At 63.6% G+C, this 85,612-nt stretch carries 82 protein-coding genes and 1 pseudogene (1 of these 83 only partly in view); 40 read left to right on the forward strand and 43 right to left on the reverse strand.

Annotation, left to right across the window (positions count from 1 at the left end; genetic code table 11):
- On the reverse strand, positions 1 to 335 hold the 5' end (the start) of the coding sequence (locus tag NKI18_RS14140; protein WP_353019904.1) for an acyltransferase family protein. The gene continues 862 nt to the left of window position 1, outside the view; 335 of the gene's 1,197 nt are visible here — the first part of the coding sequence; it begins with the start codon at positions 333 to 335; the stop codon falls past the left edge of the window.
- Positions 336 to 769: 434 nt separating this feature from the next.
- Positions 770 to 2,176, reverse strand: coding sequence for a DHA2 family efflux MFS transporter permease subunit (locus NKI18_RS14145; RefSeq protein WP_352617223.1), 1,407 nt, complete (start codon positions 2,174 to 2,176; stop codon positions 770 to 772).
- A gap of 202 nt (positions 2,177 to 2,378) precedes the next feature.
- On the opposite strand from NKI18_RS14145, the gene NKI18_RS14150 reads away from it, so the two are divergent.
- Positions 2,379 to 3,281 carry a sigma-70 family RNA polymerase sigma factor gene (locus NKI18_RS14150; protein WP_352617226.1) on the forward strand — a complete coding sequence of 301 codons (903 nt, stop codon included), beginning with the start codon at positions 2,379 to 2,381 and terminating at the stop codon, positions 3,279 to 3,281.
- 97 nt (positions 3,282 to 3,378) lie between these two features.
- On the opposite strand, the gene NKI18_RS14155 is transcribed toward NKI18_RS14150, so the two are convergent.
- Positions 3,379 to 4,581 carry an MFS transporter gene (locus tag NKI18_RS14155; protein ID WP_352451471.1) on the reverse strand — a complete coding sequence of 401 codons (1,203 nt, stop codon included), beginning with the start codon at positions 4,579 to 4,581 and terminating at the stop codon, positions 3,379 to 3,381.
- A 215-nt stretch (positions 4,582 to 4,796) separates the two neighbouring features.
- On the opposite strand from NKI18_RS14155, the gene NKI18_RS14160 reads away from it, so the two are divergent.
- The gene (locus NKI18_RS14160) at positions 4,797 to 5,225 is read left to right on the forward strand and encodes a VOC family protein (protein ID WP_352501275.1); all 429 of its coding nucleotides are present in this window, start codon (positions 4,797 to 4,799) and stop codon (positions 5,223 to 5,225) included.
- Positions 5,226 to 5,317: 92 nt separating this feature from the next.
- Here NKI18_RS14160 and NKI18_RS14165 read toward each other — a convergent pair whose 3' ends face one another.
- Positions 5,318 to 6,211 carry a LysR family transcriptional regulator gene (locus NKI18_RS14165; protein ID WP_352617229.1) on the reverse strand — a complete coding sequence of 298 codons (894 nt, stop codon included), beginning with the start codon at positions 6,209 to 6,211 and terminating at the stop codon, positions 5,318 to 5,320.
- A 97-nt stretch (positions 6,212 to 6,308) separates the two neighbouring features.
- Here NKI18_RS14165 and NKI18_RS14170 point away from each other — a divergent pair, with 97 nt between their 5' ends.
- A complete protein-coding gene (locus NKI18_RS14170) occupies positions 6,309 to 7,058 on the forward strand; it encodes an SDR family NAD(P)-dependent oxidoreductase (protein WP_352617232.1) in 750 nt (249 codons plus the stop codon).
- Positions 7,059 to 7,210: 152 nt separating this feature from the next.
- A complete protein-coding gene (locus NKI18_RS14175) occupies positions 7,211 to 7,594 on the forward strand; it encodes a YybH family protein (protein WP_352455439.1) in 384 nt (127 codons plus the stop codon).
- A gap of 104 nt (positions 7,595 to 7,698) precedes the next feature.
- Here NKI18_RS14175 and NKI18_RS14180 read toward each other — a convergent pair whose 3' ends face one another.
- The gene (locus NKI18_RS14180; protein WP_352455438.1) at positions 7,699 to 8,160 is read right to left on the reverse strand and encodes an Lrp/AsnC family transcriptional regulator; all 462 of its coding nucleotides are present in this window, start codon (positions 8,158 to 8,160) and stop codon (positions 7,699 to 7,701) included.
- A gap of 158 nt (positions 8,161 to 8,318) precedes the next feature.
- Here NKI18_RS14180 and NKI18_RS14185 point away from each other — a divergent pair, with 158 nt between their 5' ends.
- A complete protein-coding gene (locus tag NKI18_RS14185) occupies positions 8,319 to 9,326 on the forward strand; it encodes an ornithine cyclodeaminase family protein (RefSeq protein WP_352617236.1) in 1,008 nt (335 codons plus the stop codon).
- An 80-nt stretch (positions 9,327 to 9,406) separates the two neighbouring features.
- On the opposite strand, the gene NKI18_RS14190 is transcribed toward NKI18_RS14185, so the two are convergent.
- Positions 9,407 to 10,339: a dimethylarginine dimethylaminohydrolase family protein gene (locus NKI18_RS14190; protein WP_352578476.1), complete on the reverse strand. Its 933-nt coding sequence runs from the start codon at positions 10,337 to 10,339 to the stop codon at positions 9,407 to 9,409.
- Positions 10,340 to 10,372: 33 nt separating this feature from the next.
- On the reverse strand, positions 10,373 to 11,962 hold the full coding sequence (locus NKI18_RS14195; RefSeq protein ID WP_352617242.1) for a zinc-binding metallopeptidase family protein: 1,590 nt from the start codon (positions 11,960 to 11,962) through the stop codon (positions 10,373 to 10,375).
- Between the two features lie 75 nt (positions 11,963 to 12,037).
- Between NKI18_RS14195 and NKI18_RS14200 the strand changes: the two genes are divergently transcribed.
- The 6 genes from NKI18_RS14200 to NKI18_RS14225 all read left to right on the forward strand — a co-directional run bounded on the left by NKI18_RS14200 (position 12,038) and on the right by NKI18_RS14225 (position 17,492).
- Positions 12,038 to 12,925 carry a LysR substrate-binding domain-containing protein gene (locus tag NKI18_RS14200; RefSeq protein ID WP_352617243.1) on the forward strand — a complete coding sequence of 296 codons (888 nt, stop codon included), beginning with the start codon at positions 12,038 to 12,040 and terminating at the stop codon, positions 12,923 to 12,925.
- Positions 12,926 to 13,175: 250 nt separating this feature from the next.
- Entirely contained in the window at positions 13,176 to 14,270 is a 1,095-nt protein-coding gene (locus tag NKI18_RS14205; RefSeq protein WP_352617246.1) for an ABC transporter ATP-binding protein, read from the forward strand.
- A gap of 67 nt (positions 14,271 to 14,337) precedes the next feature.
- Positions 14,338 to 15,453, forward strand: coding sequence for an ABC transporter substrate-binding protein (locus NKI18_RS14210; protein ID WP_352617248.1), 1,116 nt, complete (start codon positions 14,338 to 14,340; stop codon positions 15,451 to 15,453).
- 17 nt (positions 15,454 to 15,470) lie between these two features.
- Positions 15,471 to 16,304 (forward strand): ABC transporter permease, encoded by an 834-nt coding sequence (locus NKI18_RS14215; RefSeq protein ID WP_031194462.1) that lies wholly within the window; start codon positions 15,471 to 15,473, stop codon positions 16,302 to 16,304.
- Between the two features lie 4 nt (positions 16,305 to 16,308).
- The gene (locus NKI18_RS14220) at positions 16,309 to 17,115 is read left to right on the forward strand and encodes an ABC transporter permease (protein WP_352617250.1); all 807 of its coding nucleotides are present in this window, start codon (positions 16,309 to 16,311) and stop codon (positions 17,113 to 17,115) included.
- 89 nt (positions 17,116 to 17,204) lie between these two features.
- Positions 17,205 to 17,492, forward strand: a complete 288-nt coding sequence (locus NKI18_RS14225) for a DUF982 domain-containing protein (protein ID WP_352617252.1) — start codon at positions 17,205 to 17,207, stop codon at positions 17,490 to 17,492.
- A 6-nt stretch (positions 17,493 to 17,498) separates the two neighbouring features.
- On the opposite strand, the gene NKI18_RS14230 is transcribed toward NKI18_RS14225, so the two are convergent.
- Complete coding sequence (locus NKI18_RS14230; RefSeq protein WP_352455428.1) at positions 17,499 to 18,557, reverse strand: glycosyltransferase family 2 protein; 1,059 nt, start codon at positions 18,555 to 18,557, stop codon at positions 17,499 to 17,501.
- A gap of 471 nt (positions 18,558 to 19,028) precedes the next feature.
- Complete coding sequence (locus NKI18_RS14235) at positions 19,029 to 20,360, reverse strand: dicarboxylate/amino acid:cation symporter (RefSeq protein WP_352587190.1); 1,332 nt, start codon at positions 20,358 to 20,360, stop codon at positions 19,029 to 19,031.
- A 236-nt stretch (positions 20,361 to 20,596) separates the two neighbouring features.
- Here NKI18_RS14235 and NKI18_RS14240 point away from each other — a divergent pair, with 236 nt between their 5' ends.
- Together NKI18_RS14240 and NKI18_RS14245 are read left to right on the forward strand one after the other, a co-directional pair.
- Positions 20,597 to 22,456, forward strand: a complete 1,860-nt coding sequence (locus NKI18_RS14240) for a sensor histidine kinase (RefSeq protein WP_352617255.1) — start codon at positions 20,597 to 20,599, stop codon at positions 22,454 to 22,456.
- Between the two features lie 5 nt (positions 22,457 to 22,461).
- Positions 22,462 to 23,817: a sigma-54-dependent transcriptional regulator gene (locus tag NKI18_RS14245; protein WP_352617258.1), complete on the forward strand. Its 1,356-nt coding sequence runs from the start codon at positions 22,462 to 22,464 to the stop codon at positions 23,815 to 23,817.
- 30 nt (positions 23,818 to 23,847) lie between these two features.
- Here NKI18_RS14245 and NKI18_RS14250 read toward each other — a convergent pair whose 3' ends face one another.
- A complete protein-coding gene (locus NKI18_RS14250; RefSeq protein WP_352617261.1) occupies positions 23,848 to 24,591 on the reverse strand; it encodes a 2OG-Fe(II) oxygenase in 744 nt (247 codons plus the stop codon).
- Between the two features lie 162 nt (positions 24,592 to 24,753).
- Here NKI18_RS14250 and NKI18_RS14255 point away from each other — a divergent pair, with 162 nt between their 5' ends.
- From NKI18_RS14255 to NKI18_RS14290, 8 genes are all read left to right on the forward strand, one after another.
- Positions 24,754 to 25,479 (forward strand): 3-keto-5-aminohexanoate cleavage protein, encoded by a 726-nt coding sequence (locus NKI18_RS14255; protein ID WP_352617263.1) that lies wholly within the window; start codon positions 24,754 to 24,756, stop codon positions 25,477 to 25,479.
- 217 nt (positions 25,480 to 25,696) lie between these two features.
- Positions 25,697 to 26,743 carry an acyltransferase family protein gene (locus tag NKI18_RS14260; RefSeq protein WP_352617266.1) on the forward strand — a complete coding sequence of 349 codons (1,047 nt, stop codon included), beginning with the start codon at positions 25,697 to 25,699 and terminating at the stop codon, positions 26,741 to 26,743.
- Between the two features lie 318 nt (positions 26,744 to 27,061).
- Positions 27,062 to 27,565: an Lrp/AsnC family transcriptional regulator gene (locus tag NKI18_RS14265; RefSeq protein ID WP_352617268.1), complete on the forward strand. Its 504-nt coding sequence runs from the start codon at positions 27,062 to 27,064 to the stop codon at positions 27,563 to 27,565.
- A complete protein-coding gene (locus NKI18_RS14270; RefSeq protein ID WP_352617271.1) occupies positions 27,562 to 28,725 on the forward strand; it encodes a saccharopine dehydrogenase family protein in 1,164 nt (387 codons plus the stop codon). The genes NKI18_RS14265 and NKI18_RS14270 overlap by 4 nt, the downstream gene beginning before the upstream one ends.
- A 110-nt stretch (positions 28,726 to 28,835) precedes the next feature.
- Positions 28,836 to 29,624: an ABC transporter substrate-binding protein gene (locus NKI18_RS14275; protein ID WP_352587204.1), complete on the forward strand. Its 789-nt coding sequence runs from the start codon at positions 28,836 to 28,838 to the stop codon at positions 29,622 to 29,624.
- 149 nt (positions 29,625 to 29,773) lie between these two features.
- The gene (locus tag NKI18_RS14280) at positions 29,774 to 30,445 is read left to right on the forward strand and encodes an amino acid ABC transporter permease (protein ID WP_352617274.1); all 672 of its coding nucleotides are present in this window, start codon (positions 29,774 to 29,776) and stop codon (positions 30,443 to 30,445) included.
- Complete coding sequence (locus NKI18_RS14285; protein ID WP_352455417.1) at positions 30,442 to 31,116, forward strand: amino acid ABC transporter permease; 675 nt, start codon at positions 30,442 to 30,444, stop codon at positions 31,114 to 31,116. Before NKI18_RS14280 ends, NKI18_RS14285 begins: the two co-directional genes overlap by 4 nt.
- A 29-nt stretch (positions 31,117 to 31,145) precedes the next feature.
- Complete coding sequence (locus tag NKI18_RS14290; RefSeq protein ID WP_352617277.1) at positions 31,146 to 31,874, forward strand: amino acid ABC transporter ATP-binding protein; 729 nt, start codon at positions 31,146 to 31,148, stop codon at positions 31,872 to 31,874.
- 639 nt (positions 31,875 to 32,513) lie between these two features.
- Here the strand turns inward: NKI18_RS14290 and NKI18_RS14295 are convergent.
- The 3 genes from NKI18_RS14295 to NKI18_RS14305 form a co-directional block, all read right to left on the reverse strand.
- Entirely contained in the window at positions 32,514 to 32,966 is a 453-nt protein-coding gene (locus tag NKI18_RS14295) for a nuclear transport factor 2 family protein (RefSeq protein WP_352587213.1), read from the reverse strand.
- Positions 32,967 to 32,980: 14 nt separating this feature from the next.
- Entirely contained in the window at positions 32,981 to 33,667 is a 687-nt protein-coding gene (locus NKI18_RS14300; protein ID WP_352569100.1) for a hypothetical protein, read from the reverse strand.
- 109 nt (positions 33,668 to 33,776) lie between these two features.
- A complete protein-coding gene (locus tag NKI18_RS14305) occupies positions 33,777 to 34,964 on the reverse strand; it encodes a LuxR C-terminal-related transcriptional regulator (protein ID WP_352903231.1) in 1,188 nt (395 codons plus the stop codon).
- On the opposite strand from NKI18_RS14305, the gene NKI18_RS14310 reads away from it, so the two are divergent.
- Positions 34,947 to 35,354 carry a hypothetical protein gene (locus NKI18_RS14310; protein ID WP_353019910.1) on the forward strand — a complete coding sequence of 136 codons (408 nt, stop codon included), beginning with the start codon at positions 34,947 to 34,949 and terminating at the stop codon, positions 35,352 to 35,354. The genes NKI18_RS14305 and NKI18_RS14310 overlap by 18 nt on opposite strands.
- Before the next feature lie 435 nt (positions 35,355 to 35,789).
- On the opposite strand, the gene NKI18_RS14315 is transcribed toward NKI18_RS14310, so the two are convergent.
- The 6 genes and pseudogenes from NKI18_RS14315 to NKI18_RS14340 form a co-directional block, all read right to left on the reverse strand.
- Positions 35,790 to 36,317 carry a c-type cytochrome gene (locus tag NKI18_RS14315; RefSeq protein ID WP_502900698.1) on the reverse strand — a complete coding sequence of 176 codons (528 nt, stop codon included), beginning with the start codon at positions 36,315 to 36,317 and terminating at the stop codon, positions 35,790 to 35,792.
- A gap of 350 nt (positions 36,318 to 36,667) precedes the next feature.
- Positions 36,668 to 37,063: a GFA family protein gene (locus NKI18_RS14320; protein ID WP_352617291.1), complete on the reverse strand. Its 396-nt coding sequence runs from the start codon at positions 37,061 to 37,063 to the stop codon at positions 36,668 to 36,670.
- A 38-nt stretch (positions 37,064 to 37,101) separates the two neighbouring features.
- Complete coding sequence (locus NKI18_RS14325) at positions 37,102 to 38,154, reverse strand: Gfo/Idh/MocA family protein (protein ID WP_352617294.1); 1,053 nt, start codon at positions 38,152 to 38,154, stop codon at positions 37,102 to 37,104.
- A gap of 53 nt (positions 38,155 to 38,207) precedes the next feature.
- Positions 38,208 to 38,993, reverse strand: a complete 786-nt coding sequence (locus NKI18_RS14330; RefSeq protein ID WP_352617297.1) for a ThuA domain-containing protein — start codon at positions 38,991 to 38,993, stop codon at positions 38,208 to 38,210.
- A gap of 328 nt (positions 38,994 to 39,321) precedes the next feature.
- On the reverse strand, positions 39,322 to 40,851 hold the full coding sequence (locus NKI18_RS14335) for a tlde1 domain-containing protein (RefSeq protein ID WP_352617300.1): 1,530 nt from the start codon (positions 40,849 to 40,851) through the stop codon (positions 39,322 to 39,324).
- Between the two features lie 570 nt (positions 40,852 to 41,421).
- Positions 41,422 to 42,233: pseudogene (locus NKI18_RS14340) on the reverse strand (class I SAM-dependent methyltransferase).
- Between the two features lie 187 nt (positions 42,234 to 42,420).
- On the opposite strand from NKI18_RS14340, the gene NKI18_RS14345 reads away from it, so the two are divergent.
- Positions 42,421 to 42,843, forward strand: a complete 423-nt coding sequence (locus tag NKI18_RS14345) for a hypothetical protein (RefSeq protein WP_352617306.1) — start codon at positions 42,421 to 42,423, stop codon at positions 42,841 to 42,843.
- Positions 42,844 to 42,908: 65 nt separating this feature from the next.
- On the opposite strand, the gene NKI18_RS14350 is transcribed toward NKI18_RS14345, so the two are convergent.
- The 3 genes from NKI18_RS14350 to NKI18_RS14360 all read right to left on the reverse strand — a co-directional run bounded on the left by NKI18_RS14350 (position 42,909) and on the right by NKI18_RS14360 (position 47,303).
- Positions 42,909 to 44,348 (reverse strand): FAD-binding oxidoreductase, encoded by a 1,440-nt coding sequence (locus NKI18_RS14350; RefSeq protein ID WP_352617308.1) that lies wholly within the window; start codon positions 44,346 to 44,348, stop codon positions 42,909 to 42,911.
- A 125-nt stretch (positions 44,349 to 44,473) separates the two neighbouring features.
- A complete protein-coding gene (locus tag NKI18_RS14355) occupies positions 44,474 to 45,070 on the reverse strand; it encodes a cation efflux transmembrane domain-containing protein (protein WP_352617311.1) in 597 nt (198 codons plus the stop codon).
- Between the two features lie 31 nt (positions 45,071 to 45,101).
- On the reverse strand, positions 45,102 to 47,303 hold the full coding sequence (locus NKI18_RS14360; RefSeq protein ID WP_352617313.1) for a heavy metal translocating P-type ATPase: 2,202 nt from the start codon (positions 47,301 to 47,303) through the stop codon (positions 45,102 to 45,104).
- 63 nt (positions 47,304 to 47,366) lie between these two features.
- Here NKI18_RS14360 and NKI18_RS14365 point away from each other — a divergent pair, with 63 nt between their 5' ends.
- The 9 genes from NKI18_RS14365 (at position 47,367) to NKI18_RS14405 (ending at position 56,276) form a co-directional block, all read left to right on the forward strand.
- A complete protein-coding gene (locus NKI18_RS14365; RefSeq protein WP_352617316.1) occupies positions 47,367 to 47,792 on the forward strand; it encodes a MerR family transcriptional regulator in 426 nt (141 codons plus the stop codon).
- A 30-nt stretch (positions 47,793 to 47,822) separates the two neighbouring features.
- A complete protein-coding gene (locus NKI18_RS14370) occupies positions 47,823 to 48,287 on the forward strand; it encodes a hypothetical protein (RefSeq protein ID WP_352617319.1) in 465 nt (154 codons plus the stop codon).
- Positions 48,288 to 48,417: 130 nt separating this feature from the next.
- Complete coding sequence (locus NKI18_RS14375) at positions 48,418 to 49,854, forward strand: multicopper oxidase family protein (protein WP_352617322.1); 1,437 nt, start codon at positions 48,418 to 48,420, stop codon at positions 49,852 to 49,854.
- A gap of 28 nt (positions 49,855 to 49,882) precedes the next feature.
- Entirely contained in the window at positions 49,883 to 50,323 is a 441-nt protein-coding gene (locus tag NKI18_RS14380) for a DUF411 domain-containing protein (protein WP_352452325.1), read from the forward strand.
- 7 nt (positions 50,324 to 50,330) lie between these two features.
- Positions 50,331 to 50,858 carry a TlpA family protein disulfide reductase gene (locus NKI18_RS14385; RefSeq protein ID WP_352617325.1) on the forward strand — a complete coding sequence of 176 codons (528 nt, stop codon included), beginning with the start codon at positions 50,331 to 50,333 and terminating at the stop codon, positions 50,856 to 50,858.
- 67 nt (positions 50,859 to 50,925) lie between these two features.
- A complete protein-coding gene (locus NKI18_RS14390; protein ID WP_352617328.1) occupies positions 50,926 to 51,609 on the forward strand; it encodes an SCO family protein in 684 nt (227 codons plus the stop codon).
- A gap of 53 nt (positions 51,610 to 51,662) precedes the next feature.
- Positions 51,663 to 52,442: a DsbA family protein gene (locus NKI18_RS14395; protein ID WP_352617331.1), complete on the forward strand. Its 780-nt coding sequence runs from the start codon at positions 51,663 to 51,665 to the stop codon at positions 52,440 to 52,442.
- Positions 52,439 to 53,005, forward strand: coding sequence for a hypothetical protein (locus NKI18_RS14400; protein ID WP_352617334.1), 567 nt, complete (start codon positions 52,439 to 52,441; stop codon positions 53,003 to 53,005). Before NKI18_RS14395 ends, NKI18_RS14400 begins: the two co-directional genes overlap by 4 nt.
- A gap of 736 nt (positions 53,006 to 53,741) precedes the next feature.
- On the forward strand, positions 53,742 to 56,276 hold the full coding sequence (locus NKI18_RS14405; RefSeq protein ID WP_352617337.1) for an NAD-dependent epimerase/dehydratase family protein: 2,535 nt from the start codon (positions 53,742 to 53,744) through the stop codon (positions 56,274 to 56,276).
- Here the strand turns inward: NKI18_RS14405 and NKI18_RS14410 are convergent.
- Genes NKI18_RS14410 through NKI18_RS14420 form a run of 3 tightly spaced genes read right to left on the reverse strand, consistent with a single transcriptional unit; the run spans position 56,273 to position 59,471 of the window.
- Positions 56,273 to 57,493 (reverse strand): NAD(P)/FAD-dependent oxidoreductase, encoded by a 1,221-nt coding sequence (locus tag NKI18_RS14410; RefSeq protein ID WP_352617340.1) that lies wholly within the window; start codon positions 57,491 to 57,493, stop codon positions 56,273 to 56,275. The genes NKI18_RS14405 and NKI18_RS14410 overlap by 4 nt on opposite strands.
- Positions 57,490 to 58,203, reverse strand: coding sequence for a methyltransferase domain-containing protein (locus NKI18_RS14415; RefSeq protein ID WP_352617343.1), 714 nt, complete (start codon positions 58,201 to 58,203; stop codon positions 57,490 to 57,492). The genes NKI18_RS14410 and NKI18_RS14415 overlap by 4 nt, the downstream gene beginning before the upstream one ends.
- Complete coding sequence (locus NKI18_RS14420; RefSeq protein ID WP_352617345.1) at positions 58,200 to 59,471, reverse strand: type III polyketide synthase; 1,272 nt, start codon at positions 59,469 to 59,471, stop codon at positions 58,200 to 58,202. Before NKI18_RS14420 ends, NKI18_RS14415 begins: the two co-directional genes overlap by 4 nt.
- A gap of 61 nt (positions 59,472 to 59,532) precedes the next feature.
- Between NKI18_RS14420 and cueR the strand changes: the two genes are divergently transcribed.
- The gene (gene cueR / locus NKI18_RS14425) at positions 59,533 to 59,931 is read left to right on the forward strand and encodes a Cu(I)-responsive transcriptional regulator (RefSeq protein ID WP_352452335.1); all 399 of its coding nucleotides are present in this window, start codon (positions 59,533 to 59,535) and stop codon (positions 59,929 to 59,931) included.
- Positions 59,928 to 60,323, forward strand: coding sequence for a cytochrome c (locus NKI18_RS14430; protein WP_353019917.1), 396 nt, complete (start codon positions 59,928 to 59,930; stop codon positions 60,321 to 60,323). Before cueR ends, NKI18_RS14430 begins: the two co-directional genes overlap by 4 nt.
- A gap of 166 nt (positions 60,324 to 60,489) precedes the next feature.
- Here NKI18_RS14430 and atzF read toward each other — a convergent pair whose 3' ends face one another.
- From atzF to NKI18_RS14470, 8 genes are read right to left on the reverse strand one after another with little or no spacing between them, the layout of a single operon-like run.
- On the reverse strand, positions 60,490 to 62,298 hold the full coding sequence (gene atzF / locus NKI18_RS14435) for an allophanate hydrolase (protein WP_352617351.1): 1,809 nt from the start codon (positions 62,296 to 62,298) through the stop codon (positions 60,490 to 60,492).
- Entirely contained in the window at positions 62,295 to 62,645 is a 351-nt protein-coding gene (locus NKI18_RS14440; RefSeq protein ID WP_352617354.1) for a cupin domain-containing protein, read from the reverse strand. The genes atzF and NKI18_RS14440 overlap by 4 nt, the downstream gene beginning before the upstream one ends.
- Entirely contained in the window at positions 62,638 to 63,306 is a 669-nt protein-coding gene (locus NKI18_RS14445; protein WP_352617357.1) for a cysteine hydrolase family protein, read from the reverse strand. The genes NKI18_RS14440 and NKI18_RS14445 overlap by 8 nt, the downstream gene beginning before the upstream one ends.
- The gene (locus NKI18_RS14450) at positions 63,306 to 64,838 is read right to left on the reverse strand and encodes an ABC transporter ATP-binding protein (protein WP_352617359.1); all 1,533 of its coding nucleotides are present in this window, start codon (positions 64,836 to 64,838) and stop codon (positions 63,306 to 63,308) included. The genes NKI18_RS14445 and NKI18_RS14450 overlap by 1 nt, the downstream gene beginning before the upstream one ends.
- A 10-nt stretch (positions 64,839 to 64,848) precedes the next feature.
- Positions 64,849 to 65,550, reverse strand: coding sequence for a biuret amidohydrolase (gene biuH / locus NKI18_RS14455; protein WP_352617362.1), 702 nt, complete (start codon positions 65,548 to 65,550; stop codon positions 64,849 to 64,851).
- A 14-nt stretch (positions 65,551 to 65,564) separates the two neighbouring features.
- Positions 65,565 to 66,491 carry an ABC transporter permease gene (locus tag NKI18_RS14460; protein WP_352617364.1) on the reverse strand — a complete coding sequence of 309 codons (927 nt, stop codon included), beginning with the start codon at positions 66,489 to 66,491 and terminating at the stop codon, positions 65,565 to 65,567.
- The gene (locus NKI18_RS14465; protein ID WP_353019919.1) at positions 66,491 to 67,615 is read right to left on the reverse strand and encodes an ABC transporter permease; all 1,125 of its coding nucleotides are present in this window, start codon (positions 67,613 to 67,615) and stop codon (positions 66,491 to 66,493) included. The genes NKI18_RS14460 and NKI18_RS14465 overlap by 1 nt, the downstream gene beginning before the upstream one ends.
- 20 nt (positions 67,616 to 67,635) lie before the next feature.
- A complete protein-coding gene (locus tag NKI18_RS14470) occupies positions 67,636 to 68,763 on the reverse strand; it encodes a BMP family ABC transporter substrate-binding protein (protein ID WP_352617370.1) in 1,128 nt (375 codons plus the stop codon).
- A gap of 321 nt (positions 68,764 to 69,084) precedes the next feature.
- Between NKI18_RS14470 and NKI18_RS14475 the strand changes: the two genes are divergently transcribed.
- Positions 69,085 to 69,744 (forward strand): GntR family transcriptional regulator, encoded by a 660-nt coding sequence (locus NKI18_RS14475; protein WP_023677208.1) that lies wholly within the window; start codon positions 69,085 to 69,087, stop codon positions 69,742 to 69,744.
- Between the two features lie 3 nt (positions 69,745 to 69,747).
- On the opposite strand, the gene doeB is transcribed toward NKI18_RS14475, so the two are convergent.
- The 10 genes from doeB to ehuR all read right to left on the reverse strand — a co-directional run bounded on the left by doeB (position 69,748) and on the right by ehuR (position 79,467).
- Positions 69,748 to 70,749, reverse strand: a complete 1,002-nt coding sequence (gene doeB / locus NKI18_RS14480; RefSeq protein WP_352617373.1) for a N(2)-acetyl-L-2,4-diaminobutanoate deacetylase DoeB — start codon at positions 70,747 to 70,749, stop codon at positions 69,748 to 69,750.
- A 5-nt stretch (positions 70,750 to 70,754) separates the two neighbouring features.
- Complete coding sequence (gene doeA / locus NKI18_RS14485; RefSeq protein ID WP_352617376.1) at positions 70,755 to 71,933, reverse strand: ectoine hydrolase DoeA; 1,179 nt, start codon at positions 71,931 to 71,933, stop codon at positions 70,755 to 70,757.
- A 38-nt stretch (positions 71,934 to 71,971) separates the two neighbouring features.
- Positions 71,972 to 72,964 (reverse strand): cyclodeaminase, encoded by a 993-nt coding sequence (locus NKI18_RS14490; RefSeq protein ID WP_352617379.1) that lies wholly within the window; start codon positions 72,962 to 72,964, stop codon positions 71,972 to 71,974.
- Entirely contained in the window at positions 72,961 to 73,953 is a 993-nt protein-coding gene (gene eutB, locus NKI18_RS14495; protein WP_352617381.1) for a hydroxyectoine utilization dehydratase EutB, read from the reverse strand. The genes NKI18_RS14490 and eutB overlap by 4 nt, the downstream gene beginning before the upstream one ends.
- Before the next feature lie 10 nt (positions 73,954 to 73,963).
- The gene (eutA, locus tag NKI18_RS14500) at positions 73,964 to 74,737 is read right to left on the reverse strand and encodes an ectoine utilization protein EutA (RefSeq protein ID WP_352617384.1); all 774 of its coding nucleotides are present in this window, start codon (positions 74,735 to 74,737) and stop codon (positions 73,964 to 73,966) included.
- A complete protein-coding gene (gene ehuD, locus NKI18_RS14505) occupies positions 74,734 to 75,393 on the reverse strand; it encodes an ectoine/hydroxyectoine ABC transporter permease subunit EhuD (RefSeq protein WP_292659913.1) in 660 nt (219 codons plus the stop codon). The genes eutA and ehuD overlap by 4 nt, the downstream gene beginning before the upstream one ends.
- Before the next feature lie 16 nt (positions 75,394 to 75,409).
- The gene (ehuC, locus tag NKI18_RS14510) at positions 75,410 to 76,069 is read right to left on the reverse strand and encodes an ectoine/hydroxyectoine ABC transporter permease subunit EhuC (protein WP_023720654.1); all 660 of its coding nucleotides are present in this window, start codon (positions 76,067 to 76,069) and stop codon (positions 75,410 to 75,412) included.
- Positions 76,070 to 76,256: 187 nt separating this feature from the next.
- Positions 76,257 to 77,108 (reverse strand): ectoine/hydroxyectoine ABC transporter substrate-binding protein EhuB, encoded by an 852-nt coding sequence (gene ehuB / locus NKI18_RS14515; protein WP_023677200.1) that lies wholly within the window; start codon positions 77,106 to 77,108, stop codon positions 76,257 to 76,259.
- 65 nt (positions 77,109 to 77,173) lie between these two features.
- Entirely contained in the window at positions 77,174 to 77,959 is a 786-nt protein-coding gene (ehuA, locus tag NKI18_RS14520) for an ectoine/hydroxyectoine ABC transporter ATP-binding protein EhuA (RefSeq protein ID WP_352617387.1), read from the reverse strand.
- A gap of 122 nt (positions 77,960 to 78,081) precedes the next feature.
- On the reverse strand, positions 78,082 to 79,467 hold the full coding sequence (gene ehuR / locus NKI18_RS14525; protein WP_352617390.1) for a MocR-like ectoine utilization transcription factor EhuR: 1,386 nt from the start codon (positions 79,465 to 79,467) through the stop codon (positions 78,082 to 78,084).
- Between the two features lie 82 nt (positions 79,468 to 79,549).
- Here ehuR and NKI18_RS14530 point away from each other — a divergent pair, with 82 nt between their 5' ends.
- From NKI18_RS14530 to NKI18_RS14550, 5 genes are all read left to right on the forward strand, one after another.
- Entirely contained in the window at positions 79,550 to 80,041 is a 492-nt protein-coding gene (locus tag NKI18_RS14530) for an Lrp/AsnC family transcriptional regulator (RefSeq protein WP_031211913.1), read from the forward strand.
- A gap of 127 nt (positions 80,042 to 80,168) precedes the next feature.
- On the forward strand, positions 80,169 to 81,662 hold the full coding sequence (locus NKI18_RS14535) for an NAD-dependent succinate-semialdehyde dehydrogenase (RefSeq protein ID WP_352617392.1): 1,494 nt from the start codon (positions 80,169 to 80,171) through the stop codon (positions 81,660 to 81,662).
- A gap of 35 nt (positions 81,663 to 81,697) precedes the next feature.
- A complete protein-coding gene (locus NKI18_RS14540; protein ID WP_352617394.1) occupies positions 81,698 to 83,077 on the forward strand; it encodes an aspartate aminotransferase family protein in 1,380 nt (459 codons plus the stop codon).
- Positions 83,078 to 83,086: 9 nt separating this feature from the next.
- Positions 83,087 to 84,253 (forward strand): alcohol dehydrogenase family protein, encoded by a 1,167-nt coding sequence (locus NKI18_RS14545; protein WP_352617396.1) that lies wholly within the window; start codon positions 83,087 to 83,089, stop codon positions 84,251 to 84,253.
- A 147-nt stretch (positions 84,254 to 84,400) separates the two neighbouring features.
- A complete protein-coding gene (locus NKI18_RS14550; RefSeq protein WP_352617399.1) occupies positions 84,401 to 85,513 on the forward strand; it encodes a nucleotidyltransferase family protein in 1,113 nt (370 codons plus the stop codon).
- Positions 85,514 to 85,612 lie beyond the last annotated feature (99 nt).

Below are 85,612 nucleotides of genomic sequence, written 5' to 3' on the forward strand. Positions count from 1 at the left end.
TTCGACAGATAGAGGGCATGCCAGGCCAGCGATCCTCTGGACTGCTCCAGGTCCACCAGCCAGACGAAACCCAGCAAGGCGAAATAGGGCGGAAATATTCGCAGCGCCCGCCTGATATAGAAGGATCTCAGCGCCGGTCCGGTTTCGAATTCGGCAGCCGAGCGGGCTTCGAGCAGCAGGCGGGTGATCAGAAAGCCGCTCAGCACGAAGAACAGACGCACGCCGATATGGCCCCAGAACGAGGATCCTCCGGCCGCGAAGAAATGCGAGTACAGCACCATCGTCACGGCGATGGCTCTCAGCGCGTCCAATTGGGTGTCGCGCGCATTTCCCATTAGCGACGTGCGCCGGCGGGACGGCGAAACTGCCAATCGGTCAACATAGCGGCGTCGTTCACGGCGCATTTCCAATCGGAAGCGCCCCCCTTGCGCAGAATAGGGCCACCGTTGTGCAACGCAACACAAAAAGTTGACCCATTTGAAACAGGAACGTGAGGCGCGACTAATAAAAGCTAAAAAACAGCAGAAAGCAGCCTGCATTGTCCGTTTTTGACGATTTCCTCGCGCTGCCTTGGCCCGCCGATATCGGCGGGAGGTGCTGCGGTGCAGCATGTTTGCCGCCATCACGGGCGCGCAAGATCTGGGTCTGGACACAGATGCCCCCCACAGGACCGGCCGGCAACCGACGCTCGGCGACCTTTTTGCTGCGCTGGCGCGGCTGCTGTTAACGCGACAACAGTGGGAGCAAGCGCAAGCTTCGCGCCTCCGAGTTACGCCTCCTTGCTGGCATTCGCGAGCACCACTGCGCGACGCTCCGGGAGCCCCAATCCGACGAGCGCGCCGGCGAGCGAGAGCAGAGCGGAGACGTCGATTGCCGAGGTGAAGCCATCGCTGAACGCGTCGGTGGACGAGAAGCTTCCAGTGCCGGCGAACACCGCACCGGCGATCGCGATCCCGGATACGCCGCCGAGGAAGCGGAATGTGTTGAACGTGCCGGCAGCCTTGCCGACCTCCGGCCGCGCGACCGCATTGAGAACCGCGTTCTGCGCGGCAGGCATGGCCATCGACACGCCGGCACCGGTAATGATCAGCGGGGCGACTAGCTGGATATAGGGCAGATCAGGTGCTGCGATCTGCGCCAGCCAGGCCATTCCAGCCGCTTGCAGGATCAATCCGGCCACGACAAGCCAGCGCTCGCCGACGCGGTTGATCAGGCTGCCGGCGATCGGTGCGACCACGAAAAGCGTCGCGGTCCAAGGCAGCAATCCCATGCCGGCGCCGAGCGGCCCACGGCTCTGGGCAAACTGCAGAAACTGCGGCAACAGGAACACGAGCCCGTACATGGCGGCGCAGAGCAGGAAGTTCGCCCCTACGCCCGAGGAGAATGCGCGCGCCTGAAAGAACCGCAAAGGCAGCATGGGCTCACGGGTACGCAGCTGCCAAAGGACGAATGCGATGGCCAGAAGCAGCCCGGCCGTCAGCGCCGACAGCACTTCAGAGCTGCTCCAGCCCACAATGTTGCCGCGCATCAGACCCCAGACCACTCCAAATGCCGCCGCAATTACCAGGACGACGCCGAGGACATCGATTGCCGTGCCCGGCCCGTAACTCTCCGGAATCCGACGCATCACCAGCGGGATGAGAACGATGCCGACCGGAACATTGAGCCAGAATATCCAGTGCCAGGAGAGGCCTTCGGAGATCGCACCGCCCGCCATCGGGCCGATGATCAGGGCCAGTCCGGTGATGCTGCTGAAGATACCCAGCGCCTTGCCTCGCTCCTCCGGGGGAAAAGCGACGCTCAGCAGCGCCATGGCCAGCGGCATGACCATTGCGGCACCTGCGCCCTGGACCGCACGCGCCGCAATCAGCAATCCGGCATTGCCAGCGAGCGCGCAGGCAACCGACGCTGCGATGAACAACGCCAATCCGGCAACGAGCGTACGGCGGCGGCCGAACCGGTCACCGAGCGCAGCCCCGGTCATGAGCAGGACGGCAAAACTCAAATTGTAGGCGTTCATCGTCCATTGCAGCGTCTCCAGCGAGGCGTCGAGCTCGACCCGCATCGTGCTCAATGCAGTCGCCACGACCATCGCATCGAGAACGACCATCAAGGAGCCTATCGACGTGAGGGCGAGAACCCAGACCTTCGTTGATCCTGCACTTTGCTTGCTCATGACTATGGCGCCTCCGGCTTGAACAAAGGGCCCGCCAGGTTACGGGCCCGTGATCCAGAGACGCGTAGGAACCATCAAAGGATTCCAGCAAGAGAAAGTTTTTTCGACCGAATCCTTTTACCATCGTCGAGCGTCTATAAGACGCTGCGCCTGATGACGGGCGCCCTGCCTGGGAGATACGCATGAAATTGATCCTTGTGCGATGACCGGATCCGCAACCGGCACCCCAGAAGGACGGGAGCCATTTGACCGGCTGCTCGGCGAATTGCGGCCGAAACTGCACCGCTATTGTGCCCGCATGACCGGTTCGGTGATCGATGCCGAGGATGTCGTCCAGGAAGCTACGGTCAAGGCGCTCGAGGCGTTCCCCGGGACCGGGCCGATAGCCAATGTCGAGGGCTGGCTGTTTCGCATCGCGCACAATGCCGCGCTCGACCACCTGCGCCGTCGCGCCAGGGTGGATGCCGCGCATGCCGTCGAGGATATCGACACGATACCTGACCCCGGCATGTCGGCCGAGGGCCGGCACACTGCAGCCGCAAGCCTGCAGACCTTCATGCGCCTGCCCGCGGCGCAGCGTAGCAGCGTCATCCTCATGGATGTGCTCGGCTATACGATCGAAGAAATCGGCAATATTATCGACAGCAGCGTTCCGGCGGTGAAAGCCGCGCTGCATCGCGGCCGTCTGCGCCTGCGCGAGGTCGCCGGCGAGCCTGACGATGGACCAGTGCCATTGTTGGCCGAGCCCGAGCGGGCGCGCCTGGCAGCCTATGTAGAGCGGTTCAACGCCCGCGACTTCGATGCGATCCGCGACATGCTGGCCGAGGACGTGCGGCTTGACCTCGTCAACCGGCTCCGGGCGAGCGGCCGCACGAAAGTGGGCCGGTACTTCCACAATTACGCGGGTATCCACGATTGGCGGCTGCTTCCAGGCCTGGTGGATCGGCAGCCAGCCATTCTTGTGATCGATCCGGACGACTCGGCCGGAGGGCTAAAATACTTTATCCTGCTGGAATGGGCCGGCGACAGATTGGCGAGAATTCGCGATTTCCGCTATGCGCGCTACACGCTTGACGGCGCCGAGGTGGTGGCCCTGCGGGCATAGCAATTCGCGTTTCATAATGCCGAACAAACACTGCCAGCTATTTTTGGATCGCGGCCGCTTGCCATCCAAGCGGCCGCCCTTTTCCGCCGATCCTGCTTTAAGCCGGTTGCAACTCCCTGCGCGGCAGCGGCGGGAAGGCGATCGCAATCGCCATCGCGCCAAGCCCGACAAGAGCCGAGCCGATGAACAGCCAGGAATAGCTGGCATAGGCATCGAACACCATGCCGCCGGCGAGAGGGCCGAAAGCCATGCCGAGGCTGGACAGCATGGTTACTGCACCGAACACCGTACCGAGGATGCGCTGGCCGAAATATTCGCGCGCCAGCACCGCATAGAGCGGCATGACGCCGCCATAGGTGGCGCCGAAGATGACGGCGAGCGTGTAGAATTGACCAAGCTCGCTGACCGCAAGATAGGCGGCGATAACCACGGCCTGTATGGCCAACCCGGTGATCAGCACCGGCTTGACGCCCAGCCGATCGGCAAGCACGCCGTAAAGCAGCCGGCCACCCAGCCCTGCCAGGCCCTCGATGCTGTAGATGCTGACAGCCGCCATCGGCGCTATGCCGCACAGCATCGCATAGCTCACCATGTGGAAGATCGGCCCGGAATGCGCCGCGCAGCAGGCAAAGAAGGTCAGTCCCAACACGATGAATTGCGGCGAGCGCAGCGCCTGTGGGACCGTCATGCCGGCACCCTCCGCGGCAACGCTTGGGGCAGCGCCGTCGGCAGCGGGCTTGGGCGGCTGGCGCACCAGAAGCGCGGCCGGCAGTAGCAGCACCCACGCGGTTATGCCGATGTCGAACATTGCGGTGCGCCAGTCGTAGGCCGAAATCAGCCAGCGGGCGAAGGGCGAGATGGTCATTGGCGCCACGCCCATGCCGGCCGAGACCAGCGAGACGGCGAGGCTGCGGTTCGTGTCGAACCAGGCGGAGGTGAGCGCGATCATCGGCGCGAAGAAGGCGCTTGCCGCGAGGCCGACGAGCACGCCGTAGGCCAACTGGAAAACGAGCAGCGAACCGGTGCGGCTGGCCAGGACGAGCGCCAGGCCGAGCAGCACGGCGCCGGTCATGACGACGATGCGGGCGCCGAAGCGGTCGTAAATGGCGCCCCAGGCGAAGCCGCCGAGGCCCATCACCAGAAAGTTCAGCGTCATCGCGCTCGATATGCCGGCGCGCGACCATTGTGTGTCGAGCGCCATCGGTTCGAGGAAGATCGCCAGCGAGAACATCGCCCCGAGGGCGACACAGGTCATCAGTGCGCCAGCCGCGACGATAACCCAACGATAGGGAAGGCTCATTTCACTTTTCTCCCATGCCGGAAGCGTTGATACGGCACGACCTTTCGAGCTCCGCCGAGCCGCTTGCGTCCGAAGGACGTTGGACATGTCTTGAATCCGACAATCCGGTTGCATTTTTTATCCAGTCGGCGCGATGGCGCCATTCCACGGCTTTCTGGATTGACCGCGCACCATTCGAAGCTAGATTCCCAACCGGCGATCAGGAGCTGTCAAGCATGGCAAATCAGGAACTTCATCGCGGCCGTCTCATCGACCACCTCCAGTTGGTGGTCAGGGATCTCAAGGCCAGCCGTCGTTTCTACGAGGCGGTTCTCAACGTGCTCGGCATACCGATCGGTGGCGCCGGCAATGATTATTTCTGGGCCGACGAGCTGTTCATTTCCAGCCCCGACAGCCCGGCGGCCCTGGGAAAGCTGACCGGCCGCCACCACCTGGCCTTCCAGGCAAATGACCGCGCCATGGTCGACGCATTCTACAGGGCCGGCCTCGACGGCGGCGGCACCGACAATGGCGCGCCCGGCGAACGATCCTACCATCCCGGCTATTACGCCGCCTTCCTGCTCGACCCCGACGGCAACAACATCGAGGCCGTCCACCACGGCGCGGCCAACCGCAGCGCCGATTCAGTGAAGATCACGTTCTAGCTTCGGGTAAGGGTGGTTCGCTTGCGCAAGCGGCCGGCACGGTTGGTCTCTGCCAAAAGCTGGGTGTTAGCGTCATAGACCATGCGTCTGCCCTATCGCGTCAGCGCAGCCATTTGGCCTGCAAGGAAATCGACGAACAGCCGCGCCCGGACCGGCAGCTGTCGCCCGTACGCATGGACGATGTGCACCGGCATGGTCGGCATCGCTACCTCGGGCAGGATGCGGACCAGGCGACCCGTGTCGAGATCGTTCTGCACGGCAAACCGCATCAGATGCGCGATGCCGGCACCGGCAAGTGCTGCATTGCGGATGGCGCCGCCGTCGTCGGTGTCTAACCGGCCATCCGGCACGATCATCGTACCGTCGGCAAACGTGACCGGATAAGGCCGGCCGGCCATCTGGTGGCGGACGAAATCATGGTCCCGTAGGTCCTCGACCGATGCCGGGCGGCCGCGCCGCTCGACATAGGCCGGTGAGGCCACCAGCATGATCGGTAGATTGGCGATCTTGCGCGCGACGAGCCCGGTGTCTGAGAGCGGCCCCATGCGCACCGCAACGTCATAGCCTTCGCGGATCAGGTCGGTGTGGCGGTCGGTGACGCTGAGCTCCAGTTTGACTGCGCCGTGCTGCGCAAGGAACGCTTGCGCCCATGCCGCGATCAGGCCACGCCCAAGCTCGACCGGCGCTGTAACGCGCAGCAGGCCGCGCGCCGTATCGGCCAGCTGGACGATGTCTTCGGCATCGTCCAGCGCCCTGAGCAGCGGCGCCACGCGCTCGTAGTAGGCGAGGCCTTCGCTGGTCAGCCCGAGCCGACGCGTCGAGCGCTGGATCAGCCTGACGCCGAGCCGACGCTCGAGCCGCGCCACGCTTTTCGACACTGCCGACGGGCTGGAGCCGACCAGCCGGCTGGCGGCATGGAACGAGCCGGCATCGACCGTGCGGACGAAGGCGACGAGACCGGCGGTCTTTTCGAGGATGGTGGTCATTCCGGAATTCCAGGCACGAAAGAACGGATTGTGGGCACCATAATACGCGTTTCGATCATGATTAAATACCGCTCATCGTCAACAAAGGAGAGATTTGATGAGCAAGCTGAACGGCAAGGTCGCCATCGTCACCGGCGCCTCCAAGGGTATCGGCGCCGCCATCGCCAAGAGTCTTGCCACGGCCGGCGCCGCAGTGGTCGTCAACTACGCCTCGTCACGGGAAGGCGCCGACCGCGTCGTCGCCGAGATCGAGGACCGTGGCGGCCGCGCCGTCGCCGTCCAGGGCGACGTGTCGCAAGCGGCTGATGTGCGCCGCCTGTTCGAGGCGGCGAAATTGGAGTTTGGCGGGCTCGACATACTGGTCAACAATGCCGGAGTCTTCGCATTCGAGCCGCTGGAAGCGGTGACCGAGGCCGAGTTTCACCGCGAGTTCGACACCAATGTGTTGGGCATCATTCTGGCCACGCAAGCAGCAGTGAACCATTTTGGCGCGGGCGGCGGCAGCATCATCAACATAAGCTCGGTCGCCAGCCGCAATCCGCAGCCGAACTCGCTCGTCTACGCCGCGACCAAAGGTGCGGTGGACACGATCACGCTGTCGATGTCGCGGGAGCTCGGCGCACGCAACATCCGCGTCAACGCCATCGCGCCCGGCGGCATCGATACCGAGGGCCTCGCGCGCATCGGCATCATCGGCAGCGAATTCGAGAAGCAGATTATAGCCATGACGCCGCTCGGTCGCTTCGGCCTGCCCGACGACGTCGCCCGCGTCGCGGTGTTCCTCGCCTCCGACGAAGCGTCCTGGCTGACCGGCGAGCGCATCACCGCCTCCGGTGGCTGGCGATAGGCATGGAGGGCGCGAACCTGCCGGCTTGCGGACCGTGCTACCCGCGGCGCGACGCACTGCAATCGATGACGAGAGCGATCTAAGCCCTATGTAGCAGCGAGGGAGGAGCGCCGTGCGCCATCGATGACGGCGAGATGCCAGGGAGGTAACGGATGACGGGCGACGAAAGAGCAATCCGAAAGCTGGTCGAGACGTGGATGGATGCGAGCAAGCGTGGAGACATCGCTACCGTCCTCAGCTTGATGACGGACGACGCTATCTTCATGGTTCCCGGCCGGGATCCCTTCGACAAGGAGATCTTCGCGGCAGCCGCGCGGGAGACGGCCGGCGTTCATATCGACGGCACGAGCGATATCGTGGAACTACAGCTTCTCGGCAATTGGGCCTTCATCCGCAGCCGCATCGATATGACCGCGACCCCGCCGAATGGCGAGCCGGTCCATCGATCGGGATATGCGCTGACGCTCCTGCGCAAGGAGGCGGATGGTGAGTGGCGGCTCGCGCGCGACGCAAACCTGCTGACCCTGCAAGGCTAGAGCCGGTCTCCGGCATCTCTGCACCGGAAGGCACGCCAGGGGGAGCGATAAGATGGCGAAGATGCGATGCAAGTCGCCCTGAATAGCGTTCCCCCTCCACCTGATCACACCGGCAAGAGGGCGTTCGGCTTGACATCGGCGATGGAGGCGAAAGTGTGCGTTTCGCGCACGCCAGGCAGTGGCAGGATGACCCGCTGCAGGAAATCCTGGAACACCGCCATATCGGCGATCCGCGCCTTGACCAGATAATCGAAACCACCAACCACCATATGGCACTCCAGAACCTCCGGAGCTTTCGCCACGGCTTCGGCGAAGCGGTCAAAGACATGCGGCGCCGTGTGGTCAAGCCGGACCTCGATGAACACCAGCGTTCCCCGGCCGACCTTGCGCGGATCAAGCACGGCCCTGACCGCGGTGATGAACCCGTCGCGGAACAGGCGCTTCACCCGCTGGCTGGTTCCGGTCGGCGACAACCCGACGCGCCCGGCAAGATCAAGCGTCGTCCGACGGCCGTCTTCCTGGAGCAGCCTGAGCAGGCTGCGGTCTATCTGGTCGAGATCCTCCATTCCACAATCCACGCTATCTCAGAGATTTTTGTGCTTATTTCACGCAGAGATGCCAAAAACAACGTATTTCATCACATAAAACGTCGCAATAACCTGCGCTTCCCTCTCTCACCTAAGCAAACGCGGTGAGCCGATTTCGACGACCACAGGAGTGCAGGATGACCAAACAAGCGTTCAGCCCAGCCGGCAGGAGTGCGGCGGAAATCAGCAAGGGAGCGACCGAGATCCTGGTGCTGAGCGAAGCCGACGTGATGGCATGCATCGACCTCAGCCAGCTTCTCGATGTTCTGGAAGACGGCTTCAAGGTGCTGTCACAAGGCAAGGTCGTCAATCCACCCCGACCACAACTCGACATCCCCGGGGCCGGCTACAGCCTCGCCATGCCGGCCTGGATGGAGGGCATGAACCTGACCGTCAAGATCGTCAACGTCTTCGAAGGCAACCTGGCCAAGAACCTGCCCAGCCACCTTGCCACCATCAGCCTGTTCGATCCGCTGTCCGGCCTGCCGGTCTGCATCATGGACGGCACCTTCATAACCGCAGTGCGAACCTCCGGCTCCGCCGTGCTGTCGGTGCGCGCGCTTGCGCGCCGGGATGCCAGGATAGCGACCGTGGTGGGCGCCGGCGTGCAGGCCAACCAGCACCTGCATCTGTTGCCGCTGGTGCGCGACTTTGCCGAAATCCGTGTCGCTTCAAAGAGTTTCGACGATGCGGCAGCGCTTGCCCGGCTGCATCCGTCGGTGGTGGCGGTCGCCGACCTCGAGGCGGCAGTGCGCAGTTCCGACGTGGTGTGCCTGGCGACCCACTCCTACCAGCCGGTGATCGACGCAGGCTGGGTCCAGCCGGGCACGCATGTCTCGTCGGTCGGGGTGGCACCGCCCGGCGGTGAAATGCCGATCGAGCTCATCGGCAGATCCAGTCTTTTTGTCGAAACCAAGGATGCGTTCAAACCGACCCCGGTCGGCTCTTGCGAGCTTGCCGGCTTCGATCCGGCTTTCGGCACCGAGCTTGGCGCCATGCTGCTCGACCGCGCGCCGGGTCGCGTTTCGGATCAGCAGATCACCACCTACAAGGCGATGGGCATTGCCATGGAAGACATGGTCGCCGCCGACCTCGCCTATCGTTGCGCCCGGCGTCTGCGCAAGGGAAAGCTCATCGTGCTGTAGGCGCGCGCCGCGCGCCAGGCGGGATCGACGGTGCTGACAATGGCGCTTTCGCGCAAGCGGCCGGGCTAAAGGCCGGCCCCTCAGGCCGGCTCGCGCTTCAATGCCTGCGCCATGCAGTGAATGCCGCCGCCGGTCTTCGAGATCTCGCTCATGTCGATGGCCGCCACCTCGAAGCCGCGCGCCTTGAGCTGACCGATCAGCGTCTGGCTCGAGGTCGGCGCGATCACCCGGTCCTTGCCCAGCGACATGAAGTTGCAGCCGAGCGCCATCGTATCCTGGAACGGCACGTCGATGATTTCGTGGCCCTTGCCCTTCAGCCAGTCGACGATGCCCGGCTCCGTGCAGGCGAGGCAGACAGCGGTCAGTTTTTCAGCGATCGGCACCACCATCAGGTCGATATGGACATAATATTCGTCGATGAAGGCGATGCGGGTCTCCCAGCCCTCCTTGTCGAACCAGGCCTGCACCTGGCGCGCGCCCTCCTCCTGCGTGCGGGCGCCACCGCAGCCGATCAGCACGACGCCGTCCTCGATGACGTTGAAGTCGCCGCCCTCGAACGTGCCCGCGGTGACCATGTCGTAGATCGGGATGCCGAGCTTCTCATAGGTGCGGATCGCCGCGTAGTTCTCGCCGCGCCGCCACCACTGGGCCATGGCGGTGATGATGGCGCCATACGGCGTCATGACGCTGGAATCGCGCGAGTAGACCTGCATCGGCAGTTCCGGCGTCGGCTCGTGCCAGTGGATGTTGACACCGAAATGCTCATAGGCGGCGACCAGATCCTTGTGCTGCGCTTGCGCAATCTGGACGTTGCATGGCGCTTCGCGCAGATGCTTGCGCGACAGCGAGCTGGTCGAGAGATGGCGCAGGAAATTCGGCGAGCCGAGCAGCACGTCGGTCAGCACGTCGGTCTCGTTGGCGAAGCCCCAGGCGGTCAGCGGCTTGGTTCCGCCGGCCGGGTTGCGGCGCTGCAGCGAAAACGGCTCGGTGACGATGCGGTCATGGACGGTCATGGGGTTTCTCCTCGTGAAGGGCGGCTTGGTTGATCATGCGGCTTGGTTGCCTGGTATCCACCAATCCCGTCCGCGCGGGGTGGTGATGTATTCCGGCCAGCGAAATCCGATTGGCGGATCGTAGTCGCAGAGCGGCGCGATCCAGTTCGAGCCACCGATGCCGCCGCCGGTGCGGGTGACGAATTCATCCATCGCCGCGTCGCGCGCAGCCTCGTCTTCCAACAGGCGAAGTGCTGCCAGCGCGACCGTCTTTGCGGCGCAGATGACCATCGGGTCGATGGTGGCAGAAATGCCGCCCAGCGCATTCATCGCCCAGGACGGAAACGCGTGGCCGTTCTCGGATCGCAGCGCCGGCCGGGCGACGTAGAATCGTGCCGTCGGTGTATGCCACGACATGTCGGTGTAATCGTCGGAGGTGGAATTGAGCTGCGACGGCGGCAAATCGCGGCGCAGGATCGCTTCTGCATCCTGCGGCGTGATCAGCTGCTCCAACTCGGCGATGAACGGCTCGTCGGTCGCCGTGCCGCCGGCATTGACCTGGATTTCGCGGGCGATCGCCTTGGCCGTCTCGTCCCAGCACGGCGGCCCGACCGCCGCCAGCGCGTCGAAGGCAATGCCGGCCATGACGTGATTGGCCAGCCCCGGCCGCGACTTCGACACCCAGTGCCGCTCATGGCGGCAGCCGCTCATCCTGGCTGCGGCTTCCGCATTGCGGTCGAGCACGGCGGTGACCTGCTCGGCCATCGCCAGCGTCGGCACGCGGATCATGTACTGGATCTCGGCCAGCCCCGCCGGCAGATTGTCGGCGGTCGCCTGGCCCGCCGTCAGGATCGCCTCGCTGATCGACCAGCCGCCCTGGTGCGGCAGCATGGAATCGCGCAGCGCCTTGGACGCCATATACATCATCATGAGCGCGTCGTTGGCGCCGGGCGCCCTGACCGCCGAATGCGCCTGCGGGATGGGTGCTGCATCGCTTGCGCGAACCCAATGTTCCGGCTCGTCGCAGATGAAGCGGTAGATCATCGCATAGGCCGCACCGCAATGTGTGTCCCAGCGCGCCGTGTTGCACAGCGGCAGCATGTAAAAAGGATGGAAGGAGATCATGCCCGCCAGCCCATCGTAATAGCCCTTCGCGGCATGGATCGGCTTCGATCCCCTCACCTTCTCCGCCGGCTCGCCGGTGAAGCGCAGCGTGCCTGATACGCCGTGGCGCTGCATCGCCGCCTTGGTCGCCAGCAGCCCGCCGAGGCTGGCAATGCCGAGGCCGGAATGCGGATCGGTGTGGCCGCCGGCCTGTTCGCCGAGGCCAGGGCGCGGTCGCTTCACCGTCGCCGCATCCTGGCAATTGCCAGGCACCGCGTCGTACTCGGCATACATGCCGATGGTCGGGCCGGTCCCGTTGGTCCAGTGGGCGCAGAAGGCGGTCGGCATGCCGCCCGATCCTTCCTCGACCGAAAATCCTTCGTGTTTCAGATGCTCGACATACCAGGCGGCCGACTGGTATTCGCGCCAGGCGGTCTCGCCGAAATCGAAGATGGTCCGCGTCCACGCCGACAGCGACGGCTGGATTTCGTCCAGACAGGCAAGCGCGGTCGCTTGCGCCGAGGTCACCGGTATCTTCATCCTTCAAAGAAAGCAGTGAAGCGCCTCGCCAAAAAGTGATATGTTTTTCCGGCTCATGCAAATTCGGTTCACCTCTTGAGAATTCCCTCGACGCAGGCGCTGCGCGCCCTCGACAGTTTTGCCCGCCACGGCAGCGTCTGGCGCGCCGCTGACGAACTGCATCTGACCCGCAGTGCCGTCAGTCATCAGTTGCGCCTGCTCGAACGCGATCTCGGCTTCGATCTGCTCGAACGCATCGGCAAGGGCGTGGCGCTAACGCCACGCGGCCAACGCTATGCCAGCGACGTGCGCAAGGCGCTGACGGTGCTGGGCGACGCGGTGACACGCCATGCCGGCACCGGCATCGGCGGCTCATTCAGTGTCAGTTGTACGCCGGGTTTCGCCTCCCTGTTCCTGTGCACCCATATCGGCGAGTTCCGGCAGATGTACCCCGATGTCGCGCTGCGCATCCTGACGCCGCGGCGTCTCGATGATGTCAGCAACGCCGAGGCCGACGCCTTCATCGCCTTCGGCGTCGGCAATTGGCCGAACCGCGCGGTCGAGCTGCTGTGCGAAATCTCCTTCACGCCGCTGTGTAGCCCTACCCTGCTCAACAAGATCGGCGGCTTCTCCAAGCCGGCAGACGTGCTGCGCGCCAATCTCCTGCATCTCGGCGATACCGAGGACTGGGCGCGCTGGCTGGCCCTGTCCAAGGTCGAGAACCCCGACCCGGAAGGCGGCATCTTCTTTTCCGACATGAACCTGGTCTTTTCGGCGGCGATCGCCGGCCAGGGCATCGCCATGGGCGACGAGCTGACCAGCGGCCGGGCACTGAGCGAAGGCCGGCTGGTCCGCCCCTTCGACATAGCGATCAACTCCCCGCGCTCGTATTTTCTGGTTTCCGAGCACGCCAAGGCGGCGCATCCGGTGCTGGAGGCGTTTGGGCGGTGGCTGAGGTCGAAGCTGTCGGAGAACCAGCGTTAATCTCCCCCCTTGAGGGGGAGATGGCCGCGAAGCGGCCAGAGGGGGTCGGTCCAACTGGGCTCGGCCTGCTGCTGCAGAGGAGGTTGGCACTTCAAGCGAAGCGACCCCCTCTGTCGCCTTCGGCGACATCTCCCCCTCGAGGGGAGATTGGCGCATAGATGAATCAAATTTGCCGGTCAGGCGAAAACTATTCGGTTGCGGTGGGCCGCCGCCCTGCCTACGATTTCGGCTACGCTAAGGAAAGGGCAGGATGCAGCAACCCGGCCGGGCCGCAGAGATCAAGGCAATCGGGATCGGCAAGAGCTTCGGCTCGTTCCGTGCGCTGGACGATCTGACGCTCGATATCGGCCGTGGCGAGTTCCTTACCCTGCTCGGCCCCTCCGGTTCCGGCAAGACCACCTTCCTGATGATCCTTGCCGGCTTCATTCAGCCGACCGACGGTCGCCTTTACAGCGACGGCGTCGACATCACCGAGCGGCCGGCCGAGCAGCGCGCCGCCGGCATGGTGTTCCAGGGCTACGCGCTGTTCCCGCATATGAGCGTCGAGGCCAACATCGCCTTCCCACTCAAGGTGCGCAAGAAATCGGCGGCCGAGATCAAGCGCCGCGTCGGCGAAATGATCGAGCGCGTCGGGCTCAAGGGCCACGAGAAGAAACTGCCGTCGCAATTGTCCGGCGGCCAGCAGCAACGCGTGGCGCTGGCGCGGGCGCTGGTGTTCGAGCCGGGCGTACTTTTGCTCGACGAGCCGTTTTCGGCGCTCGACAAGGGCCTGCGCGGCCAGATGCAGGCCGAAATGAAGCGGCTGCACCAGGAGACCGGCACCACCTTCGTCTTCGTCACCCATGACCAGAGCGAGGCGCTGGCATTGTCGTCGCGCGTCGCCATCTTCAATCATGGAAAATTGCTGCAGGTCGGCGCGCCGGACGAGGTCTACGACCGGCCGGATAACCGCTTCGTCGCCGAGTTCCTGGGCGAGATCAACATGCTGCCGCTGAAGGGCGTGCGCCCGGCCGACAATGGCTCGACGGGCCTCTGCGAAGACCGCGCGATCAGCATGCGCTGCAGGGCCGAGAAGGTCCGTGGCGATGCCATCCTGGCGATCCGGCCGGAATACATGTCGATCGCCCGCGAAGCCGCGGCAGGCGAGAACGGCATTGCCGCGACTGCCGTCGCCTCGACCTATCTCGGCGCTGCAACGCGGCTCGATCTGACAACGCGCCAAGGCGCCAAGGTGACGGTCTCGGTGCCGAACGAGGTCGCCGCCTCTGCCCTCAGCAAGGGCAATTCCGTCTGGCTGACCTGGCCCGCGGAGAAAGGCTTCCTCCTTCCGGATGGAGAGCAATGACGATCGGCGTGGCGAATTCGCCAAGCTGACATTCAGGAAATACCAACGACAAAAAAGGGGAACTGACATGACAAACCAAACCAAGAAAAATTCCATCGAGGCGCTATCCGCCAGGGCAGTGCGCGGCGAGATCTCGCGCCGGCAGTTCACGCAGCTGGCCGCACTGGTGCTGGCCGGCACGCCGATGCTGCTGCGCTCGACCGGCGCCTTTGCCGCGGCGAAGGAACTGGTGCTGGTCAACTGGGGCGGCGACGCCATCACCGCCTACGATGCGGCTTACGGCCAGGCCTTCACCAAGGAGACCGGCATCACCGTCAAGATGGACGGCTCCGGCCCGACCGAAGGCGCGATCGCAGCGCAGTTCAAGAGCGGCGCGCCGACCTGGGACCTGGTCGACGTCGATCCGTTCTCGGCCATCACGCTCGGCGCCCAAGGCATGCTCGAGCCGATCGACTATGCGGTCGTCGACAAGAAGAAGATGCGGCCGGGCTTCGGCTGGGAATACGCCGCCTCGACCTATTTCTTCTCCTATGTCATCGCCTATGATGCCGAGAAATACGGCAGCCAGGCACCAACTGGCATGGCCGACTTCTTCGACGTGGCAAAATTCCCCGGCAAGCGCTCGCTCTACAAATGGGGCGTGTCGAGCTGGGAAGCGGCACTGCTCGCCGACGGCATCGCACCGGCATCGCTCTACCCGCTCGACCTCAAGCGCGCGCATGACAAGATCGCCGCCTTCAAGGAAAACGTCGTCGCCTATTGGGGCGGCGGCGCCGAAAGCCAGAGCGTGCTGCTCAATGGCGAGGCCTCGATGGCGATCGTCTGGTCGACGCGGGCTTCGCTCATCGAGCAGGATTCCGGCGGCAAGATCAAGTTCATCTGGGACCAGGGCCTGATCTCGCCCGGCGCGCTCGCCGTGCTCAAGGGCAATCCCGGCGGCAAGGACGCGGCGATGAAGTTCATCGCCACCACCCAGGACCCGGAGAAGGAACTCATCATGTTCGACAAGCTCGGCCAGGGTCCGGCCAATCCGGCCACCGATGCGCTGATCCCCGCCGACAAGAAGCGCATCAACCCGGTCGATCCCGAGAACATGAAGAAGCAGATTCCGCTCGACATGGATTGGTACGCCAAGAACTACGGGGCAGCACTCGACGAATACACGAAGATCATCTCCGCCTGACAAGCCGGGATAACCGGATGAGAGCATACCTCTCCGACAGGATGGGCGCGGCGCTGTTGATGGCGCCGCTGCTCCTCTTTCTTGTGCTGGCCTACGCCTGGCCATTCCTTGGCGTGGTTAAATGGAGCTTTACCCTGCCCACGCCGGGGCTGGGGCAGTACAATGCGCTGCTCACGGATCAGTTGGTGCAGTCGGTCTTCATCCGCACGCTGCGAATCGCCGCGATCGTGACGATCGTTTCGGTTGCCGCCGCCTACGCAATCACCGTTGTCTGGGTACGCGGCACGCCGGTGCAGCGCGTCGTGGCCGAGTTCTGCATCCTGGTGCCGTTCTGGATCTCGGTGCTGACGCGCGCCTTCGGCTGGGTGGCGCTTTTGTCCAATCGCGGCCTGATCAACACCTGGCTGCAGGCGGTCGGCTTCATCTCGGAGCCGCTGGCGCTGGTGCGCAACGAGTTCGGCGTTATCGTCGGCATGACGCATTTCCTCATTCCCTTCGCCGTGTTTCCGTTGGCCTCATCGATGCGCAGCCTCGACGATCGCGTGCTGCTGGCGGCGCGTGGCCTCGGTTCCAGCCGTATGCGCACCTTTTGGTCGGTATTCGTGCCGATGACCCGCTCCGGCATCATCGGCTCGGCGCTGATCGTCTTCGTCTTTTCGCTCGGCTTCTTCGTCACGCCGGCGATCCTCGGCGGCGGCCGCAGCGTGATGATCGCCGAGCTGATCTATCTCCGCATCTTCCAGAGCCCGGACTGGGGCCTGGGTGCGGCGATCAGCGTGGTGCTGGTGCTGTTCGTCGGCGCGCTGATGGCGCTGCTTTTCCGCTATATCAGACCAAAGCAATTGGTGTAGCGCGATGCCGACCTACCGCCCCGGTCCCGTCTCGCTGATCCTCGCCGCCCTGGTCGCGCTCTTCCTGCTGCTGCCGCTGCTCGCCGTCATTCCGGTGTCGCTGACGCCGAGCCGCATGCTGGCGATGCCGTCGGGCGAATTGTCGCTGCGCCATTACCGGGCGCTGATCGAGGATCCGCGCTGGATCAATTCGATCCTGCTCTCGATCAGGATCGGCATCGTCAGCAGCGCCTTTTCCACCGTGCTGGCGCTCTGCTTCAGCCTCGGCATCTGGATGTTCAAGCCGCGCTTCACGGCAGCATTGGTCGGTTTCGTGCTGCTGCCGATGGTGGTGCCGCCGGTGGTCTCGGCAATCACGCTCTACTTCCTGCTGACCTCGATCTCCGGCGTCAGCTCATTCTTCGGCTACGACACCTGGCTGGGTGTCGCCATGGCGCATGCGGTGATGACGGTGCCCTTCGCCACCGTGCTGATCCTGGTGTCGCTAAGCCAGCTCGACCGCCGCATCGACCTCGCCGCCCGCGGCCTCGGCGCCACCGTGTGGGAGCGCGCCACCCGCATCATCATGCCCAATATCAAGTTCGGCATCGTCACCGCGGCGTTGTTGTCCTTCGTGCTGTCCTGGGAAGAGATCGGCGTCACCCTGTTTATCACCTCGGTCAACGCCATCACGCTGCCGCGCTTGATGTGGATGGGCCTGCGCGACAACATCGACCCGGCGATCGCCGCACTCTCGGTGATCCTGATCGTCATCACCGTGCTGGTGCTTGTGGCGCGCAGCGTCGTGGTCAGGCTGCGCGAGGCGCAGTGAGGGCCGCCTCACGCCGTGGTGACTGGCGCGAATGAAACCTTGCGCTACGATTTTCGTTATAGATGGTTCAACACGTCGAGGGCTCTGCCATGAACCAGGGATGGTTTGCCAAGCCGGTTGCGGTTGCGGTCGGCATCGTGGGAGATATCCGCAACATTTCCAACGCACGGCAGGCTGTCGAGTTGCTGACAACCCACTGGCGTGACGCCGGCAGCGCCAAACACGGATTGGCACTGCGCACATGCCGCCGCGCCATGAGCGACGATCGCTGGACCGAAGCCGCCAGGGACGCGTTCATCGAGGCCGCGCGGGAAGCGCATGTCCTGGTCGAGCGCGCCGTCGAACCGGAGAACCGGTCCGGGCAGGCGGGACCGTGATCGCCGCTAACCCATCGCATGGCGGATTCTCTTGGACAGGCGGCTCAAAAATGCCGGCCTCGACGATGCGTCGAGCTTCCACGACAGCACCGCGGTCGCCATCTTCCGCGGCAACACCCCGACCGACAGGAACCAGGCGGCAAGGATTGCACGCCGCCGCAGGGATGCGGTCATTTCGAGGCTGGCGACGGCGCCGGCCGCCCCGAGCGCCAGCCGGGAATCGTCGGCCACGGGATGTCGGTCTCTGTCCGCGCAAAGCGACGCCAGCCGCTCTTCCAGGTGGACCGGATCGTGGCGGACAGCATCCGACGGCACGATGGTCAGGCCGATCCCGGAGGCCTGGTCAGACAGCGCCTGCATGCGGCGGAAATCGTGAGTTACCCGCCAGCGTGCCCGCTCGGCGAGCTTTTCACCGAAGACTGAATGGTTGGCGCCATGGATGCGGTAGGCGCCGAGGCATTCGTCGATCGATTGGACATGCCCGTACATCGGCGCCAACGTTGCCAGATAGCCGTCGGCGCCCTGGCGGAACTCCGGCTCCGGTATCGGCATGATCGATTCGAGCGTTGCGCGGTCAAAGGCCAGCCCGCTGGTCACTGTCGTCTGATAGCGGCCCTTGTGCAGGAGTTTCGGCATGACGTCGCCGCTGTCGAAAGGCAATTCGGGCGGCGGAAAGACATCCTTGATGCGTTGCCCCTCGTCGACGATATGCAGTCTGGACTGGACCTGAGCGGTCGCCTCGTCCCAGGTTTCGACAATGGTGGAGACGGCGGTTGGATAAAGATAGTCGTCGGCGTCGAGGAACAGGACGATCTTGCCCGAGCTCGCCGCAAAGCCGGTGTTGAACGCCGCCGCGTGTCCGCCATTTTGCGCCCGCGGGCATGCGAGTATCTCATCGCGATAGGATTCCATGATTGTCGTGGAATTGTCCTGCGATGCATCGTCGACGACGATGACTTCGACATCCGCGTAGTCCTGCTCGAGGGCGCTGTCGATGCTGCGTTTGAGGAACCGCGCATAGTTGTAGTTCGGGATGATGATGGATACCGGAATGACAGGCTGCATCGCGTTTGACCTCGCATCTTGCTTTGGTTCGGCAAAGGCCCGCTCATGGGCCGGCCCGCCTCTTCAAGCGCCCCTCTTGGCGCGCAACGAGTTCCCTGGGAGAAAGCCTGCGCTTCCCACGAGGAGACGGGTCACGTTTCGCGTTGCGACTTCGTACTGAGGCCGCCATTGCCTTCGAGGCTGCTGCCATGGTCAGGGTCGGCGGCAGCAAAAGCTCCGACGTTCGGCCAAGGTGATGTCGCAACCGAGCCCGACGGAAATGTCTCGCCTCGCAATCAGGTCGGGAGCGAAGCGGACGGGTGCCCTGAAGGCATGGCGGATACTGGCCTTCAAATGCGGCTGGAACAAGCCCCGCGTCGAAAATAGGGCCACTTCAGGTTGCGTTTCAGGCGGCATGCCGCCACCGCCGCCGCTTTTGCCCCGGAGCCGGCGAACCGCCTCCGGGGCCTTGTGGTCATGTGGCCTAGACGGTCAGGCGGCCTGCAAACCCGGCAGCGACAGGTCGACTTCCTCCGGCAAGTCGCCGGCCATGGCGGCGGCAAACTTCGTCTGGTCGAGTTCTCCCTCCCAGCGGGCCACCACCACTGTCGCCACCGCATTGCCGATGAAGTTGGTCAGCGCCCGGCATTCCGACATGAAGCGGTCGACGCCGAGGATCAGCGCCATGCCGGCGACCGGCACGGTGGGGACGACTGAAAGCGTTGCCGCCAGGGTGATGAAGCCGGCGCCGGTGATGCCGGCAGCCCCCTTGGAGCTCAGCATGGCGACGGCGAGCAGCAGGATCTGGTCGCCGTAGGTGAGCGGCGTGTCGGTCGCCTGCGCGATGAACAGCGCCGCCAGCGTCATATAGATGTTGGTGCCGTCCAGATTGAAGGAATAGCCGGTCGGGATGACCAGACCGACCACCGAGCGGTTGCAGCCAGCGCGCTCCATCTTGGCCATGAGGCCCGGCAATGCCGCTTCCGAGGACGAGGTGCCGAGCACCAGCAGCAGCTCTTCCTTGATGTAGCGGATCAGCGCCAGGATCGAGAAGCCGTTGTAGCGGGCAACCGCGCCGAGCACCACCAGCACGAACAGCAGCGCGGTAAGATAGAATGTGCCGATCAGCATGGCGAGATTGGCGATCGAGCCGATGCCGTATTTGCCGATCGTGAAGGCCATGGCGCCAAACGCACCGATCGGCGCGGCCTTCATCAGGATGGCGACGAGGCGGAAGATCGGCGTGGTCAGCGCCTGCAGAAAATCGACGACCGGACGGCCGCGATCGCCGACCAGCGCCAGGGCGACGCCGAACAGCACCGAAAAGAACAGCACCTGCAGGATGTCGCCCTGCGCGAAGGCGCCGGTGATGGTGTCGGGGATGATGTTCATCAGGAAGCCGACGATGGTTGTGTCGTGCGCCTTCTCGGCATAGGCCGCCACCTTGGTGGTATCGAGCGTTGCCGGATTGATGTGCATGCCGGCGCCGGGCTGGACGACATTGGAGACGACTAGGCCGACGACCAGCGCCAGCGTCGAGAACACCAGGAAATAGATCATCGCCTTGCCGGCGACGCGGCCGACCTTCTGCAGGTCGGAAACGCCGGCGATGCCGGTCGCCACGGTCAGGAAGATCACCGGCGCGATCACCATCTTCACCAGCTTGATGAAGGCGTCGCCGAACGGCTTCATCGCCTCGCCGGTTTCGGGATAGAAATGGCCGAGCAGCACGCCGGCGGCGATCGCCGCGAGCACCTGCACATAAAGATGCCGGTATAAGGGAAGTTTGCCGCGCGGCTCGGCGGCAGCGATTGCTGTCTGCATGACGTCCTCCATGGCGCCCCGATCGAAAGCTCGACTCCCCGGGGCAGTTGTTTTGACCAGCAGCCTCGCGACTGCTGAATTCGTGTTTGCAACACCCGTGCCAGATACGCAGAAGAGTTATTCATCATTGATTTTGTTGAGCATTCGACAACGTCCGCACTGCCGGACGCATGATCAAGTGCGACTCTCCGCATAGGTCGAATTGTGTTTTGTGCGAGTTCATGCACAAATGGGCGATGCTGCAACGCCCCGCCGGTGCCTTGTCTTCGACGCCCGAGCAACTCGCCAGGCGGGCGCGCCGAGCCTGGCTGCTGTTTGCGGCCATCGCGCTTTTGATCGTCACGGCAGCGCTCTACGGCGCCGGCCTCTATGGCCGCACCGCCGAGGTCGGGACCCTGGCGGCGCAGGGGCGTACCGACGCCAATCTGAAGGTCGCGCTGCTGCGCGCGGTGCTCGAAAGCCCGCGCGCCCTGCCGCTGCTTTTGTCCGCAGACCAGCAAGTGCGTGACGCGCTGTCGCAGAAAAATGCCGCGGCAATCGATGTGCTGAACCGCAAGCTCGAGGGGCTGGTCTCGGGCACCAAGGCGTCGGTACTCTATGTCATCGGCACCGATGGACTGGCGATCGCCTCCAGCAACTGGCGCGAGCCGATCAGCTTCGTCGGCAACGACTACCGTTTCCGCGATTATTTCTCCGGCGCGATGCAGGCCGGAACCGCCGAGTATTTTGCGCTCGGCAATGTCAGCAAGCGTCCCGGCCTCTACATTTCGCGCCGCGTCGGCGGTGCAGCCGCACCGCTCGGCGTCGTCGTCGTCAAGATGGAGTTCGACCAGCTCGAAGCCGACTGGCGCGAGGCGAACCGCCCGGCTTATGTCAGCGACGAGAATGGCGTCGTGCTGATCACCAGCGTGCCGTCCTGGCGCTTCATGACAACCGCACCGCTGGCCGCACCTAAGCAAGCCGCGATCCGCGACAGCCAACAGTTCGGCGACGCGCCGCTTGTGCCGTTGCCGATCAAGCACCCGCGGGCGCTCAGCCCGGATGTGTCGATCGTCCACGCGATGACGCCCGGCGGCAGCGACGCGGAGTATCTCAGCCTTTCCACGACGGTTCCTTCGACCCCCTGGCGGCTCGACTATCTTGTCCCGGTCGAAGCGCCGATCGCCGCCGCCGTCCGCGAAATGCGGCTTCTTGCGCTCGGCGTCGTCGTCCCGCTGCTCGGCCTTGCTGCGTATCTGTTGTGGCGCCGGCAGTCGGCGCAGATGCGGATTGCCGCCGAACAGGCGGCCCGCAGCGAACTCGAACGCCGCGTCGTCGAACGGACCGAGGATTTGAGCCGCGCCCGCGACCGGTTGCAGGCCGAGATAACAGGCCACCGCAACACGGAAGCCAAGCTCCAGATCGTGCAGCAGGATCTGGTCCAGGCCAACCGCCTCGCCATCCTCGGCCAGGTCGCTGCCGGCGTCGCCCATGAGATCAACCAGCCGGTCGCCACCATACGCGCCTATGCCGACAATGCTCGCACCTTCCTCGACCGCAAGCAGACCCGGCCGGCCGAGGAAAACCTCGGCGCTATCGCAGCCCTTACCGAACGCATCGGCTCAATCACCGAGGAGTTGAAGGCATTTGCCCGCAAGGGCCGCACCGCCGCCGAGCCTGTCGAATTACGTGGTGTTATCGAAGGCGCCGTCATGCTGTTGAGAAGCCGCTTTGCCGGCCGGCTCGACGCATTGGCCATCGACCTGCCGCCGCCGAGCCTCAAGGTCATGGGCAATCGGGTGCGGCTCGAACAGGTGCTGATCAACCTCTTCCAGAACGCGCTCGAAGCACTCGACGGCCGCGACGACGCTCATGTGCAGGTGTCGGTCGAGGAGACCGCGGACGGCGTGACGGTCGGCGTGTCCGATAACGGACCGGGCATTCCACCCGCGATCCTCAAATCACTGTTCACGCCGTTCAACACCTCCAAGGAAAAAGGCCTTGGCCTTGGCCTCGTCATCTCGAAGGACATCGTCGCCGATTATGGCGGCCGCATCGAGGTTTCGAGCGACGACAGCGGCACCCGCTTCACCATTCATCTCCAGACAGCAGCGTAACCATCATGACGAACGACAATGCCGCGCCGGTGATCCTGATCGACGACGACCGCGATCTCCTCGAGGCCACCGTGCAGACGCTGGAGCTTGCCGGCTTCTCGGTCTCCGCCTTTGCGGTGGCGGCTGAGGCGCTGGCCGGGCTCGACGCCGGTTTTACCGGCGTCGTGGTGTCGGATATCCGCATGCCTCAGATCGACGGCTTGCAGCTTTTCAATCGCATCCTGCGGCTGGATGCCGACATTCCCGTCATCCTCGTCACCGGCCACGGCGACATCGCCATGGCCGTCAAGGCGATCAAGGACGGCGCCTACGACTTCATCACAAAGCCCTTCGCCGCCGACCGGCTGGTACAGAGCGTGCGCCGCGCAGCGGAAAAGCGCCGCCTGGTCATGGAGAACCGCGCCTTGCGCGAGGCGGCCGGAGAGGCGCAGGACGGCCTGCCGCTGATCGGCCAGACGCCAGCGATGGACAGGCTGCGCCGCACACTACGCCAGATCGCCGACACCGATGTCGACGTGCTGGTGACCGGCGAGACCGGCTCCGGCAAGGAGGTGGTGGCCAGCCTCCTGCATCGCTGGAGCCGCCGCGCCAAGGGCAATTTCGTTGCGCTGAATTGCGGCACGCTGCCGGAGACGGTCATTGAGAGCGAGTTGTTCGGCCATGAGGCCGGCGCCTTCACCGGCGCGCAGAGGAAACGGATCGGCCGCATCGAGCATGCCAGCGGCGGCACGCTGTTCCTCGACGAGATCGAAAGCATGCCGGTCTCGACACAGGTACAGATGCTGCGCGTGCTGGAGATGCGCGAGGTCACCCCGCTCGGCACCAACGAGGTGCGGCCGGTGGATCTGCGCGTCGTCGCCGCCGCCAAGGTCGATCTCGGCGATCCGCGCCAGCGCGGCGCTTTCCGCGAGGATCTCTATTACCGGCTCAACGTGGTGACGATCTCGATCCCGCCGCTGCGCGAGCGCCGCGACGATGTCGCCCTGCTGTTCTTCTATTTCGCCGAGCGCGCCGCCGCCCGTTTCCACCGCCAGGTGCCGGCAGTGCCGGCTTCGGTGCATCGCCATCTGAGCGACCATGACTGGCCGGGCAATGTGCGCGAACTGGCGCATTTCGCCGAGCGGTTTGTGCTTGGATTGGAGGAAGGCGCCGAAGCACAACCCCCTGCCCCGACCGAATCGAACGCCGCCATGAAGCTGCCGGAGCGGCTGGAGCGCTACGAGGCCGACATCATCCGCGAAACGCTTGGCCGCAACGACGGCGACGTCAGGCGCACGATCGAAGCGTTGGGGATTCCGCGCAAGACCTTCTACGACAAGCTCCAGCGCCACGGCATCGTGCGCAGCGATTTTTCCAGGTAACCGCCGCCGGGCCTCGACCGGGCGGCTCGGTTACTTGGCGTCGTGGAAGATGATACCGACAGTGTGGCGCATGCCGGAGCGAAGCCGGCTGACGCCGTGCCTGAGATTGACCCGGTAATTACCTCGTGTGCCCTGGACCGGACGATTGTGGACCGCGAAGGCGACCGCATCGCCCTGGCGCAGCGGCACCACCTCGGCGCGGCTCTGCATGCGCGGACGCTGCTCGGTCAGCACGAACTCGCCGCCGGTGAAATCCTTGCCTGGTTCCGACAACAGGATCGTCACCTGCAGCGGGAAGGCAAGATCGCCGTAGAGATCCTGGTGCAGGCAGTTGAAGTCGCCCGGGACATATTGCAGCAGGAGCGGCGTCGGCCGCGTCTGGCCCTGCTCGTGGCATTGCTCGAGGAACGCGGCGTGTTCGTCGGGATAGCGCTGCGCGATACCCATGCGCTCGTTCCAGTCGTTGGCGACCGCGGCCAGGCGCGGATAGAGCGCGATGCGCAAGCCGCCGATCAAGTCGGGCAAGGGATAGCGGAAATAGCGGTACTCGCCCTTGCCGAAACCATGCCGCGCCATGTGCACATGGCTGCGGAAATGGCTCTCGTCCGGATAGAGCCCGGCGATATTCCGGCACTCCTGCGGCGTCAGCAGCTTTTCCATCACCGCGCAGCCATAGCCGCTCAGCTCATAGGCCAGCTTCCGCCAATCATATCCGGCAACGCGCAGCTCCGCCGATTTCACCGCCGCTTTCGCGCCTATCGAATGGATGGTCATGGCTTCGCCTCCTGTGGCTTCTGTGTCATTGAGATGGGTGAAACGGCGCGCGCGGACCACCCGTTTCTTGCCGGGTGAACTGCGCGGGACGGGACGTCATTCAATTTCCGATTTCGTGGTCATGCGCTAAACTCGTTCCACTTCAACCGGACTGCCCCTGGCATGATCGTCCAGACCTGCATCAATGGCGCGCGCAGCGCCGATTTCCACCCGCGACTGCCGCTTGATCCCGAAGCCATGGCGCGCGACGGCGCGGCCTGCGTCGCCGCCGGCGCCGCCGAACTGCATGTTCATGCCCGCGGGCTGGACGGTCGCGAAAGCCTGGCTCCGGCGGCGATGGACCGGACGGTGCTGGCGCTCCGCCGCGCCTGCCCGGGGACGCTGATTGGCGTGTCGACGGGTGCCTGGATCGAGGACGACGACCAACGGACGCTGGCCGTGATCGCCGCCTGGAGCGAGCTGCCCGACTATGCCTCGGTCAATCTCAGCGAGAATGCAGCACCGGCAGTCATAGACCGTCTGCGCCAGCGCGGCATTGGCATCGAGGCCGGGCTCGCCTCCGTTGCCGACGCCGAACGCCTGGTGAGCCTCGACCATGGCAACCGCGTGCTGCGCATCCTGATCGAAATCTCCGAGCAGGAGCCGGACGCTGCGCTTGAGATCAGCGACGATATCGCCGCCGTGCTCGACGGCGCCGGAATGCGCCGGGCAATCCTGCTGCACGGCGCCGACGCCACGGTCTGGCCTTTCGTGCACCGGGCGGCGGAACGCCGTTGGTCGACGCGCGTCGGACTGGAAGACGGCAAGGCGCTTCCTGATGGAACAGTAGCACCCGGTAGCGCTGCGCTGACAGCGGCAGCCGTCGCTATCTTCGAGACCAGTCGTTAGCGCGGGGAAAGCGTCGATGTCCGCCGATCTCCTCTTTACGGGGGAGATGCCAGGATTTGACAGGGAGGCAGGCCAAAGTCGGGCGGGTCTAAAGTATGGCCGCGAGCTAGCGTCAGTAAAATCTATCTAAAACTTTATATATTAATTAAACAGGCAATTAATCAGCACATCAACGACCCCGCATGTTAGTGCTCTCCTGCACCGGGGACCATTTTTTATGAACATCATTCCACAGAATGATCACGCCGCGCCGCGCCGGATTCAACAGTATACATCGGTACAGATCCTGCGGGGGCTAGCAGCCCTCATGGTTGTTATCTATCATCTTCCGGCCGCACTGGGCATGCTCGACCTGCGTATTCCCGTTCTGAACAGTGGCGTCGACTTGTTTTTCGTCATCAGTGGTTTTGTCATGGTTCTCTCGACGGAGAACAGACGCCCAGACCACCGTGCTTTTTTGATGCAGCGGTTCACGCGCGTCGTTCCGTTCTATTGGGTTATGATCTTCCTCATGGTCGCCGCACTTTGGTTGTTTGCCGGTCGTGCAGTGTCTCTTGAGCAGACCACTAATAGCCTGCTTTTCATACCCTATCTCGATACGGTCACAGGCTATGTCCAACCGGTGCTTGGCGTGGGTTGGACGCTCAATCTGGAAATCCTGTTTTACATTCTGTTCGCGGCGACTATGGGTTTTGGCAGGTTGACGCAAATGGCCGCGGTCGGCGTTGTCTTTGCATTCGCCGTTGCTGCACGCATCATCTTCAAACCCGCCGCCGACACTGTGCTGTTTTTCTACACCACGCCAATCCTGTTTGAGTTCCTTGCCGGCATGGCTCTCGGCCACCTGGTCCGCGGGCTGACGCGTTTGCCTGTTTTCCTGGGTGCCTCGGCAATCGTGTTCGCCATCATGTCCGTGCTGGTGATGGTACTTGGCTTCGACTTGCCGCGAACCCTTGCTCAGGGAATCCCGGCGTTGATCCTTGTCGCGGCTTGCATCAGCCTGGAAAGCTACTTCCGGCTTTTTGCTCCTCGCGTGCTGTCAAGATTGGGCGACGCTTCCTACTCTCTCTATCTGACCCATCCTATCGTGCTGCTTGCGATCGCTCCTGTCGTTGCAAGCGCCAATGTATCACCATGGATCGCAGGCATAGTCATTGTCACAGTCTGTATTGTCGTCTCCCTGGCCAGCTATAGCTTTATTGAAAAGCCGATTTTGGCCATATCGCGGATGAGCCTTTCCGCCTATCGGGTGAAGGTACAATGAGTTGCGGCTGCGCCCCGCGGAACCACGCTGTCCCGCCAATCTTAGACCGGCGGCGCTGAACCTTCGAAAGATCCGGAAACAAAAACCCGCCTCGGGAGGACGGGTCGTTGGAGCCAAATTGGCACCATATCCAAATTAATAGCATAGCTGCCGGCACAAAGCAAGAACAAAATGTGGCGCACTCGACGAAAATTGCCGACAGGAACGGAGCCATGGCGGATGACATGGCTCTTGCCGTTGTTAAAAATCTCTCATAAGGTATTTTCATATCTGAAAGAAAATCCAATCGTTTCTTTCCATTTGTGAAAGCCTTGGCATTTGCGGGAACATCTCGATCAGACCGACCGGCGAATGGTCAAGCTGCTGTCGCAAGATGCGCAGCTTGGCGTCAACCGCCTCGCCGAGAAGATGGCGATCTCGGTGCCGACGGTGCGCATGCGGCTGCGCAACCTGCTCGACCGGAACCTGCTCAAGATCGTCGGGCTGCTCAACCTGACCGAACGCCCCGAGCTGATCTCGGCCATCGTCGGCATCAACGCGCAAGGGCGCGGCCGGGCACGAGAACTGGCGCAGCGCATCTCCGAACTGCCTTTCGTGAATTCGGCCGCCGTCGTCACCGGGCGCTTCGACATCATCGTCGACGTAACCGTGGCCGGCGATGTCGCCGATCTCTACCGCGTCACCAGCGAGCTGATCCCCGGCGCCGGTGAGCCGGGCGAAGTCGTGCGCAGCGAGACCTTCGTCGTCATGGCGTCCTGCAACAAATGGGTCAGCCTGCCGGAAGGCTGCTGGTCGGACGAGACGCGGAAGGAAATGGCATGAAGATCGCGGTTCTCGGCGGCCTCGGCCTGCAAGGCCGGGCGGCGATCGCCGATCTCGTTGCCAGCGACGGCGTCGAGCAAGTGGTCTGCCTCGACACCGCAACCGACGGCGCTGCGCGGCTTGGCGGCCTGACCGACCTTGCCCGGGTGCGTTTCGTCGTGCCGGAGGGCGCGATCGGCCCAGCATTGGCCGATGTGATGAAGGACGTCGACGCGGTCATCGACCTGTTGCCGCAACCGCTGATGCGCGAGGCGGTGCAGGCGGCGATCGCGACGCGCACGCCGCTGGTCACCACCAATTACGGCAAGGCCATCGGCGACCTCGCGCCCGAGGCCGAAAAGGCCGGCGTTTCGATCGTGACCGAATGCGGGCTCGACCCCGGCATCGACCTTGTGCTCTACGCACGCGCCGCAGGCCAGTTCGACACCATCACCGCGATCGATTCCTATTGCGGCGGCATTCCCGAGCCTAACGCGGTGGTCGAGCCGCTGTGCTACAAGGTGAGCTGGAATTTCGACATGGTTCTGGCCAGCCAGAATCGCGACAGCGTGCTGGTCGAGGACGGCAAGCGGGTCGATGTGCCGGCCGCCCGCCAGCACGACAATCGTTTCATCCACGAGATCGAGGTGGCGGGGCTGGGCAGGCTGGAAGCCTTCCCCAATGGCGACGCGCCGCATTATGCCGGCATGCTCGCCGCCGCCAAGGGACTGCAGCGCTCCGGCCGCTATTCGCTGCGCTGGCCCGGCTGGTCGGCGTTCTGGGCGCCGCTGAAGCAGCTCGGCTTCCTGTCCGAGGACAAGGTGCCCGGCACCGGCGTTAGCCCACGCGAATTCCTCGGCCGGCTGCTTGGCCCGCAACTGCAATATGGCGCGGACGAAAAGGACCTTTGCGTCATGCGCAACGTCTTTGTCGGCAGCGAAGGCGGCCGCCGCAAGACGGTGACCTCAGAGCTGGTCATCGAGCGCGACCTCGCCTCCGGCCTGTTCGGCATGAGCCTCGGCGTCGGCTATCCCGCCAGCATCGTGGCGCAGATGCTGGCACGGCGCGAGATTGCCGCGCCCGGCCTGCTCAACCCGCTGCTGCATGTGCCGGATGGCCGCTTCCTCGATGAGCTGGCCAAGCGCGGCATCAATGTCGCCGAAACGGTGAGCTGGGATTGAAGATTTTCGAACGGTGGTTGCCGCCGGCAACGGCGCCGCCGCTCAAAAGGCACCCCAAGGGGGTGAAACGACAAGTGGAACAACAAACGACAACAAGGAGGAATGCCCAAATGAACATTGCCAAGCTTTTCATCGCCGGACTTGCGCTCGCCGGCCTTACCGCTGCCGCCAGTGCGGGAACGCTCGACGAGATTACCAAGCGCGGTGAGTTGCGTGTCGCCGTGCAGACGCAAGGACCGCCCTTCTCGCTGGTCGGCGCCGCAGGCGAACGCACCGGCAGTTCGGTCGAACTCGCCGAACTGATGGCCAAGGAGATGGGCGTCAAGATCACCTTCCTCGACTTCGACTGGGACGGCCTGATCCCGGCGCTGCTGTCGGGCAAGGCCGATCTTCTGGTCGCCGATATGACGCCGACACTGGCGCGTGGCATGAAGGTCGCCTTCACCAAGCCTTACATGTACACGGGCAGCACCGTCTTCACCAAGGCTGGTACCGCCTTCAAGTCCACCGAGGACTGCAAGGCCAAGGGCACCAAGATCGCGGTGCTGCTCGGCGCCACCGGCGAGAAGGAAGCCAAGGCCGCCTTCCCCGATGCCGACATCAAGAGCTACAAGGGCGGCGGCCCGCTGTTGCTCGACGCCGTCAACAACGGCCAGGCCGATTGCGGTGTCAACGACGTCTCGGCGGTCAAGGGCCAGTCGACCGCTTACCCGGCCGGCAGCTTCATCATCATGCCGGACATGCTGTCGAAGGAGCCGCTGGCCTTCGCCACACGCTATGACGAGCAGGACCTGCTGGTCTGGATGAACCTGTTCCTCGACCAGGTCAGCCTCGACGGCCGCCTGCAGAAGAACCTCGATTACTGGGTGAATTCCGACGCCTGGAAGAAGGATCACTGAGTAGAGTGAATGGTGAATGGTGAATAGTAAGTAGGGAGTAGAGAAGAGCTACTCGCTACTCGCTTACGCCCTACTAACTACTAACTGCTAACTACTCACTACTCACTATTCACCATTCACCATTCACTATTCACATTCACCGCCCCACCATGCTCGAAAACTTCAGCTTCCGCACCATCGTCGAATATCTGCCCCTGTTCGGGCAGGGCCTCGTCACGACCGTGTGGCTGTCTGTCCTCTCCTTTGCCGGCGCGCTCGCCGTCGGCATCGTGCTCGCCGCCATGAACCTGCAGCGCGGCCGGCTGTTCCGCGTCCCGGCCAAGGCCTATATCGACGCGGTGCGCGCCACGCCTTTGCTGGCGCAGCTTTATTTCCTCTATTTCGGCCTGCCGCGGCTCGGCTTCGTCCTGCCTGAGTTCGTCGTCGGCATCTTGGCTCTGTCGCTGAACAGCGGCGCCTATGTCGCCGAGATCATCCGCGCCGGCATCCTGTCGATCCCGCGCGGCCAAGTGGAGGCCGGCGTCGCTTCGGGCATGACCTATGTCCAGCGCATGCGCCTCGTCATCCTGCCGCAGGCGTTCAAGGTGACGATCCCGCCGCTACTCGGACAGGCGATCGTGCTGGTCAAGGATTCCGCGCTGTTGTCGCTGATCTCGGTCGCCGAACTGACGCGCGCCGGACAATTGCTCGCCTCCGACCGCTTCATGCCGGCGGAAGGTTTCATCACCATCGCCGCCTTCTACCTCCTGCTCTATTACGGGCTGAAGGGACTGGCGGCGCTCTCCGGGCGCTGGCTCGGCCTGGCGGGGACACGGACATGATCTGGCAGCAGCTGCAAAGCGTCGCCGGCAGCTATCCCCTGGCGCTGCGCGGCCTCGGCATGACCGTGGTGCTGTCGCTGATCAGCCTGGTGCTGGGCACGCTGCTCGGCTTCGGCCTCGGCATCCTGCGCACCGGCGGCAACCGGCTGATCAGCGGCGCGATCGGCGCCTGGGTCGACCTGATCCGCGGCACGCCATTCCTGGTGCAGATCTTCCTGATCTTCTTCATCCTGCCGGAACTCGGCATCGAGCTCGACGCCTTCACCGCTGGCATCATCGCGCTGACCAACCTGGCCGCCTGCTTCATCTGCGAGATCGTCGTCGCCGGCATCCGCTCGGTGCCGACCGGCCAGGTCGAGGCGGCGCTGGCGTCCGGCCTGTCGCGCTGGCAGCGCATGCGCCAGGTCGTGCTGCCGCAGGCGATGCGCATCGTGCTGCCGCCGCTGGTCGGGCAATATGTGCTGCTGATCAAGGATTCCTCGGTGGTCTCGGCCATCGGCCTGACCGATCTCACCCGCGTCGGCTGGTTGGTGGTGCAGCGTGTGCCGAACGGCCTGCTCGTCTTCTTTCTCGTCGGCCTCGGCTATTTCATCGTCTGCTACCCCCTGATCATGCTGGCCCGCCGGCTGGAGCAACGCATGGGCGCGGCGCATGGCGAGGTTCAATTGTGATGTCGAACCCTAGCAAAAATGACACCGGCATGATCGAGTTTCGCGGCGTCAACAAATGGTTCGGCCAGCTCAACGTGCTCAGGGATATCACGCTGAGCGTCGAGCCGCGCGAAGTGGTCGTCGTCTGCGGCCCGAGCGGCTCGGGCAAGAGCACCTTGATCCGCTGCATCAATGGGCTGGAGACGATCCGCGACGGCGGCCTGACGGTCGACGGCCAGCGCCTCGGCGACCCCGCCACCAACATGACGCGGCTGCGCACCGAGATCGGCTTCGTCTTCCAGTCGTTCAACCTCTATCCGCACAAGACGGCGCTCGAGAACGTCACCCTGGCGCCGATCCATGTCCGCAAGATCCCGCGCGCCGAGGCCGAGAAGGCCGGGCGCGAATTGCTCGCCAAGGTCGGCCTCGCCGACAAGGTGAACGCCTATCCGGCGCAGCTGTCTGGTGGCCAGCAGCAGCGCGTGGCGATCGCCCGCTGCCTCGGCATGCGCCCCAAGATCATGCTGTTCGACGAGCCGACCTCGGCGCTCGATCCCGAGATGATCTCGGAAGTGCTCGACGTCATGGTCGCGGTGGCCGAGGAAGGCATGACGATGATGGTGGTGACGCACGAGATGGGCTTTGCCCGCAAGGTCGCCCAGCGCGTCGTGTTCATGGACGCCGGCGCCATTGTCGAAAGCGGCACGCCGGACGAGTTCTTCTCGCACCCGAAGACCGACCGCAGCCGCGCTTTTCTCAGCAAGATCCTGCGGCATTAGGGCTAACAACTCAATTAGCTGACTGCCGGCTGCGACCGAGATGAGTGGAAATCGACCTTAGGACTCGCGCACCGTGACCTTGGTCACAGCTCTGTCGCCACGCTCAATCTTAATGCGCTTGTCACTCGGGATAGGCGGTGGAGCTACGTTAGCAATCTTTCCATCCTCTAACCGATCCGCAGTCAAAAGCTCTTCCCCTTTCGCCGTCTTTAGGCGCTCTAATTGATTGATATACAATCTTGACATGCCGGCCTCCCAAACGAAAAAGCCGGACAAGAATATTGTTAATAGCGAGCAAGCAGGCGGAAGAAGCAACTTGCGAATTAGAGAAAGCGCATCACGCTTTCAATATAGCGGCCGAGTCCCTGGCCCTCAATGTCAACTAACGGACGTGGTTTACACAGCATGCCGAGAGGTCTGCAGAAGGTTCAACTCGGTCGTTCAGAATGATTGGGTTTTGACCTAAAACGTCAGCCGGCCGTGGCCGGCGTCTTCAGCCAAACGTCGCCAGAGGGTCGGCGCTGATCTCGACCCAGCCGACGGGCTGAAAAGAAGCACAGTTCTGGCTCCATGACGCCGGCAGAGCCGATGGTCCCGCCAGCGCAATTCCTTTCTCTGCCCGTTTCGGACCGACGCTTCTCAGAACGCGAAATCCGCGGACTGAACGACATCGGCTGGGAGCCAGGTTTCATGAACTTGCAAGATCTCGGGCCCCCGGCTGTAGCCGCGATCGCGGACCACCATCGTCGTGACCCGGCCATTGTTCGGTTGATCGGAGTCCTTCGCGTCGCGTTGCCATTCGTGGTAGTTCACGACCGCCAGGTCGGCGCTTTGATGGCTGATCCGGATGTCGCGTATCTTGATACGGAAGGCCGGATTCGATCCGTAGATGCTCTTCATGTAACCTGCGAAGTCTTTTTTCCCGAACGCCCTGCCGCCTGGCATGATGGCGACCAGATCTTCGCTGATCCGGTCGAGCGCGTTCTTCTTGAACGTCGCATCGTCGCCACGGCATCGGCCCGTCACCCAGTCGGTGAAGAATTCGTGGACGTCGTGGATCGTCGCTTCGATTTCCTTCGTTTGAAGGGACATTTTTTCCTCCTGTTTTACGATGATGCTGGATCAGGCGCTTTGCGCTGTGGCTTGCCCGACCGGAGGCTCCTTGAGGACAGCCCGTACCACGCGAGCCACAGGCACATGAGAAGCGAGGAAATCAGCCAGATCGGACCTCCGATGCCGATCCCGAGCTGCTCACCGAGTGTCCACCCGGTTGCCGAAAGGATACCGAACGCCGAGCCGACGATCGCGGCCCATCGGGGCAGTATCCCGACGTCATCGCGGGCGTCGTGATACGCGACAAGCGCTGTCGCCAGGGCGAGCGCCCAGAATCCGTTACCCATGCCGCCGGAAAACGCCCACCAGGTCATGAAGGCGCTGGTGTCACCCCGGTCCGCCGCGACCGCGACCACCGATGCCTCGGCGACTGCGGTGGAGAACGTGGTCAGGGCGCCGAGAGCCATCACCATCCAGGCAGAACTCAGCATCGGCGAATGCCGGACCCGGGGGTTGAGCGCCAGGTTCAGGAACGAAGCGCCGGCGATCAGGAACAGCGCCGCTGCCGCCGTCCAATGGACCGTAGCCCATCGCCCATGGCCCTCGGCGATATTCTGCATCTGAACAGACAAATCCGCGTCCGGTGGCCCGTGAAAGACGAGCGCAGCCGCCAGCAGCAGCGTTCCGGTGGCGAGCCAGACACCGCCCGGCCCGCTCATGTTGTTATTATTCGTTTGCATCGGGAAAACCTCCTGTGGCCTTTACCACGCCATGAGGTTTAGACCCGCGCCACGGTTGCCCGCTTCGGCGTAAGTACCCACGCAACGAGAAATTTTGGCTTGGGTAGGATTACCCAGATACGACCATGCCGATCAGGCCGTGCTCGACCGCATAGGCCGTGGCTGCCGCGCGCGTGCGCACGTTCAGCCGCGTCAGGATATCGCTAACGTGATGGTCTACCGTCCGCTGGCTCAGACCGAGCTCGCCGGCAATTTCCGGGTTGGTCAGGCCTGACGCGATCAGGCGCAGAACCTGCGTCTGTCTGGGGGTGAGAACTTCGCCGCCTGTCGCCGTCATGGTGACCCGCAGCTTGCCGGCAACGGCTTCGTCGGGGCGCGCGCCGAGCTCGCGGAAAAGTCTTATCGCTTCGTCCAGTTCGGTCTGCGCCGCTTCAGTATCGCCGGTTGCGAGACAGGCCCGCGCTGTCAGCACCCGCATCCGGGCAAGATGATAGGGCGCCCGAAGGTCCCAGAGGATCGCTACCGCGCGCCGGATATGGGCCAATGCCTCCGCGGCTCGACCAGCATGGATCAGCACCCGCGCGGTAGCCTCGGCGGCTGCGGCGCGGACTGCATCCGCGGAATATTGGCGCGCGCAGTCGTGCAGTGTTTCGCACAGCTCCCAAGCGTCATCGGCCGAACCGACGGCGAGAGTGATTTCCACCGCAGCCGGCAAGAGGCGGAGTTTGCCCGGCAGGTCGTCGACGGACTGCAGTGCGCGGCGGATCGCCGAAAGGGCCGGCTGCTCGTGCCCCTGCTGCAATCGCATAAGCGCCAGCCCCGGCTGCGGATCGAACCCGAGCCTGCTCGCCGCGCGATAGGCGGCATCGGCCTCGTTCCATTGGCCGCGGAGTCGAAATACCTCGCCCTTCTGGTAGAATGCCGGACCGGCGTGGTGCTTCGAGGGCCCCTGCTGAAGGCGGATGCTGGCGACACCGGCCTCGCGGCCGGCCTCGTCCCAGTGGCCGTCGAGGATCAGAATTTCGGCCCGGTGGATCAGGCATCTGCCGGTGAAGGCAACGATGTCGGGCTGTCCGGCGCACCATCCGACCAGTGCCGAGGTCCATTCCCTCGCCCGGCCCGTGGCATGAAATTTCTGACAGATCTCGATCACGCTGCAGTAGACCAGCCCGGTAACGATCGGTGAGAGCCGGCCCGAGGTGACCGAAACCATCGCCTCGTCCAGCAGTTCGAAGCCGCGCACATAGTCGCCGCGCAGGATCAATATCCGGCCCTGAAGGTGGCGCGCGATAGCCAAGAGGTCCGGATCTTCGCAGCGCTGTCCGATCTCCGCGGCACGTGTTGCGTGCGCGAATGCTTCGTCCGGCCTGTCGGCGGCGAGACGTTGTTCGACCATTGGGAGCTGAAGGTAACCCTGTTCTGCACATTCCTGCGTATGGTCCTCGACCAGCCGGTTGGCGCGGGTCAGCCATCCGCCGCCTTGGGCGAATTCTCCGCGAAACATCAGGGTGAGCCCGATCCAGAAGCCGCAACGCGCTGCGGATCGTTCGCGTCCGTTCCGGAGATGCTCTTCGAAGGCCCTCTCGTAGTCCCGAACGAATTCCTCCTCGCGCCCAAGCATGTAGGCGGCTTCCCCGAGGCGCTGGAGCTCGGCGCCGCCAAGTTCACTGCAGCGGTCTCTGTCTGACAGTTCGCGGTGAAGCCTGGACCAATCGCCGCGATTGGCTAGCTCCGCATACGGATCCGATGCAACTGCACCGTCTTCCGGCGACTTGTCGCGTGATCGGTCGGAGGGCGCGGGCATAGCCTCAGAATAGCACATATCTTGCTGAGGAGGTGGCGGCAGGTTACCGATGTGACAGAAGTTCGTTTCGGGCTCAATCGAGCCGTTCATCGCGTCCGCCGCCGAGGACCGGGGAAGGGTGGATGCTGCCATTCGTCTCGTCGATGGGAACGAGTAGGTAGCGCCAATATCGCGACATTCATGGCGCTTCTCAAAAGCTGCCCTTCGCGCAACGGGTCGAATCGACCCATTTCTGCCGTTCGGATATCGGCATCACCATCTCCAAGGCGGACATTCACCCATTATTCGGCGAAAAATCTCATTGCGATCAAAGCCGCCCTACTTCGTTGCAGCGGCTGCGGCTTCCCCCGGCGGCATAATCCGCATCATGAAGGTCGACACCGCTTCCCCGGGTTTGAACGGGCCGGGAACCTGGTGGCTGACCGGCTTCACACTTTGGAGGAATGCCGCGATCGCCATGGCGTCATCCGCGGTGAGATGCGCAAAATCGCGCCAAGGCATGATCGGCGCCAGGATGCGGCCGTCCGGCCGTTCGCCGGTCTGGATCGCGGTGACGATCTGCTCCGGGGTCCAGCTTCCGATACCGGTCTCCTTGTCAGGCGTGATATTACGGCCGACAAAGACACCAAGGCCAGGAATCTCGAAGCCCACATCTGAACCGCCAAGGAAGAGCGACATGTCGGGCTTCCCGAAGAAGTAACCGGATGTGTGACAGTCGCTGCAGCCGGCAATCGTAACCAGATATTCGCCGCGCGCGATCTGTGTGTCATCGGCCATGGCCGCGTAAGATGGCAGGGCAACAATCGACGCTGTCAAGAATGCAAGATGAACTGGTGTCCGAAACATTGCTTCCTCCCTGTGGTCTGTTCGTGGTTTGTCCGTCGACCTCCCGCGCCGTCAACCGGTCGCAATTCCCCGATTTTAACCACGTCGAGGACGCTAAATTCTAGCATGGCCAGCACGTATTAACCATCAGCGATCAATTGGACCGTCGGCACTTGTCGTGCCCCGTTGAGCGCAACCGTTACGGAGCTTGCCCAGCCGACGCACAACGCCTTCTGGCGCGATCGAGCCACGCACGGTGATGGATCGACTTCGTCGCCTGAAATGCCTTGTAAGGTCGGACCGGGTCGAACTCGGTCGTTCAGAGTGATTGGGTTTGATCCTAAAACGTCAGCCGGAGGCGACCAGCGGCTTCAGCCGAACGTCGCCAAACGTTCGGTTCGGACCTCGACCCACTGGCAGCGCCGGCTCTCGTGGTAGAAGGACAGGAAGGGCGGCGGGAATGCAGGGTCCGCGAAAGCGCCCACCGGGATGGCGGTCAGACCGGGTTGAGCGTCGATCCGGTAATGGACGGTGGTGCCGCAATCCGGGCAGAAGCTGTAGATGACGCGGCCGCCCTCGTCGCCAATGCGCGTGAACTCCGCCGAGCGGCCCTGGACAGAAACGTCACCTTCCTCAAACCGCGCGTTGAAGCTGAACGCGCTGCCGGTGCGTCGCTTGCAGGCCAAGCAATGGCAAACCGAGACGCGTACCGGCTCGCCCGAGCAGGTGGCTGACAGCTGACCGCAGGAACATTCTGCGCGCCGCATGATCTTGGCTGGCTCCTCTCACGATTCCCTGAACGATATCACTGCGTATCGGTGCTCAATTCGGCCCGCTTCTCATCCGAGACGACGGCAAGATCCAGCACCTTCTGCAATTCGGCAGCATGGCGGAACGACGGTTCGGCCTGGACGCCGTTGCGCACCGCATCGACGAAGCGCTGGTAGTTGGTCTGCACCGTTCCGGCGTCCAGAACTTGCCATTTGGCGTTCTCGACATCCTCGCCGATGCAGGCTTTCAGCTCCGAGCCGGTCAGATTGTGCACGACTTCGATGCCGCCCTTGTCGCCGTAGATGCGCAGGCGGAGCTCGTTCAGATGGCCGGTTGCCCAGCGGCTGGCATGGACGACGCCGAAGGCGCCATTGCGGAAATCAAGCGCCATGGTGAAACTGTCATTGGCGTCGAGCTCGTATTCGCCGATGCGGTTTTCGGGCGCCTTGTCGAAGGATCTCAGGCGGCAGAACACATGGTCGATGTCGAGCGCCGCGCCATAGCTGGCGAAATCGAGGATGTGGATACCGACGTCGCCCAGCACGCCGTTGGAGCCATGGCCGCGCGACAGTCGCCACAGCCATTTCGAATCGGTGCGCCAGTCGCCCCAGAATTTGGACACCAGCCAGCTCTGCAGATAGGAGGCCTCGACATGCCTGACGGTGCCGATCTCGCCGGCCAGCACCATGGCGCGCGCCCTCTGCAGCGGCGCGACGTTGCGATAGGTCAGGTTGACCATGTTGATGATGCCGGCCCGCTCGGCCGCATCGGCCATCTCACTGGCTTTCTGGTAATTTTCGGCCAGCGGTTTCTCGCACAGCACCGGCTTGCCCGCCGCGATCAGCATCATGGTGGTCGGATGGTGGATGCGATCGGGCGTCACGTTCGCCACCGCGTCGAACTTGCCCCATGCCAGCGCCTCGTCCAGCGACGCGAACCGGTTGGGGATACCGTAGATGTCCGAAAACTTGTCGACACGCGTACGGTCGAGATCGACGGCGCCGATCAGTTCGACGCCCTCGATCTTGCCGAACTGCCTGGCGTGCTCCTCCGCCATCCAACCGGTGCCGAGTATCAAGAGGCGCATGATTCTTATCCTTAGGACAGGGCTTTATCTTCTTGTTCGATCATGGATTTGGTCTAGCGAAAGCCGGCTTCGCCCGCGGAATGAAGTTTTCCGCCGCGCTCGACGATCGGCTCGAGCGCCTTTTCCACCGGCACGTTCGGTGCATCGAGGATGGCTGGATTGGAGCCTTGCGGGTTGTGCGCCCATTTCACCGCATTGCGCAGCACCTTGTGGACGTTGGCGTCGTGATAGGTCGGATAGGTCTCGTGGCCGGGCCTGAAATAGAAGATGTTACCGGCGCCGCGGCGATAGGTCAGCCCCGACCGGAACACTTCGCCGCCCTGGAACCAGGAGATGAACACGGTCTCGAGCGGCTCCGGCACGGCGAACTGCTCGCCATACATCTCCTCGTTCTCGAGCTCGAAATACTCGCCGATCCCGGCAGCGATCGGGTGGTTGGGGCTGGTCACCCAGAGCCGTTCGCGCTCGCCCGCCTCGCGCCATTTCAGCGTGCAGGGCGTGCCCATCAGCTTCTTGAATACCTTCGAGAAATGGCCGGAATGGAGAACGATCAGCCCCATGCCTTCCCAGACGCGGCGCGCCACCCGCTCGACCACTTCGTCGGCGACGGCGCCATGGTCCTTGTGTCCCCACCACAGCAAGACGTCGGCCTCGGCCAGACGGTCGGCCGGCAGCCCATGCTCCGGCTGCTCCAGCGTTGCCCAGGACACTGATATCTCCGGGTCGAGCTTCAGTGCATTGGCGATCGTCGCATGCATGCCCTCGGGATAGATGCCCGCGACCACCTCATTGGTCCGCTCATGAATATTCTCGCCCCAGACGACAGCGCGTATTGTCATGATGTCCTCGTATTGGTTGCTGAAGCCGTCCCGGTCCGGGCAGTCATAATGTCCTTGGCCGAGAATGGAAACGATTTCTGTTGGAAATCCGGCGGGGAATGAAAGCTAGCGATGCTGGCGGGACAGCACCCCCCTCTGTCCTGCCGGACATCTCCCCCTCAAGGGGGGAGATCGGAGGCCACTTCGGCTTTCGCAAATCACCAACGCTGCAGGACGGCGGTAAGGGCAAAGCTGCCAATCTCCCCCCCTTGAGGGGGAGATGTCCGGCAGGACAGAGGGGGGTGCTGTCCCGCCAGCGTCTCAAATGTTCCGTGCCCCCGCGAGCGACCTAAGCCCCTCGCCCCTCTTGGGCGACGCGTGTCAGCGGCTTCGACAGGCGCGGCACCACGACGAGCCGCTTGATCTTGCCCTTCTTGTAGGCGGCGAGGAAGCGGGCATAGTCCTTGAAGACGACGCAGCCATTCGATTCGGCGCGCCCGCCGCGCAGCATGTAGGTGTGGGCGAGCAGGCCGTCGCGGCCATATTTGTTGCTGCCGCTGGCCGGCGTCAGACGGATCGCCTCGACACCGTGGAAGCGCGATTCGCGCATCGTCAGATTGTAGGTGTCCGGCGGCGTCGGGCCGACATTCTTCTTGTGGACGTAGCGTGGCTGGTCGACCATCGCGCCCAGTCCCGAATGTGCCTCCAGCCGCGAGCCGTCGGGCATGTAGACGGTCTTGGCCGAGATGTCGTAGACGGCGACGCCGGTACCCATGTTGGGCGTGGTGAACAGGTTCCTGAAGGCTCCGCCGAGTCCGCCGGAAGGCATGTCGGGCTTGGCATAGGCCAGCATGTCGCCGCCCTGCGTCTTCGACCGTTTGCCCGGCTTGCCCGATACGGCCGGCACTGCCGCTTGTGACGAATTGCGAGGCGACAGGCTGCCGGGTTGCGTCTCGACCGGCGGCGCTTCGGCCGTCTGCACCTTGCTCGCCTTGGCGGTCCTGGAGGCCTGCGCCTTGGGCGGCTCCGTTTTCGATGTCTGATCCTTTTGCGCCTGGGCCTTTGGCGCCTGGTCTTTTGGCGCCTGATCTCTTGACGCTTGAGCCCGCGGCGCCTCGGCCGGCTTATCGATGTCCGCCCGCGGACGCAGCGTCGGCAGCGGAATGCTGTCGGGCATGTCGTCTTGCGGCGGCAGCGAGGCTACCTCGACCTCAGGTTCTTGCGGCTCTCGTGAGGCTGCGGGCTCGCTTGCCGCGATGGCTGCCGGGAGCACGTCGATCATCTGCTCCGGCAATGTATTCGCCATCGCCAGCGCAAGGCGCGACGAGCGTTCGATCTCCGCCACCGCCGGCCCGAAGCGCACCGACGCCGGGCCGTTCGGGTCGGGTATGCGTACCGGCTCGGCGAACCGGGCGTCGGCCGGCAGGCTTGCGAGCATGACGGGTGAGCCGGCACGGGCAAAGGCGGCGGCAAGCTTTTGCGGCGACAGCCCTGCTTTGGCCACCACGTCGTCGAAGCTCGATTTCCGCGATGCATCGGCGACAAGCGGCACGGTATTGCGCTTGAGACGCGCCGATTTTCCCTGGTGAACGAAGTTCGACGCCGACCGCAGGCAGTTGGCATCGCACCCGTGCTGCAGCAGCTTGGCCGACAGCGCCGCGTTTGCTGCGGCCCACGTCGGGGCCTGCGCCTTTGCAAGGCTGCGGCGAGGATCGGCGAGCGCGATGGTGCGCGGCGCGAGCAGGCTTTGCGGGAGACCGTTGGAAGCGGCGGTGAGCGAGGTTCCCATCGAATAAAGACCGGCCAAGGTCGCCACCGACCATAAAGCAATGGCTGCGCCGACGGCCGGAACCGCGACCCAGCGCAGGCCGGGCCTCATCGAAGTCAATCCAGTTGCAGGACTGTCACCCCGGGTTTTCGCACTTACAAACGCCATTCAACCACTCTCAATCGGCCGATGCCGGCTAGCGGATTTCGCAGCCGTGACATTCACAGTTCGCCTGGTGCCCCCAGCACGCTTCGCGTCTGTTGCCGATTGATTCAAAAGATGGACAAAGTTGGTTAACCAATCCCTCTACCGACCGCCGATTGGGCGACGGTCACACCGAAAAACGCGCTCCAAAACCTGTATAGTTGGCAAAACTGGCCTCCAATGATGACTTTGCTGCCCGTTTTTGTCGGCTGAGTCAAGAAAGCGAAATGACTAGACCTTGCTGGGCGGAGTCGGCCGTGGCTGCGAAAGTGAAGCCGAGCCGACCAGAATCGCACGGGCGGCAGCCGCCGCCATCAAGCCCCGGCGATCGGTCAAAGCGGCAATTATCGACCTGGCACTTGTCGACCTGCCACTCGGGCGAATGAACGCTTAACGTCTGAGAATTCGGGACAGCGGCAAGGTGTTTGCCGCACAGCAGCTGAATGTCGCCAAGTGCCGGTGCGGGATATCCAGCACCTAGGCCACAGCCACCACTATGCGAGCCTGAATTTTGGCGGCAACCTCGCCACTGCCATGCCTGTCTGCAATTGCGGCTGCGGCGTAGTCGGTTGCAGCGTCCAGCTTTCCCGCCTCCCTGGCCTCGATTTCGTTGCAAAGGAGAGTGCCCTGGCAATAAGCAACGGCCGGAAAGCGCGGCGAGGAGGCACGGCTTTGTTCGGCCCTCGTCTCGATCACCACACCGGAAAAACCTGCCTCCTCCAATTCGCTACGGATCAGTGCCGTATCGTGGTAGCATGCGGCGTGCGTGCCAGAAAGCGCGGCGGATCGTTCGGAAAAATCCTCGCCAGAGCATTCGTCACATCGTCCGCAAATACATTCTCTTCGATGCGATCCCATACGCTGAATAGAAAATGTCCTCCGGGCTTCAGGACTCGCCGGGCTTCGCGGTAGGCAGATGAGCGGTTGGGAAAGAACATAGCACCGAACTGACAACAAACGAGATCGAAGGCCGCATTTTCAAACGGCAGCGCCAGAGCATCAGCCTGACGCCATTTGATGCGATCGTCGGGAGCTTGCCGCGAAGCGGCGTAGTCGAGCATCGGCTGGTTGAGGTCGGTTACGACATAGCTTGCATCGGCGGACAGTTTTGGCGCCAATGCGCGGGTGACAACCCCGGTGCCCGCGGCGGTTTCCAGAACGGCGCTTGGCGACAAGGACGCTGCCCGTCGTGCAAGATCTGCGGCGAACGGCTCGAAAATCAACGGCACCATATAGCGGTCGTAGTTTTCCGGAATTGAGCCAGCGAACACCTTGTCCGTTTCCAACATTGCTATCCCCCGTCGCCCGTTTGATGGCTCGCCAGCATAGCATGGAATTGTTTGATATTCGGTCGCATTCGACCGGGAGCGGTTCGCTCCCGGAAGCTCCGAAACGCTCTGCTGCAATTACCTGCATATGTGCTAATGTATTGCGGCCATGCGCATTGGTGCGTGGCCAATATAATGGGAGGATGCGATGAAAACCATAAATCGCAGGTCTGCAATTGCGCTCGGCGTGACGGCGGCCGCGGTAACGCCTTTGTTCACGCTGGCGGCAGCTGCAAAGGTGAAGAAATACGGCCCGAAGGAAGGCAAGGAAATAGCGCCCGGCGTCAGGGTGGTTGAGGTCGGCACCGGCAATTCCGATATCCCCGCCTACAAGAGCATCTCAATTGTCGATGTGGTCTTTCAGCCGGGAGCAGTTGCTCCTGCAACGGTAATGGACAACGACATGGTGTGCACCATTGCCGCCGGTGAATTCACGATCAAGAAAGCCGACAAGGAATTCAAGCTCAAGGAAGGTGACATGTATACCTGCTCGAAGGGCAAGACCGACGCGGCAGCCAATACCAGCAAGGTGGTCGGCATCCACCGTATCGCTGTCTTGATACCTGCCTAGCGCATGCCAACGAAATCGGCCCGCGTCCTCTTCGGAGACGCGGGCCTTTTCATGAGGTGCCTGGCCTAAGCGGCGCGCAAACCTTCCACGGGACGCAAATTCTGGTTCATGCGGAACAGGTTCAGCGGATCATAGCGCTGCTTGATCTCCAGAAGCCGCTGATGGTTGCCGCCATAGGCCGCTGCGACCCGGTCGACTTCGTCGTCCGGCATGAAGTTGACGTAAACCGTGCCAGCGGCGAAGGGCCTCGTGCCTTCATAGATGCCGCGCGCCCAGTCGATGCAGGCGCTGTCCATTCCCGGTTCGCGCCAGCGCGCGTGAACATTCATGACGTAGTGCGCGCTGCGTTGCGGAAACGCCGTTGCATCCGCCGCAACACGGCCCGCGACACCACCGACATGGCCGAAGAATACTTCGCATTCTGGGCCGGGAAGCCTAGAGATCGCTGATGTGACGACGCCGATCGCGCTGTCGGAAAGCTCGGTGAAGTCATGGCTCTTCCAGTAGTTGCGGGCGCCGGGCGTCAGCAGCGGATCAAATCCCTGCTGCCATCCGGTGAACGGGTTGATGCCGACGACATCGACGATCGGCGCGCCGATGGCGCGTAGCCTTTGCGTCGCCTTCTCGCCCTCCTCGAGGTCGCCGCAATAGCACATGGCCAGAACCAGCACCTCCTTGCCATGCCATTCAGCCGGCAGGAACGGCAGCGGCGGCGCCTGCCGCATGACCACCCAGCAGGTCAACTCATTGGGCGCCGTTTCAAGCGCCGCCCTGTACTCACGCAGCACGTTTTCGGCATCGGCAAAAGGATGAACGACAAGTCCCGACAGGACCTGCGGACCGACCTGGTGGAGCTTGAACTCAAAGGCCGTGACGACCCCGAAATTGCCGCCGCCACCGCGCAGCGCCCAGAACAGATCCGGATTTTCCGTCTGGCTGGCGCGCAAAAGCTTGCCGTCTGCGGTAACCACGTCGGCGGAGAGAAGGCTGTCTATGGTCAGGCCGAATTTCCGCGTGATCCAGCCGAAGCCGCCGCCCAGCGTCAGGCCTGAGATGCCGGTGGTCGAGTTGATCCCGGTCGGCACTGCCAGTTCGAAAGCCTGTGTTTCCCTGTCCACATCGGCGAGCGTCGCTCCAGGTTCCACCCATGCTCGCCGCGTCGCCGGATCGACCCGCACCGACTTCATTGCCGACAGATCGACCACCAGGCCGCCATCGCAGACGGCGTTGCCGGCAATGTTGTGGCCGCCGCCGCGAACCGCGAGCAGAAGCTTGTTTTCCCTGGCAAAATTCACGGCAGCGATAACGTCGGCGGCGCCGGCGCAGCGCACGATCAGCCCCGGCCGCCGATCGATCATGGCATTCCAGATCGTCCGTGCTTCGTCATAGGCGGCATCGCCTTCCCTGACTATGGTGCCACGCAATTGCACCGAAAGCGCCTCCAGGGCTGCGGCGTCGACGGTCGTCGTGCCGCGCTCAAGTGTGGTGAGGCTCATGCTGTCCATGGCTTTCCTCCCGATTTACTTATGAGCCGTTTCTCCCTCCGCCGCTTTGCAAGTGTGCGCTTATATTAGAAGTCGCGCAAGTTTATGGATGGCTCACGGCCGGTATGACGGCCTACATTGGCGCCCTACGAAACGGCTCGCTGCTCCTCCCGAGCTGCCTCCCAGACCTCGCGCGCCGCGTCTGCGTTCAGCGCTGCAATTCCCAGGCCGACGATCAGATCCGGCCATGCCGAGCGCCATAGGAAGGCCGTCACCAACCCGGTCAGTATGATCGCGATATTGGCGACGGCGTCGTTGCGGGCCGAGAGGAATGCCGCCCTGGTAAGACTGCCGCTGTGACGGCGGTAGCGCGCCAGCATGTAGGCGCATGACAGGTTGACCGCCAAGGCCCCCAATCCTGCCAGCGTCAGCGCTGCCGGTTGCGGCGGCACCGGCATGTTGAACTTTTCCCACGCGGTCCACAGCGTCGCCAAGCCGGGCACCAGCAGGATAAGCGCCAGCGCCATGCCGACCCGCGAGCGGGCACGCAGCGACCATCCCATGGCGAGCAGTATGAGGAGATTGACCGAGGCATCTTCCAGAAAATCGACGCTGTCGGCGAACAGCGACACGGAGCCGATCGCCAGCGCGACGGCGAATTCAATGCCGAAATAACCCAGATTCAGCAGTGCGACGACAAGCACCACCCGGCGAAGGCCGTCCGACGCAATGGCTTGCTGCATGGTCTGCCCTAACACGATGCCGTTGTCGCTCTTACCAGCTGCTCTTCCACCGCAACAGCCGCATGGCATTGGCCGTCACCAGCACCGTCGCCCCGGTGTCCGCGAGAATGGCGGGCCACAGGCCGGTGATGCCGGCGATCGTCGTCACCAGGAACACTGCCTTCAGGCCCAATGCAATGGTGACGTTCTGCTTGATGTTGGCCATGGTTGCTTGGGACAGCCTGATCATGGCCGCAACGTCGCCGACGCGTCCATGCAGCACCGCTGCGTCAGCCGTTTCAAGAGCCACATCGGTGCCGCCGCCCATGGCAATGCCGACATCGGCCGCGGCAAGTGCCGGCGCATCGTTGATGCCGTCGCCGACCTTGGCTACCCTAAGCCCCTGCCCCTTCAACTCGCCGAGGATGCGCTGCTTGTCCTCCGGGAGCAGTTCGGCGCGCACCTCGATGCCGAGCTGTTTGCCAATGGCAGCCGCCGTGCGCTTATTGTCGCCGGTTAGCATGACTGTCCTGATGCCTGCATTGGTCAGCGCCTTTAACCCGGCGAAAGCATCCGGCCGGGGTTCGTCGCGCATGGCAATGAAGCCGGCCAGCGCGTTGTCTACAAGCAGCACCGCCACTGACTTGCCTTCATCGTTCAATGCCACGATGCGTGCCGCCTGGTCTGCTGGCAGCAGGTTTATCTCGCCCGCCGCGACTGGCGATCCCAGAAACAGGTTCTTGCCGCCGACACGACCGATAACCCCTTTACCGCCGATCGCTTTGGCTTGGGCGGCAGGCGGCACGGGAATGTTGCCGGCTTTGGCCCTTTGGAGGATGGCCAAAGCGAAGGGATGGCTCGAGCCGATCTCAAGCGCTGCCGCCAGCGAAAGGATGTCGCGTTCACCGGCACCCACCGCAACGACATCGGTGACCTGTGGCTTGCCGAGCGTCAGCGTGCCGGTCTTGTCGAGCGCCACGGCGGTGATGGTCGCGAGCCCTTCCAGCACCGCCCCACCTTTCATCAGCAGGCCGCGCCGGGCTCCGGCCGAAAGCGACGCCGCGATCGCCGCCGGAACTGAAATGACCAGCGCGCACGGGCAGCCGATGAGCAGCAGCGCCAGCCCCTTGTATATCCATTCGTTCCAATCGCCGCCCAAGAGCAGCGGCGGTGTGGTGGCCACGAGCGCCGCGATGGCGACAACGCCGGGCATGTACCAGCGCGAAAAGCGATCGATGAAGCGCTCGGTCGGCGCCTTGTTTTCCTGCGCCTCCTCGACCAGCTTGATCACGCGTGCAATCGTGTTGTCTGCGGCGGTCGCCGTCACCTTGACGCGCAGCACGCCGTCGCCGTTGATAGTGCCGGCAAAGACCGTGTCGCCGACGTCCTTGCGCACCGGCACGCTTTCACCGGAGACGGGTGATTCATCGATGGCGCTCCCGCCTTCGGTGATCTCGCCGTCAGCCGGAATCCGGTCGCCCGGCCGCACGAGGATGATGGCGCCCACAGCCAGGCTTTCTGCCGGCACCTCGCGGGTCTGGCCGTCTTTCTCGACGAACGCGGTTTTGGGAACGAGGGCCGTGAGCGCTTGAATACTGGACCGTGCCTTGCCGGCCGCAACCGCTTCGAGCAACTCGCCGATCAGGAACAAGAAGACCACCGTCGCCGCTTCCTCGCCGGCACCTATGATGACGGCCCCGGCGGCCGCCACAGTCATCAGCATTTCGATTGTGAACGGAATGCCTGCCGCTGCGGCCATGGCCGCTCGGCGCGCGATCGGAGCCAGGCCGAGCAGCATTGCGGCGATGAAGGCCCACGGGCCGGTCGCGGGCCAGGCGTAATCAATCGCGAAAGCCACGGCCAAGGCGACCCCGCTGGCGATGGCCAGGCGGCCCTTGGCGCTGTCCCACCATAGCTCCGACGCCGGCGCATCATCGTTATCATGTAACCCCGCTACGTTCTCGTCGTGATTGCGCCTTCCGTCGGCATGGTTGTCGGCGGATTGATCGGACGCCGGCGTCCCAGACTTGGAGGTCAGCGGAGCGACGGCGTAGCCGAGGCCGGTGACCTTCCTCTCGATCGCGCCGAGATTGCTTTCGGGAGTATGAGTGACCGTCAGAGTGCCCGCCGAAACGGATACGTTGATGTCCTGAACACCAGGCATCCGCCGCACGGCCGTATCGATTTTGCTAGCGCAACCGGCGCAATCGATGCCTTCCACGCGGTAGCGGGTCTGTTGTTTGGTCGCAGCCATGGTGAACCTCTTGTATCTTCGACCGCGACGCTACATCCTCTAGCGACTAGAGGAGCAAGCGAAATGTCAACAGGTGTGACCATCGGTGAAGCGGCCCGACACAGCGGCGTGAAGGTTCCAACCATCCGCTACTATGAGCAGATAGAGTTGCTTCCTGCCGCTGCCCGCAGCGAAGCCAATCGCCGGCAGTATGAAGCGGCAGACTTGCGCCGGCTCGCCTTCATCAGGCACGCGCGCGAGTTGGGGTTCGGGATCGACGCCATCAGGGCGCTGCTGACGCTGCAGGATAATCCCAGCCAGCCTTGTGCGACCGCCGACGCCATTGCCCAGGCGCGTCTGTCCGACGTGGTTCAGCGGATACGCAGCCTTACAGCATTGAAAGCCGAGCTGGAGCATATGGTCGAAGGCTGCCGGCACGGAAAAGTCTGCGAATGCCGTGTCATCGAGGTGCTGGCGGATCACGATAAATGCGAGCATCCTCACCATTGATTTGCCAGAGCAGAGCTCGCGTCAGCCCCGATGTCGCGGCATCCGGAGCTTGCAAAAGCCGCACTTTACGGTCAACCTGAGCGGATGATGGCGCGCCTGTCACCAAAACACCTCCTGGTCATGCTTCTCGCGGTCGTCGTGACCGCCGGGTTCAGCCTGTCCGCCGCTCAGGCTGCCGTGATGTCGGCCGGGATGGCAGTCGACGGGCGCATGACCATGGCCGCAGATACCGGCACCACCGACGCCGACATGGCCAAGATGGCCGATGCCAGGGACGGTGACTGCAACGCTTGCCTCAAGGGCTCGGCCGGCAATGACAAACCGATGCAATGTGCGCCGACCTGTGTCGCACCGGTTCTGGCGGTGCTGCCGGAGGTCCTCCCCGTGACGGGACTGCCGCAGCCCGAGCTGCCGTCGGCGCTTCCCGCCCCGTTCCTGCACGGGCGAAGTCTGCTGCCCGAGCCATTCCCTCCAAGACCCAGCGCTCTCGTCTGACGCCGTTTCTGCCGTTCCACGGCTGATTACCGGCGTTTGATCGCCCGGTTGCGCGTACTGCGCAGCGGGCGCGGTAGCAATTCAATCGACGTCGCGACGTTCGCCGTCGATTACCGCAAGGGTCGCAAAAGTGAATTCCGTTTCAAATCCGTTCATAACGCGCCGCGAATTCCTGCTTGCGGCAGCGAGCATTGCCGCCGCAGTGCCGATCCGCCCTGCGCGGGCGATGGCCACCGGCGAATACCGGATCAGGGTGGCGCCGGGCCAGGCCCGGTTCGCCGGCCCTGATGGTCCGCGCACTCCGGTATGGGCCTATGATGGCACGGTCCCCGGCCCGACACTGCGCTTACGCCAGGGGCAGCCCGCTCGGATCATCGTCGAGAACGGACTGGACGAAGACACCACGGTTCACTGGCATGGCATCCGGCTGCCGAACGCCATGGATGGCGTGCCCGGCCTGACGCAGAAGCCGATCAGGCCAGGTGAAAATTTCATCTATGAATTCACCCCGCCCGATGCCGGCACCTTCTGGTATCACCCGCACGCCAACAGCCTGGTCCAGCTCGGTCGTGGCCTTGCCGGCGCACTGGTCGTCGAGGAGGTCGAGCCGGTCGCCGTCGACCGTGACATTCTGTGGCTGCTGCAGGACTGGCGGCTTGCGGCCGATGGGCAGATCGCCGGCGGCTTCGGCAGTGCCATGGATGCGTCGATGTCGGGCCGCGTCGGCAATGTCGTCACCGTCAACGGCACGGGGCCAGGCGATCGGAGCGTGAAGGCCGGCGAGCGCGTCAGGCTGCGGCTCGCCAATGCCTCGCTTGCCCGCATGATGGCGCTGCGCTTCGAAGGCCACCGTCCGGTTGTGGTCGCCATCGACGGACAGCCCTGCGATCCGCACGAACCGGAGGGCGGTCGCCTGGTGCTGGCGCCTGCCATGCGCGTCGATGTGATGCTCGACCTGCAGGGCGACCCCGGCAGCCGCCACGCGGTGATCGACGATTTCTACGACGGCCTCGCCTATACGCTGACCACGCTGGCCTATGACGCAGCGCCGCCGCTGAGAACCCATCCGCTCGACACGCCTGTCGGCCTGCCGCGCAACCCCTTGCCCCAGCCCGACCTCGCTGGCGCCGAGCGCCAGGAGATCGTCCTGCAGGGCGGCATGATGGGCGGAGGCAAGCTCGCCGGCGTCGGCGGCATGATGGGCATGGCGATGCCCGGCATGAACGGCGCCGCCGCCTGGGCAATCAACGGCATGTCGATGACCGGCGACGGCCACGCCGGTATGGCGCCTGAGTTCACGCTGTCACGCGGCGCCACCTGCCATCTCACCATGCGCAACGAAACCGCCTGGTGGCATCCCATGCACGTCCACGGCTTCAGCCTATCGGTGCTTTCGCGCAACGGCTTGCCGGTGCCGCACCGGCAATGGCAGGACACGGTGCTGCTCGCCCCCAAGGATACGATCGAATGCGCCTTCGTCGCCGACAATCCGGGCGACTGGATGCTGCACTGTCATGTCGCCGATCACCAGATGGCCGGCCTGATGACAGCGTTCCGCGTGACCTGAAACTTTTATCCAACCAAGGAGAACTGCAATGAAACTGACCTACCGCCTTGCCGCCCTGTCCCTGCTGATCGCAACGCCGCTGCCCGCCTTCGCCGCAACGATCAACGCCGTCATGTACAAGAACCCGCAATGCAGCTGCTGCGAGTCATACGCCAACTATCTCGAGCACAACGGCTTCAAGGTCGACATCAAGCCGGTCAACAATCTCTCCCAGATCAGCAGCGATGCCGGCGTGCCGGCCGACCTCGAAGGCTGCCACACGCTGATGGTCGACGGCTATATCGTCGATGGCCTGGTGCCGGTCGAGATCGTCAAGAAGCTTTTGACCGAGCGCCCTGCCATCACCGGCATAACGCTCGCCGGCATGCCGGCCGGCGCCCCAGGCATGGGTGGTGAGAAGCAAGGCCCCTTCGTCGTCTACGCCTTCACCAAGGACGGCAAGGCGCCCACCGTCTACGCGACCGAGTGAGGACATTGTGAGCAAACTGGCCATGGTCCTGGTTGGCATGCTGCTGGCGTTTTCGTGCCCGGTATCAGCCGCTGAGCCGCCGCAGAACTTTGCCGTTCACGAGGCGCCCGTCCCCGTGCCGGAAATCAGCTTCGAGGATGGCAATGGCAAGCCGAAAATGCTTGCGGATTTCCACGGCAAGGTCGTGCTGCTTAACGTCTGGGCGACATGGTGCGCGCCCTGCCGCAAGGAGATGCCGACGCTCGATCGCCTACAGGCCAAACTCGGCGGTCCGGATTTCGAGGTCGTCGCGCTGTCCATGGACCGCGCCGGTCCTGAGATTGTGAAGAAGTTCTTCGCCGACATCGGCATCAAGCACCTCGCCCTCAACATCGACGTCTCGGGCAGGGCCATGTTCGCCATCGGAACCGTCGGCCTTCCGGCAACCCTGCTGGTCGACCGCGACGGCAAGGAGATCGGCCGGCTGATTGGGCCGGCCGAATGGGACGCCCCCGACATGGTCGACTTCATCCGCAGCCGCATCACCGCCAAGTGAGAAAGGGACAGATATGTTCGGGCTAAAGGCTCGCTGCGTTGCATCGGCTTTGAACGAATGGAGGTGCTTGCTGCTAAGCGTAATTGCCATTGCGGCGCTGACCGCGGGCTTTTCGTGTCAGGCGCAAGCCCACTCGCTCGACGAAATCGACGCCACGCTTGAGGCCGACGAGAAATATTTCCAGCCGATCGACAAGCCGGCGCCTGATTTCACGCTGCGCACCGCCGACGGGCGTGTCGTGCGGACGGCCGATCTGCGCGGCAAGGTGGTCGTCCTCCACTTCATCTACACGTCATGCCCGGATGTGTGCCCCCTTCATGCCGAGAAGATCGCCGAAATCCAGAAAATGGTGAACGGCACGCCGATGAAGGACCGGGTCAGCTTTGTGACCATCACCACCGACCCGACCAGGGACACGCCGGACGTGCTCAGCAAATACGGGCCGGCGCACGGGCTCGATCCCGTCAATTGGCTGTTCCTGACCACGATGGAGGATCAGCCGGAGGATGCGACCCGCAGACTGGCGGAGGCCTTCGGCCACAAGTTCACGCTGACGGATGATGGTTATCAGATGCACGGCACCATCACCCATGTGATCGACAAGGAGGGCCGCTGGCGGGCGAATTTCCATGGCCTGGATTTCGCGTCGGTCAATCTCGTCACATTCGTCAATGCGCTCGCCAACAATGTCGAGCGCCCGCACCATGAGCAGGAAACGGGATGGTGGGCGAAAATCAAGGGCATGTTCTGAGGCATCATTTGCACGTGCCGGCGGTCCGGCGAAACAGAGGGAAGGAGAACCCTGTGACCCACAAGTCCAATCCATTGAGCGGAGCCGTCGGCAAAATGGCCCGTGCCGTCATGCTGGCCGGCGCGACGATCTGGCTCGCGCTCGGTCTCCACAATCAGGCGATCGCCGCGGGCGAGATGTCCCAGGACCAGTTCGACCAGCGCATTCACGACTACATTCTTGCGCATCCCGAGGTGCTCGTGCAGTCGCTGCAGAGCCTCGACGCCCGCCAGCGCGAGGCTGCCGCAAAAGAGGCGAAAGCCGCTTTGACGGACAAGGCGGACGAGATTTTCCGGGACCCGGCGAGCCCGGTCGGCGGCAACGCCGAAGGCGACGTCACCGTGGTCGAGTTCTTCGACTACAACTGCCCCTATTGCCGGCAGGTTGCGCCGATCATGGCGCAAGCAATGGCCGACGATCCGCAGCTCAAGATCGTCTACAAGGAATTCCCGATCCTCAGCACGGATTCCGTATTTGCTTCCAAGGCGGCTCTCGCCGCAGTGCGCCAGGGCAAATACATGGCATTCCACAAGGCCTTGTATGCGGTGAAGACGCGGGTGACCGAAGCGGTCGTGCTGAAGGTGGCTGCCGACGTCGGTCTCGATGTGGCTAAACTGAAGACCGACATGCAGCAGCCCGATATCCAGGCGTCGATCGACCGGAATACGCAACTGGCCCAGGCGCTGAAGATCAGCGGAACGCCAAGCTTCGTCGTTGGCGAGCAGATTTTCCCCGGCGCGACCGACCTCGCAACGATGAAGAAACTGATCGAGCAGGCGAGGACCAGCAAATGAGCCGAATATTTTGCCCAAACCGACGGACGGTTGTTCTGGGGAGCGCCTTTGGCGCCGCTGCGGTCGTGAGCCTGCTCAAGGGGCCGGATTTGGCGATCGCCGCTGAGGATCCCGATCTGGTACGCCGTTTCAGATATCTCAGCCAGAACGGCAACAGCACGTGTTCGACCAAGTTCACGGAATCGATCGCGACCATGCCGGCAACGTCGCGGATCACGGGCTCGTGCTGCAGCCCGATGGAGACGAAGCGCTATGCCGAGCAGGTGAGCGGCCTGGCCAGGTACCGCGAGATTGCGATGATCCCAAGCGATCCGTACGATATTCCGGCCGGCATCGCACAGAAGATGATGCCCTACTACGATGTGAAACTCTCCGGCGAAGAGCAGCAGGCCTACGACTATGCGATGGCCAATTCCAACGAGAAAGGTCCATGCTGCTGCCAATGCTGGCGCTGGAAAGTGTATGGCGGGCTGGCGAAGTTCCTGATCCGCGAGCACGGTTTCACCGGCAAGCAGGTCGTCGACGTCTGGGATCTCTCAGACGGCTGCGGCGGAGGAGAGTAGAGCCGGGCGACAACTCGGCTGCGGTTCAACAAGCGCTCTCAACCTGTTCTACCTTCTTGAAAGGAGCGCTTGACCTTCGGGTGGCTGGAACCGTTAGGCTTATTGCTAACTTCCGGAGGTCCTCCAATTGCGGACCGAACCATGAATGTCGAAAGGCAGCTACTAGCCCTGTCAGAGAGGCATATCGGCAAGGCAGATCAGATGTCGCGGAACACTTGCTGCGGGCGCTGGAGGCGCTGGATTAAAGCCCTGCCCTTTCGGAGTTACCGCGCGGCCAGCATGTTCTGGCAGAAGCCTATTATGAACTCGTTCGTCGATAGCATTGAACGTGCCTTGATTGACCGGCAAGCCACCGCCTTCGTGGGCTGATCGAGTTCGCCTTGACGGGCGTACATGGCGAACTAGTTCCCCTCGCAATCGCCGGTGGCAGCGGCGGCGGGAGGGATGATTGTGATGATGATGGACGGTTCAATGTGGATGATGGGCGGCATGGCGCTCATTTGGGTCCTGGTGCTTGTCACCCTCGTGCTCGCGATCGCAGCGCTGGTCAAATATTTGCGAACCTGACGGCATAGGCAGTCGGGGTCAAAAGAGCAAAAAGGGCGAAAAGTTGTAGTCGTCATCGGAAGCAGCAGCGTCATCGGGTCGGCGTCGGAACTGGTCCGGCCCCTCGGCTCTTAACGTCTGTCGCCTTCGGCCCTCTCAGGAGTGGCAAATCGCCGGCTATGAGGTCTGGATGGCGAAGCGCAAAGACACGGTTATTGTTACCGGCAGCACCGGCTTCATCGGCTCGGCTCTGGTCAACAGCTTCGCCGACCGGTTTGCTCTCGTCGGCCTCGACCGGGCGGCGACGCGTCAGCCGCCGCCGGCCGCGGAGTGCGTCTGCATCGACCTGACATCGGAGGACGCCGTGGCAGCCGGCTTGGCGCGCGTGCGGACGGCCTATGGCGCCCGCCTCGCCTCGGTGGTCCATCTTGCGGCCTATTTCGATCTCACAGGCGAACGGAACCCGCTCTACGAAAAGATTACGGTTGGCGGCACCGAGAAGCTCCTGCGCGCCCTGAAACAATTTGAGGTCGAGCAGTTTGTCTTCATGAGTTCGATGCTGGCGCACAAGGGTGGCCGACCAGGCGACATCATCGATGAGGATTGGCCGCTCGAATCGAACCTACCCTACCGCACCTCGAAGATCGAGACCGAGCGCCTGATCCATGAGCAGCACGGGGCGATCCCTGTCGTCTATGCCAGGCCGGCCGGCGTCTATGATGATCTCGGCCGTAACGCATTCCTCGCCAATCAGATTGCGCGTATCTACGAAGAGGATCCGACCGGGCATGTATATCCGGGTGACCTGCGCACCGGGCAGTCGTTCCTGCATCTGGAAGACCTCACCGATGCGGTGGCGCGCCTTATAGATCGGCGGAAGAAACTTCCCACGGAGCTGGCGCTGCTTCTCGGCGAGCCTGAGGTCATGGGCTACGGCGAACTTCAAGCCGAGATTGGTCGGTTGATCCGTGGCGAGAACTGGGAGACACGGGAGGTGCCGAAGGCGCTCGCCAAGGCGGGTGCCTGGGTCCAACAGGACGTGCTGGGCGAAGAATCATTCGTTCGTCCCTGGATGGTCGATATCGCCGACGACCACTACGCGATCGATATCAGCCGTGCCCGCAATGTCCTCGGCTGGCAGCCCCGGCATTCCCTGCGCGAGACGTTGCCGCGGATCGTCGACGCGCTCAAGGCAGATCCCGCCGGCTGGTATCGGGCCAACAAGCTCGACGCCGCCAAGGTGGCCGGCAGCGGAACAAAAGCGCGAGAGAAAGACAAGGCGTTCGAGGCCAAACACGACAAGATGAAACCCGGACACATGGCCGAGATGGCGGGGATGGGCAAGCAGTTGCTCTGGGCTCATTTCCTGGTCATCACGCTTGGCGTGTGGCTCCTCACCAGCCCGCTTCAGTTCGCGCTGTTCGATCCGGCGGCGGCCGGCACTGTGCGTGACGTCACGCAAGAGCGTGGACTGTGGGAACCGGTGCTGCGCAACGCGCTCACCGGCTGGAGCGACATTGTCTCGGGCTTGCTGCTGATGCTGTTTGGCGGGCTCGCACTGTCGCCGCGTTTTTCCTGGGCGCAATGGGGCACGACGATCGCCGGCCTGTGGCTGCTGTTCGCGCCGCTGTTCTTCTGGACGCCGAGCGCCGCCGCCACCATGAACGACACGATCGTCGGCGCGCTGGCCATCGCTTTCTCGGTGCTCGTCCCGATGATGCCGGGCATGAGCCACGAAGGGATGATGGACGAGAGCACCGTTCCGCCTGGCTGGACCTACTCGCCGTCATCCTGGCTGCAGCGCCTGCCGATCATCGCGCTCGGTTTCTTCGGTTTCCTCATCGCCCGCTATCTCACTGCCTACCAGCTCGGCCATGTGGGTGCTGTCTGGGAGCCGTTCTTCCCCGGCGGAGACGGCAGGAACGGCACGGAATTCATCATCACATCCGACGTTTCTCGAGCCTGGCCAGTCGCTGATGCCGGGCTTGGCGCCGTGGCCTATATGATCGAAACCCTGATGGGCGCGATGGGCACGGCGACCCGCTGGCGCACCATGCCCTGGATGGTGACCTTCTTCTTCATCCTGGTGGTGCCGCTCGGCGGCGTCTCGATCTTCTTCATCATCATCCAGCCGATCATGATCGGCACCTATTGCACACTGTGCCTCATTGCGGCGGCGGCCATGCTGGTCATGATCCCGCTGACGCTGGACGAGGTGGTCGCCATGGGCCAGTACATGCTGCGCAGCGTGCGGGCAGACCGTCCGTTCTGGCGCACCTTTTTCCAAGGCGGGCCGGAGCCGAACGGCGAGGCGGACAAGAACGATCCCGGCTTTTCCGCCGCGCTTGCCGCACAGTCCGCCGCAGCCATTCGCGGTGTCACGTTTCCATGGACGCTGGTCGCATGCTGTATCGTCGGCGGTTGGCTGATGATCTCGCGGCTGGTCTTCGGCACGGCCGGCGCCATTGCAAACAGCGATCACCTCTCGGGCGCCATGATCATCACGATCGCGGTCTGCGCCATGGCCGAGGTGGCACGGCCGTTGCGTTTCCTCAACCTGCCGTTCGGGTTATGGCTGATCGCAGCGCCCTGGCTGCTCGACGGCGCGACCAGAGGTTCGACATTGAACAATGCCGTTGCAGGGCTAGTTGTGATCGGCCTCAGCCTGCCTCGGGGGCGCCGAAGCAAGGAGCACTACGGCTCATGGGACCGCTATGTCGCCTAGACGAAGCCTGGAACCGGCTTGGTCTTGCCGCTCAGTTGCGCGCCCAGCGTCAGTGCCTGCGGGAAATTCTGGACGATCGCCGCCATCAAGGTGGCGCTGCCGGGGCGAAGGGCAATTCCGGCAACGGCCGCGGCGGCGTAGACCCGTGTCGAAAACAGTCTTTTCCAGGCCGCCTCGTAGCGTCTGGCGGCAGCCTCGCGCCCTGCTCGGCCACTTGGCGCGAATGCGAGTTCGCAAGCCAGCAGCCAGCCGGACTGAAGCGCCATCGAGATGCCCTCGGCGATGACAGGATGAGACTCTCCGGCTGCATTGCCGACGCGGAAGATGTCCCCTTCGTAGCACGAGCGAATTCCCGGCCGGATCGGACCTGCGGCAAGCCACGGACCGTCGAGGAGAGCCGGTTCCAGGGCGTCCCGCACGCCCCGGCATGAATTCAGGAGATGCCGGGAGACCGCATCGGCGGCCGACACGTGGCTCCGTTGTTTGGGGCCATATTGTTTACGCAGCCGTGCGAGCATATCGCGGCGAATGCAGCACGAGACCGACAACCGGCCATGATCCGCCGAAACCATGCCGCCATAGCCGCCGGGGAAGGCCAGCAGAGGCATCAAATCCGGCGCCAGGGACGACCCGGTGAAATGCGCCTTGAAGCCGAGCAGGTCCGACGGGCGATTGGCCTTTCCGAGCTGGCTGGGCAATGGTCCCGGTTCCCACGAGCCGTGTGCGGCGACAATCACCGGCGCTCGCAATATCGCCGCTTCATCCCCGGCCTGAATTCGCACCCTTTGCATCTCACCGTCCGGCTCGATGGCGACGGCGCGGCAGGGTTGAAAGATTTTGACACCCGCCGATCGCGCCGCTTGCAAAAGCAGAGAGTCGAGAATGTCCCGGCCGAGCGCCCGGCCGAAGCCATCTTTCGCACGAGGCCCAGCTCCTGCACGTGGCATTGCCGCCTCGACGCAGGTCTCGCCGGAAAACAGGCCGACGCGGCGGATTTCGGGGCCCGCATTGGTACGCCAGGCCTCGCCGATCTCGAGCCGGTCGAGAAGCGCAAGATTGCTTGCCGAGATGTATTCGCCGCAGACCTTGCGGCGTGGAAACGCACTCTTTTCCACAATTGCCACGACCCACCCGCGCCGGGCCAGCGTGAGCGCGACGGATGTGCCCGCCGGGCCGGCGCCTATGACGATCGCGTCATGGGTCGACAATCCCGTCATGGGTCGTTGCCGGCGCTGGCGCCGACGAAAATGTGGGAAAACAGGCCGGCGCGTCGTTCCTCGACCGGTTTGCCGTTCGCCGCAAGCCAGAGACGGGAAAGCTCGCTGCCGCGAAAGCCGGCACGCACGCTTTGCGCCGCATCGTTTCGTGTGACGTCGTTGGCGCCGATTGCCGGCAGAAGACGGGTCGCGGCCAGCGCCAATTTCGCCCGCAACGGCTCTGTCGCCAGCAGCAACGGGGCTTTAGGCCTGATCAGCGAAAACAGACGCACGAGCTGCGCATCATCGAGGTGATGCAGGAACAGATTGACGGTGACGGCGTCGAACGGCGCACCCTCGATCTTTCCTGCCCAGTCGAAGACATCGGCGGTGACGCCTTCGGCCTTCCATCCCAGCCTGTCAAAATCACCGCGCAATTGCGCGGTGACGAGGTCGACGCGGTCGAGCATCACCAGTTCGACCCCGGGCCAATGCCTGGCCATGCGCCGCGCCACCGCCAGCATGAAGGAGCCATCGCCGGCGCCGATCTCCAGGATGCGGCGTGGCGGCGTTGGCACGAACATCCTGAGCAACGACGTCATGATCGGCACCTGAAACATCAGCATATTGATGCGCCGAAGATCGCGGCGCGCGGTCAGCGCTCGCGGATCTTCGGCCGCAAGTCCGTCGAGGATTTCCGGCGCAAGCTGCCGGTGCTCCAGGCCGCTCATGACACCGTTCGAAAGAGCATGGTTTCGGCCGTCAGCCCGGGTCCGAACGACATGCCGCAACCGAGCAGGCCGGGTCGCGCCTTCAGCATCTCTTTCATCACGAACATGACCGTCGCGGACGACATGTTCCCATATTGGCGCAACACCTCGCGCGATGGTTCCAGCGCGGTGGGCTCCAGTTTCAAGGCCCTTTCGACGGCGTCGAGCACCGAACGTCCACCCGGGTGCACGGCCCAAAGGTCGATGTCTTTCGCCGATCGGCCTCCGAGGATGGCGGCCTGGCTGTTCCGCAACGCCTCATGAATCGCTGCCGGCACCTGGCCGGAAAGAACCATTTCGAAGCCGTGGTCGCGAATATTCCAGCGCATCAGATCCCGCCGCTCCCTCGCCACCAGACAGTGAAAGCTATCGAGCTCGATGCCGGCCGGCTCGGCGGTGACGAGCGTGGCCGCGCAGCCGTCGCCCCAGAGGCAGAACGACAGCAGTTTTTCCAGTTCGGTGGTTTCGCGCAGATGCATCGTGCAGAGCTCGATATTGACCAGCAGGACCTTGGCCTGCTGGTCGGAGCGGACGATGTGGCGGGCCAGCTTGAGCCCGTTGATCGCCGCGTAGCAACCCATGAAACCGATCATCGTGCGTTCGACACTATCGGGAAGCCCGCAACGCGCGATCAGCTCCAGATCGATGCCCGGCGCCGAAAAGCCAGTGCAGGTGGTGACGATAAGATGGGTGATGCGGGAAGCGTCGTCGCCAAGCTGCAATCCGTCGATGCCCTTTTGCGCCAGAACAGGTGCGGCATCGTCGAACATCGCCATTCTCATGGCCGTTCCGGGAAACGCGCCCCGGATGAAGGTCCCGGCCAGGTCGGCAGTTGGTCCTTCGGGGTCGGACGCCGGCGCAAAGCAGGAATAGCGGTGCTCGATGCCGGCAAGATCGGCCATGCGTTCGAAGATCCTCCGGCGATCGGCCGCGAGCATAGAGGCCGTGAAACGCAGGTAGAATTGATGAACCTCGTGCTCCGGCACCGCCGTCGCGATCCGGTTGATATAGGCGTTGACGGGCATATTCTGTCTCCTCGGCGTGTGCACGGTGTAACGTGCCGCCGGAGGGTCCTTGCTCATCGTTACCCGGTGTCGAACACCGGGTTTTGAGCGCTGTTCGATAAACGTTTCCGAAAACTGATTTCTTCCCGAAGGTTCAGTGTGCGCTGTAGGCAGGCAAACGGTTGGAGCGGGCGGGCGGTTGCGTCGGGCATCCAAAATCGCCACATCATGTTGACCTTCCATCTACTGGAAGGTCTATTTCCTCCGACAAAGGAGATTTTCCACCATGAACATCGGTATCGCATCCGAAAAATCCGGCCTGCCGTCCAAGACGATCCGTTATTACGAGGACATCGGGCTCTTGCATCCGGCTCGGACAGACAATGGCTATCGCGATTACTCGACGGCCGATATTCACCGGCTGCGCTTCCTGCAGCGCTCGCGAAGCCTGGGATTTTCGGTCGACGAATGCCGCCAGTTGCTCTCGCTGTATCAAGACAGGGAACGTGACAGCGCCGACGTGAAGGCGATCGCGAAAGCCAAGCTGGTGGAGATCGACAGGAAGATCGCCGAACTGGTCGGATTGCGCGGCTTGCTCCACCATCTCGTCAGTCACTGCCACGGCGACGAGCGGCCGGATTGCCCGATCATCGACGAGCTGGCAGGACAAGGCGTGGCCCAGTGAGGCTGGTGGCGCTGGTAACGGTGCTATCGCTTGGCTGCGCCTCTGTCGTGCTCGCTGCTGCCCATTCGAGCCGTGATGCGATCATCGAGGCTCGCCAGGCCTCGATGAAGGAAATGGCCGCGGCGGCAAAGGCGATCGCTGGGATGTTCGACGGCAAGCAGGCGTACGACGCCGCAGCCTTCAAGGCGGCGGCCGAGACAATCCGCGCCCGCACCGGCCCTGTCCTGATTGCCGAATTCCCCAGCGCGACATTGGGAGCGCCTTCAGGCGCCAGGCCGGATATCGACCCCGCCCGCGCGGAGTTCGAAGGGCTGGCACGCCACATCGGAACGCTGGCCAGCGCCCTGGCCTCCGACGCCGAGCGGGCACCACCGCATATCACGACGACATGAGAATGGGTTCCGGCCTGGCAATGGGCGGTGGCAGCCTGCTTGGCAAGCGACCATCACTCGCGGAAGCCGATCCCACTAAATTGCCGGCGGAGCACCTCCTGCATCTCATCTTGCAGGATTGCTCGAGCTGCCATTCGAAGTTCAGGCAAAAGGTCGAGTGATAGCGTCAGCTCCGCTGCAGCTGACCCGCCATGAAATTGCGCCAGCCGCCGAAATGCGAAATCTCCTTTGCATCGGTGAGGCCGGCACTTTCGACGAGGAAGCCTTTCGGCGAAGTTCCGTCATCGAGCAGAAGCGTGCCGATGCCGAGCGGCGGCGGGATCGCGGCGACAAAACGGCCGAAGGCTTGTGGCGAGAGCCGCCAGACTTCAACCTCGATCGCTGTCCCCTTGCCGTTGCAGATCCGTTCGAGCCCCGGTCGCGGCACCGACTGGCCGGCGAGCGCGTAAAGCCGATAGAGCGGTGCCGTTCTTGCAGCCCGGGCGAACATTGCGCCGAGCTGCTGCAGCTGGCCGTTCAGCGCCATCCCCGACAGATGCGCGCCGACCACCGCCAGCTCGATCGTGCCCTCGTCCACGCCCGCCTGAACATCGCCGCGCTGCGGCTGCGGCCAGCCGGTAGCACCAAGCGAAAGGCCGCTTGCCGCATGGATGTCGCGGGCAAGCGATGCCGTCAGGTGGTCCTTGCCAGCCGCGGCAAGCAAGGTGACGCTCATCGGCAAACCGTCGCTACGAGTTCCGCTCGGTACCGAAATGCCGCACATGTCGAGCAGATTGACGAAGTTGGTGTAGGTGCCGAGCCGGCTGTTGGTGATGATGGGGTCTGCCAATACCGCTTCAACCGTGTAATGCGTCGGCGCGGTCGGCACACAGAAAAGATCGACCGAGGCGATGACCGGCGCCAGCCTGGCCTTGTAGCCTTGCAAGGCATAGAGCCCGTTGAAGGCGTCCGCGGCTGAAAGTGTTCGCGCGCCGCCGATGATCTGCCGCGTCACCGGATGCATGGCGGCCTCTTTGGCTTCCATGAAGTCCCTGATCGCGGCATAACGCTCGGCCACCCAGGCGCCTTCGTAGAGCAGGTTGGCGGTGGCGTAGAAATCACCGAACGGGATTTCGACCAGCCGGCAGCCCAGCGTCTCCAGCGAGGCAAGAGCCGCCTCGAAACCCGCCTGCATCGCCTCGTCGCCGAAGAAGGTCCAGTCCGCCCTGACCGGCACGCCGACAGTCAGCACCGGCGGGCGCGCGGCAAGGCCCTGGACGCCGAGGTCACGCGAATAGGGGTCGGCGTCGTCCTTTGCCGCCGCCGCCTCGAACACGCGGTAGCCGTCATCGACGGTGAGCGCGAAGACCGAGATGCAGTCGAGCGTGCGGCAGGCCGGCACGACGCCGGCGGCCGACAGCGCGCCGACGCTCGGCTTCAGCCCGACGATGTTGTTGAGGCCGGCGGGAATGCGCCCCGAACCGGCGGTGTCGGTGCCGAGCGCGAAGGAGACGATGCCGCGCGCCGTCGCCACGGCCGAGCCGCACGAGGAACCGCCCGGCACCAGTTTCGGGTCGATCGCATTCCTCGGGATTGGATAGGGCGTGCGAACGCCGACCAGGCCGGTGGCGAACTGGTCGAGATTGGTCTTGCCGACAACCAGCGCGCCGGCGGCCTTGAGCCGCGCGACGACGGTGGCGTCTTTCGCCGGCAAGTAGGCATATTCCGCACAAGCCGCCGTGGTCGGCATGCCGGCGACGTCGATGTTGTCCTTGACCGCGAATGGCACGCCCCACAGCGGCTTTGCCGCGGGATCGAACGGGCCGAGCTTCTCTGCTTCGGCAAGCATCTCCGCCCTGCTCGCCAGATGGATGAAGATGCCGGGGTCATCGGCCGCCGCGAGCCGCGCATGCACCGTATCGACCATCTCGCCGATGCTGACGCCGGCCTGATAGGCGGCGTGCAAGTTGCCTATGTCGAAGCGGATGTCGTTCATTTGGCCTCGCCCAGAATGACTACCGGCACGTTCCACTGGATGAGCACCACGCAGCCATCCTTCGTCCACACCGAGTGTTCGGTTCCGACCGGGTTCAGAATCACGCTGCCCGCGGCATGATCGCCGTTCTCGTCGCTCTGCGTGCCTTCCAGCACGATGATCGTCTCCAGCCCGGCATGGCGATGACGCGGCACGCTGGCGCCAGCCCGGTAGTTCAGGATGGCAACCGACGGTTCCATCGGCCCACCCTTGAGCAGCCAATGCACTGTGATGCCTTCGCGAAAATGCTCGAATGGCAGATCACGCCAGCCCCCTTGGATGAGAGCCGCGTATGCGACGTTAGACATTGGAAAGTCCCTCGAGCACCTGGTCCGTCGTTGCCGTCCAGCCGACGATGGCGCCCTGTGCCCTGATCATCGCCAGGGCGGCCGCCTTGAACTCGGCAAAATAGCTCTCGGTAGCATCCTCGGCCAGCAGGCATTCATAGCCGCGGTCGTTGGCCTCGCGCATCGTCGTCTGCACGCAGACCTCCGTCGTCACTCCGGCAAAGACCAGTTGCTGTGCGCCGAGCCGCTTCAGGTCATCGCCGAAACTGGTGGCATAGAACGCGCCCTTGCCCGGCTTTTCGATGACGATCTCGCCAGGCAGTGGCGCAAGTTCATCGAGGATCGCCGTTCCCGGCTCGCCGACGATCAGCACACGACCCATCGGCCCGACATCGCCGATCCGGATCGATGGGTTGCCGCGGTTGCGCTTGGCCGGCGGCAGATCCGAAAGGTCTGCCTTGTGACACTCCATCGTGTGGATCACCGGCAGGCCAGCGGCGCGAAACCCCTCGATCAGCCTCTTCACCGTCGGCACGATCGCCGTGACCCGGCTGACGTCATTGCCGAGGCTGGCGCCGAAGCCGCCGGGTTCGGCAAAGTCGCGCTGCATGTCGATGACGACCAGCGCCATCGCCTCGGGCTTGAACACAAACGGAAACGGCAGCGCCTCGATCCCAGCCATCAGTGATGTCCCGCCATGTGCTCGCCGATCGTCTGCACGCTCGCCTGCGCGATCGGCGTCTCGTAGACCAGCGCGCCGTCCGACATGACGAAGATGCGGTCCGAGAGCTCGAGCAGCTCATCAAGGTCCTCCGACATAAGGAGCACCGCGGCGCCGGCATTGCGCGCCTTCATGATGCGGGCGCGTATTTCGGCGACGGCGGAGAAGTCGAGGCCGAAGCAGGGGTTCGACACGATGAGCAAATCGACCTCGCCGGTCAGTTCCCGCGCCAGCACCGCGCGCTGCACATTGCCGCCCGAGAGCGACGAAATCGGCGAAGCGAGCGAGGCCGTCTTGACCTTGAACTGTTCGACCAGACGGGCCGCGTAGTCCCTGATCGCACTCATCCTGATCCAGTTGACCGGCTTGCCGGCCTCGTTGAGGTCGAAGGTCCGGAAGGCCATGTTTTCCGCCACCGTCATCTTCGGTGCGCAGGCATTGCGCAAGGGCTCCTCCGGAATGAAGCGGACATTGAGCGTGCGCGCCTCGCTGCGGCTGGCGCCATAGGGCGAGCCTTTCACCAGAACGTCGCCGCCATTGCGCGCCCGCTGTCCGGCAAGGACTTCGAGAAACTCCTTCTGGCCGTTGCCGGAGATGCCGGCAATGCCGACGATCTCACCCGACTTCACATCGAGTTCGCCGATGTCGATGGTTTTCAAACCGGTGCGGTCGGGCGCCTTCAGCGACTTTACCGTCAGCACCTGTCTGGCGCCGGCCGGCACCGGGGCGCGGCTGTCGAGTGCGGCGATCGGTTGGTCGCCGATCATCATCGCCGCCATCTGCTTGTGGGAAAGTTCGGAGACCTTTCCGGTTCCGGTCAGCCTGCCCTTGCGCAGCACGGTGATATCGTCGGCAAAGGCCGTCACCTCGTGGAATTTATGCGAGATCATCAGCACGGTGAGGTCGCCGGTCCTGGTCATGTCGCGCACCAGGCCAAGCACTTCGTGTGCCTCGCCGGGAGTGAGCACCGAAGTCGGCTCGTCGAGCACCAGGAAACTGCGGCCGAGATAGAGCTGCTTGATGATTTCGAGCTTCTGCTTCTCGCCGGCCGCAAGTTCCGCCACCTTGACGTCGAGCGGCAGCTTGAACGGCATACGCTGCATGAATTGCGCAAGTGCGGCGCGCTCCTTGCGCCAGTCGATGACGCCGGGCACCTTCTCGCGCGAAATGACCAGGTTCTCCGCGCCGGTCAGCGACGGGACGAGCGTGAAATGCTGGTAGACCATGCCGAGCCCCAATGCCGAGGCATCCTTCGGACTGGCGATCGCGACCTCGCGGCCATCGACCAGCATGTCGCCGGCGGTCGGATGGTAAAAACCCATCATGCATTTGACCAGCGTCGACTTGCCGGCGCCGTTTTCGCCGAGCAGCGCATGGAACGATCCCGCCGGCACCTTGATCGAGACGTCGTCCAGCGCGGTGAAGGCGCCGAAGCGCATGGTCATGCCGATGGTCTCGACGCCGACGGCTTTCTTGCCGATGCTTCCGCTCAAGATCGTGTCCTCACGGCAGCTGCGCGACGAAGGAGGCCGAATTCGACACCGCGCCGAACACGCCGCCCTGCATTTTGATCATCTTGATCGCGGCGAGATGGTTGCCGTAATCGGTCGCGCCGCAGCAATCCTCCAGCATCACGCATTCAAAGCCGCGATCGTTGGCCTCGCGCATCGTCGTGTGGACGCAGACATCGGTGGTGATGCCGGTCAGCACGATGTTGTCGATGCCGCGCTGGCGCAGGATCAGCTCCAGGTCGGTGGCGCAGAACGAGCCCTTGCCCGGCTTGTCGATGATCGGTTCGCCCGCCGCCGGATAGAGGTCGGGGATGATGTCCCAGCCGGCTTCGCCGCGCACCAGGATGCGCCCGCAAGGTCCGGGGTCGCCGATGCCGGCATTGATGCGGCGCGAACGCCAGCGCTTGTTGGCCGGCAGGTCGGCGAGATCGGGCCGGTGGCCCTCGCGCGTGTGGATGATGGTGTAGCCCTTGGCCCGCATGGCTGCGAGCACCGACTTGATCGGCTCGATCGGCGCCCGCACCAGCGAAAGATCGTAGCCCATATGATCGACATAGCCGCCCGGCCCGCAGAAATCGGTCTGCATGTCGATGATGATCAATGCCGTATTGTCCGGCCGCAGCTCGCCATTATAGGGCCATGGATAGGGGTCGGCGTCGATGTAGCGCTGGGTGATCTCGGCTCTGGCGTTCATCGGAAAAACTCCAGTCATTTGGTGATCGACAACTCGCCCGGCGCGCCGGCAAGCGAGCGGCTCGGCGACGAGGTGGCGATCATGATGATGAGCGTGAGGATGTAAGGCGCGGCGTAGAAGAGATAGTAGCCCTGCGTCACCCCGACCGACTGCAACGCGGGGCCCAGCGCGCCCGCACCGCCGAACAACAGTGCCGCGGCAAAGCAGCCAAGCGGATTCCAGCGCGCGAAGATAACCAGCGCCACCGCCATCAGGCCCTGCCCCGACGAGATGCGTTCGGTCCAGCTGCCGGGGTAATAAAGCGACAGATAGGCGCCGCCGATGCCGGCGAGCGCACCGCCGACACCTGTCGCAAGCAGGCGCACGGTGTTGGGATTGAGGCCCATGGCGCGCGCCGCATCGGAGCTGTCGCCGACGACGCGCACGATCAGGCCGGCGCGGGTGTTGCGGAAGGCCCACCACAGGAACAGCGCAAGTGCGGCCCCGATCAGGAACAGCACGTTGACGTTGAGCGCCGCCTGCACCTGCGGGATATCCGACCAGCCACCGAAGGCGATGGCCGGCAGGTCTGGTGCCGAGGGCTGGATGAACGGCTTGCCGAAGAAGAAGGCGAGACCGGAGCCGAACAGCATCAGCGCGATGCCGATGGCGATGTCGTTAACCCCACGGAATTTGCAGATCCAGCCATGGAACAGGCCGAAGCAAAGACCGGCACCTGCGGCAGCCAGCAGGCCGAGCCATGGCGAGCCGGTCATCACTGCGACCGCATAGGCGGTCATTGCGCCGAAGACCAGCGTGCCTTCGAGGCCGAGATTGATGCGGCCTGAGCGCTCCGTAATGGCTTCGCCGAGCGAGACGAAGATGAACGGCGTCGAAACGCGGATGGCGCCGCCGAGGATGGCGAGCGGCACGCCCCACAGGCCGATCTCGGTCGCGTCCATCAGGAGCCCCTCTTCCACAGATCGGGATTGAAGACCTTGAAGCGGCCGTAAAAGGTTTCGCTGAACAGGATGACGACGAAGAGCATGCCTTGCAGCACCAGCACGGTGGCGTCGGGCAGGTCCATGCGGCGCTGGATCAGCCCGCCGGAAGCGCCAATACCGCCGAGCAGGAAAGCGACCGGGATGATGGCGAGCGGATTGTGGCGGGCGAGGAAGGCAACGAGGATGCCGGTATAGCCGTAGCCGGCGGCGAGCGAGGCGTTGGCGCTGCCTTGCACGGCGCCGACCTCCAGCATGCCGGCTAGCCCGGCAAAGCCGCCGGCGAGCCCGGTGAAGCCGACGATCAGCGGTCCGACGGCAAGTCCTTGTACCTGGGCTGCCCTGACATTGCCGCCGGCGATGCGAGCGGCAAACCCCCAGCGCGTCTTTTCGATCAGCAGCCAGGACAGGACGCAGGCGAGAATGCCGACGACCAGGCCCCAGTGCACGTCCATGCCTGGAATGTTGCCGATGCGGTAGGCATCCGCCAGCGGCTCGGTCGAGGGTTTGTTGAGCGAGGCCGGATCGCGCAGCGGCCCTTCGACCAGATGGTTCATCAGCGCGATGGCGATATAGGCCAACAGCAGGCTGGAGATGGTTTCGTTGACGGCGCGGTAGTGGCGGAGTGCGCCGACGGCACCTATCCAGGTGCCGCCGGCGACCGCGCCCGCCACTCCCATCAGCAGGATGACCACAAAAGACGGCGCGCCATTCGCCGCGACGCCGATGGCGGCGGCGGCGACGCCGCCCAGCACGATCGCGCCTTCGCCGCCGATGACGACAAGGCCGAGCCGGGCCGGCAGCGCCACGCAGAGCGCTGCCAATAAAAGCGGTGCTGCGCGCGACAGCGAGTTCTGGATCGAGAACCACGAACCGAAGCCGCCGCGCCACATCGTCTCGTAGAGTTGCACCGGCGATTTGCCGACCAGCGCGATGAACAGGCTGAACAGCGCCATGCCGACGATCAGCGCCGCGAGCGGTATGACGAAGGCTTCCGCCCGCCGCGCCGCCCATTCGAGCGCCGCCGGATAATTCCTGGCGCCAAACAGCGCCGGTGCGCCCGCAGTGCTGACCGTGTCTGCCATGGCCCCGTCTCCGATCCGGTTCAGGCGGTCGAACCGACGACGCCCTCGACCAGGTAGTCCATGCTTTCGAGTTCGAGCGCGGTCTCGGCGAAGGCTTGGCCTTCGGTCGCCACGACGACGCCCTTGTTGCTCTTCAGCGGACCCTTGATGACGGAAAAGCCGCCTTTCATCATTTCGGCCAGCGTGCCGTCGAACTGCTTGCGGGCGGCATTGCCGACGGCAGGGCCGAGCGGGCTCATCTTGACGAAGCCGTCGGCAAGGCCGCCGCGCGTGAAATTGGGCAGCGGCGTGCCCGCCACCAGATCGTCGACGAACATCTTGTAGACCTTGGCCCAGTTCCATTCCGCGCCGGTCAGGTATTTTTCCGGCGCCAGAGGGCTCTGGTTGGCATGATAGCCGCAGACGAAGGCGCCACGCCCGGCCGCCGTCTCGACCACCACCTTGGGGCTGTCGACATGGCAGGTGATGACGTCGGCACCCTGGTCGACCAGCGCATTGGTGGCCTCGGCCTCCTTGACCGCCAGCGACCACTCGCCGGTGAAGATCACCTGGCAGGTGATGGTCGGGTCGACCGAGCGCGCGCCGAGCAGGAAGGAATTGATGTTGAGCAACACCTGCGGGATCGGCTTTGCCGCGACGAAGCCGAGCTTCTTGGTTTTGCTGGTGTGACCGGCGACGATGCCGTTCAGATACTGGCCCATGCCGATATAGCCGAAATAGGAACCGGCATTCATCGGATGCTTGTCCTTGTTCCACATGCCACCGCAATGGCGGAACTGCACGTCGGGGAATTTCGCGCACATGGCGAGCATGTGCGGATCGAAATAGCCGAACGAGGTCGGGAAGATCAGCGACGCACCGTCGAGATTGATCATCGATTCCATCGTCTTCTGCACGTCGACCGTCTCCGGCACGTTCTCCTCCTCGACGACGGAAATTCCTTCGATCCCCTTCAGCGTGGCGGCGCCTTCGGCATGCGCCTGGTTGTAGCCGTAATCGTCCTTTGGCCCGACATAGATGAAGCCGACAGTGGCCGTCGCGGCGAAGGCCCTGCTGATCGGAAACGATGCGGACGCAAGGCCGAGTGCCGCTCCGGCGGCGGAGGTCTTGAGCAGGTCGCGGCGGCTAAGCATGAATCTCTCGGACATTGAATGCTCCCTCTATGGGGCCTTTGGGGCCGGTTAACACCTCAATGAGAGAAGTGTATGCAATCAGCGTGCCAGTTTCAGAAATAGGATTTATTCAGCAATATCAATGAGTGCGTCGATGTGGACTGCACAAAGCCGGAGCAATTGCATACACTTTTTGCCTCCAAAATCGTCAATTTGACATGAAGGCTAAAACATAGGCATACAGAGCTGCGGAGGAATCGAAGCCGGTGACTGGCTTGCGGCTGCGCGAAGAGACTGGACGGAGGAGACGTGTCGGGAAAGCGCAATTTGATCAGGTCGGGCACGACCGTCGATCAGATGGTGAGGGCGATCAGCGACCGGATCGTCACCGGTTTCCTGCGCCCGGGCGAAAAGCTCGACGAGGCCTCGCTCGCCGCCCGCTTCGACGTCTCCCGCACGCCGATCAGGGAAGCGCTCAGCCGGCTCAGCGCCATGGGGCTGGTCGAAAGGCGGCCGAACCGCGGCGCCACTGTCGCGGTGGTGACGCAGGAGCACCTCGCCTCGATGTTCGAAAGCATGGCCGAGCTTGAAGCGATCTGCGCGCGATTCTCGGCCGAGCGCATGACCGCTGGCGAGCGCCGCACGCTGGAGGCCGAGCATCAGGCGTCGGCGCGCTTCGTGCAGCTCGGTGCCGAAGAAGAGTATGAGCTTTTCAACACCGAATTCCACACCCGGCTCTATCGCGGCGCCCACAGCAAGCACATTTATGAACTGACCGTCATGACCCGTGGCCGGCTGGCGCCGTTCCGGCGCGCGCAATTCATGCTGCCCGGCCGGCTGGCCCAGTCATGGCAGGAGCATGACGCCATCGTGACAGCAATCATGCGCGGCGACAGTGCGGCGGCCGGAACAGCCGCCAAGGATCATGTCTCGATCGTCAGCGAGGCGAGCGCCGTCTTTGCCATCGGCGATCGCCCCAAAGGCAGGACCGAGCCGTTCCCGACATCGGCTTCCTAACCGTCAATCGACCAGCACAGCGACCACGGCAGCGCAGTCGCCGGCCTTGACCAGCCCCGGAAAATGCCGCCCCGCCAACAGACCGGACATTTTGGCCCGGATCTCCTGCGGAGCGCCGCCGGTGCGGCCTATGGAATGGATACGTGCCAGCACCTGGTTCTCTGCCACCGGCTCGCCGAGATCGATCATCGTTTCGATCATCCCGTCGTCCTCGGCGAACGAGAAGCAATCGCCGGACGGCATGTCGAGCCAGCGGGTTGGCTGCATCTCGACCGCGCCGGCGACGATGCCGGCATGGCGCAGCACATTGAGCACGCCGCGACGTGCGATCCGCACCGTTTCCGCGCGCGAAGTCCCGCCGCCGCCAAGCTCTGTGGTGATGAACAGCTTGCCCATCTCTTCGGCGGCAGTGTCGAACATGCCGACCGCGTCGATCTCTAGCATTTTCATCGACCATGGTGCGGAGAAGGCTTCAACCGCAGCGAAACCCTTTGCTTCCAGCACCTTGTCGGGCCGGATGTGGGCGGCGCAGAACGGCACGAAGTCGAGCGTCTTGCCGCCGGAGTGGAAGTCGAGCGCGATGTCTGTACGGGGCAGAAGCTCGCGCTGGAAGTAATCAGCGATCTTCTCGGTCACCGTGCCGTCGGGCCGGCCGGGAAAGCTGCGGTTGAGATTGCCCTTGTCGATCGGCGAGGTGCGCGTGCCGGCGCGGAACGCCGGATAGTTCATCGCCGGCACGATGATGATCGTGCCGCTGACTTGCTTCGGGTCGAGCGTACGGGCGAGGTCATAGAGCGCCAGCGGCCCCTCGTACTCGTCGCCATGATTGCCGCCGGTGAGCAATGCGCTCGGCCCCTTGCCGTTGCGGATGACGCAGATCGGGATCATCACCGATCCCCAGGCGGAATCGTCGCGGCTGTAAGGCAGGCGCAGGAAACCGTGCTGCACGCCGTCGCGCTCGAAATCGACGGTCGGCGTGATCGGTGACGGGCGAAGGCTGGACATCGGGCTCAATTCTTCACCACCAGTTTGCGCGGCACATTCGCCAGGCACTCGACGCCCGTCTCGGTGATCAGGATGGATTCGGTGATTTCCAGCCCCATCGTCTCAAGCCACAAGCCGGTCATGAAATGGAAGGTCATACCGGGCTTCAACTCGGTGCGGTCGCCTGGACGCAGGCTCATCGTGCGCTCGCCCCAGTCAGGCGGATAGGAAAGCCCGATCGGGTACCCGGTGCGATTGTCCTTGACGATGCCGTACCGCTTCAGCACCGCGAAGAAGGCGTTGGCGATGTCCTCGCATGTGTTGCCGGGCTTGGCGGCGGCAAGTCCCGCCTCCATGCCTTCCAGCGTCGCCTTTTCTGCATCGAGGAATTCCTGCGTCGGTTTACCAAGGAACACGGTCCGCGACAGCGGGCAGTGATAGCGGTTGTAGCAGCCGGCGATCTCGAAGAAGGTGCCCTCGCCCGATTTCATCGGCCGGTCGTCCCAGGTCAGATGCGGCGCCGATGCGTCGGCGCCCGACGGCAGCAGCGGCACGATCGCCGGATAGTCGCCGCCGATGCCGTCGACGCCGCGCGTGCCGGCATCGTAGATCTCGGCGACCAGGTCGCATTTGCGCATGCCGACCTCGATCTTGTCGACGATGCGCTGGTGCATCGCTTCGACGATGCGGGCGGCCTTGCGCATGTAGTCGATTTCGGTCGGGCTCTTCACCGCGCGCTGCCAGTTGACGAGTGCCGTGGCGTCGACGAAGCGGGCATTGGGTAAGTGCTTCTGCAGCGCTGCGAAGGCAGCGGCCGAGAACCAGTAATTGTCCATCTCGACGCCGATGCTGAGCTTGCCCCAGCCGCGATCGGAGAGCACGCTGGACAGAAAATCCATCGGATGGCGCTCGGTCGACTGCACGTAGTTGTCGGCATAGCCGACGATGTTGTCGTGCGCGAGATAGGCGGTGCGCTTGGCGCCGTTGGCGTCCTGGCCGCGCCCGTACCACACCGGCTCGCCCGACGGCGGCACGATGACAGCCTGGTGCACATAGAACGACCAGCCGTCATAGCCGGTCAGCCAGGCCATGTTGGACGGATCGCTGACGACGAGCAGATCGACGCCCTTGGCCTCCATCGCCTTCCGCGTCTTGGCGAGGCGCTCCGCATATTCGCCGCGCGAGAATTTCAAGTTGGGCTGCATTGTTTTTGGTCCTCGTTTGTTGGGCCTTGCGGCCAGCATCAGCTTTCGAAAATCGTACCGGTCTTGGCCGCACGCGCACGGTCGCGGGCGAGCGTGGCGATTGCCGTGTCCTGCACGCCGGTGCCCGTCAGGTCGGCGATTGTGATGTCGCTGTCCGAGCGCCGGCCATGCCTTTCGCCGGCGATGATGTGGCCAAGCTCGGTGATTTCGGCATCGGACGCCATCACGCCCGCCGCGATAGCATGGTGCAGTTCGCCCAGCCGGCGCGTCTGTTTGGCGCTATCGGCGACGTAGAGATCGGCCATGCGCAGGATCGCCGGCGCGATCTCGTTCTTGTGCTCGGCATCCGAGCCCATGGCAGTGATATGCTGGCCGGCGGAGACGAAGCCGGCCTTGATCAGCGGCTCGGTCGACGGCGTCGTGGTGACGATGATGTCTGCATCGGCCGCAGCGTTTGCCGCGTCGGGCTCGGCGTGAACGGCGATGCCCAGTCTTTCGGACAATGCGTCGGCCGCGGCCTCGGCCTTGGCGGCATCCCTTGCCCAGATGCGAGCCTCGGTGATCGGCCGCACCAGCATCAGCGCTTCGAGCTGCAGTCCGGCCTGAACACCGGCGCCGAAGATCGCGGCAACGGAGGAACCCGGCCGCGACAGATGCTTGGCGGCAACCGCGCCGGCCGCCGCCGTGCGGATGTCGGTGAGATAGCCATTGTCGAGCAGCAGCGCATCGACCAGACCGGTTTTCGCCGACAGCAGCACCATCATGCCGTTGACGCTGGGCAGGCCGAGCTTGGGATTATCGAAAAAGCCGGGGCTGATCTTGATCGCAAAACCGTCGATACCCGGTACATAGGCGGTCTTGACGTCGACCTCGCCGCGATGCTCTGGAATGTCCAGCCGCAGGATCGGCGGCATCGCCACCGGCAAGGTGGCGAGCGCCCGGAACGCGTTCTCGACGCAGGCGATGGCATCAAGATCGAGCTTCACGATCTTGCGCAATTCAGCTTCGGTGAGGATCGTCATCCGGCTCATGCTGCGCTCTCCGCAATTGCTTCGCCGCAGATGATCTTGCGGTGCAGTGTCATATCGATGTTGCGGCCGGACAGCACGAGCACCGTCGGGCCGCTCGCCCTGACCTTGCCGGCAAGCACGGCTGCGATGCCGACCGCGCCGGCGCCTTCGACGATCTCGCGCTCCTGTTCATAGGCATGGCGGATGCCGGCGGCGATCTCGTCCTCGCTGAGCAGGATCACATCGTCGAGCAGGTCGCGGCACATGGAAAAGGTCAGCCGGTTGTCGAGGCCTATGCCGCCGCCGAGGGAATCGGCCAGCGTCGGCAGTTCCTCGACCAAAACCGGATGTCCGGCGTCGAGGCTCGCCTTCATCGCCGCACCGCGCGCCATTGAAACGCCCATCACCTTCGTCGCCGGGCTGACGCCCTTCACGGCAGCAGCGACGCCAGCCGCCAGCCCACCGCCGGAAAGCGGCACCAGCACCAAGGCGGCGTCCGGAACCTGTTCGATGATCTCCAGCCCGAGCGTGCCTTGCCCGGCGACAATGGCAGGATGGTCGAAGGGCGGCAGCATGACCAGCCCCTCTTCCGCGACCAGCCGTTCGACCTCCCGCTGCGCATCGTCCTGGCTGTTGCCGACGATGCGGATCTCGGCGCCGAGCCGACGGATCTCGTCCAGCTTGTTCTGCGGCACCAGCCGCGACATGCAGATCGTCGCGTGGATGCCTTGCAGTCGAGCGGCATAGGCAAGCGCCCGGCCGTGGTTGCCGGTCGAGGCAGCGACGACGCCACGCGCCCTCTCCTCGTCTGTCAGCGAAGCGATAGCGTTCGAGGCACCGCGCAGCTTGAAGGCGCCGGTGGTCTGCCGGTGTTCGAGCTTGAGATAAACAGGAGCGCCCAAGTGCTGGGAAAGACTCCGGGAGGTGACGGTCGGCGTACGCTCGACCTTGCCTGCGATGCGCTCGCGCACGGCGCGGATGTCGGAGAGGCTTATCCTGGACGTGGTCATGGCTCTGCAATCAGTTCAACGGCAGCGTCATCAGACGGCCGAATTCAGGACGCGGCTCGTCGTCGCCGCAAAGGCGCAGGCAATTCCAGGCCGTCGCCTGGTTGCTGGTGACAACAGGGCGGCCGATTGCCTCTTCCATACCCACAACCGCCGCCGCCGACCGCAGCGCCGTGCAGGACACGAACAGCGCGTCGGCCTGCGGGGCCATCGCGTCACGGGCAAGGTCGACCAAGGATTTCGGCGCAATCCGCGCCATCTCGCGATCATCCTCGAAGCCGAGGCAAGTGAAGCTGACGATTTCGAAACCATGTTCGCTGAAATAGGCCGCCATCGGCCGGCTGGTCTCGACCGTATAGGGAGTGAGGATGCTGATCGTCTTGGCGCCCAGCGCCTTCAGGCCGCGCACCCCGGCCATCGGCGGCGTGACCACCGGCACGCCGGGCTTGGCGGCCTGCACCGCCGCCTCGATTTCGGCATCGCCGATCACGACGGAAGCTGAGGTGCAGGAATAGCAGATCGCATCGAGCGGCTCGTCGGGCAGGATCAGGGCCGCGGCCGCCGTCAGTGACGGCTGCATCTTGCGCAAATTGTCCGGCGTCGTCGGGTTGGCGTAGGGGATGCGCGCGACATAGACGCCGATGCGGTCGCTTGCCACCATGCGGTGAAAATCCGGTTCGCTCGTATGGTCGGTGGCAAGGATGATCAGGCCGACCCGCTTTTCCAGCGGACGCGCATCGAGCGGCGGCCGGGCCGAGTGCAGGCGGATATCGGGTGCAGCGCTCATCGTTCGATCCGCCCATAACGGTGTTCCAGCCAGCGCAGCAGCACCACCGAGAACAGGCTGATGGCGAGGAAGAAGGCGCCGACCAAGGTGATCGGTTCGATATACCGATAATAAGTATTGGCGACGCTCTTGGCCTGGTTCATCAGTTCCAGCACGGTGATCGCCGACAGCAGCGGCGTCTCTTTGAACATGGCGATGAAATAATTGGCAAGCGCCGGGATCATCGGCGGGATCGCCTGCGGAATGATGATGTGCGTCCAGGTCTGGGTGGCGTTTAGATTGCAGGCCTTGGCCGCTTCCCACTGGCCGCGGGGCACATTGTCTATGCCGGCTCGGTAGACCTCGGCCGTGTAAGTGCCGTAATGCAGCCCGAGACCGATGACGCCCGCGACAAGCGGCGGCAACAGGACGCCAAAATCCGGCAGCACGTAGAAGATGAAATAGAGCTGCACCAACAGCGGCGTGCCACGGATGAACTCGGCAAGGAAACCGACGGTGCGCGACAGAGCCCTGTTCGGCGACCGGCGCGCCAACGCGATGCCCAACCCAACGACTGCCGCCAGCACCGAGCCAAGCAGCGTCGCCAGGATGGTGATCTTCACCCCCTCGATCAGCGTCGGCAGGATCTGCCGGACAAAATCCCAATCCCATTCCATTATCAGGCCCGATCCATCATACGCGCACCCCGTCGAGGCCACGAGCCATGCGGCGTTCCAGCGACCGCACGCCCCATGAGATGAGCAGCGCCAGGACGAAATAGATGACGAGGATGGTGCTGAACGGCACCAGAGTATTGCCGGTCTGCGAGCGCACCACCTGCGCCTGGAAGGTCAGGTCGGCGAGCGAGATTAGCGAAACGACGGCGGTGGCCTTGAGCAATTCAATGGCGTTGTTGCCGAAGGTTGGCAGCATCACCAGAAGCGCCTGCGGCAGGATGATATGGCGCATGGCTTGCCAGCGGCCGAGATTGAGGGCGGTGCAGGCCTCATATTGTTCGCGGCCGATAGACTTGATGGCGCCACGCACCACTTCCGCCGCATAGGCGCCGACATTGAGGCCCAGCGCCAGCACCCCGGCCTGCAGCGGCGTCAACGAAATGCCGGCAAAAGGCAGCACGAAATAAGCCCAGAACAGCTGCACGAAAATCGAGGTGCCGCGGAAGAACTCGATATAGGCGGTGGCCAGCGCCCGCAGCACGAAAAACCGCGACAGCCGCCCCAGCCCGGCAAGAAAGGCCATGATCAAGGCCAGCACCGACCCCATCAGCGTCAACTCGATGGTGACAAGCGCTCCTTGCAATATCAGGCCGAAATAGCCGGACCATTGGGTCATTGGGTCGAAAGTTTCCGCGTTGAATGTCTAGCGACACGTTGGTTCCAGCGTCCTTCTCCCCGTTCACGGGGAGAAGATGCCGGCAGGCAGATGAGGGGCAGCGCGAACCAACCGGAGTATGGCGCCGCCCCTCATCCGGCCCTTCGGGCCACCTTCTCCCCGTGAACGGGGAGAAGGAAGAACGCACCTACTTCGCCGAGCAGAGCTTGTCGCGGCTCGTCGACATTGCCGCCGCCGCCGAGAAGCCGTAAGGCTCAATGATCTTGGCGAACTCGCCGGACTTCTTCAGTTTCGCCAGTTCGACATCATAGGCGTCGCGCAGCGCTTCGTCGCCCTTCTTGAAGGCCGCGCCGTCGCAATAGACCGGCGCACCGACCACCGGCGCGATGACTTCGAGGTTCGGATCATTGGCTTTCTTGACCAGGTCGTTGATCGACAGCACGGGCAGCGAATAAGCATCGATGCGGCCGTCCTGCAGCATCTTCAGGCCGCTCTGGCCGTCCGGCACGACGATGACGCGCTCGCGCGGCACACCTGCGGTGAGCGCCAGCTTCTCTTCAGTGCCGCCACCCGGCGCGCCGATCGTGGCGCTCGCGTCCTTCGCGACGTCCTCGTAGCTCTTGAAGCCCTTCGGGTTGCCCTTCTTCACCAGCATCGCCTCGGCGTCGCACAGCACCGGTTCCGAATAGGCGACCGCAGCACAACGTTCCGGCTTCATGAACAATCCGGCGGTGACGACGTCGAAACGGCCGGCCTGCAAGCCGGGGATCATGGCGCCATATTCCGAGATCGAGGCGACGATATCGTTGACGCCAAGGCGTTTGAAGATTTCACGGGCAACGTCAGGCGCCGCACCCGAAACCTTACCGTCGGCAGCGACCGCCGTATAAGGCGGCTCGTTGGCGATGGCGACGCGGGCAAAGCCTTGCGCCTTGAGCTCTTCGAGCTTGCTGTCGTCGGCCGAGCCGGCCGTCGAGGCGGCCAGCACCGCCGTCAGCGCAATACCAGCGACGCCGGCCAAAATGGCAAATTTCTTCATTGTTCCCAACTCCTTGTTTGTCTGTCTTCTTGGCTTGGTTGAGGCGTCGCCGCCTCGCATGGCAGTCAGACCCGATGTCCGGCCGCAATGATCTTCTTCAGGAAACCTTGCGTACGCTCCTGTTTGGGATGGCGGAAAATCTCGTCGGGCTTGCCCTCCTCGACTATTCTGCCGCGATCGAAGAACAGCACCCGGTCGGCGAAGTCATGGGCGAAACCCATCTCGTGGGTGACCAGCAGCATGGTCATGTCGGTCTCGGCGGCGAGCTTGCGCATGACGTTGAGCACCTCGTCGACGAGTTCCGGGTCGAGCGCCGAGGTGACCTCGTCGAACAGCATGATTTTCGGCGACAGCGCCAGCGCCCGCGCAATCGCGACGCGCTGCTTCTGGCCGCCTGAAAGCTGCGCCGGCATCGCCTTGGCCTTGTCGACCATGCCGACCATGTCGAGCAGTTCCATCGCCCGCTTTTCGGCGGCGGCCCGCGGCACGCCTTTGGTCAGCATCGGTGCCAGCGTCACATTGTCGATGACGGATTTGTGCGGAAACAGATTGAACAGTTGGAAGACCATGCCGATCTTCTGGCGCATCTTTGCCAAATGTCGTTCATCGGCCGTCAGCAGCCGGCCGTTACGCTCCATGTGGTACAACTGTTCGCCGTCGACCTGGATGTGGCCGCTGTCGATACGCTCTAGCGTCATCAGGATACGCAGGATCGTCGTCTTGCCCGAACCAGACGGGCCGATCAGGGCCAGCTTCTCGCCGGGCATGACTTGCATCGAGAGGCCGTCCAGCACCTTGAAGGTGCCGAAGCTTTTCGAAATACCGTCGATCTTGATGATGGGCGCCGACAATGAATTTCCCGTGCTGGAGAAGCTATGCCTTTAACGATGCGGATCGCGGCAAATCATGTCAATCAAGAAAATAATATCATGACAATATTTCGAACTCCGCACAATTCCCCGCCATTTGTTGCCTAGATGGCAAGCAGGAGATGCTCGGGATCGCCGAGCAGAAGCTTTGTGACAACGCCGAGACCGGCACGCAGTTCCCCCTCCGTGGTCGAGCCCAGCGAAATCCGGACAGCTGGATGCCAAGGCATCTGCGAAATCCGAAACGACGTACCGGGCGCAATCGCCACGCCCTGCAGGCGCGCCTGGGACACAAAGCTTTCCTCGCCGCGATCCTCGGGCAGTTGCAGCCAGACATGCAGCCCGTCGCGATGAGCCCGATAGTCCACTCCGGCAAGCACCTCGGCGGCTATGTCCAGACGCCGCCGCAACGCCAGGCGCTGCCATCGCACGAGTTCCATCGCGGTGCCGTCGGCCACCCATTTGGTGGCGATCTCGGCCACCAACGGCGTCGCCATCCAGTTCGAGACGAGATGGCGATTGGCGACCGCGGCGACATACCGATCGGGCGCCGCGAGATAGCCGATGCGCAGGCCCGGCACCACGATCTTGGTGAAGGAGGTGACGTAGAGCGTGCGCTCGGGCGCGAAGGCGGCTACCGGCGGCGGCCGGTCCTCGACCAACGGGCCGAGGACGTCGTTTTCGATAATGGCGATGTCATGCCTGCGCGCAACGGCGGCAATCTGTTCGCGCCGGCCGGCATCCATCAGGGTGGCCGTAGGGTTGATCACCGACGGCTGCACGAACACGGCGCGGATGTCCGACAGCCGGCAGGCCTCGTCCAGCGCTTCCGGGATCAGCCCATTGTCGTCGATCGGCAAACCCTCAAGGTTGAAGCCGAGATAACGCGCCAGCGGGATCAGCGTGTGGTGACCGATCGCCTCGGTGGCGACGGTCGAGCCGGGCGGCGCCACGCTCATCAGCGCCACTGTCATCCCTGCGGTGGCGCCGTTGGTCAGGCTGATGTTCTGCGGCGACGCGTCGAGGCCACAGAGGCGTAGCCACTCGACACCCACCGCGCGGTGGCGCGGGAACACCATGTTCGGCCTGAACGACAGTGCCGACCTCGACGGCAGGTTTTCGGCGAGCCAGCCCAGCGCCTGCCTCAGCCGCTCCAGATGCATCGGTTCGCAGACCGGCTTCAGGATGGAGAGATCGATGACCTCGCCCAGCCGCTCCGGCAGATAGGGCGGCTCCGGCTCGCGGCGCTGTGTCTGCACGAAGCTGCCGCGGCCGACCTCGCCGGACACCAGCCCGCGGCGGATCAGCTCCTCATAGGCGCGGCTGACCGTCTGCACGGAAAGTTGTAGATCGTCAGCCAACTGCCGGTGCGTCGGCAATCGCGCACCGTTGGCCAGGCGCCCGTCATGGATGGCCCGCGCGAACTGGTCGGCGAGCGATTGATAGGCCGGCCGCCGGATAAGAGCGGGATCTGGTCGCCAAAATGTCATGACTTATTAGAGATCGAAATCAGTGCAATTGACAATCGAAATAATGCGCCGTCATGGTGTCCGGCACTGGAAGTGGGCGATCATGGCTGCAGCGAAACTCGATCCGATCGATCTGAAAATCCTCGACGCCATCCAGCGCGACGGGCGCATCACCAAGCTGGCGCTGGCCGAGAAAGTCGGCCTGTCGCCGACGCCTTGCTGGATGCGGCTGCGCAAGCTGGAAAAAGCCGGCATCGTCTGCGGCTATCATGCCAGGATCGCCATGCGCGCCATCGCACCGGTCGCCACCGTGCTGATGGAGGTGACGCTGGCTAGCCACCGCCAGGCCGATTTCGACCGTTTCGAGCGCGTCATCCGCGACATCCCCGAGATCGTCGCCTGCTGGTCTGTCGGCGGCGGCGTCGATTACCTGCTGAAGGTGATGGCGCGCGACATCGACGCCTATCAGCGGCTGGTCGACACTCTGCTCGAGCGCGAGATCGGCATCGACCGCTATTTCACCTACATCGTCACCAAGACGGTGAAGGAGGAGAGTGTGCTGCCAGTGGCGGATCTGTTGCCGGCATCCTCCTGATACCGGAGAGATCGTCTGGCCGGGCAGGGCAATAGAGACAATCTCTCTACGTGCAGGCACGCAAACAGCCTCTCTGTTTGCGCGGCAGAGATAGTCTTGCGGCATCACCCGAACCGGGAGCCGGATGATGTCCGCACATTTTGCCCGCTCGCACCGCCATGAAGCGCTTGATCGCCTCGCCGACCGGCGGCTGCTGCGCGAACTCGCCTATGTCGCTGGCCACTGGACGGCGAGCGAGACCGCGGAGAGTTTCGAGGTGACCGATCCGGCCACCGGATCCACCGTCGCTTTCGTTGCCGCGCTCGATGCCCGGCAGACCACATTGGCGATCGATGCGGCATCGCGCGCCTTTCCTGCCTGGCGCGCATTGCTGCCGCAGGAACGGTCGAAAATCTTGCGAAAATGGTTCGATCTGATCGTCGCCGCCAAAAATGACCTGGCCCTGCTGATGACGCTAGAACAAGGCAAGCCGCTGAAGGAATCGCGCGGCGAGATCGACTATGCCGCCTCTTTTGTCGAATGGTATGCCGAGGAGGCCAAACGTCTCAACGCCGAAAGCGTCACCAGCCATCTGCCAAATGCCGAGATGGTGGTGCGACGCGAACCGCTTGGTGTCGTCGGCGTCGTCACGCCGTGGAATTTTCCCGCGGCCATGCTGACCCGCAAGGCGGCGGCCGCCCTCGCCGCCGGCTGCACCATCGTCGCGCATCCTTCCTCGGAAACGCCGCTGTCTGCACTGGCGTTGGCCGAGCTTGGCGAACGTGCCGGCCTGCCGGCTGGCGTGTTCAACGTTCTCACCGGCAGGGCTTCGATCATCGTCGGGCGGATGTGCGAAGATCCGCGCGTCCGCGCCATGAGCTTCACCGGCTCGACCGAGGTCGGCAGGTTGATCGCCGCGCAGAGTGCGCCGACGATGAAGCGTCTTGTGATGGAACTCGGCGGTCATGCGCCGCTGATCGTCTTTGCGGATGCCGATATCGACAAGGCGGTGAGAATAGCCGTCGACGCTAAATTCGCGACCTCCGGCCAGGACTGCCTCGCCGCCAACCGCATCTATGTCCAGCGTCCGATATACGATCGGTTCTGCGCTGCTTTCGCTAAACGCGTCGAGGCATTGCGGGCCGGCAATGGCCTCGCTGACGACACCGAAATCGGACCCTTGATGCACGAACGCGCCGTCAAGAAGGTCGAGGAGCAGGTGGCCGATGCGCTCGCCAAAGGCGCGCGTTGCCTGACCGGCGGCAAGCGCCATCCTGCCGGGCCGCTGTTCTACCAGCCGACCCTGCTCGCCGACGTTGGAGACGACGCTTTGATCATGCGCGAGGAGACCTTCGGTCCGGTTGCGGCAGTGACGCCTTTCGACAGCGAAGAGGAAGTCGTCGCCCGCGCCAATGCGACAGAGTACGGCCTGGTCGCCTATGTCGTGACTGAGAATGGCGGTAGGCAATTGCGCATCGGCCGCGCGCTCGACTATGGCATGGTCGCCATCAACCGCGTCAAGATCACCGGCGCGCCGGTCCCGTTCGGCGGCGTCAAGCAGTCCGGCATCGGTCGCGAGGGCTCGCGTCACGGGCTCGAAGCCTTTACCGACTTCAAATATCTCTGCCTCGACGTGGCGTAACGCCCCGTCAGGCTTTTGCTTTCAAGGAGTAAAAAATGCTCGACCAGTCCAACGAACTCGCCGCCTGGGATCGCGATCATTTCTTCCATCCCTCGACCCATATGGGCACGCACGCACGCGGTGAATCTCCGACGCGGGTGATCGCCGGTGGCGAAGGCGTCACCATCTGGGACAATAACGGTCGCAAGAGCATCGATGCCTTCGCCGGGCTCTACTGCGTCAATGTCGGCTATGGCCGCCAGAAGATAGCCGACGCCATCGCCGCGCAGGCCAAGAACCTCGCCTATTACCACGCCTATGTCGGGCACGGCACCGAGGCGTCAATCACGCTTGCCAAGATGATCATCGACCGCGCGCCGCAAGGCATGTCGAGGGTCTATTTCGGCCTCTCCGGTTCCGATGCCAACGAAACCAACATTAAGCTGATCTGGTACTACAACAACGTGCTCGGCCGGCCGGAGAAGAAGAAGATCATCTCGCGCTGGCGCGGCTATCACGGCTCCGGCATCATGACCGGATCGCTGACCGGCCTCGACCTGTTCCACAACGCCTTCGACCTGCCGCGTGCGCCGGTCCTGCACACCGAGGCGCCCTACTACTTCCGCCGCGCCGACCGCTCGCTGAGCGAGGAGCAGTTTTCGCAATACTGTGCCGACAAGCTCGAGGAGATGATTCTCGCCGAAGGGCCGGAGACGGTCGCCGCGTTCATCGGTGAGCCTATCCTCGGCACCGGGGGCATCGCGCCGCCGCCGGCCGGCTACTGGGAGAAGATCCAGGCGGTGCTGAAGAAGTACGACGTGCTTCTGGTTGCCGACGAGGTCGTCACCGGCTTCGGCCGGCTGGGCACCATGTTCGGCTCCGACCACTACGGCATCAAGCCCGACCTGATCACGATCGCCAAGGGCCTGACCTCGGCCTATGCGCCGCTGTCGGGCGTCATCGTCTCAGACAAGGTCTGGCAGGTGCTGGTGCAGGGTTCAGACAAGCTCGGCTCGCTCGGCCATGGCTGGACCTATTCGGCGCATCCGATCTGCGTGGCCGCCGGCGTCGCCAACCTGGAACTGATCGACGAGATGGACCTGGTGCGGAACGCCGGCGAGACCGGCGCCTATTTCCGCGCCGAACTGACGAAAGCCGTCGGTGGTCACAAAAATGTCGGCGAGGTGCGCGGCGACGGCATGCTGGCGGCAATCGAGTTCGTCGCCGACCGGGACGACCGCGTGTTCTTCGACGCCTCGCAAAAGATCGGACCGCAGGTCGCGACCACCCTTGCGGCAAGCGGCGTCATCGGCCGGGCCATGCCGCAGGGCGACATTCTCGGTTTCGCGCCGCCGCTCTGCCTGACGCGGCAAGAGGCCGATATCGTCGTGTCGAAGACGGCCGACGCGGTGAAGAGCGTGTTTGCAAACATCTGAAGAGCCGACATGAATGCCATGACCAAAACCCTCCCCGCCACCATGGCCGCCGTGCAGTTGATCGGGCACGGCGGACCGGAAAAGCTCGTCTACCGCACCGACGTGAAAGTGCCCTCGCCCGCCCGAGGCGAGGTGCTGGTCAAGGTCACCGCTTGCGGCATGAACAACACCGACGTCTGGGTGCGCCAGGGCGCCTATGGAACGGAGGAGGATGCCGCCGCTGTGTCGACCTGGCGTCGTCAGGGCAATACGCTGAGCTTCCCGCGCATCCAGGGCACCGACACGGTCGGCAACATCATTGCCGTCGGCGACGGCGTGTCGCCAGCCCGCATCGGCGAGCGGGTGATGGTCGATTTCTCCATCTACAATCGCGACGACGATTCACTCGCCGACATCGACTATATGGGCCATGGCCGCGACGGCGGCTATGCCGAATATCAGGCGGTGCCGGCAGAGAATGCCCATGTCGTCGATACCGATCTCAGCGATGTCGAGCTCGCCACTTTCTGCTGCGCCTACCTCACCGGCGAACAGATGCTGGAACGCGCAGCATTGAAGGCCGGTGAGCGCGTGCTGGTCACCGGCGCCTCGGGCGGCGTCGGCTCGGGCATCGTGCAGCTGGCGCGGGCGCGCGGCGCCATTCCCTATGCGGTTGCCGGCAAGGGCAAGGAACAGGCCGTGCGTGACATCGGCGCCGAGGCGGTGATCACCCGTGGCGTTGCCGATCTGCCGGCCGCCGTCAGCGCGGCGACCGGGGGCCAGCCGATCGACGTGGTGGCCGATCTGGTCGGCGGCGCGATCTTCAACGACCTCCTGCGCATCTTGAGGCCGGAAGGCCGCTATACCACGGCTGGTGCAATTGCCGGCCCGGTCGTGCAGCTGGATCTGCGCACCATGTATCTGAAACAGCTGCAACTGCATGGCTCGAGCCAGGGCACGCGGGCGGATTTCCGCCGCATAGTGCGCTACATCGAGGACAAGAAAATCCGGCCGCTGGTCGGCGGCGTCTACAAGCTGTCCGATTTCCATCGCGCCCAGGCGGATTTCATCGCCAAGGATTTCGTCGGCAAGCTGGTGGTCGTTCCGGATGCGGCCGCCAAAATAGCGCGTCGACCACAAACGCCTATGACAGGCTCGGGCCGTTCGTGGACGCGGAATGAGCAAAACCCATTCTGATTTGGCTGCACGCCGGCAACAAGGATTCCTGACCTCTCCTGCGGCGTTATAAGGTTTTCGCGATTTTCTTATAACCCCCGCTTGCGTCCCTTGAGGTCATGGCGCTATAAGAGAACCGCATTTTTCTTATAACCGGAGCCGCCCGACATGAAGACGGTCGACCTCGTTTACCGCACGATGTATGCGGAACTCGTCCAGCGATCCTTGGACGCAGCCTTCGAAACGGATTTCCCTACGACGGGCAATCTCGTCAAGGTGCCCGTCAAGGGCAAGGTATACTGGTATTTCGAGGAAACGCAGCCGACGAAGACGCGACGGTATGTCGGGCCTGACAGCGATCCCGAGATTGCAAAACGCGTTGAATCCTTCCGTCAGATCAAGGACGACCTCCGCGCCCGCAGGAAGCTGGTATCCACGCTCGTGCGCGAGGCAGGGCTGACAGAACCCGAAAGGTTCACCGGGGATGTCGTCGAGGCGCTGGGGAAGGCTGGCATCTTCCGCTTGCGCGGCGTCCTGGTCGGCACAGTCGCCTTTCAGTCCTACGCGGGCCATCTGGGCGTGAAGCTGCCCGGTGCAGCGTTGCAGACGGGCGATGCAGACTTCGCCCTATTCCATTCCGTGTCGGCCGCGGTCGAGGACAGCCTGCCGCCCATCCTCGAAATCTTGAGGGAGATCGACCCAACCTTCAGGGAAATCCCTCACAGATCAGATCCCGGACACGCGACGCAATTCGAGAACGCAGTCCGATACAAGGTCGAGTTCCTTACACCGAACACGGGCAGCGATGACTACGCCGATCATGCAACCTCGATGCCGTCTTTGGGCGGTGCATCCGCGCAGCCTCTTCGGTTTCTCGATTTCCTGATCCACGAACCAATCAGAACTGTGCTGCTGCATCGATCGGGAGTGCCTGTCGTGGTACCGTCGCCCGGACGATATGCGGTTCACAAGCTGATCGTTGCCTCGCGCCGACAGAACAACGCAAACGGCGTGGGCAAGCGGGAAAAGGATGTCCACCAGGCAGCACTTCTGGTCGAGGCACTGGAAGCTACCCGTCGCCAGGACGATCTCGCCATCGCGTTTTCGGAAGCGTGGGACAGGGGGAAACATTGGCGTGAAGCGATACAAAAAGGACTTGGCTTGATTCCCCAGAAACAGCGTGGCGACGTCGAGGCGACGATCGTCAACGCACTTTCAGGAATCGGCGAGGAACTGGAAGGATTCAGCGGCTCATCTGCGAAAACAAAGCACGGAGACTAGAGCGGTTCCTGATTTGACGGAATCGAAGGGGATTCCGGATCAGTCGGTTTTGTGATTCAAGATGCTGGCTGGAGTGGAGGCCAGCATCGGATGACGCGA

The sequence above is a fragment of the Mesorhizobium sp. M0800 genome, from assembly GCF_040320095.1.
Classification (GTDB): Bacteria; Pseudomonadota; Alphaproteobacteria; order Rhizobiales; family Rhizobiaceae; genus Mesorhizobium.

Excerpts from the sequence above, each read along its gene's own strand:
- NKI18_RS14365 (WP_352617316.1), top strand. The coding sequence starts at position 47,367 with ATGTCAACAGGTGTGACCATCGGTGAAGCGGCCCGACACAGCGGCGTG.
- NKI18_RS14440 (WP_352617354.1), bottom strand. The coding sequence starts at position 62,645 with ATGTCTAACGTCGCATACGCGGCTCTCATCCAAGGGGGCTGGCGTGAT.
- NKI18_RS14335 (WP_352617300.1), bottom strand. The coding sequence starts at position 40,851 with ATGAGGCCCGGCCTGCGCTGGGTCGCGGTTCCGGCCGTCGGCGCAGCC.
- NKI18_RS14260 (WP_352617266.1), top strand. The coding sequence starts at position 25,697 with ATGAACATCATTCCACAGAATGATCACGCCGCGCCGCGCCGGATTCAA.
- NKI18_RS14315 (WP_502900698.1), bottom strand. The coding sequence starts at position 36,317 with ATGTTTCGGACACCAGTTCATCTTGCATTCTTGACAGCGTCGATTGTT.
- NKI18_RS14320 (WP_352617291.1), bottom strand. The coding sequence starts at position 37,063 with ATGCGGCGCGCAGAATGTTCCTGCGGTCAGCTGTCAGCCACCTGCTCG.
- NKI18_RS14165 (WP_352617229.1), bottom strand. The coding sequence starts at position 6,211 with ATGACCACCATCCTCGAAAAGACCGCCGGTCTCGTCGCCTTCGTCCGC.
- biuH (WP_352617362.1), bottom strand. The coding sequence starts at position 65,550 with ATGAACGCCAGAGCCGAGATCACCCAGCGCTACATCGACGCCGACCCC.
- NKI18_RS14230 (WP_352455428.1), bottom strand. The coding sequence starts at position 18,557 with ATGCAGCCTGTCATTCCGGTATCCATCATCATCCCGAACTACAACTAT.
- eutA (WP_352617384.1), bottom strand. The coding sequence starts at position 74,737 with ATGAGCGCTGCACCCGATATCCGCCTGCACTCGGCCCGGCCGCCGCTC.
- NKI18_RS14190 (WP_352578476.1), bottom strand. The coding sequence starts at position 10,339 with ATGACCGTCCATGACCGCATCGTCACCGAGCCGTTTTCGCTGCAGCGC.
- NKI18_RS14250 (WP_352617261.1), bottom strand. The coding sequence starts at position 24,591 with ATGACCATCCATTCGATAGGCGCGAAAGCGGCGGTGAAATCGGCGGAG.
- NKI18_RS14400 (WP_352617334.1), top strand. The coding sequence starts at position 52,439 with ATGAGCCGAATATTTTGCCCAAACCGACGGACGGTTGTTCTGGGGAGC.
- NKI18_RS14460 (WP_352617364.1), bottom strand. The coding sequence starts at position 66,491 with ATGGACGCGACCGAGATCGGCCTGTGGGGCGTGCCGCTCGCCATCCTC.
- NKI18_RS14285 (WP_352455417.1), top strand. The coding sequence starts at position 30,442 with ATGATCTGGCAGCAGCTGCAAAGCGTCGCCGGCAGCTATCCCCTGGCG.
- NKI18_RS14275 (WP_352587204.1), top strand. The coding sequence starts at position 28,836 with ATGAACATTGCCAAGCTTTTCATCGCCGGACTTGCGCTCGCCGGCCTT.
- NKI18_RS14210 (WP_352617248.1), top strand. The coding sequence starts at position 14,338 with ATGACAAACCAAACCAAGAAAAATTCCATCGAGGCGCTATCCGCCAGG.
- NKI18_RS14360 (WP_352617313.1), bottom strand. The coding sequence starts at position 47,303 with ATGGCTGCGACCAAACAACAGACCCGCTACCGCGTGGAAGGCATCGAT.
- NKI18_RS14545 (WP_352617396.1), top strand. The coding sequence starts at position 83,087 with ATGAATGCCATGACCAAAACCCTCCCCGCCACCATGGCCGCCGTGCAG.
- NKI18_RS14530 (WP_031211913.1), top strand. The coding sequence starts at position 79,550 with ATGGCTGCAGCGAAACTCGATCCGATCGATCTGAAAATCCTCGACGCC.
- NKI18_RS14150 (WP_352617226.1), top strand. The coding sequence starts at position 2,379 with ATGACCGGATCCGCAACCGGCACCCCAGAAGGACGGGAGCCATTTGAC.
- NKI18_RS14225 (WP_352617252.1), top strand. The coding sequence starts at position 17,205 with ATGAACCAGGGATGGTTTGCCAAGCCGGTTGCGGTTGCGGTCGGCATC.
- NKI18_RS14380 (WP_352452325.1), top strand. The coding sequence starts at position 49,883 with ATGAAACTGACCTACCGCCTTGCCGCCCTGTCCCTGCTGATCGCAACG.
- NKI18_RS14345 (WP_352617306.1), top strand. The coding sequence starts at position 42,421 with ATGAAAACCATAAATCGCAGGTCTGCAATTGCGCTCGGCGTGACGGCG.
- NKI18_RS14280 (WP_352617274.1), top strand. The coding sequence starts at position 29,774 with ATGCTCGAAAACTTCAGCTTCCGCACCATCGTCGAATATCTGCCCCTG.
- NKI18_RS14180 (WP_352455438.1), bottom strand. The coding sequence starts at position 8,160 with ATGGAGGATCTCGACCAGATAGACCGCAGCCTGCTCAGGCTGCTCCAG.
- ehuR (WP_352617390.1), bottom strand. The coding sequence starts at position 79,467 with ATGACATTTTGGCGACCAGATCCCGCTCTTATCCGGCGGCCGGCCTAT.
- NKI18_RS14195 (WP_352617242.1), bottom strand. The coding sequence starts at position 11,962 with ATGAAGATACCGGTGACCTCGGCGCAAGCGACCGCGCTTGCCTGTCTG.
- NKI18_RS14255 (WP_352617263.1), top strand. The coding sequence starts at position 24,754 with ATGATCGTCCAGACCTGCATCAATGGCGCGCGCAGCGCCGATTTCCAC.
- NKI18_RS14185 (WP_352617236.1), top strand. The coding sequence starts at position 8,319 with ATGACCAAACAAGCGTTCAGCCCAGCCGGCAGGAGTGCGGCGGAAATC.
- NKI18_RS14155 (WP_352451471.1), bottom strand. The coding sequence starts at position 4,581 with ATGAGCCTTCCCTATCGTTGGGTTATCGTCGCGGCTGGCGCACTGATG.
- NKI18_RS14290 (WP_352617277.1), top strand. The coding sequence starts at position 31,146 with ATGATCGAGTTTCGCGGCGTCAACAAATGGTTCGGCCAGCTCAACGTG.
- NKI18_RS14205 (WP_352617246.1), top strand. The coding sequence starts at position 13,176 with ATGCAGCAACCCGGCCGGGCCGCAGAGATCAAGGCAATCGGGATCGGC.
- doeB (WP_352617373.1), bottom strand. The coding sequence starts at position 70,749 with ATGTCCAGCCTTCGCCCGTCACCGATCACGCCGACCGTCGATTTCGAG.
- NKI18_RS14415 (WP_352617343.1), bottom strand. The coding sequence starts at position 58,203 with ATGAGCGGCCTGGAGCACCGGCAGCTTGCGCCGGAAATCCTCGACGGA.
- cueR (WP_352452335.1), top strand. The coding sequence starts at position 59,533 with ATGAACATCGGTATCGCATCCGAAAAATCCGGCCTGCCGTCCAAGACG.
- NKI18_RS14245 (WP_352617258.1), top strand. The coding sequence starts at position 22,462 with ATGACGAACGACAATGCCGCGCCGGTGATCCTGATCGACGACGACCGC.
- NKI18_RS14445 (WP_352617357.1), bottom strand. The coding sequence starts at position 63,306 with ATGGCTGGGATCGAGGCGCTGCCGTTTCCGTTTGTGTTCAAGCCCGAG.
- doeA (WP_352617376.1), bottom strand. The coding sequence starts at position 71,933 with ATGCAGCCCAACTTGAAATTCTCGCGCGGCGAATATGCGGAGCGCCTC.
- NKI18_RS14235 (WP_352587190.1), bottom strand. The coding sequence starts at position 20,360 with ATGCAGACAGCAATCGCTGCCGCCGAGCCGCGCGGCAAACTTCCCTTA.
- NKI18_RS14160 (WP_352501275.1), top strand. The coding sequence starts at position 4,797 with ATGGCAAATCAGGAACTTCATCGCGGCCGTCTCATCGACCACCTCCAG.
- NKI18_RS14330 (WP_352617297.1), bottom strand. The coding sequence starts at position 38,993 with ATGACAATACGCGCTGTCGTCTGGGGCGAGAATATTCATGAGCGGACC.
- NKI18_RS14370 (WP_352617319.1), top strand. The coding sequence starts at position 47,823 with ATGTCGCGGCATCCGGAGCTTGCAAAAGCCGCACTTTACGGTCAACCT.
- ehuB (WP_023677200.1), bottom strand. The coding sequence starts at position 77,108 with ATGAAGAAATTTGCCATTTTGGCCGGCGTCGCTGGTATTGCGCTGACG.
- NKI18_RS14220 (WP_352617250.1), top strand. The coding sequence starts at position 16,309 with ATGCCGACCTACCGCCCCGGTCCCGTCTCGCTGATCCTCGCCGCCCTG.
- NKI18_RS14405 (WP_352617337.1), top strand. The coding sequence starts at position 53,742 with ATGGCGAAGCGCAAAGACACGGTTATTGTTACCGGCAGCACCGGCTTC.
- NKI18_RS14410 (WP_352617340.1), bottom strand. The coding sequence starts at position 57,493 with ATGACGGGATTGTCGACCCATGACGCGATCGTCATAGGCGCCGGCCCG.
- ehuD (WP_292659913.1), bottom strand. The coding sequence starts at position 75,393 with ATGGAATGGGATTGGGATTTTGTCCGGCAGATCCTGCCGACGCTGATC.
- NKI18_RS14355 (WP_352617311.1), bottom strand. The coding sequence starts at position 45,070 with ATGCAGCAAGCCATTGCGTCGGACGGCCTTCGCCGGGTGGTGCTTGTC.
- NKI18_RS14170 (WP_352617232.1), top strand. The coding sequence starts at position 6,309 with ATGAGCAAGCTGAACGGCAAGGTCGCCATCGTCACCGGCGCCTCCAAG.
- NKI18_RS14470 (WP_352617370.1), bottom strand. The coding sequence starts at position 68,763 with ATGTCCGAGAGATTCATGCTTAGCCGCCGCGACCTGCTCAAGACCTCC.
- atzF (WP_352617351.1), bottom strand. The coding sequence starts at position 62,298 with ATGAACGACATCCGCTTCGACATAGGCAACTTGCACGCCGCCTATCAG.
- NKI18_RS14325 (WP_352617294.1), bottom strand. The coding sequence starts at position 38,154 with ATGCGCCTCTTGATACTCGGCACCGGTTGGATGGCGGAGGAGCACGCC.
- NKI18_RS14215 (WP_031194462.1), top strand. The coding sequence starts at position 15,471 with ATGAGAGCATACCTCTCCGACAGGATGGGCGCGGCGCTGTTGATGGCG.
- NKI18_RS14540 (WP_352617394.1), top strand. The coding sequence starts at position 81,698 with ATGCTCGACCAGTCCAACGAACTCGCCGCCTGGGATCGCGATCATTTC.
- NKI18_RS14145 (WP_352617223.1), bottom strand. The coding sequence starts at position 2,176 with ATGAGCAAGCAAAGTGCAGGATCAACGAAGGTCTGGGTTCTCGCCCTC.
- NKI18_RS14270 (WP_352617271.1), top strand. The coding sequence starts at position 27,562 with ATGAAGATCGCGGTTCTCGGCGGCCTCGGCCTGCAAGGCCGGGCGGCG.
- NKI18_RS14240 (WP_352617255.1), top strand. The coding sequence starts at position 20,597 with ATGCTGCAACGCCCCGCCGGTGCCTTGTCTTCGACGCCCGAGCAACTC.
- NKI18_RS14490 (WP_352617379.1), bottom strand. The coding sequence starts at position 72,964 with ATGAGCCGGATGACGATCCTCACCGAAGCTGAATTGCGCAAGATCGTG.
- NKI18_RS14465 (WP_353019919.1), bottom strand. The coding sequence starts at position 67,615 with ATGGCAGACACGGTCAGCACTGCGGGCGCACCGGCGCTGTTTGGCGCC.
- NKI18_RS14535 (WP_352617392.1), top strand. The coding sequence starts at position 80,169 with ATGTCCGCACATTTTGCCCGCTCGCACCGCCATGAAGCGCTTGATCGC.
- NKI18_RS14350 (WP_352617308.1), bottom strand. The coding sequence starts at position 44,348 with ATGGACAGCATGAGCCTCACCACACTTGAGCGCGGCACGACGACCGTC.
- ehuC (WP_023720654.1), bottom strand. The coding sequence starts at position 76,069 with ATGACCCAATGGTCCGGCTATTTCGGCCTGATATTGCAAGGAGCGCTT.
- NKI18_RS14300 (WP_352569100.1), bottom strand. The coding sequence starts at position 33,667 with ATGCAAACGAATAATAACAACATGAGCGGGCCGGGCGGTGTCTGGCTC.
- NKI18_RS14475 (WP_023677208.1), top strand. The coding sequence starts at position 69,085 with ATGGTGAGGGCGATCAGCGACCGGATCGTCACCGGTTTCCTGCGCCCG.
- NKI18_RS14550 (WP_352617399.1), top strand. The coding sequence starts at position 84,401 with ATGAAGACGGTCGACCTCGTTTACCGCACGATGTATGCGGAACTCGTC.
- NKI18_RS14175 (WP_352455439.1), top strand. The coding sequence starts at position 7,211 with ATGACGGGCGACGAAAGAGCAATCCGAAAGCTGGTCGAGACGTGGATG.
- eutB (WP_352617381.1), bottom strand. The coding sequence starts at position 73,953 with ATGACCACGTCCAGGATAAGCCTCTCCGACATCCGCGCCGTGCGCGAG.
- NKI18_RS14295 (WP_352587213.1), bottom strand. The coding sequence starts at position 32,966 with ATGTCCCTTCAAACGAAGGAAATCGAAGCGACGATCCACGACGTCCAC.